Here is a 115,343-nt window from a genome sequence, read left to right as displayed (position 1 = left end):
CTCGCCACAGTCGGTGGTCAGACCCCCGCAGGAGTCACCGCATGACCGCCACCCTCACGGCCGTCGCGGCACAGATCGGACGCGGCGCACGCGCCGAACTCACCCGCGTCGGCGGTGCACGCAGCATCCTGCTCTACGGGTTGATCCCGGGGGCGGTCCTGCTTCCCCTCGTCATCACCCTCGGCGTCGCCACCGTCGCCGAACGGTTCGCGTCGATCTCGGGGAGCATCCAGGTCACCTCGGTCACCACGACCAACTCGGTCTACTGGGTCATCACCTTCACCGTGATGATCTGGGCCGTCGTCGCGGCCTACGCCCAGGCGACCGCCGAGCGCGGCGCGCTGGGGGAACTCACCCGCCACCTCTACCCGCGCCGCTGGACCGGCCTGGTGTCCCGGTGGATCGCCTACGGTGTCGGTGCCGCGTTGTGCAGCGCCGTCCTGGTCGCGCTGGTGATGGCGAGCCTGCCCACCTTCTTCCCGAAGGTGTACAGCGGCGTCGACATCGGTTCGCCCGAGGGTGTCCGCTTCCTGGTCACGGTGCCGGTCTTCGCGGTGTTCGCGGTCGGGATCGGCATCGGACTCGCGGCGATCATCGGGCATCCGGCGGGAACCGTTGTGGCACTGCTCGGTTGGACGTATGTCATCGAGAACGCGATCAGCCTGGTGCCCGACGGTTACACGCTGCAGCAGTACATGCCCTTCCTCAACGGAACCTTCGGCACCGGACAGGAACTCGCCTTCATGCCCCCGTGGGGGCCCACCGGCGGGCTGCTCTACTGCGGCGCGGTCGCGCTGGTCATCTTCGCGCTCGGTGGTCTCGCACTGTCGTTCCGGTTCAGAAGGACCGGTAGTCGCGCACCGTCATCCGCGGTCCGCGCCGTTCTCGCCGGACGCCGTGCAGCTCGACCATCCTGATGATCCGACGCCGTTGCCCGGCATAGGGTTCCAGTAGTTCGAGCATGCCCGCGTCGTCGACCGGTTCACCGATGAGGGTCAGGCCCACCAGCGTCGGGATGTGATAGTCGCCGACCGACACCGCATCGGTGTCACCGACCGCCCGGGCCCGCGTCTCCGCCTCGGTCCACCGCCCCACTCCCCGAAGGAGCCGGAGACGATCGTGGTGATGTTCGACGTCCATCGCGGTCGCCCCGCGGATCGTGCGCATCCGCACCGGTTCGATGCCGCTGCGATGCCATTCCCACGAGGGGATGTCTGCCCACGCGGCACGCGGCGGCGGAACACGCATCGTGCCGGGTACCGGGCCCGGTGCAGGCTCGCCGAAACGCCGCACCAGGTACCGCCACGCACGGAAGGCCTCCGCCCCGACCACCTTCTGCTCGAGGATCGCCGGTACCAGCGCCTCCCACACCCGGTCGGTGCGGCCGATCCGCAGGCCCGCCGACCGGCGGACGAGTCCGGCGACCACCTCGTCGTGCACCGCCATCGCCTCCGGCTCGTCGGACGCGCCGAGGAAGTCCGGCAACTGCTCGAGCAGCCAGTCGCCGCCGGGTCCCCACGCGCGTCCCAGCACCCGCGAACCGTCGATGCGCAGAGTCACGGTGCCGGGACCGTCGGGGGTCTGCACGGCGCGCCAGATCGACCCGTCGTTGCCGTAGACGAACGTGGGGTCGCCGGCGCCGCGTCGGAGATGGCCGACTGTACCCCGGACGTCGAGCTGCCATGGCAACTCCCATTCCCGGGCACGCTCGTCGGAACTCACCGTTCCGAGCCTAGCCCGCCCCCGCGCCTTTCCGTTTCTCGTCGAATTCTCCGAGAATGCACTCGTCGGCGCGCGTCTTATTCGTCTGTCGTTCAGCGAATGGTCGGTGAGTGCGCCTGACGTATACGACAAGAGCCGGTGACCGAACGGTCACCGGCTCTCACGAGATCGGTCGGTCGAAACCGATCAGACCGCGTAACCGCCACGATTGGAAGCTGCTTTGCCCTCCTTGAGGACCAGAAGGATGTTGTCATGGTCGGCGAGCGAGTCGATGTCGGCGAGCGGATCACCCTTGACGACGACGACGTCGGCGAGCTTGCCCGCCTCCAGGGTGCCCAGCTTGTCGGCGACGTCGCAGAGCTCGGCGGAGGTCTTGGTGCCGGCGACGATCGCCTGCATCGGGGTCATGCCACCGAACTTCACCAGGCAGCCGAGCTCGCCGAGGGTGGCACCGTGGTCGGGCACCAGACCGGCGTCGGTGCCGACGGCGACCTTGATCCCGGCATCGACCGACGCCGCGATGGACTCGTGAGCCAGCTTGTGCCACTTCTCGGACTTGGCGACCGCCTGCGGCGTCGCGGTGTCCGGCTTCAGTGTCTCGATCAGAGTGGGGACCAGGAACTGACCGCGCTCGACCATCTCCGTACGGAGTTCGTCGGTGAGTGCGTACCCGTGCTCGATGGAGTGCGCGCCACCCTGGACGGCGGCCTGGATACCGAGGAAACCGATCGCGTGCGCGGCGACCTTGCGTCCGCCGTAGTTCTCGGCCTCTTCGACCAGCGCGGCGACGATCTCGGTGCGGGCACCCAGCCAGTCGGGATCGTCACTGGGCGAGGAGACACCGCCGCTGGAGGCGACCTTGATGACGTCGACGCCGCTGCGGAGCAGCTCGCGGACGGCCTTGCGCGCCTCGTCGACGGTGTCGACCAGCTCACCACCGATCAGGCCGGTCCCGCTGAGGCCCGACGGGATGTGGAAGTCGGCGTGGCCACCGGTCTGGCTGAGCATCTTGTCGGCGACCAGCAGACGCGGGCCGGCGACCAGACCGTGGGCGACGGCGTCGCGGACGCCCACGTCGACACCCATGAGGTCGCGGACGGTGGTGACACCGGCCTCGATGGTGACCTTGAGCCGGTCGATGAGCTCGAAGAATCGGTACGACGCCGGCACCATCGCGGCCATGATCGGCGAGCCCTTGGTGCCCGGCAACGAGAGATGCACGTGGCAGTCGAAGAACCCGGGGGTCACGGTGTTGCCGCCGACATCCACCTTCACCGGCTTCGCCGATTCGTCGATCTGGGGGGCACCGGAAGCCGCACCGGCGTAGGTGATCTTGCCGTCGTCGATCACGACGACCGCGTCGGCGATCGGTTCGGCGCCGGTCCCATCGATCAGGCGAGCATTGTGAAGGATCGTTGTGGTCATGACTTTTGGTTATACCGTGTATTCATTCTTTTCCCGGCATCCGACGGAGAACCTCACACCGGGTCCCGCATTCATGCGCAGATTTGTTCCTCGGAATTGGCACGAAATTGCCACTCGCCGGAACCATGCAAACAAAATGAGGGATTCGTACCGTTTTTCCGGCACGAATCCCTCACTTCGCAAAGTGGGCTTCTACAGGTTGATCATGTGCCCGATCGCGCCGTGGAACGTCTCCTGCAGCGCCTCCGACATGGTCGGGTGGGTGTGCACATTGCGGGCCAGTTCTTTGGCGGTGAGGTCCCACTTGTGGGCCAGGGTCATCTCCGGGAGCATCTCGGAGACGTTGTCGCCCACCAGGTGACCGCCGAGCAGTTCGTCGGTGTCGGCGTTGGTGACCAGCTTGGCGAAGCCGGCGGTCTCGCCGAGGCCCTGCGCCTTGCCGTTGGCGGTGAACGGGAACGTGGTGGCCTTCACGTTGTAACCCTCGTCCTTGGCCTGCGCCTCGGTGAGGCCGAACGAGGCGACCTGCGGCTGGCAGAAGGTGGCGCGCGGCATGAAGCGGTAGTCGCCCAGCGTCATGGTCTCCTCGCCGGCGATGGTCTCTGCGGCGACGACACCCTGAGCCTCGGCGACGTGCGCGAGCTGCAGCTTGGCGGTCACGTCACCGATGGCGTAGATGCCCTCGACGTTGGTCCGCATGTAGTCGTCGATCGCGATGGCGCCGCGGTCGGTGAGCTCGACACCGGTCTTCTCGAGACCGAAGCCCTCGACGCGCGGGGCGAAGCCCACGGACATGAGGACCTTGTCGACGGTCAGCTCGCCTTCGGAGTCCTTCGCGTCCTTGTAGGTGACGGTGACGCTGTCGCCGTTGTCGGTGACGGACTGCACCTTGGTGGAGGTCAGCAGCTTGACGCCGAGCTTCTTGTATTCCTTGGCGACGGCCTTCGACGAGTCGGCGTCCTCGTTGGGCAGGACGCGGTCGAGGAACTCGACGATGGTGACGTCGACGCCGTAGTTGGCCATCACGTAGCCGAACTCCATACCGATGGCGCCCGCGCCGACGATGACGATGGACTCGGGCAGTTCACGGGTGAGGATCTGGGTCTCGTAGGTGACCACGTTCTCCGACAGTTCGACGCCCGGCAGCAGCTTCACGGTCGAGCCGGTGTCGATGATGACGTTGTCGAAGGTGATCTGGCGATCGCCCACGGTGATGGTTTTGGCATCGGTGAAGACGCCATAGCCGTCGATCTCGGTGATCTTGTTCTTCTTCATCAGGTAGTGGACGCCCTTGACGATGCCGTCCGAGACCTTGCGGCTGCGGTCGAACGCCGCGCCGAAGTCGAAGGACACGTCGCCACTCATGCCGAACGTCTTGGCCTGGTGGTTGAAGATGTGCGCGAGCTCCGCGTTCCGCAGCAACGCCTTGGACGGGATACATCCGACGTTGAGACATACACCGCCCCAGTACTTCTCCTCGATGACGGCGGTTTTCATGCCCAGTTGAGCCGACCGGATCGCGGCTACGTACCCACCTGGACCTGCACCCAATACAACTGTTTGAAAGTGTTCAGCCACGACAGCCACCCTACGTCTCCTCTGTCGATCGCCGCAGTCCGTCCCACTACTCTGCGGTAACTTCTCCGCGGGTTCAATCAATGATTGAAACGCTGTTTGATCTGTGGTTTCATCCCATCTGTGACCCAGACCACCGACTCGACGCCGTCCGGGGCCGGGTCGACCGGCACCCGAGAGGCCCTGCTCGCCGTCGCTGAGCGCCTCTTCCTGGCCGACGGCTACGACAAGGTGTCCGTTCGCGCGATCTGCGCCGCCGCCGACGCCAACCCCGCCGCCGTCCACTACCACTTCGGCACCAAGGACGACCTGACCATCGCGCTGCTCGAGTCACGGCTGGCCCCGTGCTGGGCCGACGCGGTGTCCTCGATCGACCCCGGGACCGATTCGGTGCGGCACATCGTGGACGTGCTGCTCGCCCCCTTCGTCGAACTCCAGGCCGATCCGACAGGTCACCTGCACCTACGCCTGCTGTCGCGGTTTGTGCTCAGCCATCCGAACGTCAACTGGACCGCCCGGTGGTTCGGGCTCGACCCGTTCGCCGACATCCTGCTCGACGCCATCCCGGGACTCCCCACCCGCGCGGCACGGCGCCGCTGGGCACTCGCCTTCCAGCTGATACTGCTGCGCTTCGGCAGCACCGAACCGCTCGACGCCCCGGCCGTCGACGCACTCGCGGGATTCGTCACCGCGGGCTTGTCGGCACCGCCCCCTTCGTGACAGCCCTCCGCAAGCTCCGGGCTTCCGCGAGGAGCCGAAGTATTCCGTCCGAGAACGAAAACGATTGAGAGGAACCGACGTGGACAGCCCCGACGCCGGACCGTTCAGCCCCGCCCAACTCGGCCCGCTCACCCTGCGGAACCGACTGATCAAGTGCGCCACCTTCGAGGGCATGACGCCCGACGCACTCGTCACCGACGAACTCGTCGAGTTCCACCGCGAGGTCGCGGCGGGCGGTGTCGCGATGAGCACCGTCGCCTACTGCGCGGTCTCACCGGAGGGTCGCACCGACCGCCACCAGATCTGGATGCGTCCCGAGGCGATGCCAGGTCTGCGCAAGCTGACCGACGCCATCCACTCCGAGGGCGCACTCGCGGCCGCACAACTCGGCCATGCCGGCGCAGTCGCGAACTCGGTCTCGAACCGTGCGAAGGCCTGGGGTCCGGGTCGCATCCCCGCACCGATGGGGATGTCGCTGACCCACAAGGCGAGTGTCTCCGACATCGCCGAGCTGCGGGTGAAGTTCCGGCAGGCCGCCCGCATCGCCGTCGACTCCGGCTTCGACGGACTCGAGATCCACTGCGGCCACAACTATCTCATCTCCAGCTTCCTGTCTCCCCTGCTCAACCACCGGCGCGACGGGTACGGTGGCAGCCTGGTCAACCGTGCGCGCATGGCACGCGAGGTCGTCGAGAGCGTGCGCGAGGAGGTCGGGGACGAGGCCGCGATCTGGGGTGAAGCTCAACACCTACGACGGCGTCGGCAAGCCCGATATCGAACGGTCGCCGGAGGCGCGTGCGAAGGGGCGCGCCAAGCTGAGCAGTTTCAATGTGGACGAGGCATGCCGGGTGGCCCAGCTGCTGGAGTCCGACGGCCACCTCGACGCCATCGAACCCACCGCGGGCAGCTCGCTGCTCAACCCGATGTACCTGTTCCACGGCGAGGCCCCTCGTAAGGAGTTCGCCGCAGCCTTCTCCGGTCCGATGAAGTACGGGCTCAAGGCTTTCGCACCGATCTTCCTCAAGCGCTACCAGTACCACGACGGCTACCTGCTGCCGCTCGCGCGCGAACTTCGAAAGGCCGTCGACCTGCCGATGATCCTGCTCGGCGGCATCACCGACCGGGCCTCGATGGACACCGCGATGGCCGAGGGCTTCGAGTTCATGGCGATGGGCCGGGCGATTCTGCGTGAACCGGACCTGCCGCTGCGCATCGCCGCCGACCCGACGACGACGTCGAAGTGCGTGCACTGCAACCTCTGCATGCCGACGATCTACTCGCACACGCGGTGCCCGATCCGCACCGGCGAGGTGCCCGATCCGCTGGCGGTTCCATCGCCGGCAACCTGAACCGACCCGGTAGCTGTCGCGTGTCGTGGCGCGGACCGCCTCGATACGCGACAGCTGCCTCAGCTCCGTAGGAAGACCCCGTCGCTCTCTTCGTCGTCGTAGTACTCGATCGTCATCTTCGGGCCGTCGAAAGTCACCCGGGAGATGCTGCCGAGTTCGGCGTTCTCGTCGTGCAGGGTGAAGGTGAACGTGTTGCCGTCCCAATGGGCGAGTTCATGTTTGCGAACGCCGCCCGGCCCCATCTCGAGGACCAGCTTGCCGTCCCGTTCCACGACCTCGGCCGGCCCGTACACGGCGTTCGCGTAGGTGCCCACAAAGGACGGCAACGGAAGCGACGGCGCCGGATTCGCCGGCCGTTCCTTCCCGACGAGCTCGCCGGCCGGGACCCCCAGGGGCGCATAGGCCTTGGCATACAAGTCCCGCCAGTCACTGCGGATCTCACCGAACTGCACGAGGTCCATGAACTCCGCTGCCAGGGCGTCGACCGCGCCGATGGGGGCGGCGTTGGACAGCACGACAATCGCGGTGTCCGCCGACGGCAGGATCGAGAACACGGTGCCGGCACCGGACGCGAAGGCGCCGGCGTGACTGAACTGGGTACGCGCGTCGGTGGTCACGCCGACGTTGAACCCGTAGCCGTAGAAGCCGGCGCGGGCATCCGGGTTCGCCGGCGGATTCGAGACGATCTGCGGCGACACCGCGGGCAGCAGCGCGTCCGGGGCGACTATCTCAGCTCCGTTGTGTTTGCCCTGCGCCAGAACCATCTTCAGCCAGATGGCCATGTCGTTGACCGTCGAACTGACGCCGCCGGCCGGCGACTGGGCGTCGGGGTCCCGGGGGATGTCGGTCTTGGCCCATTTGCCGTCGATCTTGATGTGCCCGACGGCTCGGTCGGCCCGCTTCTCGAAGTCGGCGAAGCGGGAACTGGTGCTGGTCATGCCCAGCGGCCCGTAGATGAGGTCCTGCGACAGCGTCGGCCAGTCCTTGCCGGCCTTCGCGGCGACCGCCTCACCACCGGTGGTGACACCGAAGTTGGTGTACGCGTAGCTGATCCGGAACGGGTCGAGAGGCATGAACCGAAGCCGCTGGAGGACCTCGGTCTGCGAGTAGCCCATGTCCTCGAGTTTGTCGCCGGCGTGATCGGGCAGACCGGATCGGTGCGAGTACATGTCGCCGACGGTCACGGTCCGGGTGACGTACGGTTCGGCGAGCGCGAACCAGGGCAGCCCCTCGACGATCGGCATGTCCCAGGCAACCGTCTTGTCGGTGACCGCCGCACCGACCACCGTCGATCCGACCGACTTCGACACGGACGCGAGCTGAAAGACCGTGTTCGGATCGACCTTCTGCCCGGTCGTCAGGTCCTTGACCCCGAACCCCTTCGCATACTTCGTCTCTCCGCCCGACACCACCGCCACCGCGAGTCCGGGCAGGCCCGTCGACGACATCAACGACCCGACGAGCCCGTCGAGCTGTCCGACCGCTTTGTCCACCGCACCGGCGGGTAGCGGCATCGCGTCCACGGCGTTCGGGTTCACCAGTGCCGACGCCCCTGACGGTTCGGCCGGCGGGTTGCCGGTACCCGACGAGGCGGTGTCGCAGGCTGCGACGAGCGCGACAACCGACAGGGCCGAGCAGGCCGCGAGTGACACGCGTCCCCATCTCGGGCCGTGCCATCGTGGGGTTCGCCCCGCGGCACCTGGGCCGGAGCGTCGGACAGGGACCGAATCGGAAGTGGGCATGCGGATCTCCTCATCCTCGCGGAGAAACATACCGCGAAGGACGCCCTGACGTGCACATACCGTGGTTCACCGGCACGATCTCGGCCAGGACGGGCACGGAGGTGACGCGGGTGGGTCCCGCACCGGCGATGGCCGGCACCCGTCCCGCGTAAGTTGGACGCCATGACCGAGCAGGCCGACGGCATCTCCACCAGCACCGACACCGACGATCCGTTTCTGTGGCTCGAGGACGTCACCGGGGACGACGCGCTGGCCTGGGTACGCTCCCACAACGAACCGACCGTCGAGACGCTCTCGTCGTCGGACCGCTTCCGCGACATGGAGGCGTCGGCGCTGGCGATCCTCGACACCGACGACCGGATTCCGTTCGTCCGACGTCGCGGCCGGTTCCTCTACAACTTCTGGCGCGACGCGACCAATCCCCGCGGGCTCTGGCGCCGGACGACGCTGGAGTCCTACGTGACCGATGCGCCCGAGTGGGAGATCATCCTCGACGTCGACGAACTCGCGCGCACCGAGGACGAGAACTGGGTGTGGTCGGGGGCCACGGTGCTCCGTCCCGAGTACGAACGCGCGCTGGTCTCGCTGTCGCGGGGCGGTGCCGACGCGAGCGTGATCCGCGAGTTCGACATCCCGACGCGGCAGTGGATCACCGACGGCTTCTCCCTGCCGGAGAACAAGTCGAGTGTGCGCTGGATCGACCGCGACACCGTCTATGTCGGAACCGATTTCGGCGATCAGCCGGACGGCGTCGGGTCGTTGACCGACTCCGGCTATCCCCGCGTGGTCAAACGCTGGTCGCGGGGCACCCCGCTGGAGGCCGCGACCACCGTCTTCGCCGGCGAGAAGAGCGACGTGTCGGTGCATGCGATCTACGACGACACCCCCGGCTTCGAGCGACATTTCATCTTGCGTTCGACGGACTTCTTCAACTCGCTGATGTTCGAATTGCGCGGCGGCGAACCGGAACTCGTCGACGTCCCGACCGATGCCCACGCCGGTGTGCGGATGAACTGGCTGCTGGTGATGACGCGGTCGGAGTGGACGGTCGACGGCACGACCCACGCCCCGGGCACCCTGCTGGCCTTCGACTACGACGACTACCGGGCCGGTGGCCGCGACGCGACCGTGCTGTTCACCCCGGATGCCCACACGAGTCTCGTCGACTATGCCTACACGCGTTCGCAACTCATCATCGTGACCCTGCACGACGTGCACACCAGAGTCGAGGTGCGCAAGCTCGGCAGCTGGGAGGTCATCGACTTCCCTGGCCTCCCGGGTCTCGCCACCGTGTCCGTCCTCGACACCGATCCGGACGAGAGCGACGAGGTGTTCTGGATGGCCACCTCGTTCACCGATCCGCCGAGCCTCCTGCACAGCAACGGGACCGCGCCGGAGGTCATCAAGCGCAGCCCGAGGTACTTCGACTCCGAATCGGTGATCGCCGAGCAGCATTTCGCCACGTCCGACGACGGAACACAGATTCCCTACTTTGTGATCCGTCGACGGGAGGTGACCAGCGGTCCCACCCTGCTCTACGGCTACGGCGGGTTCGAGAACTCGCTCACACCCAGTTACCTCTCGTTGTCGGGCAAGAACTGGATCGAGCGCGGCGGCATCTACGTCATCGCGAACATTCGCGGCGGCGGCGAATACGGTCCGTCGTGGCACACGCAGGCGCAGAAGGCCGGACGTCACAAGGTGTACGAGGACTTCGCCGCCGTGGCACGTGCCCTCGTCGACGGTGACCTCACCACTCCGGAACAGCTGGGCGCACAGGGCGGTTCCAACGGCGGGCTCCTCATGGGCGTCATGCTCACCCGATACCCGGAACTCTTCGGCGCGTTGGTGTGTCAGGTCCCTCTGATCGACATGAAGCGCTATCACCTGCTCCTCGCCGGCGCGTCGTGGGTGGCCGAGTACGGCGACCCCGACGACCCCGAGCAGTGGGAGTTCATGAAGCCGTTCTCGCCCTACCAGAACATCGATCCCGGCGCCTCGTACCCGCCGATCCTGGTCACGACGTCCACCCGAGACGACCGCGTCCATCCCGGACACGCCCGCAAACTCGTTGCGCGGCTGGAGGAAAGCGGTCACGAGGTGCTCTACTACGAAAACATCGAGGGCGGCCACGGCGGCGCCGCGGACAACAAGCAGGCCGCGTTCAAGTCCGCGCTCGCGTTCGAGTTCCTGTGGCGGACGCTCGCTCCCGAGACGGATTGAGAACGCTGTTCTCCACTACCCTGGACACCAGATCACGCGACCGACGACGATGCCGCGCAGACGAGATGAGGAAACCTGATGGGGATCGACTACACCAAGCGACCGAAAGCCCAACCGCCGCACCCCCCGACCCCGCCTGCATCAACACCGCCCGCACCGGTCCAGGGCCAGCAGCCGCCGGCCCAACCGGTGTCGCTCTCCAAGATCACGCTGACCAAGTCGGCGCCGAGCATCTCGTTGAGCAAGCAGGGCGCGACCACCGGCCAGGTGCGCGTCAACCTCAGCTGGACCGCGAACTCCTCCGGCGGCGGCTTCTTCCGCAAGGCCAAGGGCATCGACCTCGACCTCGGCTGCCTGTGGGAGTTCACCGACGGCAGCAAGGGAATCGTCCAGGCCCTGGGCAATTCGTTCCAGGCGCCCCGCGAGGGACAGCCGATCATCTACCTCGACGGGGATGACCGGAGCGGCTCCGGCGGCGAGAACATGTACATCGACCTCGCCGCCACCAACCGAATCCGTCGAATCCTGATCTTCGCCTACATCTACGAGGGCACGCCGAACTGGGCCAGCGCCAACGGCGTCGTCACGTTGTCGCCGGTCAGCGGCCCGCAGATCGAGGTCCGCCTCGACGAGGCCGACCAGTCGGCCATCTCGTGCGCCATCGCGCTGCTCGAGAACCGCGGTGGCGAACTCGTGATCAACCGCGAGGTCCGCTACATCCGCGGTGCCCAGGACAAGGTCGACGAGGCCTATGGTTGGGGCATGAACTGGCGGGGCGCACGCAAGTGAACGCCACCGCCCTGTCCGGTTTCCTCACCGGCCTCGCCGACGGATCCCTCCGGGTGATCGACCTGACCACCCCGTTGTCGAGTTCCACCCCGGCCCTGCGGTTGCCGGCCCCGTTCGCGAACCTGATCGACTTCAGCCTCGAAGAGGTCAGCGCCTATAACGAACCCGGTCCGTACTGGCGGCACAACAACATCCACACCGGCGAGCACATCGGCACTCACCTCGACGCGCCGATTCACTGGATCAGCGGTCGTGACGGTGACGATGTCTCGCAGATCCCGGTGCAGCGGCTGATCGGCCCGGCCGCGGTCCTCGAGCTCACGGCAAAGGTCGTCGACGATCCGGACTACCTGCTCGAGGTCGCCGACGTCGAGGCGTGGGAGGCCGAGCACGGTGAACTGCTTCCGGGCGCCTGGCTGCTGCTGCGCACCGGCTGGGAGTCGCGCGGCGGGTCGGAGGCCGAGTTTCTCAACGCCGACGAGACCGGCTCGCACACCCCCGGCGTCTCGGTCGAATGCGCGGAGTGGCTGGCCACGCAGCGCCAGATCACCGGACTCGGCGTCGAGACCGTCGGTGTCGACGCCGGTCTCGCAGGCGGTTTCGATCCGGCCTTCCCCGTGCACTACCACTTCCTCGGCAACGACAAGTACGGCCTGACCTCGCTGCGGAACCTCGGATCGCTGCCGGCGACCGGTGCCGTGATCGTCGTCAGTCCGCTCCCGATCGTCGGCGGCACCGGAAGCCCGTCGCGGGTCCTGGCGATCGTCGAGAGCTGACCGGCGTGACCGGCTCAGCGACCGCGTACGGCCCCACCGTCGGTGACATCGTGGGCCGCGTGCTCGCCGACCTCGGGGTCGGTCATGCCTTCGGTGTGGTCGGCAGCGGCAACTTCGTGATGACGAACGCACTGCGCGCCGGCGGGGTCGGGTTCACCTCGGCACGCCACGAGGGTGGCGCGGCATCCATGGCGGACGCCTACTCCCGTATGTCGGGACGGGTCGGAATCCTCACCGTGCACCAGGGTTGCGGCCTGACCAACGCGGTCACAGGTATCGCCGAGGCGGCGAAGAGCCGTACCCCGATGATCGTGCTGACCGCCGACGCCCCGGCCGCCGCGCTGCAGTCGAATTTCCGGATCGACCAGGAGGCGCTGTCGACGAGCGTCGGTGCGGTCAGCGATCGGGTTTACGGCCCGAACACGGTGGTCACCGATGTGACCCGGGCCTACCGGACCGCGGTGACACAGCGCCGAACCGTTGTCCTCAACGTCGCGATCGACGTGGCCGCGGCGCCCGCCGAGGTGGCCGGGCCCATCATCGCTTCGATTGCGGCGCCACGGGTTCGGCCGGACACCGCGTCGGTGGCGGCGCTCGTCGACGCCCTCCGCGCGGCCCGCCGGCCGGTGTTCGTCGCGGGACGGGGCGGTCGCGGAGCGGGTCCGCAGATGGCGGCGCTCGCTGAGGCGAGCGGCGCACTGCTCGCCACGTCGGCCGTGGCCAACGGACTCTTCGAGGGAAATCCCTTCTCGCTGGGCATCTCCGGCGGATTCTCGTCGCCGACGGTCGCCGAGCTCATCGGCGACGCGGACCTCATCGTCGGGTGGGGTTGCGCGCTCAACATGTGGACGATGCGGCACGGCCGGCTCATCGGCGATGAGACCGTGGTCGCCCAGGTCGATGTCGAGGTCGAGGCGATCGGCGCGCATCGCCCGGTCGACGTCGGCGTGGTGGGCGATTGCGCGGCGACCGCCGCCGACGCTCTCGCCATGCTCTCCTCGGCTCCCCTGTTGCACAACGGATACCGAACACCCGAGGTCGCCGAACGGATCGCCGGGTCGGCGCGGTGGCGAGACGTCCCGGTCACCGCCGAACCCGTCGAAGGCCGAATCGACCCGCGCGCGTTGAGCATCGCCCTCGACGAGATCCTCCCCGCCGACCGCGTCCTGTCGATCGACTCGGGCAATTTCATGGGCTACCCGTCGACTCATCTGTCGGTGCCCGACGAGTTCGGCTTCTGCTTCACCCAGGCATTCCAGTCGATCGGCCTCGGGCTGGGCACGGCCATCGGCGCGGCGATCGCCCAACCCACCCGGTTGCCAATCCTCGGCACCGGCGACGGTGGTTTTCTGATGGCGATCTCCGAGCTGGAAACCGCTGTTCGACTGGCACTTCCGCTCGTCGTGATCGTCTACAACGACTCCGCATACGGCGCCGAGGTGCACCACTTCGGCGACGCCGACATGACGACCGTGACCTTCCCCGAGGTCGACATCGCCGCGATTGCCCGCGGCCACGGCGCGACCGGGGTGACCGTCACCGGGTTCGACGACCTCGACGAGGTACGGCGCTGGGTCGCCTCACTGGACTCCCCCAGACCGTCCGGCCCGCTGGTCATTGACGCCAAGATCACCGACGACGGCGGATCCTGGTGGCTCGCGGAGGCGTTCGCAGGGCACTGAGCCCTTCGAGGCTCGCTCCGCTCACACCTCAGGGAGTGGACGCTCAGCGCCGGCCCGCGAAGATCACCCGGCCGATGAACCCGACGACGATCATTGCGATGCCCACCCCGCCGACGATCATCGCGACCTGGGTGAGGTCGGAGTAGGCCCCGTCGATGATCAGCTCGGCCACCTGCCGACCGGAGGATTCGGCGCCGGCGACCTCCTGCTTGGCGCGGTCGGCGAAGAACAGGCCGATGGCCCAGCTCGCCACCCCGGCCGCGACGGCGCCCACCCCGAGCCAGGCGAAGACCGTGGTCCGCCGGTGGGCGAGCACGAGGGCGAGGAGTCCGGCGATGACCGCGACCGCCGCCGAGCCCCGGGCGAGCATGGTGATCTGGTTGCCGACCTCGGCGTATCTACCGGCCTCCAGACCCGAAGCGCCGTTGGTCAATTCGACGACGACCGGACCCGAGATCTCCTTCGGCGTGCCGGTCAGGTTGAGCGCCCGGTTGATCATCGCGGTGATGTCGAGCTGCATGACGGACGTATCCTCGCCCGGTGCGGGTTCGGTGAAGAGCCACGCGTGCTGCTGGCCGACGACGTCGGCGAAGTCGAGGCGGAACTGCTCGCTGTCGGTGTATTGCGCGGCCAGCGGACGCACCAGCGCACCCGCGATCGGCAGATCGGTGCGGGCGGTGGCCTGGGCGGCGATCTCGTCGGCGAGGTAGTCCTTCACCTTCTGGTTCTCGGCCATCGGCGCGACGGTGGAGACGAATCCGTCCTGGTCGACGATGCGCAGGTCCAGCCACAGAGCCGGGACCGCGAGTACCGTCGCCGCCATCGCGACGAGCGTCATCAGAGCACTCAGAAAGCTTCGCACCCCACGAGGCTACCGAGCCCCCGATCGCTACTCCCCGACGACGTCCGCGGCGCGTCCGACGATCAGCGGGTCCGGCCGGCCGACGAAGTCGTGGTTCTTGCCGTCGTACTCGAAGAGGCTGAGCACGTGCCGCATCGCGTTGATGCGGGCGCGCTTCTTGTCGTTGGACTTCACCACCGTCCACGGTGCGTGGTCGGTGTCGGTGGCGGCGAACATCGCTTCCTTGGCCTCGGTGTAGGCGTCCCACTTGTCGAGCGAGGCGAGGTCCATCGGCGAGAGCTTCCACTGCCGGACCGGATCGATCTGCCGGATCGCGAACCGCGTGCGCTGCTCGAGCGGGGTCACCGAGAACCAGAACTTGACCAGGTTGATGCCGTCGTCGACGAGCATCTTCTCGAATGCCGGGACCTGCGACATGAACTGCGTGTACTGCTGCGGATTACAGAAACCCATGACGCGTTCGACGCCGGCCCGGTTGTACCAGGAGCGGTCGAAGAAGACCATCTCGCCGCCGGCCGGCAGGTGCTGGACGTAGCGCTGGAAGTACCACTCGGTCGACTCGCGCTCGCTCGGCTTCTCCAGGGCGACGACGCGTGCGCCGCGCGGGTTGAGGTGTTCGTTGAAGCGTTTGATCGTGCCACCCTTGCCGGCGGCGTCGCGGCCCTCGAAGACCAGCAGGTGCCGTTGCCCGGTCTGCTTGGACCACTTCTGGAGCTTGAGCAACTCGATCTGCAGGCGACGTTTGGTGACCTCGTACTCGCGCCGGCTCATCCGCTCTTCGTACGGATAGTCCTGACGCCAGGTGTCGACCACGTTGCGATGCGGCAGCGTCAGCAGGACCGGGTCGTCGTCATCGTCGTCGTTCACGGTGAACTGAGTGACGTCGTGCAGGTCGACGAGCTGCTGGAGTGCCTCTCGGCCGTTCAGGACACTGAAGTCCGGGCCGACGTGGGGGTCTACATCGTGAAGATCGGTCACGATCCCACGATAGGCCGACCGGGTGGACCACGCCCGACGCGACGGTGAACGACGCGCCGCGTCGGGCGGGATCGGTCTCAGATCGGTGGACGAGCCGACCGGTCAGTTGCGCAGATCGATGGAACCCGAATGCAGGCAGGCCTTTCCGGTGGTCGAGTCGACGGCCGCCGCGAAGCCGCCGCTGCACACCGCGCCGTCGGGTCCGGCGTATGCCTGCCCACCCCAGCCGCCGATCGCCACGGTGGTACCGCCGCGGCGTGCCTGCGCGATGGACAGCGCCTTGGGTCCGGTGGTCACCGAGTACGCCACGCCGCGCGAGTTGGCACCCGCGAGAGCCGACGACCCGGGTTGCAGGTTGAACGAGTTGGCCGAGCCGCCGTTGTCCGACACCGAGATGGCCGTGCCGTTGCCACTGCGGTCCTCCGCGGTCGCACTGCTACCCAGCCCGGCCTTGGCGCCGCACCCGCTGGCCCCCACGACCCGTTCGACCTGATGCCCGTTCGAGACCGAACACTGGACCGCCGACGCAACGCCCTCACCGGACAATCCGGCGAATGCGACACACCCGACGCCACCCGCCAGAAAGACCAGCGCCCGAACAGCAAATTTGTTGATTTTCAAGGGATTTGGCCTCCATGGTGCAACGGCTGGGCTGATGACGATCCCAGGGTACTCGCGACTCGCGCCGGCCACCCGGGGGATCACCGGGTCGGCACGTTCGGATGACGCCGGCCCGGTTGGAGCGCGGTTCGGCTCAACCGGCAGCGCGCTTCTCGGCCTCGGCGGTGAGTCCCTTGCGGGCGGTGTCGACGGCCATCTTCTGCGCTCGTTTGACGATCAGCCCGGGCAGTTTGATCTTGAGGTCGACAGCCAGGTCGAAGTGCACGCGCGAACCCTTGTCGGTGGCCGTGACGGTGTACTTGCCGTGCTGTTCACTGAGTTGGTTGGACTGGATCAGACGCCACTCGCAGGTCGTCTCGGTCCACTCGTAGGTGCATGTCTGCTCGTCGGAGATCCCGGCCGCGGTGACCACCATCCGCACCGTCTTCGGAGTGCCGTTGTCGTGCTCGTCGATGATCTCGGCCTCCTTGTGGGGGCCCGACCAATCCGGGAGGGACTCGATGTCCATGAGTACTTCCATCACCACCGAGGCCGGGGCGGATACGTCGAATTCGATGTTCGCGGAGACTGCCATGGGGTGAACCTACCGCCCGGCCTCCGAGGGCACACACCGAACCGCGGGCCGGCAGGATTCGCGCTGGTCGAACAACCCGGTGCCCCGGGTCGGGACACGGAGGGGATCAGCTCTCCCGGTCGACGAGATCCACCGGCCACGCCTCGTCGGGGATGTCGCGCAGCGTGCACGCCTGGTCCACAGCCGTGAACCATCCGCGGAAATGCATGATCTCGCCGATGACCGGATTGCGGACCGTCATGTCGCAACGGAAGCGTTCGCGCTTCTCGTCCCACCCCTCGATGAACTTCATCTGCGCGGTGAAGAGGCCCTTCATGCCCACCTTCGGCCCGCGTCCCAGCCAGCGCATCGGACCGCTCTCGAGGAGCAGTTCGCCGGACGGGGTCACCGACGGCTCGATCGGATAGAGGAACTCGGGTCCGTCGCCGAAGTAGTCGACAAGTCCGGTACGTCCCGCGACGAGCAGAGAGTTGAGTTTGCGCGGGCCGGTCGTGTACTGGAAGGTCCGCAGCACCGCCAGGGATTCGCGCTCGAGCTCGTCGACGTAGCAGTAGTAGGCCTGCGTGAACGGGACCATCCGACTGGTCTTGGACGGCAGGGCGTTTCGCTTGGCGTAGTGCCAGAGAGCCGGCGGGGGCATCGCCGAGGACACGTACACCGACTCGAACATCCCGTGGCAGATCTGGGCTACCCCGGAGGTGGAGTCGATGCCGTAACGCCAGGCGACGTTGGGATGGAGGCGGTCGAAGTCCGAGCCCAGCACATGCCGGAAGACCGGCGTCATCGCGTCCCCTCCCGAACTCGGCCCAGCGTCGCTTTCCCGGCATACTGCCACCGAGGTGGCGCCATCGTGAACCTACTACGGCGCTCGCCACAAGCCAACGGCTAAGGGTGACAAGCGCCTACCGGTGGACCGCCGCATCGCAGAGCGCGGCCAACTCGTCGATGACGCGATCGAGCGGTTCGACGCTGCGCTGCGTCTGGCACAGTGCGACCGCTCCCTCGATGGCGGCCACGACCAGGTTCGCCAGCGAATCGGCGCGTTCACTGTCCACACCGTCGACGACGAGCCGGGCGGTGATGAGATCCGCCCAGCGGCGGAGGATCTCGGCGGCGGCGTCGGCCACCTCGGGCTCGCCCCGCCGCGCCAGTCCGCCGGCGATGACCGGGCAGCCGAACTGGTAGTCGGTGTTGACCAGCATGCGCCGCCAGACGCCGCCGATCTCTCGAACGGTCTCGGCCGGGGTGAGGGTTGCCCGCCGCGCGAGCCGCTCGGCGATGAAGTCCCCCGCGTATCGGACCGCCTCGGTCATGAGCTGGGTCTTGCCGCCGGGAAAGTGGTGATAGATGGACCCGCGAGGGGCGGCGCTCGCGGAGATGACGTCGCCGATCGAGGTCGCGGCGACACCGTCGCGGCCGATCAGGTCCGCGGCGTGGACGATCATCCGTTCCCGTGGACCACGCTCATCCGATCCGGAGATGACGGATTCGGCGGAATGCAGCGCCATGACCTGCTCCTTCATCTCGCCCCGGGTGGCCTATGCAACTATACATAGCCCGACCGCCCGAGAGGCGCGCCCGAGCAGGTATGCAGGTCTTCATAATCTCCGGATTCTATGCAACCATGCATAGTCATGACGACTTACACCGAGTCCACCCTGGATCCCACCGCCATGTCGGGGCTGGAACTGCTGCGCGCCTGGCAGGCGGGCGGGGCCGGCACCGATCGACCGAGTATCGGCCGACTGCTGGGAATGGTTCCCAAGGAGATCGAGGAGGGCACCGTGACCTTCGCAGTGACCCCGCAGCCCGACTTCGCCAATCCGCTCGGCACCGTGCACGGCGGCGTCTGTGCCACGTTGCTCGACTCGGTCATGGGCTGCGCCGTCCACACGACGCTGCCGGCCGGCGTCGGTTACACCACTCTCGAGCTGAAGGTGAACTACATCCGGACCGTCGCCGTCGACGCCGGTGAGCTGACCGGCGTCGGCACCGTCATCCACGCCGGACGCACCACGGCCACCGCCGAGGGCAAGGTGTACTCCGACGACGGGAAACTGGTCGCGCACGGCACGACCACGTGCATCGTCTTCCGGTAGACCCGATCAGCCCTCGACGAGGAAACGCTCGCGGATCTTGTCCTGCTCGCGGGTACCGATGCCGAGCGCCTCGCTGAAATACCCCTCGATCCCGCCGAACCGGGTCCGCACCTCGTCGAAGGCTGCGTCGAGGTAACCCGCGTCGACGCCGAGCACGCCGACGAGTAGCTGCGGGTCGCCGCCCGCGGCCGCGAAACCGTCGAAGATGGGCTTCAACGCCGGGATGAGCCGCTCGTTGGTGAGCAGGTAATCGCGATAGACGTCCTCCTTCCCCACCCCGACCAGGGTGAGGAACGCGGCGGCTGCCCAGCCGGTGCGGTCCTTGCCGGTCGTGCAATGGAAGAGGATCGGACCCGGTGCGTCGCCGAGAAGGCCGCGATAGAACTCCGAATAGGCGGCGGTGGCACTCGGCAGGGTGATCATCTCGCGGTAGGTGCCCGCGATCATCTCGCGCGCCTTACCGCCGGCCAGGACCTGGTCGGCCTGGGCGACCACGGCCGGATCCGCGAGTACGGCACCGATGTTGGCCGGGATCGACATCTGGGCATCGGCGAGGACATCCAGCCCGACCTCGGTGGCGTCGGGCAGGGACGGGTCCGGGATGGCCTCCCGCTCGTGCACCGAACGGAGGTCATACACCGTGCGGAGGCCGAGCGCCTCGAGCGCGGCGAAGTCGGAGTCGGCGAGCGACGAGAAGTCCGTCGACCGGAACAGCAGCCCGGAGCGCACCACTCGCCCGTCGGCGGTCCGCCAGCCGCCGAGGTCACGCAGATTCGGGAGGCTGCCGATCGGGCTCGGCGCGCCGGGTGTCACTGTCACGCGACCCATCGTCGCAGATGAACACGCCTCACCGGCGTCCAGCCGGTCGATCAGCGGGTCAGAGCACGCTCGAGCATCGGCCACGACTTGGCCAGCTGGTCCTGCCAATACGGCCACGAATGCGTCCCGGGCTCGTAGTCGAACGTCGCGGGGATGCCGAGTTGACCGAGCCGGCGCTCGAGATTGCGCGTGCAGTGATATGTCGCCGCCTCGATTGCACCGCCCACCGCTATCTGATCGGCGTAGATGACGGTGTCGCCACTGATCCCCGCGCCGGTGAGCCGATCGTGCGGACCGGGCAGGCCGGTGCCCGAACTGATGTAGATGGACTTCCCGCGGAGCTTGCCGGCGTTGACCACCGGGTCGTGCTCCCGCCACGCCGGCGATCCGATCGGCCCCCAGATGTTGGTCATGTCACCGCCACCGCGGAGTTCGACCACCGCCTGGATCGCCAGTCGGCCGATGTTGGTGCTCGTTTCCGCACAGCCGCTGTACGACGCGACCGCGGTGTAGAGATGGGGAGCGGCCTCGGCGAGGCTCAGGACCGATGTGCCCGCCATCGAGATACCCGCGATGGCGTTGACCCCGGTGGTGTTGAGTTCGTCGTCGATCACCGGCGGGAGTTCCTTGGTCAGAAAGGTGGTCCATTTGTTGCGCCCGAGGACCGGGTCGACCCGCACCCCAATCGGTGTAATAGCTGTAGGCACCGCGCATGGGGACGACGATGTTGACATTCTTGTCATCGACGAAGTCGACGATATCGGTCTGCTCGAACCAATGGCCGTTCCCCTCGCCGCCCCCGGCGCCATTCAGCAAATAGAGTGTGGGGCGAGGTGTCGACGTGTTCTCGGGAACCAGCACGCGGATCGGGACATCACGTTTCATCGCCGCCGAATGCACGGTGAGGTCGAGGACACGACCTTGCTCGACAGCTTCGGTCAACCGCTCCACCCGGGCCGTCCGCACCCCGTCGTCAGCCGACGCAGTCGCCGGTATGGCAAGGGCGACAACGGTTGTCAAGATCGAGACCAGCGCAACGGTCAGGCGCCGGTGGCAATCACCGCCAACAGCAGACATCTGTGTCCCTCCGGCAGACTTCAACCGCGCCACGGTCTCGACAACGGAATACGAACGAATAGGAATCGATCCGGATACGACGGACGATACTCAACATCGTCGCATGCGTCCGCTATATGTCGGAGACCGGACACGAATTGTCGTTCGGGAGAAGCGGGATAGCGTTCTGCAAAAGGGCGATTAGCCATGACAAGCGCTGAATTCAACCAGATGGACGACCCTTTTCCCAGTCCGGAACCCCATCGGTGGTGACTGACACCGGAAACATCGCCCGCGGGTTCTGGAGGAGCGCGGGTGGGAGTACAGACCCACGTGCCAGTGGGCCGGTCCACCGGACACGCCGCCGATGTGGAGTGAGAGTCTTTCCGCGCCGAGTGAACGCGTAGTCGCTCTCCACGACCCCGAGCTCGAGCGTGGTCGGGTCGTCGGGATCGACGATCGCCACCTCGTCACCGGGGGCCAGGTCGTCGACGAAGGACGCGAGTACGCGGAGGTCCTTACCCGGTCGCCGTCCTGGGCTGCACTCCTTGAGCAGGGCGCGCAAACCGTCGGCGGTGGCCGTCGCGGCATCGACATCGATACCGGATTCTGTACCGAGACCGACCATGTCGCTCCGCCGGAACTCATCGAACTGCTCTTTCGACGACGGCCGGATGATCCACACCGTGCGACCGCGATCATTCCGGTCGGGCGCCGGTTCCGGCGGCTCCGGCCAGAAGTACGGGAGATCGTCGGGCACGTCGCCGAACTCGGCGACGTAGAAGTCGGGGTCTTTGCGCAGCAGCGCCGATCGGTGGCTGCGATGGAGGCGCTCGTCGCCCAGCCAGGGCGGCATCAGTCCGGCGTCGGCGAGATCCGACTGGGACGCGTCCACTGCCTCCGGGGCGAACTCGGCGATCATCGCGGCCGTCGTGTCCGCACGTCCCTCACGACGCCAGACGTCGACGAAGGCGAGACCGTAGGAGACGAGTGCGGGAGTGTGGCCGCGCCACATGGTGACCGCAGGGTGGTTGCCCCAGCCGTAGTCGAACAGCTCCAGGGCACGCAGGATCTGCAGCGTCTCCACCCGCTGCTTACCGAGCCGCGCGGGGTCGAGGGCCTCGGCGGACCGCCGGAAGTCCGGGTAGGGCAGGAACGTCTGCATCGACAGTGCCTTACCCAAACCCGGCTGTTCGCACACGAGGATCAGCCGTCGTGCACCTTCTCCAGGACCTGGGTGAACGTCTCGGCGGGGCTGCGCGCCATTCCGGCGGACGGCGGAAACACGAAACCGGCCCACTCCGAAAGGGAGTGGGCCGGTCCGTGGAGATGTGGAGCTGGTGTAGCTAGGGGTTCCGGATCAGAAGCCCATGCCGCCCATCTCGTCGGCGCCCGGCATGGCCGGTGCAGCGTTCTTCTCCGGCTTGTCGGCGACGACGGCCTCGGTGGTGAGGAACAGAGCCGCGATCGAGGCTGCGTTCTGCAGCGCCGAGCGGGTGACCTTCACCGGGTCGTTGATGCCGGCGGCCAGCAGGTCCTCGTACTCACCGGTGGCGGCGTTGAGGCCGGTGCCGGTGGGCGAGTTCAGGACCTTGTCGGCGACGACGCCCGGCTCGAGGCCGGCGTTGACGGCGATCTGCTTGGCCGGAGCCGAGAGAGCGACGCGGACGATGTTGGCGCCGGTGGCCTCGTCACCCTCCAGCGAGAGTGCGTCGATGGCCGGCTCCGACTGCAGCAGGGCCACGCCACCACCGGCGACGATGCCCTCTTCGACGGCGGCCTTGGCGTTGCGCACGGCATCTTCGATGCGGTGCTTGCGCTCCTTGAGCTCGACCTCGGTGGCCGCGCCCGCCTTGATGACCGCAACACCGCCGGCCAGCTTGGCCAGACGCTCCTGCAGCTTCTCACGGTCGTAGTCGGAGTCGCTGTTCTCGATCTCGCCACGGATCTGGGCCACGCGACCGGCGATGGCGTCGGGATCGCCCGCGCCCTCGACGATGGTGGTCTCGTCCTTGGTGACGACGACCTTGCGAGCGGTACCGAGCAGCTCGACGCCGGCGCCCTCGAGGGACAGACCGACCTCTTCGCTGATGACCTCGCCACCGGTGAGGATGGCGATGTCGGCCAGCATGGCCTTGCGGCGGTCACCGAAGCCCGGAGCCTTGACGGCGACGGACTTGAAGGTGCCCTTGAGCTTGTTGACGACCAGGGTCGAGAGGGCTTCGCCCTCGACGTCCTCGGCGATGATCAGCAGCGGCTTGCCGGCCTGGATGACCTTCTCCAGCAGCGGCAGGAGGTCCTTGATGGTCGAGACCTTGCCCGAGACGAGCAGGATGTACGGGTCGTCGAGGACGGCTTCCTGGCGGTCGGCGTCGGTGACGAAGTAGCCCGAGATGTAGCCCTTGTCGAAGCGCATGCCCTCGGTGAGCTCGAGCTGCAGGCCGAAGGTGTTGGACTCCTCGACCGTGATGACGCCTTCCTTGCCGACCTTGTCCATCGCCTCGGCGATGAGCTCGCCGATCGAGGAGTCGCCGGCCGAGATGCCCGCGGTAGCAGCGATCTGCTCCTTGGTCTCGACCTCCTTGGCGCTCTTCAGCAGCGACTCGGTGACAGCCTCGACGGCCTTCTCGATGCCGCGCTTCAGACCCAGCGGGTTGGCGCCGGCAGCGACGTTGCGCAGACCCTCACGGACGAGAGCCTGGGCCAGGACGGTGGCGGTGGTGGTGCCGTCGCCCGCGACATCGTCGGTCTTCTTGGCGACTTCCTTGACCAGCTCGGCGCCGATCTTCTCGTAGGGATCCTCCAGCTCGATCTCCTTGGCGATGGAAACACCATCGTTGGTGATCGTGGGGGCGCCCCACTTCTTCTCCAGAACGACGTTGCGACCCTTGGGTCCCAACGTCACCTTGACGGCGTCGGCGAGGCTGTTGAGGCCCCGCTCGAGGCCGCGACGGGCCTCTTCGTCGAACGCGATTTGCTTGGCCATGGGTAAGTGATCCTCCGAAGGGGGTGACACTAGGTTCGTAGGGCCGGAACTCGGTGCCCGCGACGGACGACCGGTGTGTCATTCGGTACCGATCTCACCGTCCCGACCTGGCACTCACAGCTCGCGAGTGCCAACGTCCGTTTTAGCACTCGCCCCTGCCGAGTGCAAGGTTGCAGGCGCACGGAGTGGTAGCGGCGTCATTCACCTCGGCGTCTTTCACCTCGGCGTCATTCACCTCGCCGAACTCGGCTGACGGCACCCCGGTATCCGGATAGTGTCGGCGAAGTGGAGTTCCTGCTGATCATCGTGGTGGCACTGCTCGCGATCATCGCGGTGGTCGTCATCTTCAACTTCCTGGGCAATCGCAAGGCCCGGCAGGCCGAGGCGGACGCTCTCCGCAACCGCACGTACCGACCCGGCGACCCGTTCTCCTCGGCCGACGACGACTCCGTCTATGGCGACCCACGCCAACTGAAGCCGGGCGACCTCGTCGAGCTACGCGGCGAGACCTATGCGGTCCGCGGCACCGTGCGGCTGACCCAGGACGGGTACGTCTGGACCGAGAACTTCCTCGACACGGGACTCGGCGGCAAGGCCTGGATCTCGGTCGAGGACGATCCCGACCTCGAGGTCGTGCTTTGGCATGAACTGTCCGGCGTCGCGATCCAACCCGGACCCGAGACGGTCGAGGTCGACGGCCGCCGCTATCACTCCGAGGAAGCCGGCAGCGCCCGGTTCACCTCCGCGGGCACCACCGGCGTCGCGGCGTCGGGCCGGATGGCTTACCACGATTACCAGGCCGGCAACGACCGGTTGTCGTTCGAGGACTACGGCAGCGGCTGGGAATGCGCGCGCGGCGAGCTCCTCACGCGCGCCGATTACCGCATCTTCCCCAGCAACCCGTCTCCCGAGACGCTCTGAGTCACGAAGGACTGCGAGACACATGTCAGAACAGCCCATCGCCGAACTTCTCGTCGCATACGCCGACACGAGCGCCGCACAGCTCGGCTTCTCACTCGACGCCCCGCTGCAGGAGCCTCTCGCCCGGGAGGACGGGGAGATCGACGGCATCACGGTGTCGGTCCGCCTGCTGGGCGCGAGCCATCAGGTCGTCGTCGACGACGGCGCCCAACGCATCTGTGAGACCGTCGCATGCCTGCCCGACGTGACCTCGGCGCTGCCCGAGACCTTTCAGGAGAGCGGCTATCACTTCAGCTCCCGCGTTGAGCGGGCCACCGACGATCAGCTGGCCACACTCGTCGAACAACTCGGTGTGCGCGTCACCGAACAGATGGCGACGGGGAACCCGAGCGTGATGGGGGCGTTCCCCGGCGACCCCCACGCGGTGACCGCGATCGTCTCCTACTCGTCGTCCGAGGAGATCTCGTGGCACACCTGGCACACGTACCCGCAGGCCGGTGAGGTGGTCATCACGAGCAGCGTGATCAACCGCGGGGCCGCGCGCGCATGACCTACCCACCCCCGTCGCCGGATGAGCCGGCACCCGACCCGCGCCGCGGGCTCAACCGCATCCGCAACATCATCATCGGCGTCATCGTGGTGATCACGATCTTCGCGCTGCTCGGCGCATGCGGTGCCCGTGCCCTACGTGGCGGCGGGCTGGGCGGGGCGGCGCGCGACTTCATCTCCCAGAACTACGAACGCAACACCGCCCTCGACGAGGGGGACGTGGACGCCTACGTCGCCGACGGCACCCCCGCCGAGGTGGCCGATGACATTCGCGACGCCGAACGCCCCACCGATCAGCGCGCCGGCGCGTCGGGAACGGGCAATGTCGCGGGCACCCAGTTCCTCCAGTACCCCGACTACCTGGTCGCCCTGTTCCCCTACGCCGCCAACCAGACCCGCGTGATGCTGAGCCGTGACTACCGGTCGGGCTACAACCGGTACCACAACTACGTCGGCGCCTTCTGGGTTCCGACGCCGGGTTATTCCGGCGGCGGTAGCAGCAACCGCGGCGGCGGCAGTGGAGGTGGCGGCAAGTGACGCCCGGACACCAGTTCTCGCGATCGATCCCCCCAGACCGAAACCACGGCCCGAACCCACGGAGATGACCATGCTCGCTGACATGACCGAGAACGCCTACGCCGCAGGTGCTTACGCGGGTGTCGGGGTCATCCTGATGATCGTGTCCTTCGCGATCGTCGACCTGCTGACCCCGGGCAAGCTGCGCCATCAGCTCTGGGCCGAGCGCAACCGCAATGCGGGAATCCTGGTCGGCTCCAACCTCTTCGCCGTCGCGATCATCGTGACCGCCGCAATCGTCGCGAGTGAGGGACGCCTACTCGAGGGCCTCACCTACACGGTGGTCTACTCGGCGATCGGCCTGGTCGTGATGGGCGTGACCTTCCTGGTCATCGACGCGCTCACCCCCGGCAAGCTCGGCGAGATCCTGGTGCACCCGGAAAGCCATCCGGCGGTGTGGGTGCAGGGCATCGCCCACATCGGCGTCGCCGTCATCATCGCCGCTTCCATCCTGTGACGACCGTCCTCCTGTGACAGCCGAGTTCCTGTGACACTCACCGACACCTCGACCGAACCGCTGTCCGCGCGGCCGCGTTTCGCGCGATCCGCCCTGCTGGCCGTCGTGTTCGTCTGCGCTGCCTGCGGTCTGGTGTACGAGCTGGCGCTGGTGTCGCTGGGCTCCTTCCTGATCGGCAACACCGCGACGCAGGCGTCGATCGTCCTCGCGGTGATGGTGTTCGCGATGGGTGTCGGCTCGCTCGCCGCGAAACCGCTCCAACCCCACTCGGTTACCGCCTTCGCGGTCATCGAGTTGCTGCTCGCACTCCTCGGCGGGCTGTCGGTGATGGCCCTCTACGCCGCCTTCGCCTACCTGGAGCTCTACACGCCGGCGCTCATCGTGGTGGCCTTCGTCCTCGGCGTGCTGATCGGGGCCGAGATCCCGTTGTTGATGGTGTTGCTGCAACGGATCCGACGCCAAGAACCGGGTGCGGCCGTCGCGGACATGTTCGCCGTCGACTACATCGGCGCGCTGATCGGCGGTCTCTGCTTCCCGTTCCTGTTGTTGCCGTTGTTCGGTCAGCTGCGCGGGGCGCTCGTGGTCGGACTCGTCAACGCCGCCGCGGGCTGCTTCCTGGTGTTCGTCATCTTCCGGAAGTCCCTGAACCGCAACCAGCTCGTCCTGCTGTCCGCCGGAGCGCTCGCGGTGGTCGCGGCGCTCGTCGCCGGCCTGATGCTGTCCACCCGGTTCGAGGTGACCGCCCGGCAGGCGCTCTACCGCGACCCGATCGTGTCCGCCGCCCGAAGCGCCTACCAGGACATCGTGATCACCGAGAGATCCACCGGTGCAGGCCCCGACACCCGTCTCTTCCTCAACGGCGACCTCCAGTTCTCCTCGATCGACGAGCACCGGTATCACGAGGCACTCGTTCATCCGGCGATGTCGGGTGACCGCTCCTCGGTGCTCGTTCTCGGTGGCGGCGACGGTCTCGCGCTGCGTGAGGTGCTCCGCTACCCGGACGCGCAGGACGTGACCCTCGTCGAACTCGACCCGGAGATGATCCGGCTGGCCCGCACCGATTCCCGCCTCACCTCACTCAATCAGGGATCGATGACCGATCGTCGAGCCGAGGTGGTGACCGCCGACGCCTTCACCTGGTTGCGGCAGACGGACCGTCGTTTCGACGTGATCATCGTCGACATGCCCGATCCCGACGACTCCGCCACCGCCAAGCTGTACTCGACTGAGTTCTACGCTCTCGTCCGTGCGCACCTCGCGGAGAACGGACGCGTCGTCGTGCAGGCGGGTTCGCCGTACTTCGCGCCGAAGTCGTTCTGGTGCATCGCCTCCACCATGCGGGCGGCCGGACTCCCGGCCACGCCGTACCACGTCGACGTCCCGGCTTTCGGCGACTGGGGCTTCCACCTCGCGGGTGCCGACGGGCCGATCAGCCCGACCGTCGACGCCCCCGGGCCGTTGCGGTTCCTGAGTGCGGAACAGCTCACCGCGGCGACCGTCTTCCCGCTCGACCGGCAGCCGCTCGATCTTCCCCCGTCGACTCTGATGGACCCGCGCATCCTGCGGTACGCGCAGGGCGAATGGGCCATCTACTGAACGAGTCCCGCCGTAGATGTCGCGTATCGTCGCGCGCCTCAACACGATTCGCGACACCTGGCTCGGCCGGTTCCCATACGCCGTCCGCATGAACCTCTCTTGACCTACGGTGTCAACTAGGGTGACACCATGTCGAGCGAAGTGGCCATCGTCGGGTCGATCCTGCTGCTGATCATGATCCTCGGCCTCGTCGCGCTGGTCCGAACGCGGCGTCAGGTCACCACGCCGACCGAGCGCGCGGTGCACATGGCGTTGCACACCGCGTCACTGGCGGCGCGGTCGCTTCGCACCGGGCTCACCGAGGAGTCGGCGGCCGAAGCCCTCCCCCATCTGCGCACGCTGACCTCTGCCGACGCCGTCGCCCTGTTCGACGACGAGCCACGGCGGCTCGCCCACGATCCGGACGACGACGAGATCTGGGACCCGGACATGCTGCGGGAGGCCGCACGAGCAGCGGCGTCGGCGACCGGTGATCAGCGACGTGTCCTGGTGTCCGACCCGTGTGGCGCGGAGTCGCCGGTGCGAGCTCTCATCGCCCAGCCACTCGTCGCCAGCGACGTCGGTGTCGGTGTCCTCGTCGTGGCCACGACCCGCCGTCCGGGCCCGGGCATGCTCGGGGCCGTCGCCGAGGTCGCGCGCTACGTGTCGAGCCAGATCGAGCTGGCCGAACTCGATGCCTCTCGCGCCCGTCTGGACCGGGCGGAGGTGCTCGCGCTCCGTGCGCAGATCAGCCCGCACTTCATCTACAACGCCCTCAACACGATCGCCTCGTTCGTCCGCACCGACCCCGACCGTGCCCGCGAACTCGTCCTCGACTTCGCCGATTTCACGCGCTATTCGTTCCGCGCGAGCGGCGAGTACACCGTGCTCGCCGACGAGCTGCGCAACATCGACCGCTACCTCACCCTCGAACGGGCCCGCTTTGGCAATTCACTCGACGTGCGGCTGCACGTCGAGCCGGAGGTCCTCAACGTCGTCGTGCCGTTCCTCGCACTGCAGCCGCTCGTGGAGAACGCGGTCCGGCACGGGCTCGCGTCGAAGGGCGGCGGCACCATCACCATCACCGCGGCCGACGAGGGCACCGACTGCATCATCACCGTCGAGGACGACGGCGTCGGCATGGATCCCGAACTCCTGCGCAGCGGCGCACTCGACGCGCTCGACCACAGCGAGGGTGCGCACGTCGGGCTCACCAACGTCGACCATCGCCTCCGGGCCGCGTTCGGCAACGATTACGGACTGGTGGTCGAGACGGCCGTGGGCGCCGGGACCAAGGTGGGCATGCGGGTGCCGAAGTTCCGGGCGGGTATCCGGGCCTGAGAGCTAGAAGATCATCTTCGCGAGCAGGAACGTGGCAGCCGCGAAGGCGGCGGCCGCGGGGAAGGTGGTCACCCACGCGGCGGCCATATTGCCCGCGGTGCCCCACCGTACGGCGCTGGTGCGCTTGGTCGACCCCACGCCCATGATCGCCGACGAGATCACGTGGGTGGTCGAGATGGGTGCACCCAGGCCGGCCGAGGCGACGTAGAGCACCGAGGCGGCGGTGGCCTCGGCGGCGAAGCCCTGCGGCGGGTCGAGTTCGATGATCTTGCGTCCGAGCGTGCGCATGATCCGCATGCCGCCGGTGGCGGTACCGATGGCCAGGACCACAGCTGTCAGAAGGAAGCACCACAACGGGATCGAGTAGTCGTCCTGGTATCCGGCGACGACGAGCGCGAGGACCACGATGCCCATCGTCTTGGCCGCGTCCTGCATGCCGTGACCGAACGCCATCATCGCGGCCGACACGGTCTGTGCGTGCCGGAACCGCCGGCCGGTGATCGCCGGCGAGGCGTTGCGGAAGAGCCACATGATCGCCAGCATCGCCGCGGCACCCAGCACGAAGCCGGCGAGCGGCGAGAGCACCATCGGCAGCAGGATCTTCTCCACGACGCCGGCCCAGAGCACGGTGACCCCGGCGACCAGGGCCGCGCCCACCATGCCACCGATCAGCGCATGCGAGGAGGACGACGGCAGGCCGAACCACCAGGTGATGAGGTTCCAGGTGATGGCACCGATGAGGGCGCAACCGACGAGCATCAGCGCGTCCGGACCCTCTTTGAGGTCGATGATGCCGGAGCCGACCGTACTGGCCACCTTGGCGCCGAAGAAGGAGCCGACCAGGTTGCCGACGGCGGCCATCGCCAGCGCTGCGCGGAGCGTCAGGGCGCGGGTGGACACCGAGGTCGCGATCGCGTTGGCAGAGTCGTGGAAACCGTTGGTGAACGTGAAGGCCATGGCAAGACCGATCACCACGAGAAGTGCGAACACCGGTGTGTCACGACTCCTTGAGGACGATGGTCTCGACGATGTTGGCGACCTTCTCGAAGGAATCGGCCGCATCCTCGAGCTCGTCGGCGACGTCCTTGAGCTTCATCACGGTCAGCGCGTCGAGGTGGCCGTCGAACAGATAGGCCAGGAAGGTCCGGTAGGTGTGATCGGCGCGGTTCTCGAGGGCGTTGATCTCGATCCAGTACCGCTCGAGGTCCTTCATCCCGGCCAGACGCGGCATCGCGTCGGCGGTCACGCTCGCCGAGGTGTCCAGGATCTCGATCATCTCGCGCAGATGCTGCGGGAGCTCGGTGACACCGTAGAGGGCCATGAGGTGAGTCGCGGCCTCGATGTGGTCCATGACGTCGTCCAGGCTCGAACCGAGGACGTAGATGTCGGAGCGATCGAACGGCGTGATGAAGCTCGAGTTGACCGTGCGGAACATCTCGTGGGTGATGCGGTCGCAGTCGTGTTCGAGGTCGACCATCCGGCGCGCGATCTCCTCGAAGTCCGGTTCGGGCTCCAGCAGGCCGGTGAGGGTCTTGGTCCCATCGGCCAGGCACTGGGCCGAGGACGTGAACAACCCGTAGAAGAGATCGTTCTTGGGTTTGAACCGGGAGAACACAGTGACTTTCTTCCTATCTTGCGTCCAACGCATCGAGGCGACGCTGTGCAGCGACTTCCTCGGTGAGTCCGTCTGACGTCGGGATGGCCGTGGACAGGGTATCGAGACAGCCGACGGGCGCCCCCACCTGACCTGACTTTTTCCGAATTCCGGGAATCAGCTGTCACAGGGGTCCGCGGGTTCCGGTCTGTGATGCGGCCCACGCGGTAGGATTCTCGTGTCCGTCGTCGCGTGTCAGCGCAGCAGTCGGGAGGAGATGGATGTCCGGGCTGGTGGTGCTCGCCGTCGACGACCAACCGCCCGCTCTCGACGAACTCCGTTACCTTTTGGACCGGCAGGACGGCATCGCCGAGGTGTACGCCGCGACCGATGCGACCGGCGCCCTTCGTGAGCTCAACTCCCGCCGGGTCGACGCGATCTTCCTCGACATCAACATGCCGGGCCTGTCCGGGCTCGAACTCGCGGGCGTCCTCGCCAAGTACGCGCAGCCGCCTGCGATCGTCTTCGTCACCGCACACGAGGACAAGGCGGTCGACGCCTTCGAGGTCGGGGCCGTCGACTACCTGCTGAAACCGCTCCGCGAGGAACGCCTCGCCCAGGCACTCGGGCGGGTCCGCGCCAGCCTCGACGCCCGCACGAAGCCCGTCGAGGACCCTCCTGCCCCGACACCTCCGGCTGAGCCGCGAGCCGCCTCCGACGAGGTGATCCCGGTCGAGATGAGCGGGGTGACCTCGCTGGTCCGGCGCGATTCGATCTCCTGGGTCGAGGCCGTCGGCGACTACGCCCGACTCCACGCCGAATCCGGCGCCCACCTGGTCCGCATCCCGCTGTCGACCCTCGAATCACGCTGGCAGGACAAGGGATTCGCACGCGTCCATCGGTCCTACCTGGTGTCCCTGCCGATGGTCACCGGCCTGCGGACCACCGGCGGCGGGACCGTGGTCAGTGTGCGCGCGAACGGGGCGTCGGAAGCGGTGGAGCTGCCCGTCAGCCGGCGTCAGGTTCGCGACCTGAAGGACCGGCTCATCCGGGACCCGTTGCGCCAGTACCGTTCCCCCGCCGGTCGCGGCGATGTCTGAGAATCCACCGCAACGCGAGCGCGTCGTTCTCGCCTCCCGGCGCGGCGCTCGGATGGTGCGCACCCGAGTGGAGGTCCAGGAGCAGACCGAGGTCGGCGACGCGCTGGTGCGCGGCCTGATGCGCGCCCAACTCGGGTTGGCCTTGCGCCTCGGCGGGAGCCTGCTCGTCGTCGTGGTGGCGATACCCCTGCTCGCCGTGCTGTTCCCGAGCGTGGCCGAGACCACCGTCCTCGGCATCCGGATCACCTGGCTCGTCCTCGGACTCCTCGCCTATCCGGTGCTGTACCTGACGGGGCTGCTGTATGTACGGCTGGCCGAGCACGCCGAACGCGACTTCATGAGCCTCGTCGACGACGACCCCGGCGATCCGGGCGGGACGTGAGCGGCGTCGACGCGCTGACCGCCGTGGGGTTGTTCGCCGCGGCCGTCGCCACGATCGCGGTCGGGGCCTGGGGCGGCCGGTTCTCCCGCACGACGTCGGATTTCCTGGTGGCCTCACGTGCCGTCGGGTCGCGATGGAACGCCGCTGCGGTGTCCGGTGAGTACCTGTCGGCGGCGTCGTTCCTCGGTGTCGCCGGGCTCGTCGCCAAGTACGGCGCCGACGCGCTCTGGTACCCGGTCGGTTTCACCGCCGGATACCTCGGCCTACTGCTGTTCGTCGCCGCACCGCTGCGACGGTCGGGCGCCTACACCGTGCCCGACTTCGCCGAGTTCCGGCTCTCCTCGACCGCCGTGCGCAAGACCGCGATGGTGGTCGTGGTCGTCGTCTGCGTGCTGTACCTCATCCCCCAGTTCCAGGGCGCGGGACTCACCCTCAACATCCTGCTCGGCGCACCCGTCTGGACCGGGGCGGTGGGCGTCGGGCTCATCGTGATCGTGAACGTCGTCGGCGGCGGGATGCGGTCGATCACCTTCGTGCAGGCATTCCAGTATTGGCTCAAGCTGACTGCCATCGCCATTCCCACCCTCGTGTTGATCGGGGTGTTCGCGAACGATCCGGCGCATGTCGGCGAACCCGCACCGCCGCGGGTCGCGACCGCCACCACCGTCGACGTCACCACCGACGTCTCGGTCACCGTCGCCGAGGTCAAGGGAGTGCGCGTCACCGGCACGCTCGACGGTTCGCCCGTGGTCGATGCCCCGATGCCGTCCCCCGGCGGTCATGTCGTCTCCGCCGGCTCCGTCATCTTCCTCGACGCCGGCGCGGCCACCCCGGTTGTGGCGGGAGCCCCGGTCCACGGCTCGGACTGGGTGGCGCCCGGCGGCGGTCTCGGCGGTCGCCATCCGCTGTTCCAGGTGCTGTCCCTGATCCTCGCGACGTTCCTCGGCGTGATGGGTCTTCCGCACGTCCTCGTGCGCTTCTACACCAACCCGGACGGCCGCACGGCCCGTCGGACGGCGCTCGCCGCGATCGCGCTGCTGTCGCTGTTCTACCTCTTCCCCGTCCTGCTCGGGGTGTTCGCACGTCTTTACGTGCCCGAGCTGCTGATCACCGGGACGTCCGACGCCGCGGTACTCCTGCTCCCGAGTGCCGCCATCGGGGGCCTGGCCGGGCAGCTCCTCGCCGCACTGGTCGCGGCAGGTGCGATCGCGGCCTTCCTCGCCACGTCCTCGGGTCTCCTGGTGTCCGTGGCCGGCGCGCTGGCCACCGATGTCTTCCGCGGGCGCGTGCGCGACTTCCGCATCGCCGCGGTCATCGGCGGGGCCATCCCGATCGCACTCTCGCTGGCGGCGGGTTCACTGGAATTGTCCCGGACCGTCGGTCTGGTGTTCGCGGTGGCCGCGTCGACGCTGTGCCCGTTGCTCGTCCTCGGCATCTGGTGGCGCGGCCTGACCTCCGCCGGTGCGATCGCCGGACTGATCGTGGGCGGGGTGTCGTCCGGTTCGGCCGCCTCACTCGCGATCGCCGGGGTGATCGACGACGACGCCCTGGGCGGCTGGCCGGCCGCGCTGGCCGGTTATCCGGGGGCGGTCACCGTGCCGCTCGCCTTCGGCACGATGGTGCTGGTCAGCCTCGCCACCCGACGACGGCTGCCCGGCGACCTCGCCCGCACCTTCGCTCGGATGCACGTTCCAGAACGCGTCGGGATGGGCGTCGACCGGCTTCCCGGCGCCTGACCGTTCACCGTTCGTCGGACCTGATCGACCGCCCGTCGCACAGTCGACCTCCTTCGGCGTGTGACCCACGACACCGATTGCGGTGTGATCTGCGCCTCATTCAGGCTGTTCCCCGAAGTGCCATCACAGCGGGTCCCCGCCGTGGCCCCATCGACTTGGAGGACAGCGTGTCGAACATCGACCAACCAGCAGCGGCACCACCGCATGCGCCGTCGGGCGAGCAGTTCATCGAGATGCAGAACAGCCCTCAGTTCCAGGAACTGAAGGCGCGCCTGCGCAAGTTCATCTTCCCGATGACCGCGTTCTTCCTGATCTGGTACGCGGTCTATGTGCTGCTCGGCGCCTTCGCGCATGACTTCATGGCGATCCAGGTGTGGGGCAACATCAACCTCGGCCTGATCCTCGGGCTGCTGCAGTTCGTGACCACGTTCGTCATCACCGGTCTGTACGTACGCTTCGCGAACCGCGAACTCGACCCGCGTGCCGAGGCCATCCGCAACGAGATGGAAGGCGGCCCGTCGCTGTGAACACCTCCGTCCACACCACCACGCTCGCCGCCACGGTCGGCAGCCCGGTCGCCAACATCGCGATCTTCGCCGCCTTCGTGGCGGTGACGATGTACATCGTCATCCGGGCCAGCAAGAACAACAACTCGGCCGCGGACTTCTTCACCGGCGGCCGCGGCTTCTCCGGCCCCCAGAACGGCATCGCCATCGCCGGTGACTACCTTTCGGCGGCCAGCTTCCTCGGCATCGCCGGCGCCATCGCGGTCTACGGCTACGACGGCTTCCTCTACTCCATCGGCTTCCTCGTCGCCTGGCTCGTCGCGCTGCTGCTCGTCGCCGAATTGCTGCGCAACACCGGCAAGTTCACGATGGCCGACGTCCTCAGTTTCCGCCTGAAGCAGCGCCCGGTCCGTCTCGCGGCGGCCATCTCGACCCTCGCGGTCTCGCTGTTCTACCTTCTGGCCCAGATGGCCGGTGCCGGTGGCCTCGTCGCCCTGCTCCTCGACATCGAGGGTCGCGTGGGCCAGTCGATCGTGATCGCCGTCGTCGGCGCGCTGATGATCGTCTACGTGCTCATCGGCGGCATGAAGGGCACCACCTGGGTGCAGATCATCAAGGCGGTGCTGCTCATCAGCGGCGCGGCGATCATGACCTTCATCGTGCTCGCCAAGTTCGGCATGAACCTGTCGTCGATCCTCGGTGCCGCCCAGGACGCCATCAGCAGCTCGGGCAGCGAAAAGGTTGCCTCGCGTGACGTTCTCGCACCCGGCGCCCAGTACGGCGGTTCGCTCGAGTCCAAGATCAACTTCCTCTCGCTGGCCATCGCCCTGGTCCTCGGCACCGCGGGCCTGCCGCACGTGCTGATGCGCTTCTACACCGTGCCGACCGCGAAAGAGGCTCGTAAGTCGGTGGTCTGGGCGATTGCGCTCATCGGCGCCTTCTACCTGTTCACCCTGATCCTGGGTTACGGCGCGGCCGCGCTGGTCGGACCGGACAAGATCCTCGCCGCAGCAGGCGGACAGAACGCCGCAGCACCGCTGCTGGCCTTCGAACTCGGCGGTGTGGTACTCCTCGGCATCATCTCCGCGGTCGCTTTCGCCACCATCCTCGCCGTCGTCGCCGGCCTGGCGATCACCGCGTCGGCATCATTCGCCCACGACATCTACGCGTCGGTCATCAAGCGCAACAAGGTGAGTGAGGACGACCAGGTCCGCGTCTCGCGCTACACCGTCGTCGTGCTCGGCGTCCTCGGCATCGTCCTCGGCATCCTGGCCAACGGTCAGAACATCGCCTTCCTGGTGGCCCTGGCCTTCGCCATCGCCGCGGCGGCGAACCTGCCGACGATCGTGTACTCGCTCTACTGGAAGCGCTTCAACACCCGCGGCGCCCTGTGGAGCATGTACGGCGGCCTCATCTCCACGATCCTGCTGATCGTCTTCTCGCCGGCCGTCTCCGGCTCGTCAACCGCGATGATCCCCGGCGCCGACTTCGCCTGGTTCCCGCTGGCCAACCCGGGCATCGTCTCGATCCCGCTGGCCTTCGTCCTCGGCATCGTCGGCACCCTGACCTCGCCGAGCGACGTCGGAACCCCGGAACGCAACGCGGAGATGGAGGTTCGCTCCCTCACCGGTATCGGTGCGGAGAAAGCCGTGCAGCACTAGCCTTCCCGGCAAATCCACCTTTCTGGCCAGGTCCACCACCTTCCGAGGTGGTGGACCTGGTCGTTCGTGGTGGGGCTGGGGGACGAGGCTCAGGCGTCCTGGATCCGCGCGAACGGGCGTGCCGCCTCGAGCTCGAACGCCAACTCCAGCAGCGTCCGCTCGTCACCGAGGTCCGCGGAGAGCTGTATGCCGACGGGCAGTCCCGACGTCGACTGTCCCAGCGGCAGACTGATCGCGGGAGTACCCGACGTGTTGTTCGCCGGCGTGAAGGCGACGTAGCGCGTGAGGCGGTCCATCGCCTCACCGAAGTCGATACCCGGATCGAGGTAACCGATCTCCGGCGGCAGGTGTGCGAGGGTCGGCGACAGGATCACGTCGAACTGCTCGTGCAGCGACCGGAACGCGGCGGTGGAGCGTCGGAGACCGCGGATCGACGACGGCATCCGATAGAAGTGCCGCAGGGCGTTGCGCGACAGACCGCGAGTCAACGGGTCGAGCTGCTTGCGGTCGAAACCCTTGTCATGCAATCGCTTACCGGTGCGGTCCAGCGCAAAGGCCAGCAGCGACCAGTAATCGATGAACTGCCGAATGTAGGCGCGGTCCACCGGCAGGGGCACCATCTCCGTTCGGTGGCCGAGTGATTCGACGAGTTCGGCGACCTCGGACACGCACCGCTGGGTGTCCCGGTCGAGCAGCTGGCCGGTGATCGGTTCGGTGATCAGTGCGATCCGCAGCCGCTTCTCCCCCGGCCCCTCCACCAGACCTACCGGCGGCAGGCCGGGGCCGGGACGGAAGCCCTGCGAGTCGTCGAGGAAGCGTGCAGTGTCACGCACCGACCGGCTCACGATCCCGTTGCACACCAGGTCGATCGGCGCATCCCTGGTCTGCTTCGCCGGCGCGGTACGACCCCGGCTCGGCTTGAGCCCCACCAGACCACATGCGGCAGCGGGGATCCGGATCGACCCGCCACCGTCGTTGGCGTGCGCGATCGGCAGCGCACCCGCGGCCACGAGCGCGGCGGAACCACCTGAGGAGCCGCCGGCGGAGTAGTCGGTGTCCCACGGATTGCGCGTCGGTTCGCGGTCGACGAACTCGGTCGTCGCGGTCAGCCCGAAGGCCGGCATGCTCGACGCCCCGACGAGATTGACCCCCGTCGCCAGGAACTGATTGGTGAACGCCTCGTTCGCCGCAGCCGGGTTCGGGGTCACCGCAGCCGAACCGTGACAGGTGGGCAGGCCCGCGAAGTCGGTGTTGTTCTTGATGATCGACGGCACCCCGACGAACGACCCGGCCGGGAAGTCACTGTCGACGGCGCGCTTGCGGGCTCGCTCCCGGTCGTCGAAGGCGATCGCGCTCAGCTGCGGATTGACCGCGTCGATCCGGGCGAGAGCCGCTTCGACCGCCTCGGCGGCCGAGATCTCCCGGGCGGCGATCGCGTCGGCGATGCCGACCGCGTCGAGATCACCGAGTGCATCGTCTCTGAACGCGTGAACCTTCTTCATGCCCGGACCCTATCGCCCTCAGGCGGACCCCGGGGCCGCTCCCAGCATCGCCGCGACGTCGTCGACCAGCTCGGCGACGTAGGCGTCGTCGACGGCGAGACCGAAGACCGCGTGATGGTAGAGCGGTGCGATCACATGGTCGAGGAGCTGCCGCACCGACGGCGTCGCCTCGCCGCGCTCCCGGGCCCTGGCGATCATCTCCTCCGCCTGCTCGCGGCGGACCTCCCAGCACGGGCACACCTCGACGACGTCGTCGCGCGCCGCGACCATCGCACGCAAGTACGCCCGCCGCTTCGGCCGGCCGATGTCGGCGGCGATCACACGCGCCCACTCCGCGATGTCGTCGCGGAGCACACCCGTGTCAGGCAGCGGCTCGCCCTGCGTCAGTGCAGCGACCGCCACCTCGCCCAGGAGTGCGTCGATCGAGCCCCACCTGCGGTAGATGCTGGTCGGGTTGACGCCGGCGAGGTCGGCGACCTCGGGGATCGTCATCGTGTCGCGCTGGCCGGCACCGACGAGCTGTCCGACGGCGGCGTACACCGCCGTCTGCACGCGAGCGCTTCGACCGCCGGGCCTCTTCGCGCGCGGTGCCGCGTCCGCGGAGTCCATCTGCGGCGTTGCGCCTCCCATAGCCATGGAGCCATTATTGCAAATCCGATTGCTTTTGGAAGTAGTACACGTCTATCGTCGTTCTAAATGCAACGGAATTTGCTTTAAGGAGACGACGTGGCGCCACTACATCCCCACCGCGCGTTTTGGCTAATCGCGGCCACGTACGTGATGGTGCTCTTCGCCTCCGCCGCACCGTCGCCGCTGTATCCGATCTACCAGGAGCTCTGGGGTTTCTCGTCGCTCACCCTGACCCTGGTCTTCGCCGTCTATGTGGTCACGATGTTGGTGAGCCTGCTGACGGTGGGGTCGCTGTCCGACCACATCGGCCGACGTCCCGTGCTCGCGGTCGCACTCGTCCTGCTGATCGCCAGCATGGTGCTCTTCGTCGTGGCCCAGGACGTGGGTACGTTGCTCGCCGCCCGCGCCCTGCAGGGCCTCGCCACCGGCGCCGCCATGGGCACCCTCACCGCGACCACCGTCGACCTCCAGCCCACCGCCCGACTCGGCTCGACGATCATCGGCGCCGCCCCGGCCTTCGGCCTCGCCACCGGCGTCGGCGTCGCCGGATTGCTCGTCGAGTACGCACCCGCGCCCCGAATCCTGGTCTACGAGGTCATCCTCGGCCTGTTCGCGGCGCTGCTCATCGCACTCCTCGTGGTCCCCGAGACCCGCGAGCGCGTGGCCTTCACCTCACGCCGGCACCTGGCCACGACCCTCGCACCCCAGGTTCGGGTGCCCCGCGAGGTCCGCCCCGTGTTCTTCGCGTCGGCCCCCACCCTGGTGGCCACCTGGTCCCTCGGCGGGCTGTACCTGTCGCTCGGTTCCTCCGTCGTCGCACGCGTCTTCGGGGTCACCAATCACGGCGAGGCCGGACTCATCCTCTTCACCTTCTTCGCCAGCGCGACGGTCACCTCCTTGTTCATCACGGGACGGCCGGCGACGGTGAAACAGGCCTTCGGCTACCCGACCCTCGCGATCGGCGTGCTGATCTCGCTGTCCGGCGTCATGACCGAGGTCCTGCCGCTCTACATCCTCGGTTCGCTCGTGGCCGGCTCCGGATGGGCGGCGACCTTCCTCAGCGCCATGGACAACATCACCGCCGCGACCCCTCCCGCCCAGCGCGGACAGGTCTTCTCCTCGGTGTTCGTCGCCAGCTACCTCGCGTTCAGCGTGCCGGCGGTGATAGCCGGAATAGTCGTGTCCCACATCGGACTTCGCTCGACGGTCATCGGATACGTCGGCTACGTCCTCGCCGTCGCACTGTTCGGCGCGGCACTCGCGGTCGTCATGCGGCGTACCGCGACCAGAGCCGAGGCAGCCACCACTGCAACGGAAGACGCGCCGGAACCGGTTGCGGTCGGCGAATCCTGAACGGACGCCGGGGGTCAGTCCCGGTCCCGCAGCCCCACCATCCGGGTGGCCAGCTCCGCGTAGAACTTTCCCATCGCCTCGGGCGGGAGAGAGTTCTCGGCGCGGTACCATCGTGCGACGTCGATGCCCATCGACAGCATCGCGTTGGTGGTGGCCTGGGAATCGGCGACGTCGAAGTCGCCGTTCTCGATTCCCGCATCGACGATCGCCCGCACCCGGCGGGTGATCTCCCGCCGCAACTCCATGACCGTCTCGAGGTGATCGGGCGCCAGCGACCCCAACTCGTAGTTCACAACGCGGGCGCGTACGTGCTCGCGCGCGTGGTGCTCGGTGAACGCGCCGACGACCGTTGCCAGGCGTTCGGCGGGCGCCACCGCCGGGTCGTCGACCTCGTCGATCATGCCCAGGATGATCCGGTGCCCCGCCTCGGAGAGCTCGAAGAGGAGCTCCTCCTTGGACCGGAAGTGCACGTAGACCGCCGCCGAACTCATCTGCGCGCCGTTGGCGATGTCCCGGGTCGTCGTGGCGTTGAAGCCCTTCGCCGCGAACGCCTCGGCAGCGGCCAGCAGCAACCGCTCCCGGGCCGCGACCGGCTGTATCCGGGTCGTCGGTTCGGTCGACGAGACCACGTTGACCCCCTCGTTCGCTCGGCGACCTCGCGCCTTCTCCAGCCGATTGACACCGCCCTTGATGCGCGGCATAGTGCAACTTATCACTAAGCAAGCGCTTAGTCAGCGGTCGGTCTTCCAGGTCTTCCAGGCAGACGGTCCGTGATTGGTGTCGCCGAACACCCGGCAACCCCTGACAGGAGTAGAGAAGAACCCATGCACCTGAAGTTCAGTCCGGAGGAAGAGGCGTTCCGCGAGGAACTGCGCGGCATCTTCGCGAAGGTCCCCGAGGACCTCCGCAAGCGGAACGAAGAGGGCAGCCTCAACTACCCCGACGACATCGTCACGGCATCCCGCGTCCTCAACGAGCACGGCATCCTGACGCCGAGCTGGCCGATCGAGTGGGGCGGCAAGGACTGGACGCCGATCCAGCATCACATCTACCGCGAGGAGATGAGCCTGGCGTTCGTCCCCGATCCGCTGCCGTTCAACGTCAGCATGATCGGTCCGGTCATCGCCCAGTTCGGGTCGCAGGAGATGAAGGAGAAGTTCCTGCCCAAGACCGCCAACCTCGACATCTGGTGGTGCCAGGGCTTCTCCGAGCCCGAGGCCGGCTCCGACCTCGCCTCGCTCAAGACCCGCGCGGTCCTCGACGGTGACCACTACGTCATCAACGGCCAGAAGACCTGGACCACGCTGGGCCAGTACGCCGACTGGATCTTCCTGCTCGCCCGCACCAACCCGGACGTCAAGAAGCAGGCCGGCATCAGCATGTTCCTGATCCCGATGGACACCCCGGGCATCGAGCTGCGCCCGATCCAGCTCATCGACGGCAGCTACGAGGTCAACGAGGTCTTCTTCAACGACGTCCGCGTGCCCGTCGAGAACATGGTCGGCGAGGAGAACAGCGGCTGGACGCAGGCCAAGTTCCTGCTCGGCAACGAGCGCAACGGCATCGCCCGCGTCGGCTACACCAAGTCGAAGCTGGCGCGCGCCAAGGAGCTCGCCAAGGGGACCCGCACCGCCAACGGCACCCTGCTCGACGATCCGCTGTTCGCCACCCGCCTGGCCGAACTGGAGAACGAGCTGCTCGCCCTCGAGATCACCCAGCTGCGCGTCGCCGCGTCGTCGGCCGACGGCAAGCCGAACCCGGCATCGTCGCTGCTGAAGCTCAAGGGAAGCCAGCTGCAGCAGGCCGCGATGGAACTCATCGCCGACATCGCCGGACCGGATTCGCTCCCGGTCGCCGAGGTCGACGTCGACGCCGCGAACGGCAGCGCAGCGGTCACCGCTCCCGAGTGGGCCCAGCTCGCCGCCCCGACCTACCTGAACTACCGCAAGGTCTCGATCTACGGCGGTTCCTCCGAGGTCCAGCGCCAGATCATCGACAAGGCGGTCCTCGGTCTCTGACCGCCGACCCCTCTGACCTCACTTCGACTTCACAGACCAAGGACAACAATGGATTTCGAGCTTTCCGAAGAACAGGGGATGTTGCGCGACACCGTGCGCGAGGTCCTCACCAAGACCTACGACGTGGAGACCCTCCGCAAGGTGACCGACACCGATCTCGGCTGGAGCGAGAAGGTGTGGAAGTCGCTCGCGGAGATCGGCATCCTCGGCCTGACCTTCCCCGAGTCCGAGGGCGGCATGGACGCCGGACCGGTCGAGTTCACCAGCGTGATGACCGAACTCGGTCGCGCCCTGGCCCCCGAGCCGTACCTGGACTCGGTGCTCGTCCCCGGCTCGCTGCTCGACGCCGCCGCCGACGCGACCCGCGCCGAGCTGCGCGGCGGCCTCGCCTCCGGTGAGCTGCTGATGGCCTTCGCCCACAATGAGCCCGGCGACCGCTGGCCGGTGGCCGCGGTGTCCACCACCGCCACTGCCGAGGGCGTGCTCAACGGCACCAAGACCCTTGTCGGACACGGCGATTCCGCACACAAGCTGATCGTCTCGGCACGTGTCGGCGACGAGGTGGGGCTGTTCCTCATCGACGCCGACGCCGAGGGCGTCACCCGCACCGCGTACCGCACCCACGATCGTCGACGCGGCGCCGAGTTCACGTTCAACGACGCCCAGGCCACCCGCCTCGGCAGCGGTGACGCGTCGGAGCTCATCGCCAACGCGGAGATCGGCATCCAGACCGCACTGTGCGCCGAGGCCCTTGGCGCCATGGAGCGCAGCCTCGAGCTGACCGTCGAATACCTCAAGTCGCGCAAGCAGTTCGGTGTTCCGCTGGCCACCTTCCAGGCGCTCACCCACCGCGCCGCGGACATGTACGTCCAGCTCGAGCTCGCCCGGAGCCTGGTGCTGTACGCGACGACCGCCCTCGCCGACGGTATCGCCGACGCGGCCATCGCGTCGCGGGTGAAGCTGCAGACCGTTCGCTCGGCACGCCTCATCGGCCAGGAGGCCATCCAGATGCACGGCGGCATCGGCATGACCGCCGAGTACCCGATCGCGCACTACGTGAGCCGCCTGACCGCGATCAGCCACACCCTCGGCGACGCGGACGCCCACGTCACCAAGCTGTCGAAGGACCTCGCGTCCTACGACATGCTCAGCGTCGGCTGACGCAGACCAACCCCGCTCCTGCGAAGCGTCTCCTCGCTCAGCGAGGAACTGCCCCTTCGCTTCGCTGCTGAGGAGCTAGGTGCGATAACGACGAGCCACGAAGAGCCGGTGAGTAGTGTCACCGGCCTTCGTGGCTCGCTGCGCTCGCACCTCAGGATCGACACGGGTGGGGCTCACGGGTGTCCCACCGCTGTCGGTCCAGGACGTTGCGTTGCAGCAGCACGAATAAGCCCCCCATCGCCGCGTTGTCCCTGCAAGCCCCGACTCGGCCCATCGAACCGCTGAAGCGCTCTGTTTCCTGGGACCGAGGGAAGGAGTTGTCAGCCCACCTTGCGCTCACAGAGAAGACCGGCGTGCCGGTGTTCTTCGCCGATCCACACAGCCCGTGGCAGCGCGGAACGAACGAGAACACCAATGGGCTGCTGCGGCAGCACTTTCCAAGGAACCGATCTGTCGGGGTGGCCCCGTGCAGACATCCTTAATGGCACACAGATCAAGCTCGCCCTCGCCGGCGCGGTGGTGATGTCGTTCAGCCACAATCGATTCGGCCTGTTGGCGGCGAGTTGCGCTGGACCAGATGATCATGGATCGCGGCCCTGATCGGCGGCTGTTATCCCCCCGCGACCCTTACCGAACACCGACCAGGCGTTGTCCGCCGATAAAGGCCTGAGTGTCAGCTGGCCGGTCGGACGCATCGATCAAGACTCGCCGATTCCCTCGATGCGGTGTCTGTCGATGAGGGCTTTGAGTTCGTGGAACGCGGTCGCGCGCGCTGTCACTACGTCGGCTGCCTCGGACGGGGTTTCCGACGGCGTCTTGTGAGCGCCGTACAGCATTGGGCTGAGGCGGCCGCGCAGTTCTTCGCGCTGCTTCGCCATCTCCACATTCTCCCGGTCCTCACGCAAAGCGCGGTCTATGTCGCTGGCCTCGCGAGCGCACTTGAAGATGAGGGCCACTCGCCGCTTGACCGACTTCTCTAATCGAGCGATCTCGCGCTGCGCGTCTTGCAGCATCCGTTTGTCGGATTCACTGAAGTTCTTGATCGAGGAGGCGTCCGTCGTCGCGCGTCGGATTTCGTGTGCCCGGCATAGGTTGTCTGCGATTGCCTCGAGGTCAGCTTGAAAGTCGAACTCGGCGGGGGCACCTAGCCAGCCGGTGCGAGCGGCCTCGGATTCAGTGATGGCAGACACCGATGCTTCGGCCTCCTCGTAGAGCGCAAACCCTTCCGGGCCGAAGTCCACCATCCGTTGCCTCTTTGCGGCCTGCGTTTCTGCTTCCGCGATCTCACGGCGACGGGCTTCGGCCTTCTCCCTCTCCGAGTCCCACCAGAACCACACCACAACGGACAATAGAACAGTCAGCCAGATACCTTCCAAAACCCAGCCGGTCGCAGTTCGAGCTGGGGATGGGTTGCTTGCTCCCGCAACGCTCACGGCGAGCCATGTCCCGAGGAAGTACGGCCAAGCTATCGCCAGAAACCCGAGCGCGATGATGATGAGGGCCGCCCAGACGGTGCTGTTGTCATCGTTCTTGGACTTGCTTGATCCCATCCGCAGGATCTTACGCACCTGAGGGGAGCCTCAAGAGAATTCTGAGACCGCCTCCGACCAAGGCAGCGATGTTGCCGCCCTGACGTGCCTGTCCCTGTCGCGATGACGAATTGAGCGACAGATTTCGTCTGTTCGGACGACACGATACTGCGGCAGGCAGAGTACGAACTTCGGTGCCGTCAAGCAGGATTCGGTTGAGCGGTCGGTTTGCTACGAGCGGGACTGGCCGAATATCGCGGCAACTCCCAGTCCGATGAGACTGCCGACTATCGCGCCTGCCACCGCGCTCACGACGAACGCGAATGCTGATCCAACTAGGTAGGAGACCGCGCCTACACCCTCGTAGTGGTGCATGCCATCGGCTATTGAGCTGATGGTGTTGATGAGAGGCCAGAGGACACCGAGGAGCGCTCCGATGATGGCGCCAACCATCACTGGGCGGGACTTCCACAACGCGGCACTGTGTTTGGACACGCTACATATCCTCTCGTACGACGGCGCCCGGCCTCGAGACCGGCGTTTGGTCTCGAGGCCGGACCCATAGGTTCCCTACCCAGCCAGTCCTATTCGGCGCTGCCAGAGCAGTTAGCAGAAGCACCGGGGCCCGAGGCGGTGCTCTCAGACAGAACCTTGCCGTCCTGGCGAATGATGCACTTGATCGTTCCGGTGCTGTCGAAGCTGTTGCTTGCGGTCAGCGACACGAGCTTGACGAACCCGGTGATCTCGACTTCCTTCATCCACGGGATGGGGATCTCGTTGTCGGTGGAGGTGTTCATGTCACCGTTGGTGTAGATTGCGGAACCTGTCGGGCCGTCACCGGTGATCTCGTAGGTGACATTAACGACGCGTTCTGATTCATTCTCGATCGACTCGGCCGCACCGCCGATCAGTGCTACGCAACCGCCTACGAACACCAGAAACACCACCACGAGGGCAAGAAGCACCCCAGGGCCACTTCTTGCGCTTCTTCGGCGACTGGGCCGGCGGGTAACCGGGGTACTGGCCCGGATAGGGCTGTCCGGGCTGCCCCTGGAAGGGCTGCTGTCCGTAGTTGGGCTGCTGCCCGTAATTCGGCTGCTGCTCACCCGGATTGTTGGGGTCGGTCACTATTCACTTTCCTTCACTCACACAGGAAGGGGCGTCTCCCGAACCAACTGAGCCGGGCCAACTTTCCCCACAGACACGACGCGTGTCGTCGAAGGATTCATAACAAACTCTCAGGCTAGCGTTACGACCCCTTAAACTTTGTTACCTGTCGGTGACCTACTGGAGCGCGACGAGAGCCGGGCGACCTCCGGATGCGCGAAGGGCGATGGTCGCCGGCATGGACCCCTTGGGCATGTCGAAAACAAGTCGGACAGTGACGGAGTTTCCCGGGTTGATGTCGTTGAACCAGCCTGCGTCTCCATCACTGGCCAGTGAGGTTGCTGAACCGTCGACGCGAAACACGCGGTTGCTGGCGTCACGGACGTGTTGCTCTGAGGCGTTGAAGTCGATCGAGTGATTCGAGGTGTTGGTCACGGTGACCGTGATGATGGTGTAGGCGCCTTGGGCCGTGTCGGTGAAGTAATCGCCGACCGCGGGGATACCTGTCTCCACTGAGGTGACAACGAAACTGCCGGCGGCTCCGTCGGACACGGGCGCGTTCATCCGTCCGACTTCTCTCGTCGTTGATGGCGCCGCGTGCGACGGTGGCGATGGCGATGGATTCGCGCTCGGGTCGGCCGGGCTTGCGCTTGCCGCTGCGCCTCGCGAGGTCGCGGCGGAGTCGCTGTCGGAGGAGGAGGATCCGGAAGCGACCAAAGCGACGCAGCCGCCAAGCACCACCAGACCGATGACGAGCACGGCGAACGCAACCAGGAGCCACACCCACACCGGCGGTTGAGAACGTTGCGGAGGCCGGTGTGGCATGGGCGGCCGCGGCGGGTACGAGGGATAAGCCACGAGGTCACTTTCTCGGTCGAGAGCTGCGCCAGTCTCTTGGGCAGGCGATGCGCCAGAAGGTACCGCACGATGTTGCGAGATCAGAAACAATCCTGGGGCACGGCACCAAACTTCACGCGCACACCGCAGCGATTCGAGCGCCGCCGACGCGCCCACAATGAAACACCTATTCAGGCAACGAAGTTCAACGACGCCTGGGAACCTCACCGACGTCGCCGCCCACGGAGTTAGGAAACCGGCTGGGTGGCCACGCATCGGCCGACTGGCCGATACTCCCCCAAAACGGGGACATGCCGGAAATCCGACTGGTCGCACCCCCGCCTGACGAAACGCCACGATTCTCGGCATCGTCGGCGTCATCGCCGCCATAACCCTGGGATACTTCAACCCGGCGCCTCCAACCCCGCGAGCTCGCCCACCGATAGTGTTCATCTGCGAACGTCGGCGATGGAGAGGGACTCGGATGGACCTGCTGCGTGACAATCTGGCCGCTGGGGCGTCGTTCAGCCTCGTCGGGATCGCCCTGCTGGTCGTCGGGTTCGTGGCGCTCGACGTGGTGACCCCCGGCCGGCTTCGGCAGCTGGTGTGGGTCGACCACAACCGCAACGCCGTCATCCTCGCCACCTCGATGGTCATCGGACTGTCGATCGTGCTGGTCTGCTCGGTCATCGACACCGAACTCCTCGAACTGTGGCGCGCACTGCTCTACACCGTCGCCTACGTGGTCCTGACGATCGCGGTGATGATGTGGTCGTTCGTGCTCATCGACTGGCTGACCCCGGGCAAGCTGGGGACGCTGCTGCTGGAGAACGACGAGCACCCCGCCGGCTGGATCACCGCTGCGGTCTTCGTCGGCATCGGTGCCGTCATCGGCATGACCCTGCTGGTCTGAGCGGTTTCCGAAGCGACCACCAGGCTTATTGACGGTCCGCCAACAACCTATTGACGGTGCGCCAACAAGCCCATACTGTTGGCGACCATGACCGCATCACTCATCGAAGAGTCCATCGACATCGACGCATCTGCCGAGCAGGTGTGGTCGGTGATCTCCGATCTCCAGCGCATGGGCGAGTGGAGCCCGCAGTGCAAGAAGATGATCATCCGCGGCGGCACCGTCGGATTGGGGACCAAGACCATCAACATCAACCGCCGCGGCCCGCTGGTGTGGCCGACCACCTCCAAGGTCGTGCGTTTCACACCCAATCAGGAGATCGCCTTCCGCGTCGCCGAGAACCACACCGTGTGGAGCTACGCCATCACCCCGAACGGTTCGGGCGTGACCGTGACCGAGCGACGCGAGGTGAACGGCTCCACCACCAAGGTGTCGTCGTTGCTCGTCGACAAGCTGTTCGGCGGCGCCGATTCCTTCGAGGCCGAACTCCAGCTGGGCATGGCCGAGACCCTCGGCAAGATCAAGCGCGCCGCGGAGAGTCAGCTCGACCGCGTCTGAAACCCCGTGATGCCCGTCAGGTTCCGCTGATCTTGTCGATCAGTTCGGGGAGGTCGGCCACCGAGTCGATGACGTGGTCCGGGAACGGCCCGAACTCGTCACGCGCGAGCGCATCGAGCGCCTCCTCGCGGAACTTGCCGGTGCGCACCAGCACACCGATCAGCGCCGACGCCTGTGCACCCAGGACGTCGTTGTGCATGTCGTCGCCGACCATCACCACCTGGTTGGGCTCGAGCCCCAACATGTCGGTGGCGGCGCGGAATCCGAGCGGCGAGGGTTTGCCGATCGCCTTGATCTTCTTGCCCGACGCCTTCTCGAGGCCCTCGAGATAGACGCCCGTGTCGATCGACAGCCCGTCGGCCGTCGACCACGTCATCGACCGGTGCATGGCGATCACCGGCACTCCGTCGAGCAGCATCTCGAGGACCTTCGACAGCGCGTCGTGGGTGAACACGGGACCTGCCCCACCCCAGAACCACGACCTCGGCATCCGCCGGGTCGTCGGTCAGTTCGACCCCGGTCATGTCCTCCGCGATCGGGCCCTGGTTGAGAACCCAGACCCGTTTGCCAGGGAAGGTCGACCCCACGTATTCGGCGGTCAGCTTCGCGGCCGTCAGGATCTCGTCGGCATCGACGAAGAAGCCGCAGTCGTTCAACAACTCCGCGATCTCGTTGCGCGAGCGCGAGGTGGTGTTGGTGAGGAACATCCGCGGGATCTTGCGGTCGGCGAGGCGGGAGACGGCCTCCACCGCGCCGGGCAGAGCCTTCCACGAGGTGACCATCACCCCGTCGATGTCGAGAAGCAGACCCAATGCCATGGGCACGAATGTAGTCCGCGGTCCCCGGCGACGCAGTGCAGCCATCCCTCGAACCGGGTACCCCGACGAGACGCGTCCGCTCACCTGGCATCCTGAGGCGCATGCGTACCGTCGCAGAGCATCAGGCCGTCGTCTCCGCATTGTTCGGCCCACCCGTTCCCGTCCGGCTGTCCCTGCCGGACGCGTTGGGCAGGGCCACGTTCGCCGACGTCGACGCGCCGCTCTCGTTGCCCGGCTTCGACAACTCGGCGATGGACGGATTCGCCGTCCTCGCCGACGATCTCGCGGACGCCTCCCCCGACTCCCCCGTCACGCTGCCCGTCGCCGCGGACATCCCGGCGGGACGCACCGACGCTCTCGCACTGACCCCCGGCACCGCGCATCGCATCATGACCGGTGCCCCGCTGCCGGCCGGCGCCGACGCCGTCGTCCCGGTGGAGCTGACCGACGCGGCGGTCGGCCCGGTCGCGGCCGCGGAGACGGTCACGTTCACGGCACCGGTCGAGTCCGGAAAACACATCCGGCGTGCGGGTTCCGACATCGGGCAGGGCGTCCGTGCCCTGCCCGCCGGGACCGTCATCGGGGCGCCGCAGATCGGGCTGCTGGCCGCGCTCGGGATCGCCGAGGTCACCGTCGCCCGGCCGTTGCGCGTCGTGGTCCTGTCCACCGGCTCCGAACTCGTCGAACCCGGAAAACCGTTGCAGCACGGCCAGATCTACGAGTCGAACGGAGCGATGCTCACCGCCGCCGCCATCGAGGCCGGCGCGATCGGCCGGCATGTGCACTTCGTCCCGGACGACACCGGCGACTTCCTCGAACGGCTCGACCAGGTCGCCGGCGAGGCCGATCTGATCATCACGTCCGGGGGTGTCAGCGCGGGCGCCTTCGAGGTCGTGAAGGACGCGCTGTCGGCCACCGGTTCCGTCGAGTTCGTGAAGGTCGCGATGCAACCCGGTATGCCGCAGGGCTGCGGTCACCACACCGCGTCCGACCGGCCCGACGGAACGCCCGGGCCCACCGTGCCGATCATCACACTCCCGGGCAACCCGGTCAGTGCCCTGGTGTCCTTCGAGGTCTTCATCCGGCCGGCACTCCGCGCCGCGATGGGGTTGCCACCGCAACGACGTCGGGTGACCGCCCGGCTCGGCGCCGACCTCCGCTCACCGCAGGGCAAGCGGCAGTTCCTCCGCGGAGTCCTCCGGACCGACGAGGACGGATCGGGCGTCGTCGTCGACCCGATCGGCCCGCCCGGCTCCCATCACCTCCGCTTTCTCGCCGAGGCGGACGCACTGATCGACGTGCCCACCGAGACCGACGGTCTGGCCGTGGGAACTCCGGTCGACGTGCTCGTTCTGCGCTGAGCTCTAAGCTGGACCGAAGTCGTACCCGACCCGTGGTGCGCAAGGTTTTCATCGAGCGGCCCGCATCGGGCACAACAGGAGGTAGATCGTGGCCAGACGTCCGCGTCCGGACGAGGGCAACACCGGCCGTGTCGCCCATTTCCTAGACCTGGCCCGTGAGACCATCCCGCCGATCCATCCGGCCGGTATCCCGTTCGTCGCCGCCCCCGCGGCGGTCGCGCTCCTGGGACGCCGCCACCGCTGGATCGCGCGGCCCGCGGCTCTGACCGCGGGCGCGTGTGCCGCGTTCTTCCGGCACCCGAGTCGTGTCCCGCCGACCGAGCCGGGCGTGGTGGTCGCACCCGCCGACGGCACGATCGCACTCGTCGACGAGGCCGTCCCACCGGCCGAATCCGGTCTGGGCACCGATCCGCTGCCCCGCGTCTCGACCTTCCTGTCGATCTTCGACGTGCACGTACAGCGTGTGCCGATCGCCGGAACGGTCACCGCGGTGACACACACGCCGGGCGCTTTCCTGTCCGCCGACCTGCCCGAGGCCAGCCGTGACAACGAGCGCACCACCATGACCATCCGTACAACGGCGACCGGCGGCGGCGCGGGACCCGACCTCGCGGTCGTGCAGATCGCGGGACTCGTCGCGCGCCGTATCGTCTGCGAGCCGAAGGTCGGTGACGCTCTGCAACTCGGTGACACCTACGGGCTCATCCGCTTCGGTTCCCGGGTCGACGTCTACTTCCCCAAGGACACCACGCCCCGCGTCTCGGTGGGTCAGCGCGCCGTCGGCGGCGAGACCCCCTTCGCCCACCTCGACCTCTGATCCGGCCTGTGAACCCCCAAGCTGCGAACTCATCCGACGGGCCCGCCGGACGCCGGGTGGGCGGGCCCGGAGTCCGCCGGCCGTCCAAGACCCGCGTCCCCACCGCGCGGTCGGCACGACGCCAGGCGCAGGCCCACGGCCCCGCACAAGCGAATCCGCGGGAACCCGAGGGGCGTCGTCTCCGCAAGCAGGCACAGGCCGGGCGCCTCATCATCCCTTCGTCGTTGACGATCCTCGCGATCTGCGCGGGCTTGACCGCGATGCGCTCCGCGACCACCGGCGACATCGACGCCGCCATGGGTCTGCTGGTGGCCGCCGCTTTTCTCGACGGGATCGACGGACGGGTCGCCCGCCTCATGGGGGCGACGAGCCGGATCGGCGCCGAGATCGACTCCCTCGCCGACGCCATCAACTTCGGTGTCGTACCGGCGATGATCGTCTACTTCTTCCTGCTCGACGGCCAGGACCTCGGCTGGGCACTCGCACTCATCTATTGCTGTGCGATCGTGCTGCGCCTGGCGAGGTTCAACACCCTGCTCGACGACGACGAAGCGCCCGCGTACACGCGGGACTTCTTCGTGGGGATACCCGCGCCCGCGGCCGCGATCTGTGCACTGCTGCCGATCGGCCTGGCCCAGCAGTTCGGTGACGGCTGGTGGACCTCGTTGCCGGCCGTCGGCGGCTGGCTCGTCCTGGTGGCCTTCCTCGCGGTCAGCCGCGTCCCGACCGCGTCCTTCAAGACCGCGTCGATCCCGTCCCGCGCGATCGCCGGGCTCCTGGTCCTCGTCGCGGTCTGCGCCGCTCTCCTGCTGACCTACCCGTACGTGCTGATGATGATCGGCATCCTCGCCTACGCGATCCACATCCCGTTCGCCTGGAGATCGCGGCGCTGGGTCGCCTCCCGACCCGAGTACTGGAACGAAAAACCCTCCGAACGACGTGCGCAGCGCAAGGCGTCGAAGGCCGCGCCTGGCGGCCGTCGACGTCGCCCGGTGCTGAAGTCGCAACGCAGGTTGGGCCTCAACCGGCCCACCGGCGCTCCGGTCGCCGCGCAGACCTCCGAGCCGGTTGCCGATCCGACCGAAAGCGAGACCGAATGAGCTCACCGGTGTCCCTGACGCTGACCGCGCGGCTCAACACCTCCGCGGCCGAGGCACGCCGCGGCATCATCCGGGTCCACCCCGAGGTGCTGACGGCGTTGTCGCTGCGGGAGTGGGATGCCGTGTCGATCACCGGCGCCCGCGTGACCGCCGCGGTGGTCGCGGCGACCGATTCGTCGGCGCCGACCGGGGTCGCCCTGCTCGACGAGATCCTCTTCTCCAATGCCGGGGTCAAGGAGAACGCCTCGGTCGTCCTGGCACCGGTCGTCGTGCACGGCGCGAGCCGGGTCGTCGTGCACGGTTCGGTGCTGGCCACGCAGTCGATCACCGAGTCCACGCTCCGACGCGCGTTGCTCGGAAAGGTGCTCTCGGTCGGCGACGCGGTGTCGCTGCTGCCCCGCGACCTCGGACCCGAACTGGCCGCCACCGAGGCGACTCGCGCCCTCGCCCGCTCGGTCGGTATCACCTGGACCACCGAACTGCTCACGGTCACCGGCACCGATCCGGGCTCGCCCGTCAGCGTCCAGACCAACACCGCCGTGTTGTGGTCGACGACCGCCGGCGAGGTGCCTCCGCTCGGTGACCGCGCCGGCTCCCCGCGAATCCCGGGCGCCCTCGGCATCGTGCCGGATGCGCCGGTCAGCGCACCGTCGCCGACGACGAGCGCCGCGCCCGTCGGTGTGGTCCCGGTCGAGGAACCCGACGTCCCGGTGCGGCCGGTGTCGGAGCTGGTCGGCGTCGACTCGCAGATCACCAAGCTCACCGAATGGCTGGCGATCACGCTCGACGAGCCCGATGTCCTGCGCACCCTGGGCGCCGCACCGCGCCTCGGCGTCCTGGTGACCGGGCCCGCCGGTGGCGGCAAGGCGACGCTGGTCCGATCGGTCTGCGCGAAGCGCACCCTCGTCGCCGTCGACGGCCCGACGACCGGCGCCACCGAACCGAACACCCGCCTGCGCACGGTCGCGGACGCGGTGGCCCGCGCCCGGGCGACCGGTGGGGTCCTGCTCATCACCGACATCGACGCCCTGCTGCCGTCCGAACCGGAGCCGGTCGCCACCCTCATCCTCGACGAGCTGCGCTCCGGCATATCCGACGGCCGCATCGCGCTGGTCGCGACCACCGCCGAACCCGTCCGCCTCGACTCACGCCTGCGTGACCCGTCGCTGTGCGACCGCGAACTGATCATCGGACTGCCCGACGCCGCGACCCGCGCACGGCTGCTGTCGGCGATCCTGTCGACCGTGCCCACCGAGGGCGAGCTCGACCTCGACTCGGTTGCCGCCCGCACCCCCGGTTTCGTCGCCGGCGACCTCGCCGCGCTCACCCGCGAGGCCGCGCTGCGCGCCGCGACCCGCGCCAGCGCCGGAAAGTCCGAACCCGCTCTCCGCACCGAGGATCTCGTCGGCGCGCTCGACGTGATCCGGCCGGTGTCCCGGTCGGATTCGCCCGAGGTGGTACTCGGTTCGATCACTCTGGCCGACGTCGGCGACATGATCGAGACCAAGCAGGCCCTGACCGAGGCCGTGCTGTGGCCGCTGCAGCATCCCGACACCTTCGCCCGGCTCGGCGTCGACCCGCCCCGCGGTGTGCTGCTCTTCGGTCCTCCCGGATGTGGCAAGACCTTTGTCGTCCGTGCGCTCGCCGCGTCCGGACAGCTGTCGGTCCACACCGTCAAAGGTGCCGAGCTGATGGACAAGTGGGTCGGCTCGTCGGAGAAGGCGGTCCGCGATCTGTTCGCCCGCGCCCGCGAGTCAGCACCGTCGCTGATCTTCCTCGACGAGGTCGACGCCCTGGCACCGCGTCGCGGACAGTCCACCGACTCCGGCGTCGCCGACCGCGTGGTCGCCTCCCTGCTCACCGAACTCGACGGCGTCGAACCATTGCAGGACGTGGTGGTGCTCGGCGCCACCAACCGGCCCGACCTCATCGATCCGGCGCTCCTGCGACCCGGACGCCTCGAACGACTCGTCTTCGTGCCGCCACCGGATGCCGCCGCCCGCGGGGACATCCTGCGCACCAGCGGTCGCGACGTCCCGCTCGACGACATCGACCTCGACGAGCTCGCCGCCGACCTGGAGGGCTACTCCGCCGCCGACTGCTCGGCGCTGCTCCGCGAGGCCGCGCTCTCGGCGATGCGCCGCGACATCAACGCGGCCGTGGTGACCGCCGACGACGTCGCCGAGGCGAGGAACCGGATCCGCGCGTCGCTCGATCCCGCTCAGGTGGAGAACCTCCGGGCCTATGCCGAGCGCCGGCTGGAGTGAGACGGCGGACCGTCTTCAGGCTCCGGTCGCGGGGCGAGAAACCAAGAGGTGACGAATGGCACGGCCGTCCAAACCGTTGATCAACCGTGAAGCCGCGGTGCAGGCGTCGCTCGAGATCATCGACGCTGAGGGCCTCGATGCGTTCAGTCTTCCGCGGCTGGCAACACACCTGGGAGTCCGGGCGCCGTCGCTGTATCACCACTTCCGGGACAAGAACGAACTACTCGCCGAAGTCGCGGTCCGGGTCGCCGGTCCGACTCGGCGCCCCCGCGTGAAGCCGGGACCGGACTGGCCCGAATACTTCATCAGGCTTGCCGTCAACTTCCGACAGTCTGTGCTCCGTCATCGGAATGCGGCACCGATCCTCCTGACGCATCTGCCGCGAGCGCACCTGCTCGCCGTTCAGGAGGACTGTGCATCGTTTCTCTCCGCGTCGGGCGTGCCCACGGAGCTGCACGTCCGAATCCTGGAGGGTGTACAGAGTCTCGTCATCGGCGGAGTGTTGATGGAGGCCTTGCACCCACCGCGCAGCCGGTCGTCGGTCGTGGGAGAAGTCTCGCCCGACACAGCGCCGCACCTGGCCCGAGCACTGGTGGACAACCACCTCACCCCGCGCCGGCTCTTCGAGTCGCGGGTGAGTGACCTCCTATACGGCACTATCCGGGAACACAGGTCCGGAGCCCGGGATCATTCGGCGTTGACCAGATAGAACACGGACGCGCCGCCACCTGCGGCCTGTGGCGATGCACCGACCTGGACCCAGTAGGTCGACCCGCCCTTGGCCGCGGACAGCACGGCGACGGACTGACCACCTTCGGTGGAGCGATGTGATTCGACGTAGCCGGCGTCGGTGAGCTTCTTCGTCGCCGCCTCCAGCTGGTTGCCGGCGTTCGCCGGCCCCTGGACGGTGACCTCCCAGCCGTCGGCCCGGGTGCCACTCGCAGAGAGGACGTGACCGTCGATCAGCGGCACCTGTGTGACCGGGAAGTCAGAGGGCAGCGGGACACCGTCCGGGCCTGCCTGTTCCTCGTCGCCGCACCCCACCAGGACGCCTCCGACCACGACAATCGATGCGAGTACCACAAGCAGGCGCCAGAGCCAGTCGAACCGGAACATACGGGCAACGGTAAAGTAGTCCCCGCGGGTGATCGCCCGTGACACCCCGCCGGGAGAAAGACGGAGTGCCCTTTTGATTTCTGTGTTGGCTGCGTTGGCAGTGTGCGCGCTGATCGCGCCCGCAGTCATCCACTGGATCGGCACCCGGGGTTTCTACATCCTCGCGCTCGCGCCGCTCGGCACCCTGATCTGGGGTGATCTCCCACTGGCCCGCCCCCGAGGCCGACCGCGCCGTCGTCGAGACGGTGAGCTGGGTTCCGTCGCTGCAGATGGACATCGCCACCCGGTTCGACACCCTCACGGCGATCCTGTCGGTCCTGATCCTTGGCGTAGGCGCCCTCGTCCTCTGCTACTGCGCCCACTACTTCGACGACGCCCGCCCGCGCGTCGCACTGTTCGGCGGCGAGATGGTCGCCTTCGCGGCGGCCATGTTCGGTCTGGTCATCTCCGACAACATGCTCGTGCTCTACGTGTTCTGGGAGCTCACGACCGTCCTGTCGTTCATGCTCGTCGGCTTCTACAACGTCCGCGCGACGGCCCGACGCTCGGCCACCCAGGCACTGCTGGTCACCACGTTCGGTGGTCTGGCCATGCTCGTCGGCATCATCATGCTGGGCGAACGGTCCGGGACCTATCTGCTCTCGGAGATCGTCTCGGCACCGCCGACCGGCGTGTACGTCGACATCGCGATCGTCCTGCTGCTCATCGGCGCACTCAGCAAGTCGGCCATCGTCCCGTTCCACTTCTGGCTCCCGGGCGCCATGGCCGCCCCCACCCCGGTCAGCGCCTACCTGCATGCCGCGGCGATGGTGAAGGCCGGCATCTACCTGATAGCGCGTCTTGCCCCGGGCTTCTCGGCCACCGCCAGCTGGCAGATCGCGGTCGTCGGCCTAGGTGCGCTGACAATGGTCCTCGGCGGTTGGCGTTCGCTCCGTGAACTCGACCTCAAGCTCATCCTCGCCTTCGGCACCGTCTCCCAGCTGGGGTTCATGGCCGTGCTCGTCGGCATCGGCGATGCGAACGTGGCCATGGCCGGTCTCGCCATGCTCGTCGCGCATGCCATGTTCAAGGCGTCGCTGTTCATGGTCGTCGGCATCATCGACCACGCGACCGGTACCCGCGACATCCGCAAGCTCGCACGTCTCGGGCATCGCCTCCCGGTGCTCGCGGTGACCGCTGCGCTCGCCGGCGCGAGCATGGCCGGCATCCCGTTCACCTTCGGGTTCATCGGAAAAGAGACCGCCTTCGCGTCGGTCTGGGACACCGGGGCCCTCAGCCCCTGGCAGGCCCACACCGTCGACATCGTCCTGCTGGTCGGATCGATCATCACCTGTGCGTATACGCTCCGCTTCCTCTGGGGCGCGTTCGGCCGCAAGGTCCGCAACACCCCCAGCCCGGCCGTGGCGAAAATGCACGCTCCCGCCTGGGCCTTCTACATCTCCCCGGTCGTCCTCGCGGTCGCCGGTGTGATCGCGGGCTTCGTCAGCGGACCGATCGGCGCCCTGTTCGAGCCCTACGCCGAGACCCTGAACAGCTACGGGCACGAGCTCGAACACCTCGCCCTCTGGCACGGGTTCGGTCTCCCGGTGATCTTCTCGATCATCGTCATCGTCGGCGGCGTGATCGCCTTCCTCGGCATCCGCCGCATCCGCGACCGCGTCTTCGGCTTCCGACCTCTGCTGAACGCCGACCGCATCTACGACGCCGCGCTGCGCTCGGCCGACACCATCTCGCTGTTGCTCACGCGCAACACCCAGCGCGGTTCGCTGCCCGTCACGCAGGGTGTCATCCTGTGCACCGCAATCCTCTTGCCCACGATCGTCCTGTTCCTGGGGTGCCCGGGACCAGTTGCAGATCGACTACGACGCCACCGCTGCCCAGTACGTCGTCGGCGGCATCATGATCGCCGCGGCGATCGCGGCGGTCGTCCTGCGAAACCGTCTCGCCGCGACACTCGTCGTCGGCATCACCGGCTACGGCTGCGGCATGCTGTTCGCCCTCTACGGCGCTCCCGACCTCGCGCTCACCCAGTTCCTGGTGGAGACGCTGACGCTGGTCATCTTCGTGCTGGTGCTGCGCAAGCTGCCGGCCGAGCCGGAGAAGCGGCACGCCACCGGCTTCAAGCCCCTGCGCGCGCTGATCGGCCTCGCCTTCGGCGCCATGCTCGTGGTGATCGGCCTGTACGCGGCGTCCGCACGCTCGACCGAACCACTGCACGTCGATCTCCCCGAGGCCGCCTACAAGTACGGCCACGGCGCGAACGCGGTGAACGTCCTGCTGGTCGACATCCGTGCCTGGGACACGCTCGGCGAGGTGTCGGTGCTGATCGCCGCCGCGACCGGCGTCGCCTCGATGGTGTTCCGCAACCGGCGCTTCGGCGCGGTACCACGCGTCGCCGACGCCGCTCGCCTGCAGGCCGGGATCAGCGACAACGACACCGATGACGACGACGATCCGATCCCACCGGACCGCACGACCTGGCTGCTCGGTTCGGGTCTGCGCGATCCGCGGCACCGGTCGATGGTCCTCGAGGCCACCACCCGACTGCTGTTCCCGACGATGGTGATCCTGTCGGTCTACTTCTTCTATGCCGGCCACAACTCGCCGGGCGGCGGCTTCGCGGGCGGTCTGACCATGGGTCTCGCGCTGGTCCTGCGCTACCTGGCGGGCGGCCGCTACGAACTGGGCGAAGCGCTGCCCATCGAACCGGGCCGCATCCTCGGTGCGGGCCTGGCGATCTCCGCGACGACCGCCGTCACCTCGATGTTCCTCGGGGCTCCCGCGCTCTCGTCGGCGGTTTTCGAGATCACCGTCCCGGTCCTCGGCGAGATCAAGCTGGTCACCGCCCTGTTCTTCGACCTCGGCATCTACCTCATCGTGATCGGCCTGGTGCTCGACGTGCTGCGCAGCCTCGGAGCCCGCCTCGACGTCGAGACGACGATGGCGCGCACCGCTGTCCGCACGCGAAACGATTCGGCCGCGATCCCGGCCGAGTCCGACGAGCCGACGGCCGAGAACGTTCCGACGGGAGAGGAGCGGGTGGCCCGATGAGCACCAACCTCCCGCTCCTCCTCGTCGTCGGGGCCATGGCCGCCTGCGGTGTGTACCTGCTCATGGAACGCAGCCTGGTCCGGATGCTGTTCGGCCTGCTCCTGGCCGGCAACGCGCTCAACCTGTTGATCATCGTGGTGTCCGGCGGCATGGGTAATCCGCCGATCCTCGGCCGGTCGTCGGAGAACCGTGCCGCCGACGCCGACCCGCTCGCCCAGGGAATGGTCCTGACCGCGATCGTCATCACCATGGGCGTCGCGGCCTTCGTCCTCGCGCTCGTCTACCGCCTGTTCGTGATCAACCGTGACGACGACGACCTCGAGGACGACGTCGAGGACGTCAAGATCAAGACCGGCACCCTCGACACGGCCCCCGACCGCGACCGCAGCGACGACCCGGTCACCCTGTCCGACACCGCGAGCGGCGACTACTTCGACGACTCGGGCAACCCGCTCTCCCCCGAGGAGGTCGCCGAACGGCACGCGGCGCTGCACGAGACCGACATCATGCCGACCGACTCCGACGTCATCGACGAGATCGGGTCCGACGACACCGACGACGACCCCGACCTCGTGGGCGACAAGATCCCCGAGGACGACTCCGACGACCCGAAGGTCATCGGGAGCTCCGGGGAGAAGGTCGACACCGACGACGCCGAACACGATCCCGAAGGGGGTGACCGATGATTCCGCAGCCGTCCTGGATTCCCGTCCTGATCACGCTGCCGACGCTGGTTCCCCTCGGGGCCGCCGCACTCTCGCTGCTCCTCGGCCGCAGCCCGCGGTTCCAGCGCGTGGTCGCCATCGCCGCGATCTCCGTCGCGTTCATCGCGTCGTGTCTGCTGCTCTTCCTGACCGACCGGCACGGCACCTTCGCGGTCGCCATCGGCGGTTGGGGCGACAAGGGGTTCCCCAACGGTCCGCTCGGCATCACGCTGGTCGTCGACCAGCTCGCCGCCCTGATGCTGGTCGTCTCGACGATCGTGCTGCTCTGCGTCATCGTGTACGCGATCGGCCAGGGTATCCGCGACGGCACCGCCCAGCAGCCGACGTCGATCTTCCTGCCGACCTACCTCATCCTGACCGCGGGTGTCTGCAACGCCTTCCTGGCCGGCGACCTGTTCAACCTGTACGTCTCCTTCGAGGTGCTGCTCACCGCGAGCTTCGTGCTGCTCACGCTCGGCGCCAGCGAGGAACGCGTCCGCGCCGGCGCGTCGTACGTGATGGTGTCGATGGTGTCGTCGCTGATCTTCCTGGCCGGCATCGCCTTCGCCTATGCCACCACCGGCACGCTGAACCTCGCCGAGATGTCGGTCCGCCTCGACGACGTCTCCGACGGCACCCGCAACGCGCTCTACGCCGTCCTGCTCGTGGCGTTCGGCATCAAGGCCGCCGTCTTCCCGCTGTCGACGTGGCTACCCGACTCCTATCCGACCGCACCCGCGCCGGTCACCGCGGTGTTCGCGGGCCTGCTCACCAAGGTCGGTGTGTACGCGATCGTCCGCGCCCACACCCTGCTGTTTCCCGGCGGGTCCATGGACACGGTTCTGATGGTGGCGGGTCTGCTGACGATGATCGTGGGTATCTTCGGTGCGATCGCCCAGTCCGACATCAAACGTCTGCTGTCGTTCACCCTTGTCAGCCACATCGGCTACATGGTCTTCGGCATCGCCTTGTCGTCGGAACTGGGGATGTCGGCGGCGATCTACTACGTCGCCCACCACATCCTCGTCCAGACCACGTTGTTCCTGGTGGTGGGACTCATCGAACGTCAGGCGGGATCGGCGTCGCTGCGCCGCCTGGGCGGCCTGATCGCCAGCCCCGTTCTCGCCATACTGTTCCTTGTCCCGGCGCTCAACCTGGGCGGGATCCCGCCGTTCTCCGGGTTCATCGGCAAGGTCGCACTCCTCGAGGCCGGCGCCCAGAACGGATCGGTGCTGGCCTGGATTCTGGTGGCCGGCTCGGTCGTCACCAGCCTCCTCACGCTGTACGTGGTGGCCCGCATCTGGACCAAGGGCTTCTGGCGGCCGCGGGCCGACGCCCCCGAGGGCGAACTCGCCGACCAGGGACCGTCCGCACTCATCGACGAACGCGATGACGGCGCCTTCTCCGAACGAGAGGACGTCGGCCGCATGCCGGCGATGATGGTTCTCCCCACGTTCGCGATGGTCGTCGCCGGTCTGGTGCTCACCGTGTGGGCCGGCCCGATCTTCGACTTCACCGACAGTGCCGCGACCGATGTCGTCCACCGCGGCGTGTACGTCGAGGCCGTATTGGGCGGAGGTGAAACACGATGACTTCCGGAGAACAACCCACCGGGAAGCACGATCAGAGTGCCCGGACCTCGGCACCCAGACGACGCGCGCCGGTGGTGTCCACCAAGGGACCCGTGCTGTCGCTGGTGATCAACACCTGGCGGGTGTCCCTGCTGTTCATCTTCTGGTACTTCGTCAGTGCACTGGTGTGGCTGCGCAACCACACGCGCCTGCCCAAGTGGCTCGGCAGCGACAGCCGTGAGGTCGGTGTCCGGTTGTGGACCATCGCCTGGCTGACCTTCGTCTGGGGTGTTGTTGTGGGGCACCGTCTCCTGGGCCAACGTCATCGGCGGTGTGGTCCTCGCGGTAGCGGTGCTCACCGTGCTACCACTGCCGCGTGTCCCCGTCGAGGGTCGAATCCACCCGCTGTCGGTGGCCCAGCTCGTCGTCCGGCTCGTCGTCGACTTCTTCATGTCGAGTCTGCAGATCGGTTGGATGGCCATCCGCCCCGGCCGGCCGCCGCTCGGCGCCGTCGTGCGCGTCCGGGTCGCGATCAAGTCCGACATGGTCCTCACCCTGGCCGTCGACTACCTGAACCTCGTGCCCGGCACGATGGTGCTCGAGATCGACCACCGCCGTCGCATGCTGTACGTCCACGTCTTCGACGTCCGGTCGGAGAAGAAGGTGCGCGCGTTCTACGACCAGGTCGCCTACGTCGAGCGCATGTTCATCAAAGCCTTCGAGCGGGACAGCGAATGGCATCCCAGCCCGTACCACGGCATCGACGAGGACTTCCATCACGTGCGGCCCATCCAACCGGTCGCCGGTGCGCAGTCGGCGGACAACCCGACCGCGGCGCCGGAGACCTCCCGCTCGGATCGAGGTGAGTCATGAGCGTCGTGTGGACGATCGCGGCGACGATGCTTCTCGTCTCCGCGATCCTGACGATGATCGCCATCCTGCGCGGACCGTCGACGCTGGACCGTCTGGTCTCGCTCGACGTCCTCATCGCGCTGTGCATGTGCGGTCTCGGCGTGTGGGCGGCCTACAGCCTCGATTCGACGGTCGTGCCGGCCATCGTCGCGCTGTCACTGCTGAGCTTCGTGGGATCGGTGGCGATCGCCCGATTCCGAGTCCGGGATGACCAGACATGATCGTGGATATCGTCAGTGGGACGCTGATCCTCACCGGCTGCCTCATGGCCGTGACCGCCGCCATCGGCCTGGTGCGGTTCCCGGACACGTTGAGCCGCATGCACGCCGCCACCAAGCCGCAGACCTTCGGCCTGCTGCTGATCCTGCTCGGCGCGGTGGTCCGCCTCGGCGACAACGTCGACAGCGGGATGCTCATCCTCGCCGGGCTCTTCGCACTGATCACCGCACCGGTGGTCGCACACCGGATCGGCCGCCTCGCCTACCAGGAGCAGCGCGCCCGCGACGGCCTCATGGAGGAGCGGGACATGGAGTCACCCGACCGGGACTGACGCTCCCTGAGCGGAGGGGCGTATCGAAGGGTCAGTCCAGCTCGGCCACAACCGATGCGACGACATCGCGCATCGAGTGGGTGTCGCGGTACACGGCGCGTTGCCGCTGATAGCTGGCGCCCTGCGTGATGATGCGCTCCACGCCGGCGAGTTCGTCGACGCAGCCGAGGTCGCGTGCGATCGGCTGGAGGCGTTCGAGCAGCCGGTGCAGATCGTCGGTGACGAGTTCCTCCCGGCACTGCCCGTCGAGGATGACTATGGCGTCGAGGCCGTATCGCGCTGCGCGCCACTTGTTCTCCTGGACCAGCCAAGGTGCCATCGTCGGCAGGGTCTCCCCCGCCGAGAACCGGCGGTCGAGGTCGACGACGAGACAGTGGATCAGTGCGACGATCGCGGAGAGCTCGTCGAGGTTGGTCATGCCGTCGCAGACGCGGACCTCGATGGTGCCGAGATGCGGCGACGGGCGGATGTCCCAGCGGATCTCGTTGAGGTGGTCGATGATGCCGGTCGTCTTCTGGTCGGCGACAAAGGCCTCGAACTGGTCCCACGTCTCGAACTGGAACGGCAGTCCCGCGGTGGGGAGCTGCTGGAACATCATCGCGCGGTTGCTGGCGTAGCCGGTGTCCTGACCGGCCCACATCGGCGACGACGAAGACAGCGCCAGCAGGTGCGGGTAGTAGTTGAGCAGGGAGTCGAGGATCGGGAGCACCTTGTCGCGGTGGCTGATCCCGACATGGACGTGGACGCCCCAGATGAGCATCTGCCGACCCCACCACTGGGTGCGTTCGATGAGCTCGGCGTAACGGTGACCTTCGGTCAGCAACTGCGTCGAGTACTCGGCGAAGGGATGCGTGCCGGCGCCGTAGAGGTCGACGCCGAGTTCCTCGGTGAGCACGCGGACCACCCCGAGCGTGTCGGTGAGGTCCGCGATCGCCTCACCAGTGGTCCGGCAGATGCCGGTCACCAGTTCGACGGTGTTGCGGAGCAACTCCTTGTGGATCTTTCCCAGGCGTTCGGGGTGATGCTCCTCGACCGATGCGAAGAGCGCTGCCGCCGAGTTCGACAGATCGCCGGTGACCTTGTCGGTCAGCGCGAATTCCCACTCGACCCCGAGCGTCGGGGTCGGCGATCCGTCGAACTCGATCGGAGACATGGACGGCCGCGTTCCCTGAGGGATCGCGGGTCCTAGCTCTTCTCTTCGATGACGCCGCAGGCGATGCGGGAGCCGGCGTCACCGGTCTTCAGCGTGTCTTCCTTCGGTCCGCCCGGGTACTTGTCGGCCGGGATGTTGCCGAAGTTGTCGGGCTTCTCGTGGATCATGATGGCCTTGCCGAAGATCTGCTCCAGCTTCACCGCGTCGGTGGTGGTGACGGTACGGCCCGTGTGGTCTTCGAGGATGTTGATCGAGACCAGGTCACCGCTCGCGGGGTGGCTGGTCTTGCCGTCGACCTGCAGGTGCCCGCCCGCCGAGGTGAAGGCCTGTGCCCCACCGGAACCGGCGTCGCAGGTGCCGTTCTCGTGGATGTGCATGCCGTGGAAGCCGGCGGGGAGGTCACCGTCGGTGACACGCACGCTGACCGTGACCGGGCCGTCGCCCTGGGACTCGGCCGAGAAGGTGGCCTCGCCGACGACCTTGCCGGAGGTGTCCTTGATCTCGGCGGTCGCGACCTGACCGCTGGGCTCGCCGTCGACGTTGTCCGCGGCGCCCGGGGGCAGCGGCTTGTCGGAGACCACCGGCGGCGTCGTGCCGGGGACATCCGTGGGGTTCTGGTCGGGGCTGCAACCGGCCAGGGCCAGCCCGATCAGGCCCGCGGAAGCCAGCGCGGCGAGCGCGCGCGACGCGGTGATGTTCGAACGTCCGGACATGTCACTCCTTGATCACTGTCACCGGGGCTGCGCCCGGTTCGGGGCGGTTCACTGGGCGTCGGCCCAACGGTGCGCGACGACTACACCGCGCGCGGTTGAAGTTGTGCGATTGCTCTGACGATAGTCCGGCCGCCTGCGTCACGATCCACTGACCGCGTTCACCACGATCACCGGGACACCGCCCTTGCATCGGGTGAACGAACTGGGGCGTTCCTCGACGGAGACCGTGCCGCCCAGAGTCTCCGCGAGTTCTTCGGCCTGGGCCTTGTCGGAGTCCGAGTCGTAGAAGATCGTGTTCTCACTGAAGCCGCCGGCGGTGTAGTTGCCGGGCTGGGCCATCGTGTAGCCCTTCTCCTTCAGCAGGTCACTCACATCCGAGGCGAGTCCGGACACCTGGCCGGCGTTGATCACGCACACCCGCTTCGTCGTCGTCACGGCGGAGGTCGACGAGGTGGTGGAGGCGGGAGTCGGGGTGGCGGTCGCGGTGGTCTCGGTGGCCTGGGGTTCGCTTCCCGACGTCGCCGCGGAATGCCAGCCGAGCCCGATGAAGACGACGGCCACTGCGAAGAGCATCATCGCCCCCGCGCGCAGCGGCAGGCGATTGGGCTCACGGTCTGCATTCATCACCGACGACCTTAACGCACCTCGGGTGGCTGACCGGGGTCAGCGTCTCAGGTGATCTCGAAGCCGAGACGGCGCGCGGCGCGGGCCTTCTGGCGCGACGCACGGAGACGGCGGAGTCGCTTGACGAGCATGGGATCCGCCGCCAGCGCCTCCGGACGGTCGACCAGCGCGTTGAGCACCTGGTAGTACCGGGTCGCCGACAGACCGAACAGTTCCTTGATGGCTTCTTCCTTGGCACCGGCGTACTTCCACCACTGCCGCTCGAAGGCCAGGATGTCGTGTTCCCTGCGCGTCAAGCCGTCTGCGCCGACCTCATGCGGGTCGAGCTGGGCTCCGTTGTCGGGGGTGGGTTGATCGCCGTCGTTCTGGCTACGCGCGGTTGCGCCGTCCATCTCACTCCCTCACCGATAAAACCTGATGACACTCGCACCGCCGCTGATGTGCCGGACCTATAGACCGAATCCGAATCGGCCAACCGGGCCACGACGTCAAATCACAACGGTGTGGTTCGGAGACAATCTAACCACGGTCACGCCGTCTGATCGTGCTGTGACTCGCCACGACGCACGGGCATCCGCGCCCCGTCGAACGACGCCGTACCCGGCGTCGTTCCGGCGCCCTGAGCAGCGATAGGGTGATCGACATGTCGATTCTCCCGATCTGCATCGTGGGCGAGCCGGTGCTGCACCAGCCCACCTCCCCGGTCCCGCTCGACGCGGACGGCCGTCCGTCGCCGGAGGTCATCACACTCCTCGACGACATGTTCGACACCATGGACGCCGCCCACGGCGTCGGACTGGCCGCCAACCAGGTCGGGGTCGGGTCCCGCATGTTCGTCTACGACTGCCCCGACGGCGACCGCATGGCGACCCGCCGCCGCGGCGAGGTGATCAACCCGGTCCTCGAGACCTCCGAGATCCCCGAGACCATGCCCGACCCCGACGACAACGACGAGGGTTGCCTGTCGGTGCCGGGTGAGCAGTTCCCCACCGGCCGCGCCGACTGGGCGCGCGTCACCGGCGTGGACCGCACCGGCGCCGAGGTCGTCATCGAGGGCAACGGCTTCTTCGCCCGGATGCTGCAGCACGAGGTCGGTCACCTCGACGGTTTCCTCTACGTCGACGTGCTCGTCGGCCGTAATGCGCGTGCCGCGAAGAAGGCCATCAAGCGCAACAAGTGGGGAGTCCCGGGACTGACCTGGCTGCCGGGCGCCGTCGCCGACCCCTTCGGGCACGACGACGATGACGACGAAGACTGACCGCCACTGAACGGGCCACACCGGACGACAGTGTCCCAACTGCACACCACGAATTCGGGCGCCGTGATCGGCGACCGCGTCGTGGTGCGCTATCTGCTCGGTGAGGCGACGCCCGCCGACTGGCGCGGCAATCCCGATGCGGCGCAATCGGATGTCACCGGCGTCCTGCTCGACGACACCGATCCGCTCCGCCTCGAACGCGACGGTGAGGTGGTGTCGATCCCGGCCGCCGCCATCACCTCGGTGAAGCTGCTCTCGGCGAGACCAGTGCGTAACAAGGAGATCCGCGCACTGGAAAGCGTCGCCGCCCGATCGTGGCCGGGCGTGGAGACCGCGTGGATCGCCGGGTGGTTCGTGCGCGCCGGACACGGGTTCAGCCGCCGTGCGAATTCCGCCATCCCGTTGGACATGTCAGCCCACCCGGATGCGACGACGCTCGCCCGGATCACGCAGTGGTACGCCGAACGAGACCTTCCGCCCCTCCTCGCGCTCCCCGAGCGTCTGCTGAAGGCCGCCACCGTCGGAGGCACCGAGGACCTCGAGGTGCAGATGCTCACCTCCGCCGTGGCGCCGTTGAAGGAACGGCTGGCCGGGGCCCGTTCCGACGCGGTCCGTCTCGCCAATCGGCCGGACACCGACTGGCTGGCCGCCTACACCGGGCACCGCGCCGGCGACGACACCGGCTCCGTGCGGCAGGTGGTGACCGCCGGTGACGGGCCGCCGGTCTTCGCCGCGATCCGCGCCGCCGAGTCGTCGGCGGCCGTCGCGATCGGTCGCGGCGTGGTCACCGAATCCCCCGACGGCCGACGATGGCTGGGATTGTCGGCGCTGTGGACCGAGCCGGAGCGACGCCGGACGGGGTTGTCCTCACAGATCCTCGCGGAGCTGGTTGCGTGGGGGGCCGAGCACGGCGCCGATCACGCCTATCTGCAGGTCGAGACGACCAACCGTCTCGCCGGAGCCTGGTACCGCCGGCTCGGCTTCGGCCTGCACCACAGCTACCGCTACGTCATGCTCGACACTCCCGCGCCCGGAGACCACTGATGCCCAGCCGTTCACGCTCGACGCCGACCGTCGCCCGACGCCGTCGGCAGGCCGCGATCACCACCGCCGCTCTCGTCGTCATCGCGCTGGTGTTCTCGATCACCTGGTTCATCAACGGCGGCAGCGACTCCGGGACCGACGAGCCTGTCTCCACAGGTTCGGTCTCGTCGAAGAGTTCGACGGTCCGAACCTCGGCCGCCGAGACCACGGCGAAGACGCCGACGCCCGCTGCGGTACCTGCGCACGTCACGCGCACGCTCGCCCTCATCGACGCCGGTGAGTGGCCGGAGGCGGCCCGCGCACCGGGGACCAAGGGCGGAATCACCTTCCGTAACAACGAGCGTCGTCTGCCGGTCACGGACGTCGACGGCCGCCGGGTCGCCTACCGGGAATGGGACGTCAACTCCAAGGAGCCCGGTCGCGGCCGGGACGCCGAGCGGATCGTCACCGGCAGCGACGGAACCGCCTGGTACACAGCCGATCACTACCGGTCGTTCATCCTGATTCGAGGACCGTCATGACCCTCAGCGAGTTCCTGTCCGGCGCAGGCCAGGGCGGCCCCGCCGTCGCCGTCACCACCGCGCCGAGACTTCCCGATCTCGGGCCCGACACCCGCATGCGCACGGTCAGCGGCACCACCGCGACCACTCTCGGCGGCCTCTACACCTCGTTTGCCCGCGTCTGGGATTTCCCGGACCACTTCGGGCGCAACAAGGACGCCTTCGACGACTGCATGCGAGACCTCGCCACCCCCGGCGACGAGGGAGGCGTCCCGCCTGTGATCGTCGTCCACATCAGCCACGCGCATCGGTTGCTGAATTCCGACGACACGGGCTTCACGTGGTTCGCGCAGTCCGTCGAGTTCTACCGCGACGAGTACCGGGGAGAGGGACGCACCTTCGCGGTGATCCTGTCGACCTCCGATTCACGCCTGGGCGAGGTCCGGGCCCGCTGGTCCGACGCAGGCGTGGCGGTCACCGATCTGACGCATCTGCGCTGACCCGGGCATCCCGGCTCACGACCCTCATCGCATCCTCCCGTCGTAACCTGGGGCGGACATGACTACAGAACCGGCACGACGCGGTCGAGGCCGCCCACCGGGCCCGCCGGTGGACCTCGACGCCCGTCGAGAGGACCTGCTCGACGCGGCCGAGGCCGCAATCCACAGTTCCGGAGCGGAGGTCGGGCTCGCCGAGGTCGCCAAGGCGGCCGGACTCACCCGGTCGGCGGTGTACGCGGCGTTCGCCGACCGGGACGCGCTCATGACCGCACTGGCGGCGCGGCATGCGCGCAAGATCGTGGAGAAGCTCACCGTCGTGGTCAGCGGAACCGTCGAACCCGCCGATCAGACGCGCGCCGCCATCGACATCCTGGCGGAATGGTTCGACACCGAACCGCAACTTGCCCAGCTCCTCACCGGCCGGCTCGACCAGTCCGCCGGCGGGGAGTCCGGGGCCGTGGTCAGCGCGATCGCCGAGATCCTGCGCGCGGGTTTCCGCGCACGTGGTGGCGACGACGCCCCGGCCGAATCCTGGGCGCACGCGCTCGTGGGCGCGGTCTCGTCGACGGTGAACTGGTGGTCACGCAACCGGTCGATTCCGCGGTCGACGCTGGTCGATCACCTCCATCTCCTCATCTGGTCCGGTTTCGAAGGGGTCGACGGCAGGGCGAACACCCGCAACCCTTGACCGCGACCCAGTAAAAAGACACACTGTCTTTTATGAACGCCGTGAGCACTGTCACCCCGCAACGCGCCGCCTCGATCACCGGCGCCCGAAACTGGGCGGAGGTGAGGTCCGCCCATCCGGAACAGGTCGATGCGATGGCCGACGGTTTGATGGTGGGCGACCCAGCCGCCGACGCCGCCATCGCCGAGATGCTCTCCGGCGAGGGATGGTCGTGGTCTCAGATCATCGCCGCCGTCGACGATCCGTCCTCGGGCGCCGACGCCCCACCCGCCCTGCGGCGCGTCCTCGACCAGGCCTCGCACACGCCACCGTGGTTCGACCCGGCCGTCGCACGCGCCGGCGCCGAGGCGTGGTGGCGTTTCGGTTCGCTGCAGTCGAGCACCTTGTACCAGTCGCTGATCTACGGCTATCAGGCCCGTGGATTCACCCGCCCCTTGGTGGAGACCGGTCGATTCACCGAAGGCACCTGGGACCGCGTCGTCGCCACCGGACGGTGGGTCACCCTCGCCACGGCACCCGGAATGATGGAACCCGGCAAACCCGGTTGGTCTCAGACACTGCGAATCCGCTTGGTGCACGCCATCGTTCGCCACCACCTGCGGACAGCCGAAAAGTGGGACGACGAACGGTGGGGCGTTCCGATCAACCAGACGTACTCACAGCTGACGATCACTGCCGGCTTCCTCGTCCTGCCGCTCCGGGTCGCCAAGGATCTCGGAATTCACTACTCTCGAGCCGAACTCGAGGCGATCACCCACCTGTGGCGATGGATCGGCTGGGTGATGGGCGTCGACGAGCACCGGCTCCCGACGAGCTTCGCCGACGCCCGCCGAACGGACCACATCGGGCGCGAATTCCACCTGACCCCACCGGAAGAGTCCAAGCTGCTCGTCCAGGCTCTCCTCGACGACGGATACCGGACGGATCTCCGGCTCCCCAAACCACTCAACAACGCCGTACACCGGTTGTCGCGACCGTTCCTCCGTACGCTGTTCGCCTCGGTGTCGACCCGCTGGGTCGACGACGAGGTCGCTGCCGCAATGGGTTTGCGGTCCACGCCGCTACATCACCTGGTGGCCCTGGCGAGACCGGTCGTGCGTTCCCGGGAGATGGCGCGCGGCGCCGGCCTGCTCGGCTCCGAGCGGACGGTCGCCAACCGTGAATTGCACCGCGTCACCACACAACTCGGCATCGACCTCGGAAACATCATGTCGACCCGCTACGACGCCGCAGATACCGGCCACCTGGAGACCGTCGCATGACCGCCGGCTTCACCCTTCGCCAGAAACTCCACTGCAGTCCCGCGGCCGCGTGGAATCTGCTGACCGATCCCGACCAGATGTGCCGGTGGTCGTCGGCACCGATCAGCCCACTGTCCAGCGGACCGCAGGATCGGTTCGACACCCCGGGCGCACTACGCATGGTGACGCTCCCGGGAGGCCGGGCCAAGCTGCGCGAAGTCATCGAAGATGCGGAATTTCCAACCACATTCAGGTATCGCGTGTATGACGGCGGCCCCCTCTTGGTGGACCACCACGGTCATCAGGAACTCGTCGAGACCTCCGATGGCGTCGAGGTGCATTGGACCGTCCACATGACACTCTTTCCCGGCGTGCTGTCGCATGTCATGGCCCGCAAGATCCGCGGCGAGGTACAACGGTCCCTCGAGGTCATGGCGACAATCGCCACCGAGCTCGACGACGCGCCGCTCATTCCCCCGAGCACCCACCCCCGCCGCGAACCCGACGACCTCGACGACCTGGTGGCCTCCGCACTCGCGATCCGCGACCTACAGCAACAGATCGCCGATGACCTCGCCGGCTCCGACGACCCGAAGCAGTGGTTCGCCCGCGTCTACCAGTACGTGACCGAGACGATGATCGACGCGGCCACCGGACGTCTCGAACTGGGATTGACCCACCCCGATTGGGTTCTCGCGATCATCCCGGTCTTCCACGACTACTTCGCCCGCAATCTGCACGCCTACCGAAGCGGCGGCGACGTCGAGGAACCGTGGCAGATCGCGTGGTCAACCTGCGAGATCGTCAACCCGGAGAAGCCACATCTGCCGGTGATGGAGGGACTCCTTGCCGGGGTGTCGGCACACATCGAGGCGGACTTGCCGCGTGCGCTCGCGCAAGTGCATCTCGACCGCTATCCCGACCGCGACCTCCGCGAGTTCCGGCCCGACTACCTCAGGCTCGCACCGGTCTTCACCATCGCCTCCGACCGGTTGCTCGCCGATCTGCCCCGGAGCCACAAGCCCTGGTGGGCCGGGATCGCAGGCCGGTTCAACACCCCAATTCCGCGACGCCTTGCTCGCCCGCACCGGCTACGACGTGGCCCGGCATCGCGTCCGAGCGTTCGAACGCGCCGTGGAGTTGGCCGCGAACCGCCGGTGACCACGAAGACATGGTGAGATGACGTCGCGGACCCTATTGGACCTCTAGGATCAGGGGCCAGGGCCCCTCGATAGGGTGGACCCGACATCGACCACCACCATGATGGAGGAACGCTGCATGCGCTTCGCCACCTGGAACGTCAACTCCATCCGCGCACGCTCGGAGTCGGTCGTCGAGTGGATGGAAAAGTCCGACGTCGATGTCCTCGCGATGCAGGAGACGAAGTGTCACGACGACGCGTTTCCGCTGATGAGTTTTCTGGCCGCCGGTTACGACGTGGCGCACATCGGACAGGGCGCCTACAACGGCGTGGCGATCGCGTCGCGGGTCGGGCTCGATGCCGTGGAGGTCGCGTTCGACGGGGTGCCCACCTATCCGGTCGACGGTCAGCCGATCCGAGAGGCCCGGGCGATCTCCGCGGTGTGCGCCGGGATTCGCGTCTGGAGTCTGTACGTACCCAACGGGCGAACGCCCGAGGACCCGCACTACGAGTACAAACTCCGCTGGCTCGACGCCCTCGGTGACCACATCGCGTTGCGGCTGGCACACGATCCGGCCGCCGAGATGATGCTGGCCGGCGACTGGAACGTCGCGCAGACCGACGACGACGTCTGGGACCGCGAGTACTTCGAGGGACGCACCCACGTCACGCCGCCCGAACGTGCTGCGGTGCAGCGCTTTCTGGACGGCGGACTGGTCGACTCCGCGCTCCCCTACGCCCCGGGCTACACGTTCTGGGACTACACGCAGCTACGGTTCCCCCGCAATGAGGGAATGCGCATCGACTACGCGTTCTGCTCGCCCGCGCTCGACACGCGCGTCATGGGTGCCCACATCGACCGCGACGCCCGGAAACGCAAGGGCGCCAGCGACCATGCGCCGGTGGTGTTCGAGCTCGGCTAGACAGGCCCTGCCGAGTCGAGCGACTATTCGGAACGACGTCGCGTGCGATGCCGTTCCGGCGGTTTCGAATTCGATCGAGTTCGCCGTTCCGAATCCGGTTGCTACACAGCTGTGTAACTAGTCGTGCCCTGTGGATGAAAATCCATACTTGTCGGGGGTCGGGTCTACCTTGGTTGTCAGCAGGTGAGCCGGCCGACCGGGCCGGTACTGCAACACTTCTGGGGGGCAGGGTGTCGGGGAATCGGGCTGATCGACCGGGCGAGGTTGTCGCCGGCGTCGATCCTGCCCACCCCTACGACCCTGCCCACCCCTACAGCGCCGACATGTCCACTCTCATGGACGAACTCACAGCGTCACAGCGCCGCGAATCGCATGAGCACTGGACCCGCTACCGCACGGTGCACGCGATCGCCGAACGGAGCATCGCCACCCGACCCACCGTCGACGGCGGGATCATCGCCACCGGTGAGGCCGACTGCGTCCAGCGGGTCTCACGCCAGCTGTCGATGACGCGACGCCAAGCCGAGATCCTCATCGACGAAACCATCACCCTCCACGAGAACCTCCCCGAAGTCCTCGACACCCTGCGCGATGGCATCACCACCCGCTGGCAGGTGCAGGCGATCGTCTCGCGCACCGCACTCGTGCCCGCCGACTCCTCGATCACCCCGACCCTCGACGCCGAGATCGCCGCCACCCTACGCAACAAGAAGGGCGCGTGGAGCCGCGCCCGCCTGCGCGACATGGTCGACCGCCTGGTCTTCCGCCACGACCCCGACCTGGTCCGCGAACGGCGCAAAGAAGCCCTCGACAACCGCGGCATGTTCCTCCACATCCTCGACGACGGCACCGGCGAGATCACCGGGGTCATGTCCGCCGAGAACACCCGTATCGCGGCCAAAGCCGTCCGCGCTCTCGCCGATTCGGTGTGCACACACGACGGCCGCACCGTCGGGCAACGCAACTCCGACGCCATGTTCGCCCTGCTGACCAGCACCGCCTTCGAGTGCCACTGCGACCGCGAAGACTGCACCGCCCAGACCCCCGATCCCCCCACTGTTGTCGCCTCGATCCGGTCGCAGGTCCACATCCACGTGGTCACCGACGCAGCCACGCTGGCCGGCGCCCCCGGAATCGGCTGGATCGACGGCCACGGAGTCATCTCCGATGAGCATGTCCGCGACCTCGCCGCCCGCCCCGACGCCACCATCACCCCGGTCACCCCGATCCGCACCCCACCGATGGGCGTGGTCGCCGACACCAGAGCAAACGACTCCGAGGACCAGAGCTCCGAGGGCGACGCCCTCGACACGCATGCCGTGAAAGAATCGGATACGTCGACGACCGATGACGCTTCCGTGCCCTCGGCCGAGCTGGTCATCGTCTACCCCGGCTCCCTACCGTCGGACCCGTACCGGCCCACCCCAAGCCTGTGCCGATTTCGTACGCATCCGGCACGGTTACTGCGGCGATCCCTTCTGCGATCGCTCGGCGTTCGACTCCGACCTCGACCACGTCGCCGAATACGACCACCACAATCCCGCCCGCGGTGGCGCGACATCGAGTGAGAACCTCGCCCCAAAATGCCGGTACGGGCATCTGCACAAGACGTTCGGCGATTGGATCGACGTCCAGTACCGCGACCACGACGGACGTTTGGTCACCGAATACATCACCCCCGAGGGCTATCGCATCCACGGCGACGCCGAAACACTGGAGGACCTCTTCCCCAACCTTCGACGCATCCGCTTCGAACAACCCGCCCAAGCCCCACCCCCACCACGGGTCATCACCGGCGACAACACCCCACCGCCGAGCAGCCGAACCGCCGCGAAACACGCCCGGCGGCGAGCCGAACGCGCCCGCAACCAGCGCGAACGCGAACGACGCGAAGCCGAAGACGGCCCCGCACCGTTCTGATCGGAACTTTCGACGCCGCGAGTCCGGCAGGCACCCTCAGGCGAAGGACTTGCCCGGGATCCAGTAGGCCTGTGCCTTGAGCGACTTCTTGGGGATGCCGTACTCGTTCTTCAACGCGGCCGAGACGGCGCGAGTGCTGACCGAATCCAGTGCGACCCAACCGAAGTGGTCGTCCGCGGCGAACGCGGAGGCACGTACGGCGTCGACGAGTGCGGCGCCGTCGCGGTCGCGCGCGATCCAGTGCACGGTGTCGTGCGCACGAGCACGCAACGGCAGGGACTTGTCGCTCTCGTGCTGGTACTCCAGCCACAGCGTGGCCGGTGTCTCCGGGCGGGCGGAGGCGTCGATGGCGTCGAGCAGCGAGTTGATCGCCGGGAGCGAGGCGGGGTCGCCCGCGATGATCCAGCCACGGACCTCCTCGCCGGGCATCGTGAACTTGGAACCCATGACGGTGGCGGTGATCGTGTCCCCGACCTGTGCCTGTTGCGCCCAACGGGCGGCGATACCGTCGTGGATCGCGAACTCGACGCCGAAGGTGTCGGCGGCGGGATCAGCGTCGACCAGGGTGTACCCACGCTGATGGAGTTTCCCGGCGTCGTCGAACCACATCCGGATCCACATCGTCGGGTGCAGCGCCCGCTTCGCCAGGAGGCCGCCACCGGTGAACGTCAGGCGCACATAGGATTCGGTGATGACCTCGGTGCCGGTCACGGTCAGCTCGAAGTCGTCGCCGCCGAGGAGTTTGAGGACGGCGCCCTGCCAGCCGCGGCCCTTCGTCGCGACCTGACTCACTTCTGTCCGATGGTTTCGAACGCCCCGTCCTCGACCATTTGCCGGGTCTCGAGGCGACGGATCTTGCCCGACGTGGTGCGCGGAACCGAGTCGGGTGCCACGAAGATCACGTCGGCGGGCATGATCCCGCACGCCGATGCGACCTCCGAGTTGACCTCGGCGCGAGCCTTTTCCGGGTCGGAACCTTTGTACTCGGCGAGGATCACCAGACCCGGGCGCGACGAGCCCTCGCCGCGGGCCATCGCGACCACACCGCCCCGACGCACGCCCGCGACCTCCGCGGCGGCACGCTCGATCTCGATCGGGAACAGGTTGCGGCCGGCGACGATGATGACCTCTTTGGCGCGTCCACAGATGACCAGTCGGTCGTCGATCAGGTAACCGAGGTCCCCGGTGGCGAACCATTCCCCTGCACCGAGGTCGGGGCCGCCGAGATAGCCGCGCATCATCGAGGTTCCCCGGATCTCCACGTGCCCGACCGAACGTCCGTCGATGACCGGAACGTCCACATTCGGTTCGACGATCCGAACCTGCATGCCGCCCAGCGGCTTTCCGAGGAGCGCGTATCGCCGGCGGATGGGTTCGCCACCGCCGGGCGGGGTCACGGTGACCTCGTCGTAGTGTGCGCCCTCGCCGACCGCGGGCATCGTGACGGCACAGGCGGATTCGGCCATACCGTAGGCGGGTGCGGCGGCCGAAGGCTCGAAGCCGAACGGCGCCGTGGCCTCCAGGAACTTGTCGAAGGCGTCGGCGTCGATGGGTTCGCCGCCGCTGATCGCGACACGGAGGTTCGAGAGGTCGACGTCGCGCAGGAGCTTTCCGTAGCGTCCGAGGATGTCGTAGGCGAAGTTCGGGGCGGCGGTGACGGTGGCCTTCGTCTCGGTCAGCCACTGCATCCACTTGAACGGCGCGGCCGCGAAAGCCGTGTTCGGCACCACGTAGGCGGGGATGCCCGTCGTCATTCCGGCGAGGAGGAACATCAGTCCCATGTCGTGGTAGAGCGGCAACCAGGTGAACCCGGTGTCGCGGGTGCGGTGCATGCCCAGGCGGCTCACCAGTTCGATGGCGTTGGAGTACACCGCCGACGCCGTCAGGACCGCGGTCTTCGGTTCACCGGTCGATCCGGCGGTGCCCTGCAGAACCGCGACGCTGTTGGGGTTGACATTGCGGGCGACGAAGCCGCTGGTGTCAGCGGCGATCCCGTATTCGGCGACCCGAGCGATGCGGAGCTGCCCGTCGACCTTGGTGAGCAGATCGAGCTGGGAGCCGCTCCCCAGGACGGTACCGACGCCGATCGAGACGAATCGCCTGTAGGTGGTCTCCGCCCAGCGGCTCTCGTCGGCTCCGCGGATGGGTCCGGGCAGGATGCTCACCGGGACGCCGGCGAGCCACGCACCCTGGATCGCGGCGATCAGGTCGACGGTGGGATCACCGATGAGGCCGACGGCAAGGGGCTCGTGCAGGTCGCTGTCGGCGAGGAGTTGCACCGCGATCTGTTCGGCGCGTGCATGGACCTCGCGCCAGGGCGCGGTCACCCATTCGCCGGAGTCGGAGTCGAGCACGGACAGCGTGGTGTCCCCGGCCAGCATCGCCTCACGGACGGTTGCTGCGAGGGTGTTGGTCGAACCTGTTTCCTCCAGGACCACGCTGCTCTGCGACATGCTCGTTCCCCGTTCTCGCCGACCGCGGGAGTCGGCTGTCGTGTTCGTGTGGATGCGTCCGGAGCGTTCGGATCGCACGGGTCGCGGCGACCCGTTGTCGGCCCTCCGCCCATGGGTAGGTTAGCCTAAACTTTGCAGCACACAAGAGGTCTCCACCGCCGGTAACAGCGTGATCCAGATCATCTGGCCAGACGGCGTCGTCTAACTTAGGCTGTCCTAAGTTGGGGCCCGCCCAGGCATTTCATCCAGCGGCTAGTTAGTATAACCTACCCTAAATTGGGTATGTTGCTCGAGTAATCGACGTTCCCGAACCGCGAGAGGCAATCGGCTGATGGCCACGAATTCTGAGATGACTGACCCCATCGCGGACCTCGTCAGCCCCGCCGACATCCGAGCCCAGGTCGCCGCCGCGCTCGGCGTCGCGTCCGAGTCTCTGGACCCCACCCAGGATCTCATCGCCCAGGGCCTCGACTCCTTGCGCATGATGCGACTCGCCGGCACCTGGCGTAAACGTGGCATCGACATCGACTTCGCCCGCCTCGCCGCTCAACCCACCCTCGACGCCTGGATCGAGATGCTCGCCGCCGATGCCACACCGGCCCCCGCTGCCCGCGAAGCCGCATCCCCGGAGAACGGGGCGCCTGCGGTGCCGGACATCCGCGGAGAGATCGCCACCGCTCTCGGCGTCGCGCCCGAGTCCCTCGACCCCACCCAGGATCTCATCGCCCAGGGCCTCGACTCCTTGCGCATGATGCGACTCGCCGGCACCTGGCGCAAACGTGGCATCGACATCGACTTCGCCCGCCTCGCCGCTCAACCCACACTCGATGCCTGGATCGCCCTACTCGGCGAACCGTCGACCCCCGCCGAGACGAGCGCATCGCCGGAAAACGTCGATCCCACAGCGCCTTTCCCTCTGGCACCGATGCAGCATGCCTACTGGATCGGACGGTCCGACAGCCATGCTTTCGGCAACGTGGCCGCGCACCTCTACATCGAGTTCGACGGCCACGACCTCGATCCCGACCGCTTCACCAGCGCCATGGGCGAGTTGCTCCAGCGACATCCGATGCTGCGGGTCCGCGTACTCCCCGACGGCACCCAGGCCGTCGGACCGGCGCACCCGGACGCGATCGCCGTCCACGACCTGCGCGCCCAGCCGGCGGAGATGGTCGAGGCGATCCTCGCCGAGAAGCGCTCCCACGGAACACATCGGACGCTTCCGGTCGAAGAGGGTGCGGTCATCCGCGCCGAGCTGAGCCTGCTGCCCGACAGGTCCACCCGGGTGCACCTCGACGTCGACATGATCGCGGCCGACGCCATGAGCTACCGCGTCCTCGTCGACGACTTCGCTCGCCTCTACCGCGGGGAGACCCTGCCCGAACTGGGTGTCACGTTCGCGACGATCACCGCCGACCGGGCCTCCCGCGAGATCCTCGACGAGGACCTCGCCTGGTGGCGCGAGCGCATCCCGCACCTGCCCGGGCCGCCGGAACTCCCGCTCGACGATCGCGCCGCCCGCGGCGAGGTAGAGCCGCGTAGCGTCCGCCTGCACCACTCCGTCTCGGCCTCCGAGTGGAAGCGCCTCGAGGAGCACGCCCATCGTCGAGGGGTGACCCCCGCAGCCGCGGTGGCGGCGGCCTTCGCCGAAGCGGTCGGCACCCATGCGGCGAATTCCCGCTTCCTGCTGACCGTTCCACTGTTCGATCGTCCCCAGATCCACGCCGACGTCGAGCGTGTGGTCGGCGACTTCACCTCGTCGATCCTCGTCGATGTCGACCTGCGCCGCCCGGCGACCCTGGCCGAACGCGCACGCCACATGCGCTCGGCGATGCACGACGCCGCCGCTCACGGATCGATGAGCGGTCTCGACGTCCTCCGCGAACTCGGCCGCGCCCGAGGCGAATCCGTCGTCTCCCCGATCGTGTTCACCAGCGCGCTCGGACTCGGCGACCTGTTCTCTCCCCAGGCCACCGACGTCCTCGGCGACCCCGCCTGGATCGTGTCGCAGGGCCCACAGGTACTGCTCGATGCCCAGGTCACCGAGATCGCCGGCGGTCTGCTCCTCAACTGGGATGTCCGGGTGTCCGACCTCGACGAGACCACCGCACGCGCGATGTTCGACTACTACGTCCGGCTCCTCGGACTGCTCGTCGACGGTGAATGGGATGCCCAGGCACCCGATCCGGTCGACGATGATGTTCGTGCACAGCGGCTTTCGGTCGAGGAACCGCTACCCGAGACCGACACCTTCGACGGGACCCTGCACGGCTCCGTCTTCGCTCGCGCGGCGCAGCGGTCCTCGGGCCCGGCGGTCATCACCGACACCCGCACCTGGACGCACGGCGAGCTCACCGACGAGGCATTGCGCGTGGCGGGTGCACTCACCGCTGCGGGCGTCCGCCCCGGCGACACCGTCGTCGTCAGCCTGCCCAAGAGTGGCGACCAGATCGTTGCCGCACTCGCCGTCCTCGCCGTCGGCGCCGCCTACGTACCGATCGCGCCGACACAGCCCGCGGCCCGTCGGGATCGCATCGTCTCCATCGCCGGACCACGCGCCGTGCTCACCGCCGACGCCGATGCCTGGGCAGAACCCGACGGCCCCACCGTCATCGACCTCGAGACGGCGCGCACCTCCGCACCGGTCGCCCCGGTGAAAGTCAGCGGCGAGGAGTTGGCCTACATCTTGTTCACCTCCGGATCGACGGGGCTGCCCAAGGGCGTTCAGGTCCCTCATCGAGCCGCGGTGGCCACCATCACCGACCTCGTCGACCGCTACTCGATCGACGCCCGTGACCGCAGCCTGCAGGTCTCCTCGCTCGAGTTCGACCTCTCCGTCTTCGACATCTTCGGTCTCCTCACTGTCGGCGGGGCGGTCGTCGTACCCGGCGACGACGAACGCACCAAGGTCGACGACTGGGTGCGGCTCCTCGCCGACCACTCGGTGTCCGTGCTCAACTGCGTGCCGTCGATCCTCGGGATGATCCTCGACCTCGGTTCGCTGCCGTCGTCGCTGAGGATGATCATCATGGGCGGCGACAAGGTCGACGTCTCGCTGCTCGAACGGGTTACCGCACAACTGCCCGACTGCCGCGTCGCCGGCCTGGGCGGCACCACCGAGACCGCCATCCACTCCACCATCTGCGAGGCGGACGACGTCCCGGCCGGAATGGCGTTCGTGCCCTACGGTGTCCCGCTGCGCGGCGTCCTCTGCCGGGTCGTCGACGAGATCGGCCGCGATCGCCCCGACCTCGTGCCCGGCGAGCTGTGGATCGGTGGCGCCGGCGTCGCCGACGGTTATCGCGGCGATCCCGAACGCACGGCCGATCGCTTCGTCCATCACGACGGCGAGAAGTGGTATCGCACCGGGGATCTCGCGCGGTACCTGCCGGGCGGATTCCTCGACTTCCTGGGCCGCGCCGACCACATGGTCAAGGTCCGCGGTTACCGCGTGGAGCTCGGCGAGGTCGAGGCCGGCCTGCTCGCCCTCGACGGGGTCTGCTCGGCGGTCGCCTGGTCCGATGGTCGCGACCTGCATGCCGCCGTCGTCGCCGGAACCGACGTCGATGAGAGCACGATCCGCGCAGAGCTCTCCGATTCCCTTCCGCCGCACATGATCCCGCGGTCGATCATTCTCCTGGATACCCTCCCGCTGACCGCGAACGGGAAGTACGACCGCAAGGCCCTGACGGCACTGGTCGACACCGCCGAGGGCGGTCCGCAGGTCGTCGCACCGGGCACCCCGCTCGAGGAGGCGCTCGTCGTGATCTTCTCCGAGGTGCTCCCCGTCCGACCGATCGGCGTCACCGAGGACTTCATCTCGCTCGGCGGCGACTCGGTGCAGGCCACCCGGCTCGTGGCCCTGTCCCGCACCTGGCTCGACGCACCACGTCTGTCGGTCGCGGACATCTTCGGTCACCGGACGATCGCGGGTCTCGCCGAGCGGCTCACCGCCCTCGAAGGCCCACGGGTCGTGCGCGTCGCCGAGATACTCCTCGACGTCGTGGCCCTCTCCGACGAACAGGTGGATGCCGAACTCGCCGGCACCTGACGCAAACCGGCCTCCCGCATCCACCAGACACCCCGACAGCAAAGGCACCATGACCACTTCACCGGCACCCACGTACGGCCTGCACTCGGTCGATCTCGACGACGTGTCGCACGCCGTCACGGTCCACGCGTGGCTGACCCACCCCAAGGCCAAGTATTGGGACATGCTGGAGAGCTCCGTCGCGGACGTGGAGAAGATGATCCGGGACACCGCGGCGGCAACCGCCGGCACGCCCTACGGCTTGCGTCTGGGCTACCACGAGGGCCGCCCGCAGTTCCTGTTCGAACTGTACGATCCGCAGACCAGCGAACTCGCCGACCCCGCAAGCGGTTACGTCCATGCCGCGGGCGACATCGGTATGCATCTGCTCGTGGCCCACTCCGAGCAGGCCCTGCCCGGTTTCACCGGCGCGGTGATGCTGCACATCATGCGAACAGCGATCCTCGAGGTCGGCGCAGCGCGGGTGGTCGTCGAACCCGACGTCCGGAACACTGCGGTCCACCGGCTCAACGCGAGCGTGGGCTTCCGGGTCGACGGCGACTACCCGGTCGGGAACAAGACCGCGCATCTGAGCTACTGCACGCGCGACGACTTCCTCCGCGTCACCGCCGACGGCACCAGCGTCGGCGCCGTCGAGGTGACGGACCTGGGAGCGTAGATCCGTTGACCATCGAACAGATCCGCCCGGTAACGACCGCGCAGCAGTCCACCGTGTCGTATCGGCAGGTGTATCACCGCCGGATCGCGCGGAAGATCCTGGCCGAGTTCTCCCACGAACGCGCCTTGAGTCCGGTCGAGACCGGCCCGGGTCGCTACGTGGTCGGTTCCGCCGACGACCGCACCGAGTATCACTTCCGTGCCGAGGTCCTGTCCCTGGAGAACTGGGCGATCGAGGAGTCCTCGTTGCGCCGGGTGCGCGATGGGGAGGAACTGCCCGTCGACGCCGTCGCGCTGGTCGTCGACCTCGCCCCGATGCTCGGCATCGGCCCGCAGGCGTTGCCGGAGTACCTCGAGGAGTTCATCAACACTCTCGCGATCAGCGCCGACCGGCCTGACGAACGACGCATCACCGCAACCGATCTCGCGCACGCGGACTTCCAGACCATCGAGCGGACGATGACCGAGGGTCACCCGTGCATCGTGGCGAACGCCGGGCGCCTCGGCTTCAGCGCCGACGACATCGACCGTTACGCACCGGAGGTCGGCAACCACTTCCGCCTCGTCTGGGTCGCCGCCCGCCGCGAGGACTGCGACGTGGCGACGGTGACCGACGTCGACTACGACGCCATGCTCGTCGACGAACTCGGCACCGACACCCTGGCGGAGTTCGACGCAGTGCTTCGCGAATCCGGTTGTGATCCCGACGATTACCGCTACCTGCCCGTTCATCCGTGGCAGTGGACGGAGAAGGTCCGGAAGCTCTACTCGGCCGATCTCGCCGATCGCCGCATCGTGTTCGTGGGCGAGAGCCCCGATCTGTACCAGGCGCAGCAGTCGATCCGCACGGTCTTCAACGCGACCACGCCCACCCGTCACTATGTGAAGGGTGCCCTGTCGATCGTGAACATGGGCTTCACCCGGGGCATGTCGGCGGACTACATGCGCACCACCCCGCTGATCAACAACTGGGTTCGCGGGCTCGTCGCCGACGACCCGTACCTGTCCGCCATCGGATTCGAGATGATCTTCGAGGTCGCGGCGATCGGTTACCGCAGCCCCACCTTCACCCCGATCACCCAGCCGGGTTCGGAGTACCGCAAGATCCTCTCGGCGCTGTGGCGGCAGAGCCCGGTCACGCTGGTGCGTGGCGATGAGCAGCTGTCCACCATGGCCGCGCTCCTGCATCTCGACCACCACGGCGACCCGCTCGTCCGCGCCTTCATCGCACGATCGGGGATACCGGCCGCCGAATGGGTCCGGCGCTACCTGCGGACGTATCTCCACCCGATCGCCTACCTGCTCTACCGGTACGAACTGAAGTTCTCCCCCCACGGCGAGAACCTGATCCTCGTCCTCGACAACGGTGTGCCGGTCCGCGCGATCCTCAAGGACATCGGTGAAGAGGTGTCGGTCTTCGGTGAGCCGGAGGGTCTCCCGGAGAGTTGTGCCCGCGTCCTCACCACCGAACCCGACGAGATCCGCAACCTCGGGGTGCTCTCGGACATCTTCGACGACTACCTGCGACCGCTGGCGGCGGTCCTCCACGTGCACCGTCTCGTGACCGACGAGGAGTTCTGGGACCTGGTCGCCGACAGTCTGCGCGAATTCGTCGCCGCCCATCCCGATCTCGCCGACCAGTTCACGAAATGGGATCTGTTCGCACCGGAATTCGGCGCGGTCCACATGAACGGTCTTCAGCTGCGGAACAACAAGCGCATGGTCGACATCGAGGACTCCTACGCCTCCCTCGTCGACGCCGGCCACCGGCTCGTCAATCCCGTCGCCGATCGGGGACGACGATGACGGTCAACACATCCGAACCGCCCACCGCCGAGATCCTGCGCGATGCGCACGGCATCCCGCACGTCCTTGCCGCCACGCCGGCCGACGCGCTGTACGGACAGGGCCGCGCCTGCGGACAGGACCGCCGCTGGCAGATCGAGTTCATGCGTCTACGCGCCGAGGGGCGTACCGCCGAGGTGTTCGGCGAATCCTGCGTCGAATGGGACACCTTCGCGCGGCGCGCCCGGCTCGACGCGGTCGCCGAGCAGATGTATCACGCGTCGTCGGACCGCACCCGCAGCCTGCTGCGCGCCTACGCCGACGGTGTGAACAGCACTCTGTCCGACACCGAGACCATGGCGCCGGCACCGGAACTCGAGGCGCTCCGGCACGAGCCGGACCCGTGGCGACCGTGGACGCCGATCTCGGTGTTCATCATGCACCACGTGCTGTTCGGCCGGTTCACCACGAAACTGTTCCGACTACACGCCTGCCGGACCACGGGTCCGGATGCGCTGCGGTTCTGGGCATTCGAGGGCAGCGAGAACGATCCGACCGTGCCGCCGATGCCGGACGAGCAGTTCGTACACGAGATCTTGGATCTCACCCGGCCCGCTCCGGCCGCCGATTCTCCCGTCGGCGAGACCCTCGACCTGGGGTGACCCGATGTCCGGCAGCAACGCGTGGGGGGTGTCCGCGGCCCGCAGCACGACCGGGTCCCCGATCGTGGCCGGTGATCCCCACCGATTCCTCGAACTGCCCGGCATCTACGAGCAGTTCCATCTCGCTTCGACCGATCCGGCGCAGTCCTTCGACGTGGCGGGTTTCGCATTCGCGGGTGTCCCCGGGGTGCCGCACTTCGCGCAGGGCTCCGAGATCGCTTGGGGCATAACGAACGCGATGGCAGACTACCAGGATCTCTACGTGGAGCGGTTGACACGCGACGAGGACGGGACGCTCCTCGTCGAGGCGCCGGGCGGTCGCCGTGTGCCGGCGATCGTCCACACCGAGTACATCGGCGTCCGCGACTCCGAAGCCGTTGCGGTCGAGGTGATCACCACCCCCAACGGGGCGGTCGTGTTCGGCGGGCCGGAGGAGCCGTTCGCGATCAGCCTCCGGTCACCGCTGCTCTCCGAGGACGTCACTTTCGACGCTCCGCTCGACCTGTTGTTCGCCCGCACGATCGCCGACGTCGAGAACGCACTGTCCTCGTGGGTCGAACCGGTCAACCGCGCCGTCATCGCACATCGCGACGGGACCACGGTCACCCACGTCGCCGGCCGTGTTCCCGTCCGCGCCCCGGAGAACTACTGGCTCCCCGTTCCCGGCTGGAACGAGCGCTACCAGTGGCAGGGTCACGAAACCGGTACGCTCGGCAACCCGAGTTTCGACGCGACTGTCGCCGACGGCGGTGTGAGCGTGACCGCGAACCAGCGGATCTCCGGAACCCCTCCGCTGCAACCGATGACGACCGAGTGTGTGGAGGCCTTCCGGGCCGACCGGATCGTCGTCCGCCTGGAGGCCCTCGCCTCGGTCGATCCCGAGGACTGCGCGGACATCCATCGCGACGTCGTTCTCGAGCAGGCCGCGGTGGTCCAGCAGCTCCTCACCCGGGTCGTCGGCAACACCCCGGCCGCCGAGGACATCCGACACCGCATCCTCGCCTGGGATCGCACCATGGCCGCCGACAGCACCGACGCCTATCTCTTCGCGGAATTCCGCAGCCAACTCGTGCTCGGTGTCGCGCGTACCGATGCCCTGGCACCGCTGCGCGGTCCACACGGCTTTCCCGCCGTGTTCCAGCCGTGGTTCGTCCCGGAACCCCGCCTCGCGACCGCGATCACGACGGTCATCGCCAACTGCGCGCTGATCGGCATCGACATCGACGAGGTCGCGGTCGCCGCGCTCGACGCCGTCCTCACTCGCATCGAGACGTTCGGGCACATTCCGAACTGGGGGACCGTGCATGTGCTCGCCCCCATCCACGGGTTCGATCTCGTCGGTGCGTCGCCTCACCATGCCGAGCTGTTCGCAACGCTGCGACCCGCTCCGCTGCCCCTCGCCGGGGATTCGGAATGCGTCTTCGCCAACGCATCCGCGGTCGGCACCCACGTGTGCATCACCGGCTCCGCGGCCCGCTACGTCTGGGATCTCGCCGATCCGCACGCGAGCCGCTGGGTGGTTCCGCTCGGCGCCTCCGGCGACCCGGCCTCCGATCACTTCCAGGACCAGGCCCCGCTGTGGGCCGACGGACGGTTGATCCCCGTCGCCCGCGACTGGGAGGCACTGCGCGCACAGGACTCCACCACCGCCACTTCAACAGAGGGGGAACCGTGCCCACGTTGACCGAAGCACGACTCACACTGCTGCGCCGGCGGATTGCGGAATCCGGCGAATCCCCGGCGGGCGAGCACCAGACCAGAGCGGGCTCGGAGAACCCCACTCCCTTCGGGCAGTTCGGGATCGCCGAGCGCCGGATGTGGAAGATCTACGAACTCGACCCCGAATCGGTCTCGCACAACATCGGTCTCGTTCTCGGGTTCGGTGGCGATCGCACCGTCGAATCCGTCATCGCCGCGGCCGAACTGCTCGTCGAACGCTTCGAGGTGCTGCGCTCGGTTGTCGAGGTCGACGGCGAGGGTGTGCCCCGCCGCGTCCCGGTGCAACGAGAAGGGCATTGGGACGCAGCACATTCGGTCTGGACCTGGGGAGCCGATGACGTCCAGGACCACTCCGCCGATACCGACACCGTGGCCACCCAGATGACTCGCACCGCGTTCGACCTGCACGCCGACGTGCCGCTGCGCCTGCGTGTGTCGGGACGGGACGGGCAGGTGACCATGATCCTGGTCGTCCACCACCTCGCGGTCGACGACACCTCGTGGCCGCTGCTGCTGGGCACGCTCGTGTCCGGAGAGTGGGCGGGCGACGCCGACGCCGATTCCCGCCCCGCGACCCCGGATCCCGCCACCGCAGCGGAGGCAGCGGACTCCGCAGTGCGGCATGCACTGTCGACGTGGGCCGCCGAGGACGTCCGGTACCCGCTCTCGGGCGAACTGCCCACCGAGAGCGCCGCCGAGAGCTGGCTGTCCCCCATGGATGATCGTGAGGGCATCAAGGTGGCCGCACCGGTGAACAGAGAGTCGCTCGCCGAGTTCGACCGGGTCGCCCGGACCGTCGGCGCAACCCCGAACGCGCTGCTCATCGGAGTGTGCTCGCTGGCCGCCTACGCACTGACCGGTTCGCCCGACCACGTGCTCGTCGTCCCCGCGGACAACCGGCGACGCCCGCAGTCGCCCCAGCACATCGGATACTGCGGCAACATCGTCCCGATGCGGTTCCGCGTCGACCCCTGCGCGACCGTCGAGCAGAGCCTGCGCGACGCGGGCGCGGTGATCTACCGGGCGATGGAACACTCCGGCACCGACTTCGGGCCTATCCTGACCGCACTCCGTCAGCAGGGCGGGCGGTTCCCGATCATGGAGATCATGGCCTCGGTTCGGCCCGCCCCGCTGCGCGGCATCGCCCAGTCCCCCGACTCCCCGGTCACCTGCCGTTCGGTCTTCACCGGCATCGCCAACTATCCGTTGTCGATCGCCTTCGAGGCCGACGACCACTCCACCCACGTGGAGGTCGACCACCAGCCGGGGATCGTTCCCGACCCCGTCGCCGCGCGCGCCACCGGGGTGTTGACCGCACTCGTCGACCTCATCCCGTCCACGCTGGGGACGACGGTCGCCGAACTCCTCGCGGAGCTAGACAGGCGGGTCCCGGCGTGACCGCCCGGCGCCCGCACGGCTCAGCACACCACCACACGACCACCGCACGTCCAGGGGGGAACTCAGTGACCGAAGACCGCGACTCCGCTTGGGGTGCCTCTCGTTTCGCGCGGCCGGGTACCGGGTGGGCGGACATCGGTCGCGGTCTGGCCGAAGCAGCGGAGTCGGTCGCCGATCACCACCACCGAGCACCATTGCCGGCCGGGGATCCGGTGTCGGTGCTCGCGGCGGTCACCGGCTCGCTGGGCGGCCCCGGGATCCCCGAGTCCGGGATCGGCGAGTCCGAGGCCCTGTCCCGGATGGCGCGCCTGGTCGCCGAGTTCGGACTCGACCTCACCCACCCGCTGACCGCGGCCCATCTGCAGCCGGCACCCCTGTCGGTCGCGGTTGCCGCCGATGCGCTGGCGAGCGCCACCAACGCTTCCCTGGACACCTATGACTCGGGTCCGGCGACCCTTGCCCTGGAGACCTGGACGGTTCAATCCCTGGCCCAGATGGCCGGATTCGGCCCACGCGCCGGTGGTGTCTTCAGTCCCGGCGGTTCAATCTCGAATCTGTTGGCGCTCATGATCGCCCGCGATCACACCGCGGCCCGTCGGGGCATCGACGTCCGCCAGGACGGCGTCGGCGCACTCCGCCGGCCGGTGGTGTTCTGTTCGCGGGTCGCCCACTTCTCGGTACACCGCGCCTGTGCCGCACTGGGACTCGGCGAGTCCGCGGTCATCCCCGTCGAGGTCGACGCACATCACCGGATGATCCCGGGGGCGCTCGAAAGCGCGATCCGTCGGGCCGGCGACGTCACCCCGCTCGCGATCGTCGCCACCGCCGGCACCACCGACTTCGGCACCGTCGACCCGCTGCCCGACATCGCCGACATCGCCGAACGCCACGAGATCTGGCTACACGTCGACGCGGCCTACGGTTTCGGCACCCTGTTCTCGGACCGCCTGTCTGGGCTGCTGTCCGGGATCGACCGCGCCGACTCCGTGACCCTGGACCTGCACAAGGTCGGCTGGCAGCCCGCGGCGGCCAGCCTCATGCTGCTCTCCGACGCCGGCCGTTTCGCCTCGCTGAACCGCTCGGTGGCGTACCTGAACCCCGACGACGACGTCGAGGCCGGTTACAGCGGGCTGCTCGGGCAGACCCTGCAAACCACCCGTCGACCCGACGTCCTCAAGGTGGCCGCGACACTGTTGGCGTACGGTCGTCGCGAACTCGGCGGGATGCTCGACCGGTGCAACGACCTCGCCGTATACGCCGAACAGCGGGTTGCCACCGAGCTACAACTCGAGCTGATCGCTCCGGTCACGTTGACCACCATCGTCTTCCGCTACCGCTGCGCCGACCTCGACGCCGTCAACGCTGAGCTGCGCCGCCGCCTCATCACCGACGGCAAGGCGCTCATCGGACGTACGCAGGTGCGGGTGCCGGGTGAGGACGAACCCCAGACCTGCCTGAAGCTGACTCTTCTGAATCCGGAGACCGCCGAGCGCGACATCGACGACCTGTTCGACGAGCTCCTCCGTCTCGCGATCGAAGTGGAGTCCGAGAGCACCTCGGTCTCCAGCGACCAGGACCACAGTGAAGAAATGGTGAGGGTGTCGGAATGACCCGTGTAGAGAACGTAGATGTCCTGGCGATCGGTTGCGGTCCGTTCAACCTGGGGCTCGCGGCGCTGGCATCGACCGTCGACGACCTCGACGTGCTCGTCGTGGACTCCCGCGAGGAGTTCCGGTGGCATCCGGGCCTCATGTTCGACGAGGCCCGGTTGCAGGTCGGTTTCCTGTCCGACCTGGTGACCCTGGTCGACCCGACGCATCCGATGTCGTTCCTGAACTACATGGCCGACACCGATCGGATGTACCGATTCCTGGTGCGGGAGAACTTCTATCCCACCCGCATCGAGTACGAGGCCTACCTGCACTGGTGTATCGACCGGCTCGACTCCCTGCGCTGGGGCACCACCGTCACCGAGGTCACCTGGGATGACGACGCCGACGCCTTCTCCGTCACGGTCGTCACCGGCGGCACCCCGTCGACCGTGATCGCCCGCCACGTCGTCGTCGGGGTCGGTACCGAACCGCTTGTGCCCGAGTCGTTGTCGTCGGATTCTCCGGCTGTCGTGCACAGTTCCGACTACCTGTACCACCAGGACAAGGCGCACGCCGCAGACACGGTGACCGTCATCGGTTCGGGACAGTCGGGCGCCGAGATCGTCATCGACCTGCTCGAGGCCAATCTCCGCGGCGGGCCGTCGGTCCGCTGGTGGACCCGCACCCCGTGGTTCGCCCCGCTCGACTTCACCAAGATGTCGCTCGAGATGACCACCCCGGCGTACATGGACTACTTCCAGAGCCTGCCGGAGGAGGCCCGCGATCGAATCCGACCGCAGCACTGGCAGTTCCACAAGGGTGTCTCCAGCGACACCCTCGAGCGGGTCCACGAGCTGATGTACCAGCGCCAGCTGCGCGACAAGCTCAACCCGGTCCAGTTGCGCATCTCCACCGAGGTCGACGGCATCGACACCCTCGCCGACGGCAAACTGAAGGTCCGCGGACGCCACCTCGACACCGGCACCCAGCTCGCGCACACCACCGACATGGTCATCGCCTGCACCGGCTACCAGCCCCGGCCCATGCCGTTCCTGGCCCCCATCGAGTCACAGCTGCACCGTGATTCGCGCGGCCGGCTCGTCGTCGGAGCCGCCCACCAGGTGGAAACCGAACCCGCCCTGGCCGACCGGTTGTTCGTCGCGAACGCCGAGGAGCACGCCGTGGGTGTCTCGGCCCCCAATCTCGACATCGGCGCGGTCCGCAACGCCCGAATCCTCAACGCCGTCACGGGCCGAGAGGTGTACCGCCTGCCGAAGGACACCGCGTTCACCGCCTTCGGCGCCGACGACCTCGACGACGTCGTCGGCTGAATCCCTCGCGCCCTGAGGTGCGAGGAGCCCCCACCGCTCCCTGCGGTCACACAGACCAGAACGGCCCGACCCACAACCGTGGGTCGGGCCGAATCTCGTTGCGTATCAGTTCGTCGCGGCCGTGAAGCTCGGCTTGAGCAGGTCCAGTACGTACGGCACCGAATTCGGCGTCGGCGCATTGAGGCCGGTGATCTGCGACTGGGTCATGAAGGTGACGGCGCCGTTCTTGACAGCCTTCAGGTTCTTGTAACCCGGGAGCTTCTTGAGGGTTTCGGCCTGTTCCGGCGTCGCGGTGGCGACGACCAGCACGTCGGCGTCGAGCATCGGGATGTTCTCGGTGCTCAGCCCGAAGCGGGGATTGCGGGTGCGCTGGTACTCGGCGACGAGCTTCGGCGCCATCTGCATCTTCAGCTCGGTGAACAGCTTTGCCGCGCCGTCGTTCGGGTCGCCGAGCACCGACAGCTGGTCGTTGCCGTACATGAAGGCCAGCGCGTAGGTCTTGCCGGCGAGTTCCGGGAACTCCTTGCCGACGGCGGCGACCTGGGCGCCGGTCTCGTCGATGATCTCCGTCGCCTTGTCGGGCTGGTGCAGCACGGTACCCATGACGGTGACCATGTCCTGCCAGGGGTCGATCTCCTGGCCGCTGATCGCGTTGACGGTCGGCGCGAGCTTGGAGATCTGCTCGAATTCCGGGCTGTCGGAGGCGAATCCGGGAGCGAAGATCAGGTCCGGGTCGAGCTTGGCGATCGTCGTCGCGTCGTCGCCCTTGGTGGGGTCGATGAACGTCGAGTCGGTGAGCTTCTGCCCGTACCAGGGCTGCAGTTCGCCGGTGGCCGACTTGGAGTAGTCGTAGTAGCCGACCGGGGTCACGCCGAACGAGAGCGCCACGTCGGTCCACTGGTCACCCAGGGTCACGATGCGCTTCGGCGTCTCCGGGATCGTCACCGAGCGACCGTCGGGCAGGTTCAACTGCACCGAACCACCGGTCGACTCATCCGAACTCGAGCATCCGGCGAGGAGGCCGGCGGACATCAGCGCACCTGCGAGCAGGGCACCCAGGCGAAGTCGTGTTTTCACGTCAGTTCTCCAGAACGGTGGGGGTCAGAGCGAGCAGGGCAGGAGGACGAAGCTGGCGATGAGGCAGACGCTGCTGTTCGACAGCTTCCACTTGTCGCCGCTCCACACCCAGGTCATCGCACGGTTCTGGCTGCCCCGGCCGACGACGCTGATCTGCAGCGGGGCGGTCATCTTGGTGCCGTTGACCTGCACCGGGCCGACCATCTGGTAGCTGAGTCCGACATTGCCGTAGGTGGTGATCGCCTGGGAGACAGCATCGAGCTGACGCAAGGCACGCTCACCACCCTGGAGCTCGGCAGCACGTGCGGCACGGTTGCCGCGCGAGTTCATGACCGTCTTGACCTTGGTGTTGAGCTGTCCGGGAGTGAGTGCGGTCGGGGCCGCGACGGCCTGCTGCTGGGACGGCGCGGCCGAGGTGCCCGGCGCCGGTGCAGGCGCGGGCGCTGCGGCGTCGGGGCCGGCGCCGACGATGCCGCCGCTCTCGGGCACGTTCTCGGTGGCCGCGGGTGCGGGCGCCACGGCCGGGGCAGGCTCACCGGGTGCGGCGGCCGGCGGTTGGTTGGCGGCCGGACCCACCAGGCCCTGCTGCTGCGGCGTCTGCGCGGAGCCGAGGTTCACGACGGTCGGCTGGGCCGCGTTCGCCGAGTCCTTGCGGTCGCCGACCATCAGGCCGACCACACCGATGGTGACGATGATCGCCGAGATCACCGCCGCAACACCTGCCGATGCCAGCACGGTCGGGATGTTGATCCCGCCCGAACGCTTCTCCGAGCCCGCGGCCGGTTCGTGGGTCTCATCCACGTACGCCGGGTCCTGGTAGCCGACATCGTTCTGCATGGTGCTCTCCGTGTTTTCTGCTGTATGTCGTTCACTTGTGCCGTGGAACGCCTGGATGCGGCATTTTCCCCGTACTGGTTCGTCCCCTTGGGGAACGAGTTCCTAGGCAAGCCTAAGCTCGCCTGGTATTCAGGCTGACGGTAGGGCCTCGGTGAGGACCTTGTCGAATGTCTCCACGAACTTCTGGGCGTACCCGGGAAGTGCCTGGGCGTCGGTGACGATGCCGAAGGTCGTCGTGGTGCCGAGGATCAGGACGGTCACCGAGAAGGAGTAGCCGGCCAGCGGCGACAGTGGGGTGAGGCTCGCGATGGACTTGCCCAGCACCGACCGCACCCGGGAGAAGCCGGGGTTGATCCCGATGTGGATGTCCGGGTGCATGTGCCCCATCGAGGCGTTCACGATCGCCCGCTGCAGACCCCACAGCGGCGCCCGCGGCAGGTCGTCGGCCGCGGCCAGGTAGAGCTCGGGCCGACGATCGGCGATCGTCGCCAGCTCGCTGCGTGCCCGGCCGATCTGCCTCGACAGATCCGTCTCGTTGCCGGGCAGGTTGAGCAGGGCCACCGAGACCGCGTTGCCGGTGTGCCGGAACTCCTGGTCGAGGGTCACGGGCAGGGTCACGCGGAGGACCTCGGCCTGCGGCGACGCGGGCGGGTCGATGCTGAGCGCGCGGCCGATCGCCCCGAGCACGAACTCGTGCGCGGTGGAGCCGTTGGCCTTGGCCGCCTTGCGGAGGGCGCGGGTGGAGGTACTGAAGAGTGCGTGTTCACGCCGCCCCGACTTCGTCAGACTCGGCCAGGCGCGCTTCTTGCCACCGCCGGCCGCATGCTGCTCGTTGAAAGCCGCCTTGGCCTCCCCCAGCTTTTCCGCGTCGATACCGCTGATGTGGAACCGCGGGCTGATGGCGAAGCGTTCGAACTCAGCCAGATCCTCGGGCTCACCGTCGGCGAGCAGTGCCGCGAAGGCCGCGCCGGCGATGCCGTCGGAGATGCTGTGGTGCACGCGCAGCAGTACCCACTGACCGATGCCCTCGGCGCCGGCGGAGGGGGTGAACAGCGTGATGTCCCAGAACGGGCGCGGCCGGGGAAGCGGCGTCTCCAGGAGCTTGGAGACGCGGCGCTGCAGGTGTTCACGGTCGGTGAAGCCGAGCTCGGCGACATGCTCGCCGGCATCCCAGCTCTTGTCGGCGAGCACCACCTCGGGCTTGCGCCATCGGCCGTTCTTCACGCCGAGCCGGAAGATCTCGTACAGCCGCCCTCGGTCCCGCACCCGGGCACGCACCTCGTCGAGGCCGAGAAGCGTTCCGTCGGTGTTCAGTTGGAGGATCATCGCCCAGTGCATGGGCCGGCTGTCGGTGTCCATGTGGAGATAGGTGTGATCCGGTGGTGCGAGCTCGGTGACGCGCGCGTCGGCCGGAGTGGTGACTGGGCTGTTCATGATGACCGCCTGGTAGGGGGACGCTCAGGGCGTCCGGTTGGGAGGACTGGGGACGAACTGCTGGTAGCGCTCGGTGTCGGGTTTCATGGCCGCCGCGACCAGTTCCCACAACACCTCGTCGGTGCCGCCGCCGACGCGAGCGAGTTTCATGTCGCGCCACCAGCGTCCGATCGGCGTCTCGGCCTCGAGATAGCCGATCCCGCCGAAGATGTGCAGGCATTCCGAGGCGACTTCTTCGCCCAGGTTGGCTGCGGTGGCCTTGAGCGCGGCGGCGGTGCGCAGGTTGATCTTTCCCCGGGCGGCGACGCCGTCGAGCGAGTAGCTCAGCACGTCGACGCGGGCCTGCAGATCCGCGAGTCGCAGGCGGAGTGCCTGATGGTCGTAGAGTTTCTTGCCGAACTGGGTGCGCTCCATCATGCGGGCGAGCGTCACACCCAGCATCACCTCGCACGAGGCCGCGATCTGCGCTGCGACCGAATAGCGTTCGTGCGCAAGGCCCCAGCTGATGACCGCCAGACCTGTCCCCGGCCGGGCGATCAACGCCTCCTCGGGAATCCACGTGTCGATGGTGACCGGCGCGGTGTCGAGCGGCCCGGCACCCAGTTTCTCGTAGGGAGCACCGACGCGGACCTTGTCGATCGGGACGGTGGCCAGCGCGACGTTGCCCCCGGTGTCGAGGCCGTCCTCGACGCTGCGGCACACCACGAACATGTGGTCGGCGATCGGCGAGAGCGAGACGAACTTCTTGACCCCGACGACCCGATATCCGCCGTCCTCGGCGAAGATCCGCGTCTCCGAGTTCTGCAGGTCCGAACCGCCCTGTTCCTCGGAGGCACCGATGCACAGGACGGCATCCGTGGTCATCGCGCGCTGCGCCAAATCCGTCAGGAAGTCGTTCCGCCCGAAACGGCGGAGGATCGCGATGGCCGAATCGTGCAGGCTGACCCCGACACCGATCGCGGCCGAGCCCAGCGAGCCGAGATGCCGACCGAGAGCGAAGTGGTCGTGGAGTTCGGTCAGCTTGCGACCCTCCCACTTGCGGGTGAAAACCCCTGCCTCGCCGAGGTGTTCGAGCAGCGGCCGGGGGAACCGATGGTCGTTCTCGGCCTGCGCCGCCCACGCGGCGACCTTCCCGTCGAACGCCTCGTCGAGCAGTTCGGCGTACGTCTGCACTCCGGTGTCCACGCTCACCTCTCCCCCGACTCGCTTCTCGTTCCGACTCAGGCCGGGGTCCCGGCCTTCGCGCGGATCAGGTCCTCGAGATCACCGACCGTCTTGGACTCGAAGAGTTCTCGTTCGGAGAGCCTCACACCCAGCCGCTCCTCGATCGCGACGACGCCGATGGCGAACGCCACCGAGTCGAGGCCCAGGTCGTCGATCAACCGTGAGTCGCGGGTGACGTCGCCGAGCGCGAGGTCGAGGTCCTCGGTGAGGATGCCGTGCAGCGCTTCGGTGATGTGGTCGGACATGTGGTGGCTCCTGATGGGATCGGTGATGGTTCGAACGTAAAGGCCGGTCAGCGTGGGATGACGTACGGGGCGACGCTGCCCAGCTTCTCGCACGTCTCCTCGAACTCGCGTTCCGGCGTCGACTGCGCGACGATGCCGGCCCCCGCCCGGAGCCACGCCTTGCCCCCGGACGAGAAGACGGTGCGCAGCGCGAGCGTCGCCTCGAGTTCACCCGACGACGACGCGACGAGGACCGCACCGGAGTACGGCCCGCGCCGCCGGGACTCGAGGCGGTCGATGGCGTCGACGGCCGCGGTCTTGGGCACTCCCGACGCGGTGATCGACGGGAAGACGACTTCGAGTGCACGCCAGGGAGATTCCCCCTCGGCGAGGGTGCCCTTCACCGTCGACGCCAGATGCTGGACGCTGCCGCGCTCGCGCACCTCCATGAACGTGCTGACCGCTGTCGTCTCGGCGGCCGAGATCGAGGCGATCTCGTCGTAGCAGGCGCGCACCGACATCGCGTGCTCGGCGACCTCCTTGGCGTCGCCGAGGAGCTCCGCCCGAGCGGCCGCATCCTGGTCGGCGGAGACCCCGAAGGCCCTTGTCCCGGCGAGTGGTTCGGTGACGACGGTGCGATCGGCGTGCACCGCGACCACGAGTTCGGGGCTGAAGCCGGCGGCCGAGAGGTCGCCGAGCGAGAGCAGATAGGAGCGGGCCGGGGTGTTGTCCGCACGGCCGCGGGCATAGGTGGCGGGGATGTCGACCGCGAAGGGGATGTCCACCGCACGGGAGAGGATGACCTTCTGGTAGCGACCGGCCGCGATCTCGGAGACGGCGGCGGCGACGCGGCCACGGTAGTCCTCGGTGTCGACCCGCACGTCGACGGGCCGCGAGGTCCCGGGATCACCTGCGGTGGCGGCGATCTCGAGAAGACGGCGAGCTCGTTCCGGATCGGCGGCGCCGGTGTCGACCCCATCCGCGTCCACGAAGGCCTCGAACTCGGGAACGATCAGATGCGCGAGCACGGTGTCGTCGGGAACACGGTCGAGGATGCCGTGATACGGCGCGCAGAAGTCGAACCCGACCCACCCGTAGAGCCGCCAGTCGGGGATCGACATCGCCTCCGTCGCCGCGGCCAGCGCATCGGCCGGGTCGCCCTGCCATGCGGTGGTCGTCCGGCGGCCCCGGTCGTCGACGATGACCTCACCGCGGGTGACCACGACTCGCACGTTCACACCCGCGGCGAAGGTCCAGCGTCGGTTGCGCTCGTAGACGACATGGTCGCCGAACTCGCCCGAACCCGCCCAGGCGGCGGAGATCCGGGCGGCGACCGCCTCGGTGAGCGGCGTCGCCGGTGCGATGAGACCGGCCGCCGGGTCGAGGCCGAGTTCCGCAGCATCGATCCTCGACGTCCGCGAGTCGGTCGTCAGCGACATGTCCTTGTCCTCCGGTCGTGGGCGGCAACACCTGTGATCCTAGGGATATTAGGGCAGCCTAATCAAACAGCCCACCCGGGTCGGCGGCGTAGCGCATGAAATCCACCATGCCGACCGACCGGTAAGGTTACCCTATCCTGCCTGTGTTTGAATGGGTCCCATGCCGACGCCTCAGCACCACGCGACCGACCTGCTCGACGGTTTCACGCCGTATGCCGACGCCCAGGCAGACCGCTACCGCGACGCCGGACTGTTCCGCGGACTCCCGCTGTTCGCCGGCTTCGACGCCAGCGCCGGTCGCATCCCCGACGCCCCGGCCGTCACCGATGCCTCGATCGACGGGCCGCGGACACTCACGTACTCCGAACTGCGCGCGGCCTCGCTGCGTCGCGCGGCCGGTTTCGTCGGCGCCGGGCTCCGTCCCGGAGAGCGCGTCGTCCTGCAGCAGAACAACTCGCTGGACTTCGTCGTGAACCTGCTGGGTCTGCTCCGCGCGGGTGTCGCACCCGTCATGACCCTGCCCGCGCACCGGATCACCGAGATCGCCCATCTCGCCGCCGGCGCCGGGGCCGTCGCCTATGTCGGCGAGGACGGTCGACGCGGCTTCGACTTCCGGGATCTCGCCACCGAGCTGCAGTCGCGCGTCCCGACCGTCGCGCAGGTGTTCATCTCCGGCGATCCCGGTCCGTTCGCGGCAGCACCCGATGCGGACTCCGCGTCGGTCGATCTCCCGGCCGCACCGAACGCTGAACTACCGGCCCTGTTCCTGCTCTCGGGCGGCACCACCGGCCTGCCCAAACTGATCGCGCGCACGCATGACGACTACGACCTCAACGCACGGTTGTCGGCCGAGGTCGCGAACCTCACCGCCGACGACACCTACCTTGTCGCACTCCCCGCCGCCCACAACTTTCCGCTGTGCTGCCCGGGCATCCTCGGCGTCCTCGGGGTCGGCGGCCACGTCGTCTTCACCGACAACCCGAGCCCCGACAACACCTTCGACCTCATCGAACGCCACCGCGTCACGGTGACCGCCCTCGTCCCCGCGCTCGCGCAGCTCTGGTGCGCGGCGACCGAATGGGAACCCGCGGACATCAGTTCCCTGCGGCTCCTGCAGGTCGGCGGAGCCAAGCTCGCCCACCCGGACGCCGTCGCCCTCGACGAGGCGCTCGGCCCCGTGGTCCAGCAGGTGTTCGGCATGGCCGAAGGCCTCATCTGCTACACACGGCCCGACGAACCGCGGGCCCTCGTCCACGAGGTGCAGGGCTCCCCGATGTCGGAGTTCGACGAAGTGCGCGTCGTCGACGAGGAAGGCGCCGACGTTCCCGACGGTGAAGAAGGCGAACTGCTGGTCCGCGGCCCGTACACGATCCGGGGCTACTACCGGGCGGATGCACACAACGAGAAGTCCTTCACCCCCGACGGCTTCTACCGGTCGGGCGACAAGGTGACCCGTCTGCCGTCGGGGCATCTCTCGGTGACCGGACGCATCAAGGACACCATCGTCCGGGCCGGCGAGAACGTGGCCGCCGACGACGTCGAGGAGAACCTGCTTGCACACTCGTCCGTGCGACAGGTCGCGGTGGTCGGGCTGCCCGACGACGCGCTTGGCGAGAAGATCTGCGCAGCGGTCGTGCTCTCCCACGACCATCCGCCGGCCCGGCCCCTCGAGCTGGCGACGCTACGTACCTTCCTCGCCGACCGCGGCCTCGCGTCGTTCAAGCTGCCCGACGTCGTCCGCGTCGTCCGCACCCTGCCCGTCACCGCCGTCGGCAAGATCGACAAGAAGGTCCTACGAGAGCAGCTGGCAGCGGGATGAAGCACCGCGGGCAAGCGGAAGCGCCTGCTCACACGGGAGCGAGTGGCACGATCCCCGGGTGACGGTCGAGATAGTTCTTGGTGAACGAGCACACCGGCCGGAGCCTCGCGTTGCGCTCCCGGGCGAAGTGGATGACCGTCCGGGTCAGGCGGGTGGCGAGGCCATGACCGCTGTATTCGTCGTAGAGCACGGTGTGCAGGACGGTGATGGTGGTCTGACCGTCGACGGTCTCGGTCGAATAGCCGAGCACCCCGACGAGATCCCCCGCGACCCAGAGTTCGAACCTCTCACGGTCTGGGTTGTGCACCACCTGAGCAATCTGCTGCAGGATGGATCGAGCCGACTGCGGCGGCCGATGCCGGTTCTTGCGTAGCAACTACACACCTCCTCACGTGATCACTGTTGGCGGGTCACCGGCACGACGCCGCAGAACGACGCAAGGACCCTTTGTGACTAGGGTCACACCGTACCTTACGGGTCCGTAACTGACGAGACCCCCGGTGACCTTTCGGGCATCGCATCGGGTGTTGACCGCCGTTGTAAGGTGGCAGACGCACCACAACTTCACACGCGGGGGCTCTCACGATGACCGAGGGCTGAGATGGCGACGGGCGGTCGCCGACCGCTCGAACCTGTCCGGGTAATGCCGGCGTAGGGAGAATCATCATGGGCACACATGTATCCACCACACCCGCCACTGCAACATTCGAAGACGGCGGTCTGACCACAGGGCCGATCGAGGGAAGCTCCAAGCACTACCTGGCCGTCGACCACCTCCGCGTACCGCAGCGTCGAATCCATCTGACCAACGGCGAACACCTCGACGTCTACGACACCTCCGGGCCGTACACCGATACCGATGCCGTGATCGACGTGGAGCGTGGGCTTCCACCGATCCGAGACGGCTGGAACCGCCCGGAACCCATCGACGGCGCGAGCACCCAACTCGCCTGGGCGCGAGCCGGAATCATCACCGACGAGATGCGGTTCATCGCGGCACGGGAGGGCGTCGAACCCGAACTGGTCCGCTCGGAGGTGGCCGTCGGCCGTGCCGTGATCCCGGCCAACCACCGTCATCCGGAGTCGGAGCCGATGATCATCGGCAAGAAGTTCGCGGTGAAAATCAATGCGAACATCGGGAATTCGGCCGTGCGCAGCTCGATCGCGGATGAGGTCGAGAAGATGGTGTGGGCCACCCGATGGGGTGCGGACACCATCATGGACCTGTCCACCGGCGCCGACATCCACACGACGCGCGAATGGATTCTGCGCAACTCCCCCGTCCCCGTCGGCACCGTGCCGATCTACCAGGCACTCGAGAAGGTGAACGGCGATCCCGTCGCCCTCACGTGGGAGATCTACCGCGACACCGTCATCGAGCAGGCCGAGCAGGGTGTCGACTACATGACGGTGCACGCCGGGGTACTCCTCCGCTACGTGCCGTTGACCGCCCGACGGGTCACCGGCATCGTCTCCCGGGGCGGATCGATCATGGCCGCCTGGTGCCTGGCGCACCACCAGGAGTCGTTCCTGTACACGCACTTCGATGAACTGTGCGAGATCTTCCGCCGCTACGACATCACCTTCTCACTCGGCGACGGACTGCGGCCGGGGTCGATAGCCGACGCCAACGACGAGGCCCAGTTCGCCGAACTGCGTACCCTCGGCGAACTGACCACCATCGCCAAATCCCATGGCGTGCAGGTGATGATCGAGGGTCCGGGACACATCCCGATGCACAAGATCGTCGAGAACGTGCGTCTCGAAGAAGAACTCTGCGAGGAGGCGCCGTTCTACACGCTCGGCCCCCTCGCCACCGACATCGCCCCCGCCTACGACCACATCACCTCCGCCATCGGTGCGGCGATGATCGCCCAGGCGGGTACCGCCATGCTCTGCTACGTGACCCCCAAGGAGCACCTCGGGCTACCCGATCGCGATGACGTGAAGGTCGGCGTGATCACCTACAAGATCGCGGCCCACTCGGCGGATCTCGCGAAAGGCCATCCTCGGGCGCAGGAACGCGATGACGCATTGAGCAAGGCGCGCTTCGAGTTCCGCTGGGTCGACCAGTTCAACCTCGCCCTCGACCCGGACACCGCTCGCGAGTACCACGACCAGACGCTGCCGGCCGAACCCGCGAAGACCGCGCATTTCTGCTCGATGTGCGGCCCCAAGTTCTGCTCGATGCGGATCTCCGCCGACGTGCGCGCCTACGCGGAGGAGAACAATCTGGTGACCGCCGAGGACATCGACCGGAAGATCGCGGAAGGAATGGCGGCGAAGTCGGCCGAGTTCGCCGAGGCCGGCAACCGCGTGTACCTGCCGCTCGAGACCATCCCCGGAGGTTCTGCGTGACCGACGTCGAGTTGTTGCCGGTCGCGGCACCGGGAGAGACACCGGTCCGCGTGATGACCATCGCCGGTTCGGATTCCGGCGGCGGTGCCGGCATCCAGGCCGACATGCGCACCTTCGCCCTGCTCGGCCTACACGGTTGTGTCGCGGTCACCGCGGTGACCGTGCAGAATTCACTGGGCGTCAGCGGTTTCCAGGAGATCGCACCGGAGACGGTGGCCGCCCAGATCGCCACGGTCGTCGACGACATCGGCGTCGCCGCGGCCAAGACCGGCATGCTGGCGTCTGCTCCGATCATCGACGCCGTCGTCGCGCAGTGCTCGGCGAGCGGCATCGGTCGCGACGGTCCCTCCCCGCTCGTCGTCGACCCGGTGTGCGCGTCGATGCACGGAAACCAACTCCTCGCCGATTCCGCACTGGACACCCTGCGCGACAACCTCTTCCCGCTGGCCACGGTGGTGACACCGAACCTCGACGAGGTGCGGCTCATCACCGGGATCGACGTCGTCGACACCGATTCCCAGCGCGATGCGGCGAAGGCGCTGTTCGATCTCGGACCCGCCTGGACGCTGGTCAAGGGTGGACACCTACGCTCCTGCGACCACTCCCCCGACCTGCTCTACGACGGGGCCGAGTTCATCGAACTCAACCACGAGCGCATCGACACGAGCCACGACCACGGCGCCGGTGACACCCTTGCCGCGGCGATCACCTGTGCTCTGGCACATGACTATTCGGTGCCCGACGCCGTCTCCTTCGCGAAGAAGTGGGTCACCCGCGGCCTGGCCGCCGCCTATCCGCTGGGCGCCGGCCACGGCCCGGTGAACCCGCTGTGGCGGGTGAGCGACCATTCGTGACGGTGTCTGCCGACTGACAGGTCCCGCGGGAGAGTAGGCGCAGACCTACTTCTCCCAGCCGACATCCTCGATGGGACCGACGTAGAACTGTCCCGCCCCGTAATTGGCGAGACCCTCCTTCACCGCGACCATGGACGGACCGTTGAAGAGGGGGAGGTTGGAGAACTGCGCGAAGGCCTCGCGCTCGAGCTCGTTCCCGGCCTTGATCTGGGCCATCGGGTCGCCGATCCTCGACATCGCACGGATCTGTGCGTCGAGTTCCGGGGACCCGGCACCGGCGGGGTTCAGCTGGGACCCCATGCACCACACCTGACAGAAGTAGGCCATGCCGAAGGGGTCGCTCGACGAGAAGCCGAGCAGGAGCACGTCGAACTCCTTGTTGACCACCACCTGCGAGAAGTCGGCCGACGGGCGTTGGCGGACAGCGAGGTCGACGCCCACCTTCTTCAGGATCGCCTGGAGCGCGCGGGACAGGTTCTGGGTCGTGGTGTCGTCGCCGATGTTGGGCAACTCCAGCGACAGCCGTCTCCCGTCCTTGCTGCGGATGCCGTCCCCACCCTCGGTCCACCCCGACCGGTCGAGCAGTTCCTCGGCTTTCGCCGGGTCGTAGGACAACACGTCCGACAGGTTGTCCTCGTATCCCGGCTGGAACGGGTACAGCGACAACGAACCGGGGAGTTCCTCCGTGTAGTTGAGGCCGGTGAACCTGATGCGCGACAGCGTCTCCCGGTCGACGGCGGAGAGCACGGCCTCACGGACGCGCCGATCGGACAGGATCGGGGTGTCGAGGTTGAGCACCAGCAACGACTGCTGCGGTGCGGCCGCGGTGCGAATGTCGATGCCGTTCATGGTGAGTGCCCGCGCGCGAGCGTCTTTGGCCGCCACCCCGGTTGCGTCGATCTCGCCGTTCTGGAAGGCGTTGAGCGCTGCCTGGGACTCCATCTGCCGGAAGACACGACGGTCGAGCTTGCCGGGCTTCCCCCACCATTTGGGATTTCGTTCGAAGACGACGGTCCCGTTGTCGGCGTCGTAGGAGGCGATCGTGAACGGCCCCGCGCCCCATTCTGGATGCGGCTTCCGCACATAGCCCTCGTTGTAGACGTCGGGGGCGGCGGCCTTCGGATGGAGAACGACGTTGAACAGGCCGTCGGGCCAGGCGTAGACGCCGTCGAAGCGCACGATGACCTCACGGTCGTCGGCACCTCGGGTGACCGAGGCGATCTGGCTGTACCCGTCGGTGGAACTGACGATGTAGCGATCGTCGACGCCCCGGCTGGTACGCCAGGTCTCGACGAAGGCGCGGTAGTCGATCGGTGTGCCGTCGTTGAAGAAGGCCTTCGGGTTGACGGTGTAGGTGACCACGGTGTCCCGCCCGACGACCTCGGTCCGCACGTCGGTGAGGTAGTCGGGATTCGGCAGGTACCGCCCGTCCGGCGTGAAGTAGGCGAGCATCGGGTTGTACCAGCGCCACAGGGCCAGGGTATAGACGTTGCCGTCGGCGTGGAAGGTGTTCCACTGGGCCGACACCTCCGGGAGCACAGTCGTGAGACTGCCTCCGTCTCTGAGGTTCTCACGCGGTTGCAGGTTGAGCGAGGCTCCTTCGGTCTTCACCGCACCGGTGTCGATCGCGGCACCGCAGCCGGTGACGCAGGCGACGGCCACGGCCACCGCGGCGATGATCACCGGCCAGCGCTTCACCGGTCCATCTCCAGGAAATGGCATGTCGCTCGGTGGTCGACCGCTCGAGCATCGTCCTGATCCGTCGGCCGCAGAAGAGGCACGACCGTTCGGCAGCGTTCGCGCCGCTCCTCGTCGAGCCGGGCGTGCAACGGGCACCGGCCGGCGAAACTGCATCCGGCGATCTCTTCTGTCGCGCTGGGCTGTTCGCCGGCCAGGACGATGCGCTGCCGCTTCCGTTCGACGTGCGGGTCCGGAACGGGTACGGCCGACAAGAGTGCCCGGGTGTAGGGATGCGCGGGTTCGGCGAAGACCGTCTCGGTGGGCCCGGACTCCACGATCGAACCCAGATACATCACCGCCACGCGATCGGCGAGATGCCGGACCACGGAGAGATCGTGGGCGACAACCAGATACGCCACGTCACCGTCGGCCCGCAGACGGCGGATCAGGTTGACGACGCCCGCCTGCACCGAGACGTCGAGAGCCGACAGCGGCTCGTCGAGGACGATCAGATCGGGGTCGGTGGCGAGAGCTCGCGCGATTGCGAGGCGCTGTCGCTGGCCACCGGAGAAGGCGGCGGGGAAACGGTCGGCGTGAACCGGGTCCAACCCGACGCGCCGCATGAGACCCATGACCTTCTCCTCGGTCTCCGCTTTCGGGACCCCGAGCGCGCGAAGCGGTTCGGCGATGATGTCGAAGGCGGTGAACCGCGGGTCGAGCGCATCCGACGGGTCCTGGAAGACGATCGACGTCTTCTGCCGCAGAGCGCGGGCCTCGCGTGACCTGACCGCAGCCGGGTCCACCCCGCCGATCCGAACGACGCCCTCGGGTTGCGCGAAGTCCATGATCTCCAGCAGCGTCGTCGACTTGCCGCTGCCCGACTCCCCGACGAGGGCCATCGACTCGCCGCGCCGGATGTCGAAGCTGATCCCGTCGACCGCCCGCACCGAACCCACCCGACGCTTGAGGAAACCGCTCGTCAGCGGGAAGACCTTCGTCATGTTCACCACGTCGAGGACGGTCTCCCGGTCCTGCCGGTCGACGAACGCCGTCGACGCCTCCGACACATCGGGCGCCGGAAACACCGGCTCGCCACTGATCCGGCCGTCGACGTCGATCTCCCCCGACCGGATACACGCCGCCCGGTGGCCGCTCGCCACCTCCGTCAGCGCCGGTTCGCCCCGGCGGCAGTCGTCGACCGCAACGGGACACCGTGGCACGAACTGGCAGCGGTCCTGCACGTCGATGAGAAGCGGAGGCGTTCCCGGGATGGGGATGAGCGCATCGGTCCGGCGGTCCACCCGGGGCACAGCCCCCAGCAGTCCGATCGTGTACGGCATCCGCGGACCGCCGAACAGCGTGTCGACGTCGGCGGTCTCGACCGCCCGGCCGGCGTACATCACCACGACGTCGTCGGCATGACCCGCGACGACGCCGAGGTCGTGCGTGATCAGCAGCATCGCGGCGCCGGTCTCCCGCCGGGCGGTGGCGAGGACGTCGAGGATCTGCGCCTGGATGGTCACGTCGAGCGCAGTGATGGGTTCGTCGGCGATGATCACCGACGGGTCGTTGGCGATCGCCATCGCGATCATCACGCGCTGCCGCATCCCGCCGGACAACTCGTGCGGAAAGGCCTTGGCGCGTCGCCGTGGATCACCGATCCCGACCAGGTCGAGCAGTTCGACCGACCGCGACCAGGCCGTCTTGGCGGTGATGGACTGATGGACCCGCAGCGCCTCGGAGATCTGCGCTCCCACGGTGGACACCGGGGTCAGCGACGACAACGGATCCTGGAAGACCATCGCGATCTCCGAACCCCGGACCGCGGACATCTCCTTGTCCGACAACCCGGTCAGTTCACGACCCCGCAACGCGACCGAACCGCTGACGCGTGCGGTGTCCGGCAGCAACCCCAGAACCGCCAGAGCCGACACCGATTTCCCCGATCCGGATTCGCCGACGATGGCGGTGGTCCGGCCCGACCGCAGGTCGAAGTCGAGACCGCGGACGGCGGCCACCACGCCTGCCTCGCTGCCGAAATCCACCCTCAGGTCGCGGACCGTCAGCGCTCCATCGAGATTCGTCATCGACGGACACCTCCACTCGAAGTCGGGTCGAAGGCATCGCGCAGGCCGTCGGCGATGAGCGCCATCGAGACCGTGAGGAGCGCCAGGGCGGCTGCGGGGAACCAAAACAGCCACGGCGACGCGGCCAACGTCCCGACCCCCGCCTGTAGGAGCGAGCCGAGGGTGACGTCGGGGATCTTCACGCCGAACCCGAGAAAAGAGAGGCCGGTCTCGGCGAGCACCGTGGCCACGACGCCGAGGGCGAAGTTGATGACCAACAACGACGCGACATTGGGCAGGATGTGCCGGAGGATGATCATCACCGGGGACACGCCCAGATACTGTGCAGCGGCGACGTAGTCGCGCTCGCGGACGGTCAGCGCCAGTGAATGGATCACGCGCGCCAGCATCATCCAGCCGAATGCGACGAGCACGACGATCAGCCACCGCCAGTCGCCGCCGGTGCTGTTGGAGACCAGGGCGAGGATGAGGAACGTGGGGACCACGAGGAGTAGGTAGACCACACCCAGGACGATGCGCTGCATCCAGCCGCCGAAGTAGGCGGCGAGTCCGCCGAGGAATGCGGCGATCGCGGTCGTCCCGACCGACACGATCAGCGCGATCGTCAGCGAGCGTTGGAGTCCGTGTACCACCTGCGCATACAGGTCGTTGCCGGCGTCGTTGGTACCGAACCAGTGGGCGCCTTCGGTCCCCTGCGTCGACGGCGGAAAGCCGATCGCGAGGAAATCGGTGTCGGTGTAGGAATAGGCGGTGAACAGTCCGCCGAAGACGGCGAAGAGCACGAGCACCACGAAGATGGCGAGACCAAGCAACGCAGACCGGTTGCGCGCGTAACGCTTCGCGAAGATCTTGACCCGGCCGCTGCGTCGCCTGGCCGGCGGCGCCGATGTGGTGTCCGATTCGTCGAGGACACCGCCGGTCTCACCCATGATCGGGGCGGTCGCGTCGAGGTGTCCGGACTGCGGCCCGCGCGGTTCCGGCGGCAGCATCGCCATCTCAGCTCACCCGCACTCTCGGATCGAGGTAGACCACGGCGAGGTCGGCGAGGATCGCACCGACCGCGGTGGCCAGGGCACCGAAAGCGGCGACCGCGACGACGCCGTGGATGTCGTTGGTGTTGATGGAGGTGACGAAGTACCGACCCATCCCTTCCCAGCCGAAGATGGTCTCGGTGAGGACTGCGCCGGTGAACACCGCAGGGATCGCGAAGGCGATACCGACCGCCACCGGGATGATGGCCGTGCGCAGGGCATGTCGGCGCACCGCCACGCCACGGGTGAGTCCCTTCGCGCGAGCCGTGCGCACGTAGTCGGCGTTGATGGTGTCGAGCACCATCGACCGCTGGAGGAGATGCAGCCCGGCGTACTGGATCACGACCAGGGTGATCGTCGGAAGGATGAGGTGCTGGACGCGGTCCAGCAGCACCGGGAAGAAACCCTCGACCCCCACACTGGAAGCCCCCGAGACGTAGACGACGCTGTGCCCGAGGGACTGGTTGAGCGAGATGGCGGCGAGCACGATGCCCAGGCCGACGACGGGAACCGGCAGGTTGATCATCGCGATCGAGATGAACTGCCACGCACGGTCCGCGAGCTTGTACTGGTGGAGCGCGGTGTAGACGCCCAGGGCGATACCCAGCAGGGTGGAGATGATGGTGGCGGCGGCGAGCAGCTGCACCGAGGAGACCAGCCGGAAACCGATCTCGCTGTTGACACTCTCACCGACCGGCGTCGACCCCCAATCCCAGTGCAGCACCACGCCGGTCAGCCAGTTCCACCAACGCTCGACCAGCGGGGTCTTGTCGTTGAGGTTGTGGGAGGACAGCGTGGCGTCGACGACGCTCTCCGGCAAGGGTGGTCGCCGGACGGCGTAATTGGATCGGGGGTCGAGGAACCAGGTGGCCAGGAAATAGGTCAGATTGGTTGCGAGGAAGACGAGGACAGCCCAGGCCGCGATGCGTTTACACAGGTATCCGATCACCGCGGCTCCAGGTCGTCGTCAGGTCGGTGTCAGCCGACCGTATCGCGACTCAGGCCGCTCCGCCGAGAGCCTTCGACTTGAGGTGCTCGAACTCCTCGGGGGTGATGGCACCGGAGTCCAGGAGAGCCTTCGCCTCGGTGATCTGCTGGGTCGGAGAGGTTCCCGCGACCGACTTGATGTACTCGTCGGAGGCCTGCTTGGCCTCGGTGTAGGCCTCGCGCTGGCGCTCGGCCATTCCCTTGCCCTTCGCCAGCAGGTACACGATGGCGGTGAGGTACGGGAAGACGATCAGGAAGACCACCCAGGCGGCCTTCTGCCAGCCCGACGCCTTCTTGTCACGGAACAGGTCGGTGATGATGTGCCATAGGACGATCAGGTACGCGACGAACGCGAAGATGACGATGGTGTACCAGATGAAATCCCAGAATGAGTCCCACATGAAGGTCTCCTCTTTCTAGAAGAAAGGGACCACTTCACAATGGCCCCCTGACGGATAGAAGCATGGCACAGCAATACCCTCGGTACTGCTCTGTCAGGCCAAAGTGGCCGTGAGAACTATTAGCACGACACCGCGGTGCACCATTTGCCGCATATGAGAACGTGTCCCATGAGCAGTTCCGGCTCGTGCCAGAACCGGACGACCAGAGAGACGCAATGGAATCACACACGGCCAGGCATGAACTCGAACTGGGCTTGGACACCTTCGGTGACATCACCGCCGCCCCCGACGGCACCCCGCTCTCCGACGCGCAGACCCTGCGCGATGTGCTCGACCAGGCGATCCTGGCCGACGAGGTCGGCGTCGACTTCCTCGGTGTCGGCGAACATCACCGTGCGGACTACTCCGTGTCCGCCCCCGAGGTGGTCCTCGGCGCCATCGCCGCCCGCACCAGCCGGATGCGCCTGGGTTCGGCCGTGACCGTCCTGAGCTCCGACGACCCGATCCGTGTGTTCCAGCGGTTCTCGACCGTCGACGCCCTCTCCTCGGGACGTGCCGAGGTGATCCTCGGCCGCGGCTCGTTCACCGAGTCGTTCCCGCTCTTCGGCTACGACCTCGCCGACTACGAAGAGCTGTTCGCCGACAAACTCGCGCTCTTCGCCGAACTCCGCACCGGCAAACCGGTCTCCTGGTCTGGCTCGACGCGTGGCCCGCTGCGCGCTCAGCCCGTGTTCCCGCAGCTGGAGAACCCCCCGTTGCCCACATGGATCGCGGTGGGCGGCAGCCCCGAATCAGTGGTGCGCGCAGCGTCGTACGGGCTCCCGCTGATGCTGGCCATCATCGGCGGCGACCCGCTGCGCTTCCGCCCTTACGTCGACCTCTATCACCGCGCCCTCGCCGACCTGGAGAAGGACACCCTGCCGGTCGGCGTCCACTGCCCGGGGCACATCGCCGACACCGACGAGCAGGCACGTGAGGAGTTGTGGCCGCACTACCGGGGATATGTGGCACGGATCGGGCGCGAACGAGGGTGGCCACCGCCCAGCCGCTTTGACTTCGAGCGGTCCACCGGACCCGACGGTGCGCTGTTCGTCGGGTCGCCGGAAACCGTGGCGCGCAAGATCGCCGCGACGTCGCAGGGGCTCGGCCTGAGTCGCTTCGACATGAAGTATTCCCACGGCACCCTGGGTCATGCGCAGCTGATGCGCAGCATCGAACTCTACGGCACGAAGGTCATCCCGCGGGTGCGGGAACTGCTCGCCGAGGGGTGAGCGGCCTCAGCGCCGGCTGAGCGTGAGCGCGAAGTCCCCGGCGGGGTCTGTCCACACGGTGACCACCTGCAATCCGGCGGATTCGAGTTCGTCGCGCAGTGCGTCGGGTTCGAACTTGGTGCTGATCTCGGTGTGGATCTCGGTTCCGGCGGGCAGGCGCCACGCCCGGCCCAGGACCTCGAAGTACGCGTCGATGTCCCGGCGGGCACGTAGCCACATCTCGATACGGTGTTCGCCCGGGTTCCACCGAGCGATGTGTTCGAAGTCGTCGGCGTACAGGCCGCGGGCGTCGAGCCCGGTTCGCAGGACCTCGATGAGGTTGCGGTTGAAATCGGCTGTCACCCCGGCCTTGTCGTCGTAGGCGGCGACGAGCCGGCCGGTGTCCTTGACGAGGTCGGTACCGAGGAGGAAGAAGTCGCCGGGCGAAAGTGCTTTCGCCAGGCCTTGATAGAACGCCCGGCGGGCGGCGGGATCGAAGTTGCCGATCGTGCCGCCGAGGAACACGGCCAGGCGCGGTCCATCGGCGTCGGGGAGACGGAGATCGGGTTCGGTGAAGTCGGCGACCACCGGGACGACGTCGATGCCCGGGTAGTCGGCGGACAGCACGTCGGCGGCGGTCGTGAGCATCTCGGTGCTGACGTCGACCGGCACGTAGGTGAATCGCTCGGTGTCAGGTGTGGCGGCGCTGAAGGCATCGAGTAACAGCCGGGTCTTGGTGGAGGTGCCCGAACCCAGCTCGACCATCACCTGCGCTTGTGTGGCAGTGGCGATCTCGGCCGAACGCGCACGCAGGATCGCGGTCTCACGACGCGTCGGGTAGTACTCGGGCAGGCGGGTGATCTCGTCGAAGAGCTTGCTCCCGCGCTCGTCGTAGAGCCACTTGGTGGGCAGCGTCGGCGGGTCCTGCCACAACCCCGAAAGCGCATCCGCGGCAAGAGTCATCGGGCGAGCCGCAGTCCCGAGAAGACCCACCGCGACGCTGCGGGGAAGAAGTTCCGATAGGTGATCCGCTCGTGGCCGACCGGCGTCACCGCGCTCGCTCCTCGCAACACGTGCTGGTCGGACATGAACTTGCCGTTGTACTCGCCCACCGCGCCGTTCGCCGGGACGAATCCCGGATAGGGGAGGTACGCGCTGGCCGTCCACTCCCAGACGTCGCCGACCATCGCCGAACCGACCCGACCGGGATGGCAGCGGGCCGGGTCGAGGAGCTGGCCGCGGGCGTCGCCGAGTTTTCCCGCGGCGACTTCCCACTCGAATTCGGTGGGGAGACGTGCGCCGGCCCAGCGGGCATAGGCGTCGGCCTCGTAGAACGACACATGGGTCACCGGCTCGTCGGGCACGACGGGGCGGCGCCCGGACAGCGTGAAAGTGGTCCAGCCACCGTCCTCTTCGCGCCAGTAACCCGGCGCACGCCAACCGGTCTGGTTGGTCGTGGCCCACCCGTCGGAGAGCCAGAACTCGTGGCGTCGGTATCCGTCGTCGGCCATGAACTCCAGCCAGTCGGCGTTGGTGACGAGCCGGTCGGACACCATGAAGTCCTCGAGATAGACGCGGTGTCGCGGCCCCTCGTTGTCGTAGGAGAACCCGCTTCCGACAGCGCCGATCTCGTGCACACCGCCGGTGAACTCACGCCACCCCATCGGCGCGACCTTTCCGGGCACATCGGGCTCCCGGTCGACGTAGACCGGCCCGAACGCGTGTGTCGAGAACAGGTGCTTGATGTCCATGAGCAGCAGTTCCTGGTGCTGCTGTTCGTGATTGCAGCCGAGTTCGACCAGGTCGAGTGCGGCGTCGTCGAGTCGACCGGACTCCAGGGCCGCGACCATCGCCGCGTCGACGTGTTCCCGATACCGCGTCACGTCGCGCACGCCCGGTCGGGTCACCAGGCCACGATCGGGACGCGGATGCCGTTCTCCCACCGTCTCGTAATAGCTGTTGAACAGGTACCGGAACGTCTCGTCGTAGACCGCGTAGTCCGGATCCCGGCGGAGGATGAACTCCTCGAAGAACCAGGTGACATGCGCCCGATGCCATTTCGCGGGGCTCGCCTCGGTCATCGACTGCGGCGTCTGGTCTTCCGGCGAGAGTCGTTCGGCGAGAGCGTCCGTCCCTGAACGCACCTCGAGGAAGCGGCGGACGATGTCCGAACCGCCCGCGGACACCCCCGGGGGCTCGCTATCCGGGGATCCCGCGTCTGATCTGGAGTCGGGGCGGACGGTGGGTTCGGTGATGCTCACTGGAAAGCCTCCCGTGGCAAACGAAGGAGTGTGCGGCGGTGTCTTCGGCGGATCTCCGCATCCATCGTCACGACGGTTTCCATCCCTGTCAACGATGCTCGGCCTGCTATCGGCCACCCGGACGAGCCCATCGTCAACCGAGGGTTGACGCCCGGGCGCCGTCAACCTATAGTTGACGCATGGCCAAGAACTCCGCTCCCGTTCGGCTCGACGACCTGATCGCCGCGATCCGCAAGGTTCACGACGACCCACTGGACCAACTGTCCGACGCGGTCCTCGCCGCAGCCCACCTCGACGAGGTCGCCGACAGCCTGATCGGGCACTTCGTCGACCAGGCCCGCCGCTCCGGCGCGTCGTGGACTGCGATCGGGACCAGCATGGGCGTTAGCAAACAGGCAGCTCAGAAGCGGTTCGTCGACCGGGTGTCGGCCGCCGGCGAGGCCGCGGGCGGACCGGCCGACGAGTCGAACCCGTTCTCGCGGTTCACGCCCCGCGCGGCGAACGTCCTGGTGGCCGCCAACCGTGCGGCGGCCGCGGATCGGGCCGAATTCGTGACCCCCGGGCACGTGGCCGCGGCGATGACCGACGATCCGCAGGCCCTGGTCTTCGTGGTGCTGCGGGAGTTCGGTGTCGACGCCGAGGCACTCGCGCAGGCCGTCGCACCGCTCACCCCCTCGCCACGGGACATCCCGGAATCAGAGGCGTCGACCGTCGTGCCCTACGACGACGCGGCCAAGGCGGTCCTCGAGGCGACCGTCGGCGTCGCCGTCGATCTCGGGCACAACTACGTCGGCACCGAACACCTGCTGCTCGGACTGTTCGCCGACGAGTCGGTGGCCGACGCGCTCACCGGTCTGGGGCTCGACAAGACCGCCATTCGCGACAAGATCGTCGCCACCCTCGCGCAGTTCGCCCCGTCGGCCACCAACCCGCCGGCCGAGTAGCTACTCCTGATCGGAGATGTAGTGCACCGCGGCTTCCTCGGCTGAGGCGCCCGCGCCGTCGATGCCCGCGTCGGCGGCGATGGCCTCGGGTTCGGTGTCGATACCCGAGCCCTCGTCCGGCGCGATCAGCCGACCGGCTCGTCGGTCACCGACCTCGTCGTTCTCGTCGAACTCGTCACTCCGATCGGAATCGTGTGCGCGCCAATCCTTCTTGGCGCGCTCGTCGGCGGTGATCTCGTCGAGCGGATCGACCGCACCGACATCGGGCTCTTCCTCGGCCAGTCGCTCGTCGAGGCTCTCTCCCTCGCGTTGTTCCTGGGCCGTGAGCCCGTGGACAGCGCCCTTCGGCCGGTAGTCGGGCGGTGAGTAACCCTCGTCGAGGACGTCGTCGACGCCACGGTCGACCAGGGAGTCCTCCGGCTGGAGCTGATCGTCCTCGTCGAGGCTGTACTCGCCGTCGGAGCCTTCGGGGGTGCTGCCGATGTCGTCCTTCATCCTTGTCACGATGCCAGCCTGCGGGGGCCTGTGCCAGGGATCGGCGCGGGTTGTCCCAGTTCGGTCAATACGCCGGTGACCGTCGGCGAAATCGACCAGAATGACGAAGATGATCGAGGAACTGCAGGTCGAGGCCGAAGCTCTCCTCTCCGCGGGCGAATACGAGCATGCGCTCGCCGCATTCTCCGTCCTCCGCGAGGTCAGGGCACGACGCGAGGGACCGTACTCGACGAAGTATCTGTCCAATCTGCACGACTGCGTCCGATGCATGTCGCACCTGCAGTTGTGGACCGACGCCAACTACCTCTGCAGCGAGCTGCACGGCAAGTACGTGCGCACCCACGGTCGCGGGGAGGCCGACACCGTCGACGTCGCCAAACACTGGGCGTGGGCGCTCGTGAACCTGCACGACTATCCGCCGGCCGTCCGCCTCTACCTGATGACCGCCGACGCCTGCTGGGACATCGATCCCGGTCAAGCACAGCGACTTCTCGGCGCCGCGGTGATCCACCGGCACGACACCGATCCGCTGGAGATCCTCACCCCGGGCGAGATCGACGGAGTGGGGTTGCACCACGCCGACGAGGAGCGCACCGTGATCGCGCGCCTGGTTGCCCAGCTCGCCGACAACGACACCGCCTCGAGGAGTTCGGCCACCATCGACGGCCTCGCGTTCGCCTGACCTCGCCTGACCCGACCTCGCCGATCCGACGAGCTCACACGACGTCGGTTCGACGCCGCCGTCGCATTATGTAGCTGTCCGCGGCCGCTCGTCCCGCCGAGGTGAAGCCGACCGCCAGGAGCCCGGCGATCAGTGCCAGCGGCCATTCGTATCCGCCGTCGGCGTTCCAGAATCCCGCATCCCAGTGCACGAACACGATCGCGCCGATCATGTCCGCGATCAGCAGCGTGGCCACGATGGGCAGCAACAGGCCGAGGATCAGCAGGATGCCGCCGACCAGTTCCACCCACGTCGCGTAGTACGCGGCGAGATCGGGGTACGGCACGTCCATGCCGGCGGGACCGAAGGCCACCTTGGTGGCATCCATCCCCTGCGTCACCAGCTTCTGCCAGCCGTGGGCGATGAAGATGATGCCGAGTATCAGTCGCGCGAGAAACTGCGCGACACTGCCGAATCCGCTCATAACCCTGCTCCTCGCATCGTCGGGCGGGCCCGGATCCCCGCCGCCAGGTACTCTCACAGTGTCCGCGAAGACATCACCTCGTCGCGGGTGTTACGCCGAAATCGAGTCATCAAACGCAACCGCGTCGTGACCCAAAGGCACCGTACCGGCGCCCCGCGGCCACGGCACCCGACCGCCGGCGAACATGCCATACGGCAGAACGGAGTAGGAGTCGAGAGTGCCGGGAAAGTCTGGCCTGGGGTCGCGAGGGAACACCGGGCAGCCCGTCCTGGGCGCACCGTCGGACGTCCTCGATCCGTATCTGCCGGACAACGGGAACCTCGGCTTCCGGATCTCCCGTTACGACCTCGAACTCGAGTACAAGGTCGCGAGCAATCGGCTCGAGGGCACCGCGATCCTGACCGCGACGTCCTTGCGGGAACTCAAGCGTTTCACCCTCGATCTCGCGGGCTCGATGTCCGTGCAGCGGGTCTCGGTCAACGCCAAGCGCGCCCGCTACAGCCATCGCCGCAACAAACTCACCGTCACCCCCGACACCCCGGTGCCACCCGGCGGGGCGATGACGATCACCGTCCGCTACCACGGCAGCCCCCGTCCGATCCGCGGCCCGTGGGGCGAGGTGGGCTGGGAGGAACTGACCGACGGCTCGCTGTGCGCCAACCAGCCCAACGGCGCGGCGTCGTGGTTCCCGTGCGACGACCATCCGAGCGCCAAAGCGCCATACCGGATCTCGATCACCACAGACAGCCCGTACCACGCGCTCGCCAACGGTGTGTTGGAGTCCAAGAGGGTCCGCGCCGCGCAGACCACCTGGGTGTACCAGCAGGTGGAGCCGATGCCCACCTATCTCGCGTCGATCCAGATCGGCCAGTACAAGCAGATCTCGTTGGCCAGCAAGCCCTTTCCGGTGACCGGTTTGATCCCGTCCCGTCTCGAGGAGAACTTCGGGATCGATTTCGGCCCGCAGATGGACATGATCTCAGCGTTCATCGAGATGTTCGGGCCTTATCCGTTCCCGCAGTACACCGTCGTCGTCACCGACGACGAACTCGAAATCCCCATCGAGGCACAGAGTTTCTCGACCTTCGGCGCCAATCACTGCGACGGCAGCCGCGACGCCGACCGCCTCATCGCCCACGAACTGGCCCATCAGTGGTTCGGCAACTCGGTGACCGCCTCACGCTGGCGCGACATCTGGCTGCACGAGGGATTCGCCTGCTACGCCGAGTGGCTGTGGAGCCAGCGGTCCGGTGGCCGAAGCGCCGACGAGTGGGCCCGCCACTACTACGAGAAGCTCGACGCCGAGCCGGTGAAAGTGCCCCTGGCCGATCCCACCCCGCGCAAGATGTTCGACGACTGGGTCTACAAGCGCGGCGCGCTGACGCTGCACGCCCTGCGCCTGCGGATCGGTGACGGTGACTTCTTCGCACTGCTACGCCGGTGGACCGAGAAACACCGCTACGGGTCGGTGACCACCGAGGACCTCATGTCGCTCGCCGCCAACCACTCGTCGGAGCCACTCAAGGACCTGTGGGACGCCTGGTTGTTCACCCCCGAGCTGCCGCCGTTCCCCACCCCGTCCTGAGGCATCCGTGACGACGGACAGGCCGGCACCGACGCCGGAGACCCCTTCCGGCGCGGCCGAGGGAACCGACACCGACGCGCGGTCCCTGGGACGCGTCACGATCGCGACGCTCATCGCCGCCGCGTCGGGCTACCTGGTGCTCCTGTTGGCCGCACGACATCTCGGCGCGATCGGATACGGCGTCTTCGCCGTGTTCTGGGCGGCCTACGGTCTCGTCACCGGCGCGCAGAACGGTCAGCTGCAGGAGACAACGCGTGCCGTGCGCGCGGCCGCCGACGGCGGCGTCCGGTCAAGACCACTGCTCGTCAACCTCGGGATCGGCGTCGGTCTGGCTGCTCTGGTCGCCGCGACCTCGCCGCTGTGGAGCAGTGAAGTGTTCACCGACCATCGCCGGCTGTCGGTGGCCCTGCTGTCGGTCGGGGTGGCGAGCTTCGCGGTGTACGCGCACCTGTGCGGTGCGTTGTCCGGCATGCTGAGCTGGTCCTCGTTCGCAGTGTTGCTGTCGGTCGATGCGCTGATCCGCCTGGCCGGTGCCGTCGTCGCGGTAGCCGCCGGCTGGGGCACCACGGCTTTCCTGATCATCACCG

General features: G+C 67.6%; 100 protein-coding genes, 9 pseudogenes and 1 riboswitch (2 of these 110 cut by a window edge). Of the genes and pseudogenes, 61 read left to right on the top strand and 48 right to left on the bottom strand.

What is annotated here, in order from left to right; all coding sequences use genetic code 11:
- Both RVF83_RS08850 and RVF83_RS08845 read left to right on the top strand, forming a co-directional pair.
- Nucleotides 1-45, top strand: partial view of an ABC transporter ATP-binding protein gene (locus RVF83_RS08850; protein WP_005200322.1) — the 3' portion only. 675 nt of this gene lie to the left of the window's left edge; 45 of the gene's 720 nt are visible here — the last part of the coding sequence; its start codon lies beyond the left edge, outside the window; the stop codon is at nt 43-45.
- Nucleotides 42-917, top strand: a complete 876-nt coding sequence (locus RVF83_RS08845; protein ID WP_005200324.1) for an ABC transporter permease — start codon at nt 42-44, stop codon at nt 915-917. The genes RVF83_RS08850 and RVF83_RS08845 overlap by 4 nt, the downstream gene beginning before the upstream one ends.
- Here the strand turns inward: RVF83_RS08845 and RVF83_RS08840 are convergent.
- The 3 genes from RVF83_RS08840 to lpdA form a co-directional block, all read right to left on the bottom strand.
- Nucleotides 838-1,722, bottom strand: coding sequence for a DNA-3-methyladenine glycosylase family protein (locus tag RVF83_RS08840; RefSeq protein WP_005200326.1), 885 nt, complete (start codon nt 1,720-1,722; stop codon nt 838-840). The two genes, RVF83_RS08845 and RVF83_RS08840, sit on opposite strands and share 80 nt — an antisense overlap.
- Before the next feature lie 186 nt (nt 1,723-1,908).
- A complete protein-coding gene (locus RVF83_RS08835; protein WP_005200327.1) occupies nt 1,909-3,147 on the bottom strand; it encodes a metal-dependent hydrolase family protein in 1,239 nt (412 codons plus the stop codon).
- Between the two features lie 192 nt (nt 3,148-3,339).
- A complete protein-coding gene (gene lpdA, locus RVF83_RS08830) occupies nt 3,340-4,725 on the bottom strand; it encodes a dihydrolipoyl dehydrogenase (protein ID WP_005200329.1) in 1,386 nt (461 codons plus the stop codon).
- A 120-nt stretch (nt 4,726-4,845) separates the two neighbouring features.
- Here lpdA and RVF83_RS08825 point away from each other — a divergent pair, with 120 nt between their 5' ends.
- Together RVF83_RS08825 and RVF83_RS08820 are read left to right on the top strand one after the other, a co-directional pair.
- Nucleotides 4,846-5,442, top strand: coding sequence for a TetR/AcrR family transcriptional regulator (locus RVF83_RS08825; RefSeq protein ID WP_005200331.1), 597 nt, complete (start codon nt 4,846-4,848; stop codon nt 5,440-5,442).
- Between the two features lie 79 nt (nt 5,443-5,521).
- A pseudogene (locus tag RVF83_RS08820) lies at nt 5,522-6,791 on the top strand (NADH:flavin oxidoreductase).
- Between the two features lie 59 nt (nt 6,792-6,850).
- Here RVF83_RS08820 and RVF83_RS08815 read toward each other — a convergent pair.
- Complete coding sequence (locus tag RVF83_RS08815; RefSeq protein ID WP_005200335.1) at nt 6,851-8,443, bottom strand: serine hydrolase; 1,593 nt, start codon at nt 8,441-8,443, stop codon at nt 6,851-6,853.
- Between the two features lie 252 nt (nt 8,444-8,695).
- Here RVF83_RS08815 and RVF83_RS08810 point away from each other — a divergent pair, with 252 nt between their 5' ends.
- The 4 genes from RVF83_RS08810 to RVF83_RS08795 all read left to right on the top strand — a co-directional run bounded on the left by RVF83_RS08810 (nt 8,696) and on the right by RVF83_RS08795 (nt 14,003).
- Complete coding sequence (locus tag RVF83_RS08810; protein WP_005200337.1) at nt 8,696-10,756, top strand: prolyl oligopeptidase family serine peptidase; 2,061 nt, start codon at nt 8,696-8,698, stop codon at nt 10,754-10,756.
- 78 nt (nt 10,757-10,834) lie between these two features.
- Nucleotides 10,835-11,545, top strand: a complete 711-nt coding sequence (locus RVF83_RS08805) for a TerD family protein (RefSeq protein ID WP_005200339.1) — start codon at nt 10,835-10,837, stop codon at nt 11,543-11,545.
- A complete protein-coding gene (locus RVF83_RS08800; protein ID WP_005200341.1) occupies nt 11,542-12,321 on the top strand; it encodes a cyclase family protein in 780 nt (259 codons plus the stop codon). Before RVF83_RS08805 ends, RVF83_RS08800 begins: the two co-directional genes overlap by 4 nt.
- Before the next feature lie 5 nt (nt 12,322-12,326).
- Complete coding sequence (locus tag RVF83_RS08795; protein WP_005200343.1) at nt 12,327-14,003, top strand: thiamine pyrophosphate-binding protein; 1,677 nt, start codon at nt 12,327-12,329, stop codon at nt 14,001-14,003.
- A 43-nt stretch (nt 14,004-14,046) separates the two neighbouring features.
- On the opposite strand, the gene RVF83_RS08790 is transcribed toward RVF83_RS08795, so the two are convergent.
- The 6 genes from RVF83_RS08790 to RVF83_RS08765 form a co-directional block, all read right to left on the bottom strand.
- Nucleotides 14,047-14,841, bottom strand: coding sequence for a hypothetical protein (locus RVF83_RS08790; protein WP_005200344.1), 795 nt, complete (start codon nt 14,839-14,841; stop codon nt 14,047-14,049).
- A gap of 51 nt (nt 14,842-14,892) precedes the next feature.
- A complete protein-coding gene (ppk2, locus tag RVF83_RS08785) occupies nt 14,893-15,843 on the bottom strand; it encodes a polyphosphate kinase 2 (protein WP_005200347.1) in 951 nt (316 codons plus the stop codon).
- Between the two features lie 102 nt (nt 15,844-15,945).
- Nucleotides 15,946-16,464, bottom strand: a complete 519-nt coding sequence (locus RVF83_RS08780) for a DUF6764 family protein (protein WP_005200348.1) — start codon at nt 16,462-16,464, stop codon at nt 15,946-15,948.
- 133 nt (nt 16,465-16,597) lie between these two features.
- On the bottom strand, nt 16,598-17,038 hold the full coding sequence (locus tag RVF83_RS08775) for an SRPBCC family protein (RefSeq protein WP_005200350.1): 441 nt from the start codon (nt 17,036-17,038) through the stop codon (nt 16,598-16,600).
- Between the two features lie 106 nt (nt 17,039-17,144).
- Nucleotides 17,145-17,822 carry a DUF4166 domain-containing protein gene (locus RVF83_RS08770; RefSeq protein WP_005200351.1) on the bottom strand — a complete coding sequence of 226 codons (678 nt, stop codon included), beginning with the start codon at nt 17,820-17,822 and terminating at the stop codon, nt 17,145-17,147.
- A 118-nt stretch (nt 17,823-17,940) separates the two neighbouring features.
- On the bottom strand, nt 17,941-18,546 hold the full coding sequence (locus RVF83_RS08765; protein WP_005200352.1) for a TetR/AcrR family transcriptional regulator: 606 nt from the start codon (nt 18,544-18,546) through the stop codon (nt 17,941-17,943).
- Nucleotides 18,547-18,654: 108 nt separating this feature from the next.
- Between RVF83_RS08765 and RVF83_RS08760 the strand changes: the two genes are divergently transcribed.
- Nucleotides 18,655-19,137 (top strand): PaaI family thioesterase, encoded by a 483-nt coding sequence (locus tag RVF83_RS08760; RefSeq protein WP_005200353.1) that lies wholly within the window; start codon nt 18,655-18,657, stop codon nt 19,135-19,137.
- A 6-nt stretch (nt 19,138-19,143) separates the two neighbouring features.
- Here the strand turns inward: RVF83_RS08760 and RVF83_RS08755 are convergent, their stop codons facing one another.
- The 4 genes and pseudogenes from RVF83_RS08755 to groL all read right to left on the bottom strand — a co-directional run bounded on the left by RVF83_RS08755 (nt 19,144) and on the right by groL (nt 23,998).
- Nucleotides 19,144-19,956, bottom strand: coding sequence for a tyrosine-protein phosphatase (locus RVF83_RS08755; RefSeq protein ID WP_005200354.1), 813 nt, complete (start codon nt 19,954-19,956; stop codon nt 19,144-19,146).
- Between the two features lie 50 nt (nt 19,957-20,006).
- Nucleotides 20,007-21,033, bottom strand: a pseudogene (locus RVF83_RS08750) (alpha/beta hydrolase).
- A gap of 202 nt (nt 21,034-21,235) precedes the next feature.
- Nucleotides 21,236-22,177: an MSMEG_6728 family protein gene (locus RVF83_RS08745; RefSeq protein ID WP_168432578.1), complete on the bottom strand. Its 942-nt coding sequence runs from the start codon at nt 22,175-22,177 to the stop codon at nt 21,236-21,238.
- 195 nt (nt 22,178-22,372) lie between these two features.
- Nucleotides 22,373-23,998, bottom strand: a complete 1,626-nt coding sequence (groL, locus tag RVF83_RS08740) for a chaperonin GroEL (RefSeq protein WP_005199070.1) — start codon at nt 23,996-23,998, stop codon at nt 22,373-22,375.
- Between the two features lie 285 nt (nt 23,999-24,283).
- Between groL and RVF83_RS08735 the strand changes: the two genes are divergently transcribed.
- The 6 genes from RVF83_RS08735 (at nt 24,284) to RVF83_RS08710 (ending at nt 29,417) form a co-directional block, all read left to right on the top strand.
- Nucleotides 24,284-24,919 (top strand): DUF4178 domain-containing protein, encoded by a 636-nt coding sequence (locus RVF83_RS08735; protein ID WP_005199071.1) that lies wholly within the window; start codon nt 24,284-24,286, stop codon nt 24,917-24,919.
- Between the two features lie 22 nt (nt 24,920-24,941).
- On the top strand, nt 24,942-25,469 hold the full coding sequence (locus RVF83_RS08730) for a DUF2617 family protein (protein WP_005199072.1): 528 nt from the start codon (nt 24,942-24,944) through the stop codon (nt 25,467-25,469).
- Nucleotides 25,466-26,005 (top strand): DUF4247 domain-containing protein, encoded by a 540-nt coding sequence (locus tag RVF83_RS08725; protein ID WP_005199073.1) that lies wholly within the window; start codon nt 25,466-25,468, stop codon nt 26,003-26,005. The genes RVF83_RS08730 and RVF83_RS08725 overlap by 4 nt, the downstream gene beginning before the upstream one ends.
- A gap of 70 nt (nt 26,006-26,075) precedes the next feature.
- The gene (locus RVF83_RS08720; RefSeq protein WP_005199074.1) at nt 26,076-26,501 is read left to right on the top strand and encodes a DUF350 domain-containing protein; all 426 of its coding nucleotides are present in this window, start codon (nt 26,076-26,078) and stop codon (nt 26,499-26,501) included.
- 30 nt (nt 26,502-26,531) lie between these two features.
- A complete protein-coding gene (locus RVF83_RS08715; protein WP_005199075.1) occupies nt 26,532-28,097 on the top strand; it encodes a polyamine aminopropyltransferase in 1,566 nt (521 codons plus the stop codon).
- Nucleotides 28,098-28,226: 129 nt separating this feature from the next.
- On the top strand, nt 28,227-29,417 hold the full coding sequence (locus tag RVF83_RS08710; protein WP_005199076.1) for a sensor histidine kinase: 1,191 nt from the start codon (nt 28,227-28,229) through the stop codon (nt 29,415-29,417).
- A 3-nt stretch (nt 29,418-29,420) separates the two neighbouring features.
- Here the strand turns inward: RVF83_RS08710 and RVF83_RS08705 are convergent, their stop codons facing one another.
- Both RVF83_RS08705 and RVF83_RS08700 read right to left on the bottom strand, forming a co-directional pair.
- Entirely contained in the window at nt 29,421-30,407 is a 987-nt protein-coding gene (locus RVF83_RS08705; protein WP_005199077.1) for an inorganic phosphate transporter, read from the bottom strand.
- Between the two features lie 7 nt (nt 30,408-30,414).
- Nucleotides 30,415-31,032, bottom strand: a complete 618-nt coding sequence (locus tag RVF83_RS08700) for a DUF47 domain-containing protein (protein ID WP_005199078.1) — start codon at nt 31,030-31,032, stop codon at nt 30,415-30,417.
- Between the two features lie 260 nt (nt 31,033-31,292).
- On the opposite strand from RVF83_RS08700, the gene RVF83_RS08695 reads away from it, so the two are divergent.
- The 5 genes from RVF83_RS08695 to RVF83_RS08675 all read left to right on the top strand — a co-directional run bounded on the left by RVF83_RS08695 (nt 31,293) and on the right by RVF83_RS08675 (nt 36,396).
- Complete coding sequence (locus RVF83_RS08695) at nt 31,293-32,111, top strand: LytR/AlgR family response regulator transcription factor (RefSeq protein WP_005199079.1); 819 nt, start codon at nt 31,293-31,295, stop codon at nt 32,109-32,111.
- Entirely contained in the window at nt 32,104-32,493 is a 390-nt protein-coding gene (locus RVF83_RS08690; RefSeq protein WP_005199080.1) for a hypothetical protein, read from the top strand. The genes RVF83_RS08695 and RVF83_RS08690 overlap by 8 nt, the downstream gene beginning before the upstream one ends.
- The gene (locus tag RVF83_RS08685; protein WP_005199081.1) at nt 32,490-34,229 is read left to right on the top strand and encodes a cation acetate symporter; all 1,740 of its coding nucleotides are present in this window, start codon (nt 32,490-32,492) and stop codon (nt 34,227-34,229) included. Before RVF83_RS08690 ends, RVF83_RS08685 begins: the two co-directional genes overlap by 4 nt.
- A gap of 167 nt (nt 34,230-34,396) precedes the next feature.
- Nucleotides 34,397-34,756: a DUF485 domain-containing protein gene (locus RVF83_RS08680; RefSeq protein ID WP_005199082.1), complete on the top strand. Its 360-nt coding sequence runs from the start codon at nt 34,397-34,399 to the stop codon at nt 34,754-34,756.
- A complete protein-coding gene (locus RVF83_RS08675; RefSeq protein WP_005199083.1) occupies nt 34,753-36,396 on the top strand; it encodes a solute symporter family protein in 1,644 nt (547 codons plus the stop codon). The genes RVF83_RS08680 and RVF83_RS08675 overlap by 4 nt, the downstream gene beginning before the upstream one ends.
- Before the next feature lie 89 nt (nt 36,397-36,485).
- Here RVF83_RS08675 and RVF83_RS08670 read toward each other — a convergent pair whose 3' ends face one another.
- Both RVF83_RS08670 and RVF83_RS08665 read right to left on the bottom strand, forming a co-directional pair.
- Nucleotides 36,486-37,898 carry an amidase gene (locus RVF83_RS08670; protein WP_005199084.1) on the bottom strand — a complete coding sequence of 471 codons (1,413 nt, stop codon included), beginning with the start codon at nt 37,896-37,898 and terminating at the stop codon, nt 36,486-36,488.
- 18 nt (nt 37,899-37,916) lie between these two features.
- Nucleotides 37,917-38,534 carry a TetR/AcrR family transcriptional regulator gene (locus tag RVF83_RS08665; RefSeq protein WP_039880586.1) on the bottom strand — a complete coding sequence of 206 codons (618 nt, stop codon included), beginning with the start codon at nt 38,532-38,534 and terminating at the stop codon, nt 37,917-37,919.
- Between the two features lie 90 nt (nt 38,535-38,624).
- On the opposite strand from RVF83_RS08665, the gene RVF83_RS08660 reads away from it, so the two are divergent.
- Nucleotides 38,625-39,881 (top strand): MFS transporter, encoded by a 1,257-nt coding sequence (locus tag RVF83_RS08660; protein ID WP_005199086.1) that lies wholly within the window; start codon nt 38,625-38,627, stop codon nt 39,879-39,881.
- A gap of 14 nt (nt 39,882-39,895) precedes the next feature.
- On the opposite strand, the gene RVF83_RS08655 is transcribed toward RVF83_RS08660, so the two are convergent.
- Nucleotides 39,896-40,582: a TetR/AcrR family transcriptional regulator gene (locus RVF83_RS08655; protein WP_005199087.1), complete on the bottom strand. Its 687-nt coding sequence runs from the start codon at nt 40,580-40,582 to the stop codon at nt 39,896-39,898.
- Nucleotides 40,583-40,705: 123 nt separating this feature from the next.
- On the opposite strand from RVF83_RS08655, the gene RVF83_RS08650 reads away from it, so the two are divergent.
- From RVF83_RS08650 to RVF83_RS08640, 3 genes and pseudogenes are all read left to right on the top strand, one after another.
- A complete protein-coding gene (locus RVF83_RS08650; protein WP_005199088.1) occupies nt 40,706-41,899 on the top strand; it encodes an acyl-CoA dehydrogenase family protein in 1,194 nt (397 codons plus the stop codon).
- A 48-nt stretch (nt 41,900-41,947) separates the two neighbouring features.
- The gene (locus tag RVF83_RS08645) at nt 41,948-43,060 is read left to right on the top strand and encodes an acyl-CoA dehydrogenase family protein (protein WP_005199089.1); all 1,113 of its coding nucleotides are present in this window, start codon (nt 41,948-41,950) and stop codon (nt 43,058-43,060) included.
- 275 nt (nt 43,061-43,335) lie between these two features.
- Nucleotides 43,336-43,537: pseudogene (locus RVF83_RS08640) on the top strand (IS30 family transposase); the annotation flags it as partial.
- Here RVF83_RS08640 and RVF83_RS23705 read toward each other — a convergent pair.
- From RVF83_RS23705 to RVF83_RS08620, 5 genes and pseudogenes are all read right to left on the bottom strand, one after another.
- A pseudogene (locus RVF83_RS23705) lies at nt 43,528-43,664 on the bottom strand (IS3 family transposase); the annotation flags it as partial. The pseudogenes RVF83_RS08640 and RVF83_RS23705 overlap by 10 nt on opposite strands.
- 94 nt (nt 43,665-43,758) lie before the next feature.
- On the bottom strand, nt 43,759-44,610 hold the full coding sequence (locus tag RVF83_RS08635; protein ID WP_005199091.1) for a hypothetical protein: 852 nt from the start codon (nt 44,608-44,610) through the stop codon (nt 43,759-43,761).
- Nucleotides 44,611-44,820: 210 nt separating this feature from the next.
- Nucleotides 44,821-45,084 carry a hypothetical protein gene (locus tag RVF83_RS08630; RefSeq protein ID WP_157226843.1) on the bottom strand — a complete coding sequence of 88 codons (264 nt, stop codon included), beginning with the start codon at nt 45,082-45,084 and terminating at the stop codon, nt 44,821-44,823.
- Nucleotides 45,085-45,173: 89 nt separating this feature from the next.
- Nucleotides 45,174-45,554, bottom strand: coding sequence for a hypothetical protein (locus tag RVF83_RS08625; protein WP_341262015.1), 381 nt, complete (start codon nt 45,552-45,554; stop codon nt 45,174-45,176).
- Between the two features lie 319 nt (nt 45,555-45,873).
- A complete protein-coding gene (locus RVF83_RS08620) occupies nt 45,874-46,260 on the bottom strand; it encodes a DUF4352 domain-containing protein (protein WP_005199094.1) in 387 nt (128 codons plus the stop codon).
- Between the two features lie 757 nt (nt 46,261-47,017).
- Between RVF83_RS08620 and RVF83_RS08615 the strand changes: the two genes are divergently transcribed.
- A complete protein-coding gene (locus RVF83_RS08615; protein ID WP_005199096.1) occupies nt 47,018-47,446 on the top strand; it encodes a DUF350 domain-containing protein in 429 nt (142 codons plus the stop codon).
- An 87-nt stretch (nt 47,447-47,533) separates the two neighbouring features.
- Nucleotides 47,534-48,004, top strand: coding sequence for an SRPBCC family protein (locus RVF83_RS08610; protein WP_005199097.1), 471 nt, complete (start codon nt 47,534-47,536; stop codon nt 48,002-48,004).
- 16 nt (nt 48,005-48,020) lie between these two features.
- Here RVF83_RS08610 and RVF83_RS08605 read toward each other — a convergent pair.
- Nucleotides 48,021-48,822 (bottom strand): annotated as a pseudogene (locus tag RVF83_RS08605) (HAD-IIA family hydrolase).
- A 101-nt stretch (nt 48,823-48,923) separates the two neighbouring features.
- Between RVF83_RS08605 and glp the strand changes: the two are divergent.
- The 5 genes from glp (at nt 48,924) to RVF83_RS08580 (ending at nt 55,076) form a co-directional block, all read left to right on the top strand.
- On the top strand, nt 48,924-50,183 hold the full coding sequence (glp, locus tag RVF83_RS08600; RefSeq protein WP_005199099.1) for a gephyrin-like molybdotransferase Glp: 1,260 nt from the start codon (nt 48,924-48,926) through the stop codon (nt 50,181-50,183).
- Between the two features lie 88 nt (nt 50,184-50,271).
- Complete coding sequence (locus tag RVF83_RS08595) at nt 50,272-51,000, top strand: phosphatidylserine decarboxylase (RefSeq protein ID WP_005199100.1); 729 nt, start codon at nt 50,272-50,274, stop codon at nt 50,998-51,000.
- Nucleotides 51,001-51,056: 56 nt separating this feature from the next.
- Nucleotides 51,057-52,100 (top strand): CDP-alcohol phosphatidyltransferase family protein, encoded by a 1,044-nt coding sequence (locus tag RVF83_RS08590; RefSeq protein WP_005199101.1) that lies wholly within the window; start codon nt 51,057-51,059, stop codon nt 52,098-52,100.
- Nucleotides 52,097-54,367 (top strand): AAA family ATPase, encoded by a 2,271-nt coding sequence (locus tag RVF83_RS08585; RefSeq protein ID WP_005199102.1) that lies wholly within the window; start codon nt 52,097-52,099, stop codon nt 54,365-54,367. The genes RVF83_RS08590 and RVF83_RS08585 overlap by 4 nt, the downstream gene beginning before the upstream one ends.
- Before the next feature lie 55 nt (nt 54,368-54,422).
- Nucleotides 54,423-55,076, top strand: a complete 654-nt coding sequence (locus tag RVF83_RS08580) for a TetR family transcriptional regulator (protein ID WP_005199103.1) — start codon at nt 54,423-54,425, stop codon at nt 55,074-55,076.
- On the opposite strand, the gene RVF83_RS08575 is transcribed toward RVF83_RS08580, so the two are convergent.
- Nucleotides 55,055-55,483: a hypothetical protein gene (locus RVF83_RS08575; RefSeq protein ID WP_039880592.1), complete on the bottom strand. Its 429-nt coding sequence runs from the start codon at nt 55,481-55,483 to the stop codon at nt 55,055-55,057. The genes RVF83_RS08580 and RVF83_RS08575 overlap by 22 nt on opposite strands.
- 73 nt (nt 55,484-55,556) lie before the next feature.
- Here RVF83_RS08575 and RVF83_RS08570 point away from each other — a divergent pair.
- The 6 genes and pseudogenes from RVF83_RS08570 (at nt 55,557) to mnhG (ending at nt 62,271) form a co-directional block, all read left to right on the top strand.
- Nucleotides 55,557-58,534, top strand: a pseudogene (locus tag RVF83_RS08570) (Na+/H+ antiporter subunit A).
- A complete protein-coding gene (locus tag RVF83_RS08565; protein ID WP_005199106.1) occupies nt 58,531-59,220 on the top strand; it encodes a Na(+)/H(+) antiporter subunit C in 690 nt (229 codons plus the stop codon). The pseudogene RVF83_RS08570 and the gene RVF83_RS08565 overlap by 4 nt, the downstream one beginning before the upstream one ends.
- Complete coding sequence (locus RVF83_RS08560) at nt 59,217-60,830, top strand: Na+/H+ antiporter subunit D (protein ID WP_005199107.1); 1,614 nt, start codon at nt 59,217-59,219, stop codon at nt 60,828-60,830. The genes RVF83_RS08565 and RVF83_RS08560 overlap by 4 nt, the downstream gene beginning before the upstream one ends.
- Nucleotides 60,827-61,682, top strand: a pseudogene (locus RVF83_RS08555) (Na+/H+ antiporter subunit E). Before RVF83_RS08560 ends, RVF83_RS08555 begins: the two are co-directional and overlap by 4 nt.
- The gene (locus tag RVF83_RS08550) at nt 61,679-61,942 is read left to right on the top strand and encodes a monovalent cation/H+ antiporter complex subunit F (RefSeq protein ID WP_005199109.1); all 264 of its coding nucleotides are present in this window, start codon (nt 61,679-61,681) and stop codon (nt 61,940-61,942) included. Before RVF83_RS08555 ends, RVF83_RS08550 begins: the two are co-directional and overlap by 4 nt.
- Nucleotides 61,939-62,271: a monovalent cation/H(+) antiporter subunit G gene (gene mnhG / locus RVF83_RS08545; RefSeq protein ID WP_005199110.1), complete on the top strand. Its 333-nt coding sequence runs from the start codon at nt 61,939-61,941 to the stop codon at nt 62,269-62,271. The genes RVF83_RS08550 and mnhG overlap by 4 nt, the downstream gene beginning before the upstream one ends.
- A gap of 31 nt (nt 62,272-62,302) precedes the next feature.
- On the opposite strand, the gene RVF83_RS08540 is transcribed toward mnhG, so the two are convergent.
- The 4 genes from RVF83_RS08540 to RVF83_RS08525 form a co-directional block, all read right to left on the bottom strand.
- A complete protein-coding gene (locus tag RVF83_RS08540; RefSeq protein ID WP_005199111.1) occupies nt 62,303-63,424 on the bottom strand; it encodes a glutamate--cysteine ligase in 1,122 nt (373 codons plus the stop codon).
- 32 nt (nt 63,425-63,456) lie between these two features.
- Nucleotides 63,457-64,137, bottom strand: a complete 681-nt coding sequence (locus RVF83_RS08535; RefSeq protein ID WP_005199112.1) for a superoxide dismutase family protein — start codon at nt 64,135-64,137, stop codon at nt 63,457-63,459.
- A gap of 138 nt (nt 64,138-64,275) precedes the next feature.
- Nucleotides 64,276-64,761, bottom strand: coding sequence for a LytR C-terminal domain-containing protein (locus RVF83_RS08530; RefSeq protein WP_005199113.1), 486 nt, complete (start codon nt 64,759-64,761; stop codon nt 64,276-64,278).
- A 47-nt stretch (nt 64,762-64,808) separates the two neighbouring features.
- Nucleotides 64,809-65,153 (bottom strand): DUF3263 domain-containing protein, encoded by a 345-nt coding sequence (locus RVF83_RS08525; protein WP_005199114.1) that lies wholly within the window; start codon nt 65,151-65,153, stop codon nt 64,809-64,811.
- 251 nt (nt 65,154-65,404) lie between these two features.
- On the opposite strand from RVF83_RS08525, the gene RVF83_RS08520 reads away from it, so the two are divergent.
- The 9 genes and pseudogenes from RVF83_RS08520 to RVF83_RS08480 all read left to right on the top strand — a co-directional run bounded on the left by RVF83_RS08520 (nt 65,405) and on the right by RVF83_RS08480 (nt 73,976).
- Nucleotides 65,405-66,019 (top strand): peptide deformylase, encoded by a 615-nt coding sequence (locus RVF83_RS08520; RefSeq protein WP_005199115.1) that lies wholly within the window; start codon nt 65,405-65,407, stop codon nt 66,017-66,019.
- A 30-nt stretch (nt 66,020-66,049) separates the two neighbouring features.
- The gene (locus RVF83_RS08515) at nt 66,050-67,063 is read left to right on the top strand and encodes an N-acetylglutamate synthase, CG3035 family (RefSeq protein ID WP_005199116.1); all 1,014 of its coding nucleotides are present in this window, start codon (nt 66,050-66,052) and stop codon (nt 67,061-67,063) included.
- Nucleotides 67,063-67,584 carry a ribonuclease domain-containing protein gene (locus RVF83_RS08510; RefSeq protein ID WP_005199117.1) on the top strand — a complete coding sequence of 174 codons (522 nt, stop codon included), beginning with the start codon at nt 67,063-67,065 and terminating at the stop codon, nt 67,582-67,584. Before RVF83_RS08515 ends, RVF83_RS08510 begins: the two co-directional genes overlap by 1 nt.
- Nucleotides 67,581-68,063 (top strand): barstar family protein, encoded by a 483-nt coding sequence (locus RVF83_RS08505; RefSeq protein ID WP_005199118.1) that lies wholly within the window; start codon nt 67,581-67,583, stop codon nt 68,061-68,063. Before RVF83_RS08510 ends, RVF83_RS08505 begins: the two co-directional genes overlap by 4 nt.
- A gap of 58 nt (nt 68,064-68,121) precedes the next feature.
- Nucleotides 68,122-68,751, top strand: coding sequence for a TetR/AcrR family transcriptional regulator (locus RVF83_RS08500; protein WP_051989305.1), 630 nt, complete (start codon nt 68,122-68,124; stop codon nt 68,749-68,751).
- A 32-nt stretch (nt 68,752-68,783) separates the two neighbouring features.
- Nucleotides 68,784-70,013 (top strand): oxygenase MpaB family protein, encoded by a 1,230-nt coding sequence (locus RVF83_RS08495; protein WP_005199120.1) that lies wholly within the window; start codon nt 68,784-68,786, stop codon nt 70,011-70,013.
- The gene (locus RVF83_RS08490; protein ID WP_341262014.1) at nt 70,010-71,170 is read left to right on the top strand and encodes a DUF5995 family protein; all 1,161 of its coding nucleotides are present in this window, start codon (nt 70,010-70,012) and stop codon (nt 71,168-71,170) included. The genes RVF83_RS08495 and RVF83_RS08490 overlap by 4 nt, the downstream gene beginning before the upstream one ends.
- A gap of 100 nt (nt 71,171-71,270) precedes the next feature.
- Complete coding sequence (locus tag RVF83_RS08485) at nt 71,271-72,056, top strand: exodeoxyribonuclease III (RefSeq protein WP_005199122.1); 786 nt, start codon at nt 71,271-71,273, stop codon at nt 72,054-72,056.
- Nucleotides 72,057-72,286: 230 nt separating this feature from the next.
- Nucleotides 72,287-73,976 (top strand): annotated as a pseudogene (locus RVF83_RS08480) (DUF222 domain-containing protein).
- Between the two features lie 36 nt (nt 73,977-74,012).
- Here the strand turns inward: RVF83_RS08480 and RVF83_RS08475 are convergent.
- Nucleotides 74,013-74,768, bottom strand: coding sequence for a siderophore-interacting protein (locus RVF83_RS08475; protein ID WP_005199124.1), 756 nt, complete (start codon nt 74,766-74,768; stop codon nt 74,013-74,015).
- Nucleotides 74,765-76,429 carry a long-chain-fatty acid--ACP ligase MbtM gene (gene mbtM / locus RVF83_RS08470; RefSeq protein ID WP_005199125.1) on the bottom strand — a complete coding sequence of 555 codons (1,665 nt, stop codon included), beginning with the start codon at nt 76,427-76,429 and terminating at the stop codon, nt 74,765-74,767. The genes RVF83_RS08475 and mbtM overlap by 4 nt, the downstream gene beginning before the upstream one ends.
- Before the next feature lie 331 nt (nt 76,430-76,760).
- Here mbtM and RVF83_RS08465 point away from each other — a divergent pair, with 331 nt between their 5' ends.
- From RVF83_RS08465 to RVF83_RS08435, 7 genes and pseudogenes are all read left to right on the top strand, one after another.
- Complete coding sequence (locus RVF83_RS08465; protein ID WP_168432580.1) at nt 76,761-80,480, top strand: non-ribosomal peptide synthetase; 3,720 nt, start codon at nt 76,761-76,763, stop codon at nt 80,478-80,480.
- 49 nt (nt 80,481-80,529) lie between these two features.
- A complete protein-coding gene (locus tag RVF83_RS08460; protein WP_005199127.1) occupies nt 80,530-81,138 on the top strand; it encodes a GNAT family N-acetyltransferase in 609 nt (202 codons plus the stop codon).
- Between the two features lie 5 nt (nt 81,139-81,143).
- The gene (locus RVF83_RS08455; RefSeq protein WP_005199128.1) at nt 81,144-82,943 is read left to right on the top strand and encodes an IucA/IucC family protein; all 1,800 of its coding nucleotides are present in this window, start codon (nt 81,144-81,146) and stop codon (nt 82,941-82,943) included.
- Nucleotides 82,940-85,268: pseudogene (locus RVF83_RS08450) on the top strand (penicillin acylase family protein). Before RVF83_RS08455 ends, RVF83_RS08450 begins: the two are co-directional and overlap by 4 nt.
- A complete protein-coding gene (locus tag RVF83_RS08445; RefSeq protein WP_005199130.1) occupies nt 85,256-86,701 on the top strand; it encodes a condensation domain-containing protein in 1,446 nt (481 codons plus the stop codon). The pseudogene RVF83_RS08450 and the gene RVF83_RS08445 overlap by 13 nt, the downstream one beginning before the upstream one ends.
- Before the next feature lie 65 nt (nt 86,702-86,766).
- Nucleotides 86,767-88,311 carry a pyridoxal phosphate-dependent decarboxylase family protein gene (locus tag RVF83_RS08440; RefSeq protein WP_005199131.1) on the top strand — a complete coding sequence of 515 codons (1,545 nt, stop codon included), beginning with the start codon at nt 86,767-86,769 and terminating at the stop codon, nt 88,309-88,311.
- Nucleotides 88,308-89,624 (top strand): lysine N(6)-hydroxylase/L-ornithine N(5)-oxygenase family protein, encoded by a 1,317-nt coding sequence (locus tag RVF83_RS08435; RefSeq protein WP_005199132.1) that lies wholly within the window; start codon nt 88,308-88,310, stop codon nt 89,622-89,624. Before RVF83_RS08440 ends, RVF83_RS08435 begins: the two co-directional genes overlap by 4 nt.
- A gap of 105 nt (nt 89,625-89,729) precedes the next feature.
- On the opposite strand, the gene RVF83_RS08430 is transcribed toward RVF83_RS08435, so the two are convergent.
- The 6 genes from RVF83_RS08430 to RVF83_RS08405 form a co-directional block, all read right to left on the bottom strand.
- On the bottom strand, nt 89,730-90,701 hold the full coding sequence (locus RVF83_RS08430; protein ID WP_005199133.1) for an ABC transporter substrate-binding protein: 972 nt from the start codon (nt 90,699-90,701) through the stop codon (nt 89,730-89,732).
- 24 nt (nt 90,702-90,725) lie between these two features.
- Nucleotides 90,726-91,538, bottom strand: coding sequence for a hypothetical protein (locus tag RVF83_RS08425; protein WP_204718971.1), 813 nt, complete (start codon nt 91,536-91,538; stop codon nt 90,726-90,728).
- 129 nt (nt 91,539-91,667) lie between these two features.
- Complete coding sequence (locus RVF83_RS08420; RefSeq protein ID WP_005198417.1) at nt 91,668-92,972, bottom strand: wax ester/triacylglycerol synthase domain-containing protein; 1,305 nt, start codon at nt 92,970-92,972, stop codon at nt 91,668-91,670.
- A 24-nt stretch (nt 92,973-92,996) separates the two neighbouring features.
- Nucleotides 92,997-94,163 carry an acyl-CoA dehydrogenase family protein gene (locus RVF83_RS08415; RefSeq protein ID WP_039880398.1) on the bottom strand — a complete coding sequence of 389 codons (1,167 nt, stop codon included), beginning with the start codon at nt 94,161-94,163 and terminating at the stop codon, nt 92,997-92,999.
- Nucleotides 94,164-94,192: 29 nt separating this feature from the next.
- Complete coding sequence (locus RVF83_RS08410) at nt 94,193-94,441, bottom strand: acyl carrier protein (RefSeq protein ID WP_005198415.1); 249 nt, start codon at nt 94,439-94,441, stop codon at nt 94,193-94,195.
- A gap of 47 nt (nt 94,442-94,488) precedes the next feature.
- On the bottom strand, nt 94,489-95,859 hold the full coding sequence (locus RVF83_RS08405) for a salicylate synthase (protein WP_005198414.1): 1,371 nt from the start codon (nt 95,857-95,859) through the stop codon (nt 94,489-94,491).
- 160 nt (nt 95,860-96,019) lie between these two features.
- On the opposite strand from RVF83_RS08405, the gene RVF83_RS08400 reads away from it, so the two are divergent.
- A complete protein-coding gene (locus RVF83_RS08400) occupies nt 96,020-97,678 on the top strand; it encodes a (2,3-dihydroxybenzoyl)adenylate synthase (protein WP_005198412.1) in 1,659 nt (552 codons plus the stop codon).
- A gap of 28 nt (nt 97,679-97,706) precedes the next feature.
- On the opposite strand, the gene RVF83_RS08395 is transcribed toward RVF83_RS08400, so the two are convergent.
- The gene (locus RVF83_RS08395) at nt 97,707-98,054 is read right to left on the bottom strand and encodes a GNAT family N-acetyltransferase (protein ID WP_005198411.1); all 348 of its coding nucleotides are present in this window, start codon (nt 98,052-98,054) and stop codon (nt 97,707-97,709) included.
- A gap of 184 nt (nt 98,055-98,238) precedes the next feature.
- A riboswitch (TPP riboswitch) is annotated at nt 98,239-98,353 on the top strand.
- Here RVF83_RS08395 and thiC point away from each other — a divergent pair.
- Complete coding sequence (gene thiC / locus RVF83_RS08390; protein WP_005198409.1) at nt 98,345-100,036, top strand: phosphomethylpyrimidine synthase ThiC; 1,692 nt, start codon at nt 98,345-98,347, stop codon at nt 100,034-100,036. It overlaps the preceding riboswitch by 9 nt.
- A complete protein-coding gene (gene thiD, locus RVF83_RS08385) occupies nt 100,033-100,890 on the top strand; it encodes a bifunctional hydroxymethylpyrimidine kinase/phosphomethylpyrimidine kinase (RefSeq protein WP_005198408.1) in 858 nt (285 codons plus the stop codon). The genes thiC and thiD overlap by 4 nt, the downstream gene beginning before the upstream one ends.
- Before the next feature lie 45 nt (nt 100,891-100,935).
- Here the strand turns inward: thiD and RVF83_RS08380 are convergent, their stop codons facing one another.
- From RVF83_RS08380 to RVF83_RS08360, 5 genes are read right to left on the bottom strand one after another with little or no spacing between them, the layout of a single operon-like run.
- The gene (locus RVF83_RS08380) at nt 100,936-102,588 is read right to left on the bottom strand and encodes an ABC transporter family substrate-binding protein (RefSeq protein ID WP_005198407.1); all 1,653 of its coding nucleotides are present in this window, start codon (nt 102,586-102,588) and stop codon (nt 100,936-100,938) included.
- A complete protein-coding gene (locus RVF83_RS08375; RefSeq protein WP_005198406.1) occupies nt 102,585-104,657 on the bottom strand; it encodes an ABC transporter ATP-binding protein in 2,073 nt (690 codons plus the stop codon). Before RVF83_RS08375 ends, RVF83_RS08380 begins: the two co-directional genes overlap by 4 nt.
- The gene (locus RVF83_RS08370; protein WP_005198405.1) at nt 104,654-105,652 is read right to left on the bottom strand and encodes an ABC transporter permease; all 999 of its coding nucleotides are present in this window, start codon (nt 105,650-105,652) and stop codon (nt 104,654-104,656) included. Before RVF83_RS08370 ends, RVF83_RS08375 begins: the two co-directional genes overlap by 4 nt.
- 1 nt (nt 105,653) lies before the next feature.
- Entirely contained in the window at nt 105,654-106,637 is a 984-nt protein-coding gene (locus RVF83_RS08365) for an ABC transporter permease (RefSeq protein WP_005198404.1), read from the bottom strand.
- A 49-nt stretch (nt 106,638-106,686) separates the two neighbouring features.
- On the bottom strand, nt 106,687-107,076 hold the full coding sequence (locus tag RVF83_RS08360) for an SHOCT domain-containing protein (protein WP_005198403.1): 390 nt from the start codon (nt 107,074-107,076) through the stop codon (nt 106,687-106,689).
- 215 nt (nt 107,077-107,291) lie between these two features.
- Between RVF83_RS08360 and RVF83_RS08355 the strand changes: the two genes are divergently transcribed.
- Complete coding sequence (locus tag RVF83_RS08355) at nt 107,292-108,347, top strand: LLM class flavin-dependent oxidoreductase (RefSeq protein ID WP_039880397.1); 1,056 nt, start codon at nt 107,292-107,294, stop codon at nt 108,345-108,347.
- Nucleotides 108,348-108,353: 6 nt separating this feature from the next.
- Here RVF83_RS08355 and egtD read toward each other — a convergent pair whose 3' ends face one another.
- On the bottom strand, nt 108,354-109,289 hold the full coding sequence (gene egtD, locus RVF83_RS08350) for an L-histidine N(alpha)-methyltransferase (protein ID WP_005198400.1): 936 nt from the start codon (nt 109,287-109,289) through the stop codon (nt 108,354-108,356).
- Nucleotides 109,286-110,587 carry an ergothioneine biosynthesis protein EgtB gene (gene egtB / locus RVF83_RS08345; protein ID WP_039880396.1) on the bottom strand — a complete coding sequence of 434 codons (1,302 nt, stop codon included), beginning with the start codon at nt 110,585-110,587 and terminating at the stop codon, nt 109,286-109,288. The genes egtD and egtB overlap by 4 nt, the downstream gene beginning before the upstream one ends.
- 179 nt (nt 110,588-110,766) lie before the next feature.
- On the opposite strand from egtB, the gene RVF83_RS08340 reads away from it, so the two are divergent.
- A complete protein-coding gene (locus tag RVF83_RS08340) occupies nt 110,767-111,531 on the top strand; it encodes a Clp protease N-terminal domain-containing protein (RefSeq protein ID WP_005198397.1) in 765 nt (254 codons plus the stop codon).
- On the opposite strand, the gene RVF83_RS08335 is transcribed toward RVF83_RS08340, so the two are convergent.
- A complete protein-coding gene (locus RVF83_RS08335) occupies nt 111,532-112,026 on the bottom strand; it encodes a DUF5709 domain-containing protein (RefSeq protein ID WP_005198396.1) in 495 nt (164 codons plus the stop codon). It abuts the gene before it with no gap.
- A 109-nt stretch (nt 112,027-112,135) separates the two neighbouring features.
- Here RVF83_RS08335 and RVF83_RS08330 point away from each other — a divergent pair, with 109 nt between their 5' ends.
- Nucleotides 112,136-112,708: a hypothetical protein gene (locus RVF83_RS08330; RefSeq protein ID WP_005198394.1), complete on the top strand. Its 573-nt coding sequence runs from the start codon at nt 112,136-112,138 to the stop codon at nt 112,706-112,708.
- A gap of 34 nt (nt 112,709-112,742) precedes the next feature.
- On the opposite strand, the gene RVF83_RS08325 is transcribed toward RVF83_RS08330, so the two are convergent.
- The gene (locus tag RVF83_RS08325) at nt 112,743-113,171 is read right to left on the bottom strand and encodes a DoxX family protein (RefSeq protein ID WP_005198392.1); all 429 of its coding nucleotides are present in this window, start codon (nt 113,169-113,171) and stop codon (nt 112,743-112,745) included.
- A 217-nt stretch (nt 113,172-113,388) separates the two neighbouring features.
- Here RVF83_RS08325 and RVF83_RS08320 point away from each other — a divergent pair, with 217 nt between their 5' ends.
- Together RVF83_RS08320 and RVF83_RS08315 are read left to right on the top strand one after the other, a co-directional pair.
- Nucleotides 113,389-114,756 carry a M1 family metallopeptidase gene (locus RVF83_RS08320; RefSeq protein ID WP_005198391.1) on the top strand — a complete coding sequence of 456 codons (1,368 nt, stop codon included), beginning with the start codon at nt 113,389-113,391 and terminating at the stop codon, nt 114,754-114,756.
- 7 nt (nt 114,757-114,763) lie between these two features.
- Nucleotides 114,764-115,343: the 5' portion of a hypothetical protein gene (locus tag RVF83_RS08315; RefSeq protein ID WP_005198389.1), read on the top strand. The gene runs 716 nt beyond the window's last position; the window shows 580 of its 1,296 coding nt (coding positions 1-580); it begins with the start codon at nt 114,764-114,766; its stop codon lies off the right edge, out of view.

The sequence above is a fragment of the Gordonia rubripertincta genome (genome assembly GCF_038024875.1).
In the GTDB taxonomy this organism is placed as follows: domain Bacteria; phylum Actinomycetota; class Actinomycetes; order Mycobacteriales; family Mycobacteriaceae; genus Gordonia; species Gordonia rubripertincta.
Note: the sequence above shows the minus strand (reverse complement) of the source record. Positions and strands in the feature narration are given on the sequence as shown.

Coding starts and splice junctions, on each gene's coding strand:
- RVF83_RS08845 (WP_005200324.1), top strand. CDS start 42: ATGACCGCCACCCTCACGGCCGTCGCGGCACAGATCGGACGCGGCGCA.
- RVF83_RS08835 (WP_005200327.1), bottom strand. CDS start 3,147: ATGACCACAACGATCCTTCACAATGCTCGCCTGATCGATGGGACCGGC.
- RVF83_RS08810 (WP_005200337.1), top strand. CDS start 8,696: ATGACCGAGCAGGCCGACGGCATCTCCACCAGCACCGACACCGACGAT.
- RVF83_RS08805 (WP_005200339.1), top strand. CDS start 10,835: ATGGGGATCGACTACACCAAGCGACCGAAAGCCCAACCGCCGCACCCC.
- RVF83_RS08790 (WP_005200344.1), bottom strand. CDS start 14,841: ATGACGCTCGTCGCGATGGCGGCGACGGTACTCGCGGTCCCGGCTCTG.
- RVF83_RS08775 (WP_005200350.1), bottom strand. CDS start 17,038: ATGGCAGTCTCCGCGAACATCGAATTCGACGTATCCGCCCCGGCCTCG.
- RVF83_RS08770 (WP_005200351.1), bottom strand. CDS start 17,822: ATGACGCCGGTCTTCCGGCATGTGCTGGGCTCGGACTTCGACCGCCTC.
- RVF83_RS08765 (WP_005200352.1), bottom strand. CDS start 18,546: ATGGCGCTGCATTCCGCCGAATCCGTCATCTCCGGATCGGATGAGCGT.
- RVF83_RS08760 (WP_005200353.1), top strand. CDS start 18,655: ATGCAACCATGCATAGTCATGACGACTTACACCGAGTCCACCCTGGAT.
- RVF83_RS08745 (WP_168432578.1), bottom strand. CDS start 22,177: ATGCAGACGTTCCTGCCCTACCCGGACTTCCGGCGGTCCGCCGAGGCC.
- groL (WP_005199070.1), bottom strand. CDS start 23,998: ATGGCCAAGCAAATCGCGTTCGACGAAGAGGCCCGTCGCGGCCTCGAG.
- RVF83_RS08730 (WP_005199072.1), top strand. CDS start 24,942: ATGTCAGAACAGCCCATCGCCGAACTTCTCGTCGCATACGCCGACACG.
- RVF83_RS08725 (WP_005199073.1), top strand. CDS start 25,466: ATGACCTACCCACCCCCGTCGCCGGATGAGCCGGCACCCGACCCGCGC.
- RVF83_RS08720 (WP_005199074.1), top strand. CDS start 26,076: ATGCTCGCTGACATGACCGAGAACGCCTACGCCGCAGGTGCTTACGCG.
- RVF83_RS08710 (WP_005199076.1), top strand. CDS start 28,227: ATGTCGAGCGAAGTGGCCATCGTCGGGTCGATCCTGCTGCTGATCATG.
- RVF83_RS08695 (WP_005199079.1), top strand. CDS start 31,293: ATGTCCGGGCTGGTGGTGCTCGCCGTCGACGACCAACCGCCCGCTCTC.
- RVF83_RS08690 (WP_005199080.1), top strand. CDS start 32,104: ATGTCTGAGAATCCACCGCAACGCGAGCGCGTCGTTCTCGCCTCCCGG.
- RVF83_RS08670 (WP_005199084.1), bottom strand. CDS start 37,898: ATGAAGAAGGTTCACGCGTTCAGAGACGATGCACTCGGTGATCTCGAC.
- RVF83_RS08665 (WP_039880586.1), bottom strand. CDS start 38,534: ATGGCTATGGGAGGCGCAACGCCGCAGATGGACTCCGCGGACGCGGCA.
- RVF83_RS08655 (WP_005199087.1), bottom strand. CDS start 40,582: ATGCCGCGCATCAAGGGCGGTGTCAATCGGCTGGAGAAGGCGCGAGGT.
- RVF83_RS08650 (WP_005199088.1), top strand. CDS start 40,706: ATGCACCTGAAGTTCAGTCCGGAGGAAGAGGCGTTCCGCGAGGAACTG.
- RVF83_RS08645 (WP_005199089.1), top strand. CDS start 41,948: ATGGATTTCGAGCTTTCCGAAGAACAGGGGATGTTGCGCGACACCGTG.
- RVF83_RS08635 (WP_005199091.1), bottom strand. CDS start 44,610: ATGGGATCAAGCAAGTCCAAGAACGATGACAACAGCACCGTCTGGGCG.
- RVF83_RS08620 (WP_005199094.1), bottom strand. CDS start 46,260: ATGAACGCGCCCGTGTCCGACGGAGCCGCCGGCAGTTTCGTTGTCACC.
- RVF83_RS08615 (WP_005199096.1), top strand. CDS start 47,018: ATGGACCTGCTGCGTGACAATCTGGCCGCTGGGGCGTCGTTCAGCCTC.
- RVF83_RS08610 (WP_005199097.1), top strand. CDS start 47,534: ATGACCGCATCACTCATCGAAGAGTCCATCGACATCGACGCATCTGCC.
- glp (WP_005199099.1), top strand. CDS start 48,924: ATGCGTACCGTCGCAGAGCATCAGGCCGTCGTCTCCGCATTGTTCGGC.
- RVF83_RS08585 (WP_005199102.1), top strand. CDS start 52,097: ATGAGCTCACCGGTGTCCCTGACGCTGACCGCGCGGCTCAACACCTCC.
- RVF83_RS08580 (WP_005199103.1), top strand. CDS start 54,423: ATGGCACGGCCGTCCAAACCGTTGATCAACCGTGAAGCCGCGGTGCAG.
- RVF83_RS08575 (WP_039880592.1), bottom strand. CDS start 55,483: ATGTTCCGGTTCGACTGGCTCTGGCGCCTGCTTGTGGTACTCGCATCG.
- RVF83_RS08565 (WP_005199106.1), top strand. CDS start 58,531: ATGAGCACCAACCTCCCGCTCCTCCTCGTCGTCGGGGCCATGGCCGCC.
- RVF83_RS08560 (WP_005199107.1), top strand. CDS start 59,217: ATGATTCCGCAGCCGTCCTGGATTCCCGTCCTGATCACGCTGCCGACG.
- RVF83_RS08550 (WP_005199109.1), top strand. CDS start 61,679: ATGAGCGTCGTGTGGACGATCGCGGCGACGATGCTTCTCGTCTCCGCG.
- mnhG (WP_005199110.1), top strand. CDS start 61,939: ATGATCGTGGATATCGTCAGTGGGACGCTGATCCTCACCGGCTGCCTC.
- RVF83_RS08540 (WP_005199111.1), bottom strand. CDS start 63,424: ATGTCTCCGATCGAGTTCGACGGATCGCCGACCCCGACGCTCGGGGTC.
- RVF83_RS08535 (WP_005199112.1), bottom strand. CDS start 64,137: ATGTCCGGACGTTCGAACATCACCGCGTCGCGCGCGCTCGCCGCGCTG.
- RVF83_RS08530 (WP_005199113.1), bottom strand. CDS start 64,761: ATGAATGCAGACCGTGAGCCCAATCGCCTGCCGCTGCGCGCGGGGGCG.
- RVF83_RS08525 (WP_005199114.1), bottom strand. CDS start 65,153: ATGGACGGCGCAACCGCGCGTAGCCAGAACGACGGCGATCAACCCACC.
- RVF83_RS08520 (WP_005199115.1), top strand. CDS start 65,405: ATGTCGATTCTCCCGATCTGCATCGTGGGCGAGCCGGTGCTGCACCAG.
- RVF83_RS08510 (WP_005199117.1), top strand. CDS start 67,063: ATGCCCAGCCGTTCACGCTCGACGCCGACCGTCGCCCGACGCCGTCGG.
- RVF83_RS08505 (WP_005199118.1), top strand. CDS start 67,581: ATGACCCTCAGCGAGTTCCTGTCCGGCGCAGGCCAGGGCGGCCCCGCC.
- RVF83_RS08500 (WP_051989305.1), top strand. CDS start 68,122: ATGACTACAGAACCGGCACGACGCGGTCGAGGCCGCCCACCGGGCCCG.
- RVF83_RS08495 (WP_005199120.1), top strand. CDS start 68,784: ATGAACGCCGTGAGCACTGTCACCCCGCAACGCGCCGCCTCGATCACC.
- RVF83_RS08490 (WP_341262014.1), top strand. CDS start 70,010: ATGACCGCCGGCTTCACCCTTCGCCAGAAACTCCACTGCAGTCCCGCG.
- RVF83_RS08485 (WP_005199122.1), top strand. CDS start 71,271: ATGCGCTTCGCCACCTGGAACGTCAACTCCATCCGCGCACGCTCGGAG.
- mbtM (WP_005199125.1), bottom strand. CDS start 76,429: ATGTCGCAGAGCAGCGTGGTCCTGGAGGAAACAGGTTCGACCAACACC.
- RVF83_RS08465 (WP_168432580.1), top strand. CDS start 76,761: ATGGCCACGAATTCTGAGATGACTGACCCCATCGCGGACCTCGTCAGC.
- RVF83_RS08460 (WP_005199127.1), top strand. CDS start 80,530: ATGACCACTTCACCGGCACCCACGTACGGCCTGCACTCGGTCGATCTC.
- RVF83_RS08435 (WP_005199132.1), top strand. CDS start 88,308: ATGACCCGTGTAGAGAACGTAGATGTCCTGGCGATCGGTTGCGGTCCG.
- RVF83_RS08425 (WP_204718971.1), bottom strand. CDS start 91,538: ATGCAGAACGATGTCGGCTACCAGGACCCGGCGTACGTGGATGAGACC.
- RVF83_RS08420 (WP_005198417.1), bottom strand. CDS start 92,972: ATGAACAGCCCAGTCACCACTCCGGCCGACGCGCGCGTCACCGAGCTC.
- RVF83_RS08410 (WP_005198415.1), bottom strand. CDS start 94,441: ATGTCCGACCACATCACCGAAGCGCTGCACGGCATCCTCACCGAGGAC.
- RVF83_RS08405 (WP_005198414.1), bottom strand. CDS start 95,859: ATGTCGCTGACGACCGACTCGCGGACGTCGAGGATCGATGCTGCGGAA.
- RVF83_RS08400 (WP_005198412.1), top strand. CDS start 96,020: ATGCCGACGCCTCAGCACCACGCGACCGACCTGCTCGACGGTTTCACG.
- thiC (WP_005198409.1), top strand. CDS start 98,345: ATGGGCACACATGTATCCACCACACCCGCCACTGCAACATTCGAAGAC.
- RVF83_RS08375 (WP_005198406.1), bottom strand. CDS start 104,657: ATGACGAATCTCGATGGAGCGCTGACGGTCCGCGACCTGAGGGTGGAT.
- RVF83_RS08370 (WP_005198405.1), bottom strand. CDS start 105,652: ATGGCGATGCTGCCGCCGGAACCGCGCGGGCCGCAGTCCGGACACCTC.
- RVF83_RS08360 (WP_005198403.1), bottom strand. CDS start 107,076: ATGTGGGACTCATTCTGGGATTTCATCTGGTACACCATCGTCATCTTC.
- RVF83_RS08355 (WP_039880397.1), top strand. CDS start 107,292: ATGGAATCACACACGGCCAGGCATGAACTCGAACTGGGCTTGGACACC.
- egtD (WP_005198400.1), bottom strand. CDS start 109,289: ATGACTCTTGCCGCGGATGCGCTTTCGGGGTTGTGGCAGGACCCGCCG.
- RVF83_RS08340 (WP_005198397.1), top strand. CDS start 110,767: ATGGCCAAGAACTCCGCTCCCGTTCGGCTCGACGACCTGATCGCCGCG.
- RVF83_RS08335 (WP_005198396.1), bottom strand. CDS start 112,026: ATGAAGGACGACATCGGCAGCACCCCCGAAGGCTCCGACGGCGAGTAC.
- RVF83_RS08330 (WP_005198394.1), top strand. CDS start 112,136: ATGATCGAGGAACTGCAGGTCGAGGCCGAAGCTCTCCTCTCCGCGGGC.
- RVF83_RS08325 (WP_005198392.1), bottom strand. CDS start 113,171: ATGAGCGGATTCGGCAGTGTCGCGCAGTTTCTCGCGCGACTGATACTC.